The sequence below is a fragment of the Pseudomonas sp. MBLB4136 genome (genome assembly GCF_051904765.1).
Taxonomy (GTDB): Bacteria; Pseudomonadota; Gammaproteobacteria; order Pseudomonadales; family Pseudomonadaceae; genus Aquipseudomonas.
In genome coordinates, this window is record NZ_CP196713.1 from 3,612,874 (window position 1) to 3,723,753 (window position 110,880).

The window sequence follows — 110,880 nt, forward strand, 5'->3', positions numbered from 1 at the left end:
GCTGCCGGCCAGGGCGCGGAATCCCGGATAGGGGCGATAGGCGCTGCCGGTCCACTCCCAGACATCGCCGAACAGTTGCGCCGGGCCCTCGCCCCCGGCCACGGCGGCCATCGGCTGCAGGCGGTCCTGCTCGACGAAGTTGCCCACCAGCGGCTCGCCCTGGGCGGCCAGCTCCCACTCGGCCTCGCTCGGCAGGCGTGCCCCGGCCCAGGCCGCGTAGGCTTCGGCCTCGTAATAGCTGAGATGACAGACCGGCGCATGGGGGTCCAGTTCGCGCAGGCCGCCCAGGGTCATTTCCAGCCACGCCCCACCCTCCTGCTTCCAGTACAGCGGCGCCTGCCAGCCAGCCTGCTGGGACAGGGTCCAGCCGTCGGCCAGCCAGCAGTCGCTGCGCGCATAGCCGCCAGCGGCGATGAACTCGGCGTATTCGGCATTGCTCACCGGTCGGCTGGCCAGTTCGTACGCCTCGACGAATACCCGGTGGCGCGGCCGCTCGCAGTCGAAGGCAAAATCCGCATCGGCGTCTCCGATATGGCCGATGCCGCCCGGGTAGCGAAGCCAGCGCATAGGCGCGGCCGGCGCGCTATCGCGGCCCAGGTCGCCGCGGTAGGCCGGCAGCAGCGGGTTCTGCGCGAGGATGTGCTTGATGTCCATCAGCAGCAGTTCCTGGTGCTGCTGTTCATGCTGCAGGCCCAGTTCGGTGCGGCGGATGACCTCGGCCTGCTGCCCGCTGGGCGGCCCTTCGAGCAGCGCGGCCATGGCCCGATCGACATGCTCGCGGTAGCGGTAGACCTCGGCCACGGTCGGCCGCGAGAGCAGACCGCGCCGGGCCCGGGGAAAGGGCGTGCCGTGGGTCTGGTAGTAGGAGTTGAACAGGTGGTCGTAGCGCTCATCCAGGGCCCGGTAGCCGGGCAGGAAAGGCCGCAGCAGGAAGGCCTCGAAGAACCAGCTGACATGGGCCAGGTGCCATTTCGGCGGACTCACGTCGGCCATGCTCTGCACGCCGAAATCCTCCACCGTCAGGGGCTGGCACAGGCGCTCGGACTGGGCGCGCACCTCGCGATAGCACATGAGCAGGCGTTGCGCTTCACCCTGGCGTGACTCGCCCTCCAGCGCGGGCTTGGGCATTGGCTCGGCTCCTGATTCGGCTGGCGCGGCAGGCCAGTGGGGGCGGATCGACTGATCGCGCGCCCCCTTGGCCTGTGCAGCGCGATACCCGTTAGCCTAGATGACCCGGCCGGCGAGGGGCGCAGACGCCGACGTAACGCAGCATCAGGCCACGGCCCGAGTGGCGTCGGCCGCTCAGGCGCCGCCGGGCAGGCTCGCGATGGAAGCGGCCAGGCGCTTCCTGGCCAGAGCCGTCAGCGCCGCGCCGGCCAGCTCCGGCCGGCCGCAGTTGAACGGCGGCTGAGGCGCATACTCGAGCTGCAACTGGACGGCCTTGGCTTCCTCCTCACCCCGGACCAGGGCCACCAGCGACAAGGCCAGGTCGATTCCAGCCGTGACCCCGCCGCCGGTGATGCGGTTGCGGTCCACCACCACCCGCCGCTCGTCGATCCGGGCGCCGAAGGCCGGCAGATAGTCGCGGTAGGCCCAGTGACTGGCCGCGCGATAGCCCTTGAGCAGACCGGCGGCGCCGAGCAGCAGCGAACCGGAGCAGACGCTGGTGACCCAACTGGCCTGGGCGCCCTGGCGCGCCAGCCAGGCGAGCACGTCGGCGTCGCGCATCAGCCCCTGCTGACCCGGACCACCGGGCACCAGCAGCATGTCCAGCGCGGGACATGAGTCGAAGGTGTCAGTGGGCAGCAGGCTGATGCCGGCGTCGCTGGGCACCGGCTCGTGGCGCTTCCAGACGAAATGCAGCGCGCTGTCGCTCATGGCCGCCAGCACCTGGGCGGGCCCGGTCAGATCCAGTTGGGTGAGGTGGGGATAGAGGAGGAATCCGATTCTGAAGGGCATGATCGCTGCTGGCTCCTGGGGCTGAGCGCGCACCACGGCGCTGGTGAAGCGCATTGTTCTTGTCGGCGAATCTGGCATCCATGACAATCTATTGCCGATTCCTGCCAAACAGCCGAAGGCCTGACGATGTCCAGCCCCTCCTCGACCAGTGCACTGGCAACAGCGCGACGCCAGGTCGCCCTAGTCGCCTTCCCCGGCGTGCAACTGCTGGACATCGCCGGCCCCGCCGATGTGTTCGAGATGGCCAACAGTTTCCACCTTGAGCCGGCCTACGAGGTGTTCAGCGTGTCGGCCCGGGGCGGCAATACGGCGACCACCAGCGGCATCGACATCGCCACCCGCGCGGCGACCGAAGTGGCGGCGGACCGCCTCGACACCCTGATCGTCGCCGGGGGCAACCAGCAGGGGTTGCTCGAGGCGATCGCCGACCCACCCCTGACCGCCTGGGTGCGACAGGCAGCCGGCAGCGCGCGCCGTTACGCCTCGGTCTGCTCGGGCGCCTTCGCCCTCGCCGAATGGGGCCTGCTCGACGGCCTGCGGGCCACGACCCACTGGGCGGCGGCCGAGCGCCTGCAGCGCCGCTACCCGCGCATCGAGGTGCAGCCGGATGCGATCTATGTACAGAACGGCCAGGTCTGGACGGCCGGAGGGGTCAGCTCGGGAATCGACATGTGCCTGGCGATGGTCGAGCAGGACCTCGGCCGGGTGGTGGCCGCCCGGGTCGCCAAGCAGCTGATCCTGCCGGTGCGCCGGATGGGCAACCAGTCGCAGTTTTCCTTGCTGCTGGAGAGTCAGTCGAGCCGCTACGGGCAGCTGATCGACTGGCTGCGCACGCACCTGAGGGAGCCCCTCAATGTCGAACGCCTGGCCGACCAGGTGGGGGAATCGCCGCGCAGCTTCTACCGCCACTTCCAGGCCGAGACCGGCCAGAGTCCGGCGGCGTTCGTCGAAACGCTGCGCCTGCAGGTCGCCCGTGAACAGCTCGAGGCCGGCGCCTCGGTCAAGGCCGCGGCGCGGGCCGCCGGCTTCACCTCGGATGAGCAGCTGTCGCGGGTATTCGCCCGCCGCTTCAGCATGACGCCGCTGCAGTACCGCCTGACCCACGGCTGGTAGCGGGGAGTGCCCGCCGCGCCTCAGACGTCGTCGAGGCGCGCGGCGGCGAACTGCTCCGGCCAGTCGCGGCGGGTGAACACCTGACCCTGCTCACGCACCCGGCGCACGCCATCCAAGTCCAGCTCACAGATCAGCCATTGGCTGCGCGACGGACAGAGCTCGGCGCTTTCGGCGAGCACGCCATTGGCCGGCAGGCCGTAATCCGAGGGTACGTAGAGCGCGGCGCGGCCGATATTCTCGTCCAGCGCCGGCGACCAGGGCGCCAGGCCCACGGTAGGCGCCTGCAGCACGGCAACCTGGTTCTCCAGGGCGCGCGCCTGGGCGCCGATGCGCACCCGGTAGAAGCCGGCCTCGGTGTCGGTGCAGCTGGGGGCGAGGATCAGGTCGGCGCCGGCCTCGGCCAGTTGCCGAGCGAGCATGGGGAACTCGTTGTCGTAGCAGATCAGGATGCCCAGGCGGCCCAGGGCGGTGTCGAACACGCGCAGGCCGGCGCCGGCGTCGATCTGCCACTGCTCGCGCTCGAAGCGGGTCATGATCAGCTTGTCCTGGCTGCCCAGGTTGCCCTCGGGGCCGAACAGCCAGGCACGGTTGCGGTAGCGACCGTCGGCGTCCAGCACCGGCAGCGAGCCGGGCTGCAGGTAGACGCCGAGGCGCCGCGCCAGGTCCTCGCAGAGCTGCAGCCAGGCCGGCAGCAGGGGCTGGATGCCGGCGATGGAGGCGTGCAGGTCGCCGCGCTGCGCCGCCGGCAGCTGGCCGCTGAGCACCAGTCCGGCGTATTCGGGCAACAGCAGCAGCCGGGCGCCCTGTCCCGCTGCCTCCTCGCACAGGGCGGTCAGGTGGGCCGCGTAGGCCTCCCAGCTCTCCAGCAGGTCGATGTGGTACTGGCAGGCGGCGAGCCTGATCACGGACGGATCTCCTTCAACCAGAACGACAGGGGCTTGGCCGACTCGGCACGCTCGTCCAGGTCCTGCCAGACGAACTCGGTGCGCAGTTCCGGATGGTGCTGATAGCCGCGTCTGCCCCAGAACTCGTTCAACGGCTGGTAGTCGGCGGGGCGCCTGGGGTGATCCCCGGGCCGCTCGACCGCGCAGAAGGCGCACCAGTCGAAGCGTCCGAGCCGCCGGGCGAAGCCTTCGCGCTTGGCGAAGAAGCCCACGCCCAGGCCCTGGCCGCGGTACTCCGGGAGCAACAGCGACTCGCCGAAGTAGAAGATTCGCTCGGTATCCCAGCCCTGCGCGGCGAAGGGCCGCTGGAACTCCTCGGTTTCATCGGTCAGCGGCAGGCCGGTGGAGGCGCCGACCACGCGCTCGTGATCGAGCACCAGCACGACCAGGCTGTCGGCCGATTGCGTGTAGGTCTGCAGGTACTCGGTCTCGTAGGCCAGAGAACCGTCGTAGAGATAGGGAAACTCGCGGAATACGGTGATACGCAGGCGGGCGAGGTCGTCGATATAGGGCGCGATGGCGGCGCCGTGCAGCACGCGGATGTCCATAGGAAGGTCGTTCCGTCGCAGGGAGGTGACGCAGGCGACTAAGCCGGCATGAGAGGCCGAAACTATCATGTCGACCCATTCCTACTTTCCCCATTGCGACTGGAGCATTGCCATGACCGCTACCGAACTCGTCCAGGCCTACTACGCCGCCTTCAACGCCGGCGACATGCCCGCCTTCCTCGCGCTGCTCGACGAGGACGTGGTGCACGACATCAACCAGGGCGAACGCCAGGTGGGCAAGGCCACCTTCGCCGCCTTCATGGACAAGATGAACCGCTGCTACCGCGAGCGCCTGAGCGATATCGTGGTGATGCAGAACGCCGACGGCAGCCGCGCCGCCGCCGAGTTCGTGGTCCACGGCGAATACCTGGCCGACGACGAAGGCCTGCCCCCGGCCCAGGGCCAGACCTACGAGCTGCCAGCCGGCGCCTTCTTCGAGATCAAGGACGGCAAGGTGGCGCGCATCAGCAACTACTACAACCTCAACGACTGGATCGCCCAGGTCGGCTGAGGCTCTCGATCGCCCAGCGTGGGCCTGGACGCCTGGCAACCGGCGCCCTACTGACGCTCGTGCAGGCCGCGCAGGTAGCGGTACAGCTTGCGCGCCGCCGCCAGCGGCAGGCGGATGCTGCCACTGTGCTCCTGCACGGCGTACTCGATACGACTGCGCACCATCCAGGCCGCGTAGAGGGTGAAGCCACAGGCCGAGTCCAGGTCATAGCGCTGCAGGGCGTGCGACAGGCCAAGGCTGCCTGCCTCGACCAGTCGAGGCAGGGCCAGGCCGCGGTCGACGCAGTCCTGGGCGAGGCACAGCACCAGCAGCCGATAGCGCTCGAGCAGAGCTGCACTGGCCCCACCCCGGTCGGCGCGGGCCAGTTCGATGAGACGCCGCTCCTCCTCGGGCCGAGGCCGCTCGTAGCCGATACTCTCGAGGTAATGCAGCACGGCCGTCGCCGTCGACGCACACTTCATCGGATCGCGATACGGCCAGGCCCGGACGCTGTCCCGGCGCTGCCGGCGTTCGTCACTGCGGTCGGACATCCTACGGTGCATGCAATCCCCCTGGAAAAGCCACCACTGGGGCAAGGCTAGGCCACACGCGCAGGAAAAGTGCTGACCCCGGTCAATGGCGCGCGGCTTTAGCCGACCGCCGCGACGAACGGTCGCTCATCGCCTAGCGCTCCGTAAACCTCGCCTCTAGAGGCTGATACGCGTCCCCAGCAGGCGAAGGAAGGCGGCCAGCCAGGTCGGGTGGGCCGGCCAGGCCGGGGCCGTGACCAGATTGCCCTGCACATGCACATGATCCACGGCGATATCCACATAGCTGCCGCCCGCCTGACGCACCTCCGGCGCGCATGCTGGAAAGGCGCTGCACTCGCGCCCCTCGAGCACCCCGGCCGCGGCCAGCAACTGGGCACCATGGCAGATGGCGGCGATCGGCTTGTCGGCCTTGGCGAAGGCCCGCACCAGCGCCAGCACGCGGGGGTTCAGGCGCAGGTATTCCGGCGCCCGGCCGCCGGGAATCAGCAGGGCGTCGTAGTGTTCGGCCTGCACCTCGGTGAAATCGAAGTTCAGGGCGAAGTTGTGCCCGGGCTTTTCGCTGTAGGTCTGCTCGCCTTCGAAGTCGTGAATCGCGGTGCGCACCGACTGCCCGGCGGTCTTGTCCGGGCAGACAGCATGGACGCTATGGCCGACCATCTGCAGTGCCTGGAACGGCACCATCACCTCGTAGTCCTCCACGTAGTCGCCGACCAGCATCAGAACTCTCTTCGCAGCCATTGGCTCTCTCCTGACCAAGGTTCTGGGCGAAAGGAATATCCGCCGCCTAAGAAGTAGACCGGCATTCGCGCCAATCTGCGTCAGCGACCATGGTCCGAAGCCGAACTGCGCGACGGCTGGCGGCGACAGCCCCAGCCACACCTGGGCCTAGCGGCGGCGATCGAGCAGGTTCACCGCCAGCCGGTCCAGCCAGCCCCACAGGCGCTGCTGCACGCGCTGCCACCAGGGCTGGGCCCGCCACAGCGCCAGGCTGATTTCCAGGCTCTCGGCGAAATCCGCCTGGAAGCAGGCCAGCACCTCATCGGTCAGCGCGGGATCGCGGGCCTCCAGGTTGGCGTCGAGGTTGAAGCGCAGGTTCCAGCGATCGAAATTGCAGGAGCCGACGCTGATCCAGTCGTCGACCAGCACCATCTTCAGGTGCAGAAAGCGCGGCTGGTATTCGAAGATGCGCACGCCGGCCTTGAGCAGCTTGGGGAAGTAGCGCTCGCCGGCGAAGCGCACCGGCGGATGGTCGCTGTGCCGGCCACTGGTCAGCAGGCACACCTCGACGCCACGGGCGGCGGCCTTGCGCAGCGCGCGGCGGACCTTCCAGGTCGGCAGGAAATAGGGCGTGGCCAGCCAGATGCGCCGCTGCGCGCCGCGCAAGGCGCGCACCAGGGCCTGTAGGATGTCCCGGTGCTGGCGCGCATCGGCATAGGCCACGCGCCCCCAGCCGTGACCTTCGGGCGGTGGCGAGGGCAGGCGTTTGACGCCCGGCAGGGACCGGCGGCGCCACACCTGGCGCCCGCTGAACGCTTGCCACTGATGCTCGAACAGCTGCCGCCAGTCCTGCACCAGGGGGCCGGCGATCTCCACCATCACCTCGTGCCAGAGGCTTTGTGCCTCTCCAGGGCGCCAGAATTCGTCCGTCGAACCGGTACCGCCGACGAACGCCCGCTCGCCGTCGACCAACAACAACTTGCGGTGATCGCGATAGAAGTTGCGCATGCCGCGCCGCCAGCGCAGCGGGTTGTACCAGTGCAACTGCACCCCGGCGACGCTGAGGCGCAGCCGGTCGGCCTGCTGCAAGGCCTGGCCGCCATAGCCATCGAACAGGCAGCGCACCTGCACACCGCGCTGCGCCGCGCCGCACAGCGCGTCCACCAGCGCATCGCTGCAGGCGCCGCTTTCGATCAGGTACAGCTCCAGTTCGACCAGTCGCTGCGCGGCGTCGATCGCCTCGAGCATGCGCGGAAAGAAGCTTGCGCCGTCGCACAGCAAGGCGAAGCGATTGCCGCTGCGCCAGGGAAAGATGGCCCCGGGCATCAGCGTGGCGGCATGGGCGATGGGTTGCAGCGCAACGGGGCGGGCGGTGTGCGCATAGATCCTCGGCAGGCAAGCGAAGCTGGCGCCACGATAGCCGTCCGCGCGGTGCCGAGCAAACCGCCGCGCCGGCGCTGCAGCTCGACGAGAGCGCATGCGCCTCGGCGATGGGCCCGGCAGCGCAACCCGGGGCGCCGCCTGTCGACTGCCGCCAGCTCTGGCGAAGGCCTGGCGACCCCGTCAGCCGACGGCCGCCAGGGCCTTGTGCAGCCGCTTGCTGCGCGCGGTCTCGGCGATTTCCAGCAGGCCCTTGTCGCGCTTCCACATCGCCGCCCAGTTCGCCGGCCCGGCGGCGCAGGCGGCGTCCAGGTCCGCCGACAGGGCGGCGAACTGGGCGAACAGGCCGCCCAGCAGCAGGTGGCTGGCCGGCGCCGTGGCGCTCAACCGGGACACTTCGGCACAGGCGGCGAGCAGGCCCAGCAGGCGCAACTGCAGGGCCTGCGGCCAGGCCGACTCGCGCCCCACGCCATGCAGCCAGGCACACACCGCGGTCAGCACGTGCAGGTCCTCGATGCTACGAAACGGTTTGACGTAGTCGTCCCAGCCGTCACCGGCCAGGCGCTGGCAGTGGGCGCCCTCCAGGTGCAAGCGGGCGTGGCCTATGTCCGGCATCATCGGCATGGGGCGCAGGGTTTCGATGCGCACGCCCGGCGCCCCGCTGTGCACCACCCCCAGGGCCAGGCGCGGCGCCTGACCCTGCTCTTCCTCGCGCGCGGCGACCAGGAGCCAGTCGGCGGCGTCGGCGGCGGTGACGAAATCCTTGCGCCCGCTGAGCGCCAGGCCACGCAGGCGCGTACCCATGTCCGCCGGGCGCACGCTGTTGTTCTCGGTCACGCACAGCGCCCCCAGGGAGCGCGGCGCCGAGGGCCAGAGCACGCGCAGGGCGCCCTGGTAGCCGGCGAGAAAGGCCAGCCCCGGGGTGGCGGACAGACGACCGCCGAGCAACGCCAGCTCGAAGGGCGAGGGATTGCCCAGCCGTTCCAGCAACGCCGCGTACCACTCGTCCAGGCTGGCGGCGGGCAGGCGGTCTTGGGGTTGCAGCAGGCGTTGCCAGGGCATGGACGGATTCCTCGACTGTTGATGGGGCCGCTGTCACACAAGCATCACCGAAGTTTCACCGAGGTGACACCACGGCTGCCTAGCCTGAGCTTGCCCAACAAGTTCGACCGGCCGCAAGAGCATAAAGCCGGCAAATATGGAGGCTTAGGCATGACCCATAACGCTCCTAACAGCGCGCGCCGCCTGCAGGCCGAGCGCCTGCTCGGCCCCGCCGCCCTGCGTGAAGCCCAGGCGTTGCGCTATCGCGTGTTCAGCAGCGAGTTCGATGCCAAGCTCAAGGGCGCCGAGCAGGGCCTGGACATGGATGACTACGATGGCCACTGCAGCCACATCGGCGTGCGCGACCTGACCAGCGGCGAGCTGGTGGCCACCACCCGCCTGCTCGACCACCGGGCCGCCGCCGGCCTCGGCCGCTTCTACAGCGAGGAGGAGTTCAGCCTGCACGGCCTGCCCAACCTCGAGGGCCCGGTGCTGGAGATCGGCCGCACCTGCGTGGACGCCGCCTACCGCAACGGCGCGACCATCGCCGTGCTCTGGGCCGAACTGGCCGAGGTGCTCAACCAGGGCGGCTACCGCTACCTGATGGGCTGCGCCAGCATCCCCATGCAGGACGGCGGCATCCAGGCCCAGGCGATCATGCAGCGCCTGCGCGAACGCCACCTGTGTACCGAACACCTGCGCGCCGAGCCGAAGACCCCGCTGCCGCCACTGGAGGTGCCGGGCAACGTCATCGCGCAGATGCCGCCGCTGCTCAAGGCCTATATGCGCCTGGGCGCGAAGATCTGCGGCGAGCCGTGCTGGGACCCGGACTTTCAGGTCGCCGACCTGTTCATCCTGCTCAAGCGCGACGAGCTCTGCCCGCGCTACGCCCGGCACTTCAAGGCCGCGGTCTGATCGCGCTTGCCAGGAACGCCGGCGCTGTGTAGACAGTGCCGGCGCGTCCCTGCCCGCCCTGGAGTCCCGATGAAGAAACTGCGTGTGTACTGGCGCCTGCTGCGCCTGGCGGCCGTGCTCGCCCTGGGCACCCTGCTGGCGGCCGGGCTGAGCCTGCTCGAGCGCCTGGTGCGCCACGACCTGATGGCCACCCGCCAACGCCTGAGCCGCTGGTTCCTCGCCCGCCTCGCCGGCGTCCTGCCGCTGCGCCTGCGGGTGACGGGGGAATTGCCGAACGAGCCGATGCTGTGGGTCAGCAACCATGTGTCCTGGACCGATATCCCGCTGCTCGGCGCGCTCGCCCCGCTGTCCTTCCTGTCCAAGGCCGAGGTGCGCGGCTGGCCGCTGGCCGGCTGGCTGGCGCACAAGGCTGGCACCCTGTTCATTCGCCGCGGCGCCGGCGACAGCGGCCTGCTCAACCAGCAGCTCGCTCGCCACCTGCGCCGCGGTCGCCATCTGCTGATCTTCCCGGAAGGCACCACCACTGACGGCCAGCAGGTGCGCACCTTCCACGGCCGCCTGCTGAGCAGTGCCATCGACACTGGCGTGGCCCTGCAGCCGCTGGCGATCCGCTACCGACGCGGCGGCGCGCTCTGCGCCATCGCGCCCTTTATCGGCGACGACGACATGCTCTCGCACCTGCTGCGCCTGCTCGAGAGCGAGGTGGCCGAGGTGGAGATCCAACTGCTCACGCCCATCGCCAGCCACGGGCTGAATCGCAACGAGCTGGCCCGCCGAGCCCAGGCGGCGGTGAGCGCCGCGCTGTCTGCCACGGCCGCCGCACCGTCCGCCCCGGTGGAGCAAAGCCAGGCCGCCTGAGCCGCGTCCGCTAGGTGCGCTGCTGGTCCTCGGCGAAGCGCCGCAGCTGTGGATAGAACAAGTGGAAGTCCTCAGTCAGCGGCACATACAGGCGCTCCAGCTCAACCATGGCACCGTCCAACCCCTCGGGCCGCGACAGGCGCCGCTGCATGGCGGCGAGCACCTGCTCCAACACGGCGAACTCGCTGTAGCTGCCCAACCAGTCCTGCGCAGCCATGCGTGGCGCGATCAGCGCCAGGCGACCGGGCAGCGCCGGCTCGGCGGCCAGCAGGCGGTAGACCCGGGCGGTGAACTGTTGCAGCGGTTGCTCGGCATAGTCCGCCCAGTGCAACGCCAGGCAGTGATCGAAGAACAGATCCAGGAGGATGCCGGCATAGCGCCGTCGCTCGGCCGGGAAGCGCGCCCGCGCGCGGGCCTGCAGCGGATGGCTGTCGGTGAAGGCGTCGATGCGCCGGTGCAGGCGGATCGCCGCCTCGATGTCCGCCGGCCACTGCCCGGCCAGCGGCCCCTTGACGAAGTCGCCATACAGGCTGCCGAGCAGTTGCGCCGGCGCGTCGCCGCCGAGATGCAGGTGTGCGAGGTAGTTCATCCGGCGAGCTTACCCCCTTCTCCACGCATCCGGCAGCCACCCCATCAGCCGAATCGATGCTCACTATCGCCGCAAACGAAGTGCAAATCGGATAATGTCGATATATATTTCGTTAATTCGCGATATAGCGATACAGCCACTCTTGGAACATCCGACTATGCCCATCGATATCGATGAAGTGATCAAGGCCCTGGCCCACCCGGTGCGCCGCGACATCCTGCACTGGCTAAAGACCCCAGAAGCCTATTTCGCCGATCAGGAAAACCCGCTGGAGCTGGGCGTGTGCGCCGGCAATATCGAACAGCGCACCGGCCTGGCGCAGTCGACGGTGTCGGCGCACCTGGCCACCCTGCAGCGAGCCGGTTTGGTGACCAGCAGGAAGGTCGGCCAGTGGCACTTCTTCAAACGCAACGAAGACTGCATCCAGGCCTTTCTACGGCATATCAGCCACGAGCTGTAGGCCGCGCCTGTCCCAACATTGCTTAGTCAAACCCTCGGCGCATGCCCCTGACGGAGGATCACCCATGCCTACGCTTTTCGACCCGATCAAGATCGGCGAGCTGGAACTCGCCAACCGCATCATCATGGCGCCGCTGACCCGCTGCCGCGCCGACGCCGGCCGTGTGCCCAACGCCCTGATGGCCGAGTACTACGTACAGCGCGCCTCGGCCGGGCTGATCATCAGCGAGGCCACCGCGGTCACGCCGATGGGCGTCGGCTATGCGGACACCCCCGGCATCTGGTCGGCCGAGCAGGTGCGCGGCTGGAGCAACATCACCAAGGCGGTGCACGCCCACGGCGGCAAGATCGTCCTGCAGCTGTGGCATGTCGGACGCATCTCCGATCCGGTCTACCTCAACGGCGAGCTTCCGGTGGCGCCCAGCGCCATCGCCGCCAAGGGCCACGTCAGCCTGCTGCGGCCGTTGCGCGAACACCCGGTGCCACGCGCCCTGGAGACCGAGGAAATCGCCGACATCGTCGAGGCCTATCGCCAGGGCGCGGAGAACGCCAAGGCCGCCGGCTTCGACGGCGTGGAAATCCACGGCGCCAACGGCTACCTGCTCGACCAGTTCCTCCAGGACAGCACCAACAAGCGCAACGACCGCTACGGCGGCTCCATCGAGAACCGCGCCCGCCTGCTACTAGAGGTGACCGACGCGGCCATCGAGGTCTGGGGCGCAGGCCGAGTCGGCGTGCACCTGGCACCACGAGGAGACTCCCAGGATATGGGCGACTCCAACCCCAAGGAGACCTTCACCTACGTCGCCCGCGAACTCGGCAAGCGCGGCATTGCCTTCATCTGCGCCCGCGAGAAGGAAGCCGACGACAGTCTGGCACCAAGCCTGAAACAGGCCTTCGGCGGCGTGTTCATCGCCAACGAGCGCTTCACCAAGGCCCAGTCCAACGCCTGGCTGGCGGAGGGCAAGGCCGACGCCGTGGCCTTCGGCATCCCCTTCATCGCCAACCCCGATCTGCCGGCGCGCCTGGAGCAGGATGCGCCGCTCAACGAGCCGCGACCGGACACCTTCTACGGTGGCGGGGCGGTTGGCTATATCGACTACCCACGACTGTAGGGCCGGTCGATTCGACGCCCACAAAAAAGCCCGCAGCGATGCGGGCTTTCTGTTGAGCGGCGGGCTTCAGCGCGCGTCGATCTGCGCCTGCAGGTTCTGGATCTGCGCCTGCAGGGTGCTGATGTGGCGGGTCATCTGCGCGCGGAAGGCATCGAACTCGGCGGTGTTGCTCTTCGGCGCCGGACGGTTCTCCAGGTCGCTCTTGAGCACCAGGATGTCCTGCTCCAGGCGGCCGATGGCCTGGCTCGGGTTGCCGATCTTCTTCAGCGCGGCCACCTCCTCATTCAGGCTCTTGAGCTGGCCTTCGAGCTTGCCCAGGCCGTTCTGCGCCCCCTTGAGCGCGGCCAGTTCGCTCTTCAACGCCGCCTGTGCGCCGCTCAGGCTTTTCAGCGACGCCTCGAACTGGCCGGTCGCGCCCTGCTGGCTCTTCAACGCAGTCGCCAGCTGCTCGATGCGCTTGTCACGATCGCCGGACTGGCCGGCGGCACCCTGCTGCTGCTTGCCCAGCTCGGCCAGCCTGGTTTCCAGCTGCTTGACCTGCAGTTTCAGCGCTTCGCTGCCGGTGGTGACCGTCGACTCGGTGGCCACCACCTTGCCGGAGATGTCCTGGATACGCCCGGCGGCGTCCTCGCTGATGCGCGCGAAACTTTCCTGAGTGGCCACCAGTTGCTGCTCCATCAGGCTGATCTGCTGGAAGCTCCACCAGCCGAGACCGCCCAGGGCGATGGTCAGGGCGCCGACCAGCGCCCATAGCGGCCCGGTGCTGGCGCCCTTGGCCGGGGCGGCAGCGGCGCGGCCATGGCCGGGTGCCCGCGCCGACGCGGGATAAGCGCTATCGAAATCATCGCGATCGCGCGAGTCGGGCGTCAGGCTGGGCACATCATCGAAATCGTCGTGAGCATCGTTACGCATGGGTAAACCTTCAAGAAACGCCGAGGGAGCGAAATGCCGCGCAGTATAACGTTTCACGCGTGGCGCTTCAGCGCTGCGCCAAGCCGGTGCGCCGTGCACCGTGTGCGGGCAGAGCAATGGCCCATCGACCCGCCAACAGGCGCCGAGTTCCGCTCCCGGTGAGCTGGTACGCACCTTGCTTGCACCTTGCCACCCGCTGCAAGGCTCGGGACGCTGCAGCGCCGAGCCAGGCGGAATCATCACAGGGGGGCCTATGGAACTGACCAAAGAAGTGCTGGACTGCATGACGACCTTGCGCCGCCGCCTGCGCGAGGAGCTGGCGCTGGACATCCGCCTGAGCCAGGCCGATTCGGTCGGCGCCATGCTCAGTGCCTGCCGCGCCTCGCGGGACGAACAGACCCGCCAGTTGGGCCAGTGCCTGGCGCGCTTCAGCGACCGCCCGTTCGAGCCGGCCGCCGGCACGCCGGCGTCGGCGAGCCCCGGTGGCGTGGCCGAGCGCCCGGCCCGCAGCGCCCAGCGCATCTATCGCGGTCAGCGCGTCAACGTCTGAGCGGACGTCAGCCCGGATGGTGGGCCCGCCACCACTGGCAGAATTCATCCAGCGCGGTCCACAGGCTGACCTGCGGGTCGTAGTCCAGGTACTCGCGCGCGCGGCCTATATCCAGGGTGAAGTCCCTGGCCATCATCGCCATCCCCAGGCGGAACAGGGTCGGCTCCGGGCGCCCGGGTAGCAGCCGGCAGACGCCCTCGTTCAACGCCGCCGCACCATAGGCCAGGGCGAAGGGCAGGTGGCGGGTCACCGGCGGCAGGTCGAGCCCGCGCAACACATAGTTGACCGCATCCCACAGCGGCACCGGCGCGCCGTTGCTGATGTTGTAGGCCTTGCCCAGGGCCGGGCCGGCCGCCAGCAGTGCGCTGAACAGGGCATCGTTGAGGTTGGCCATGCTGGTGAAGTCGACCTTGTTCAGGCCATTGCCGATGATCGCCAGGCGGCCCTTGCGCTGCATATTGATCAGCCGCGGAAAGATGCTGGTATCGCCGGCCCCGGTCACCGAGCGCGGGCGCAGCGCCAGCACCTCCAGGCCGAACTCCTGGGCCCCGAACACCTGCTGTTCGGCCAGATACTTGGTCCTGCCGTAGTGGTCGAAGAAGCGCTTGGGCAGCTGCTCTTCCCGGAGGCCCAGATGGGAGCGGCCGTCGAAATAGATGGACGGTGACGACAGGTGCACCAGACGGCGCACATGCTGTTTCAGGCATGCCTCGACAACATTTTCGGTGACCTGCACATTGGCCTGGTGAAAGTCCGCATAGCGACCCCACACGCCCACCGCGCCGGCGCAGTGCACCACCGCCTCGACGTCGCGGCACAGGCGCTGGGCCAGGGCCGCGTCGCCCAGGTCGCCCTGGACAAACTCGGCGCCGCGCTTGACCAAGTGTGCGACCGCTTCGGCCCGGCGTCCGTTGACCCGCACCTCGAGCCCCTGCTCCAGGGCAAAACGGGCGAAACGCCCGCCAATGAATCCGCTTGCCCCGGTAACCAGAATCTTCATCGCCCCATTTCCCCTGCATTGACCCCGTGGCGCACTCTAGCAGCGCCGCCGCCGGCACGCCCGGTCGACGCGCACACGCACCCGCGCCGCCGCCCTCAGGGCCGCGCGACTGAACCGGTGCCTGTACCTATTGCGTCTACGCTGTTAGCCATTGCCCGCAACAGGAGCCCGCGCATGGCCAAGCGACACTGGATGATCTACGGCGCCAACGGCTACACCGGCCGCCTGCTGGCCGAGGAGGCGCAGCGCCAGGGACTGACGCCGATACTGGCCGGCCGCAACCCGGCGGCGGTGCACGCCCTGGGCAGCCGGCTGGGCCTGGAGTGCCGGATCTTCGACTTGCAGCACCGCGAGCGGGCGCGCGAGGCGCTGGCCGACATCGCCGTGGTCGCCCACTGCGCAGGTCCCTTCTCGGCCACCAGCCTGCCGATGCTCCAGGCCTGCCTGGCCAGCCACACCCACTACCTGGACATCAGCGGCGAGATCGAGGTGTTCGAGACCGTCCACGGCTTCGACCACAAGGCCCGCGAGCTGGGCCTGGTGGTCTGCCCCGGGGCCGGCTTCGACGTGATTCCCAGCGATTGCCTGGCCGCCTGCCTGCACCGGGCGCTGCCCGATGCCAGCCACCTGGCGCTGGGTTTCGACAGCGCCAGCGGTCTGTCGCCGGGCACCGCCAAGACCGCCGTGGAAGGCCTGGGCCTCGGTGGCAAGGTGCGCCGCCAAGGCCTGATCACCGACGTGCCGCTCGGCTACAAGCGGCGCACCATCGACTTTGGCCGGGGCGCCAGGCCGGCCGTGACCATCCCCTGGGGTGACGTGGCGACCGCCTATTACTCCACCGGCATCGGCAATATCGAGGTGTACCTGCCGACGCCGGTGACCGTGGCCGTGGCCATGCGCCTGGCCGACCCGCTGCGCCCGCTGCTCGCGCGCCGGCGGGTGCAGGGCTGGCTCAAGGGCCTGGTCGACAAACGCGTACAGGGCCCCGATCAGAGCAGCCGCAATCGCAGCCGCACCTGGCTCTGGGGCGAGGTGCGCAACGCCGCCGGGGCGATCAAGCGCGGACGCCTGGAGACCGCCAACGGTTACGAGGTGACGGTGCACGGCATGCTCCTGGCCGTAGCCCACCTGCTCGCCTACGGCGGCCATGGCGGCTACCTCACCCCCTCGCAATTGCTCGGCGAGCGCTGCATCGAGCAGCTGCCCGGCTGCGGGAAAATCCTCATCGCCTGACCGCCAGGCGCGCGGGCGGCTGCGGTGCCTGGCCGGAGGCGCAGATGGCGGCCGCTACCCGGCGAGCGGCACCAGGCTGGCCCGCGTCGCCGTTTGCAGGTGGCGGGTCAGGCTCGCCAGCAACTCGCCACCGCTGCGCCAATGGTGCCAGTAGAGCGGCACGTCCAACGGCCGCCCGGGCAGGACTTCCACCAGGGCTGCCCTGGCCAGTTCGCCCTCGACCTGCAATTCCGGCACCAGCCCCCAGCCGAATCCGGCACACGCCAGGCGCACGAAACCCTCGGACGACGGGCAGAGGTGGTGGGCGAAGCCCCCCTCCACGCCGAGGGCGGCCAGGTAGCGGTGCTGCAGCAGGTCGTCAGGACCGAAGACGATGGCCGGCACCCGCGCCAGGCGCTGCGCCTCGACACCATGCGGAAAATGCCGGGCGATGAACGCCGGGCTGGCCAGGGCCCGGTAGCGCATGGCCCCTAAGGGCAAGGAGCGGGCGCCGGCGACCGGCCGCTCGGCGGCGCAGACACAGGCCGCCACCTCGCCGGCGCGCATGCGCTTGAGGCCCACCTCCTGATCCTCCACCACCAGGTCCAGCAGCACCCGCTGCTCGGCGCAGAACCCACTCACCGCGCCGGCCCACCAGGTCGCCAGGCTGTCGGCATTGAGGGCGATGCGCAGGCGCTCCGGCAACCCGCCCTCGTCCAGCGCCGGCACCTGGCCCTGCAGGTCCCGCTCGAGCAGGCGCACCTGCTGCACATGGTTGAGCAGGCGCCGACCGACATCCGTGGGGGTTGGCGGCGTGGCCCGCACCAGCACCGGCTGGCCGACCCGCGCCTCGAGCAGCTTGATCCGCTGAGACACCGCCGATTGCGACAGGCCCAGCACCTGGGCGGCGCGCTCGAAGCCAGCCTGCTCCACCACCGCAGCCAGGGCCGCCAACAGCTTGTAGTCGAACAAATCATTTCTCCTAATGAGTAATGAGCATTATTGGTTTTTCTTATACAGCCAGGCGCCACACACTGGCCACCTTCCCAGCCCATTGCCCGAGGAGCCCGCCATGTCCGGCGAAACCGATCTGTCCCGCCTGCTGCAGCACATGGAGCCGCAACTGAACCCGGGCCAGTACGTATTCTGCAGCCTGCCCCACGACGCCGACTGCCAGGGCCTGGAGCCGCTCGCCCGCATGCACGAGCGCGAAGGCCTGACCCTGGTGCTGCCCCGTGCCCAGGCCGATGCCCGCGGCCTGGGCTACGACTACGTCGCGGCCTGGATCACCCTGCACGTGCACTCCTCCCTGGCCGCGGTGGGCCTGACCGCTTCTTTCTCTGCAGCCCTGGCCCAGGCGGGGGTGAGCTGCAACGTGATCGCCGGCTACTACCACGACCACCTGTTCGTGCCCATCGAGCGAGCCGAGCGCGCCCTGTCCACCCTCCGCGCCCTGGCGGCCGCGGCGACTCCGGAGTGACGGCCATGTGGCAGAGCTACAGCAACGGACTGCTGGTCGCCATCGGCCTGATCATGGCGATAGGCGCGCAGAACGCGTTCGTGCTGGCCCAGGGCCTGCGCCGCGAACATCACCTGCCGGTCGCCCTGCTGTGCATCCTGTGCGACGCCGTACTGGTCAGCGCCGGGGTCTTCGGCCTGGCCAGCCTGCTGAGCCAGAGCCCGCTGCTGCTGGGCATCGCACGCTGGGGTGGCGCGCTGTTCCTGCTCTATTACGCCAGCCAGGCGCTACGACGCGCCTGGCGTCCGCAGGCTCTGAGCGAGACCGAAGCGGCGCCACGTTCGCGGCGCGCCGTGCTGCTGACGGCCCTGGCGGTGACCCTGCTCAACCCCCACGTCTACCTGGATACCGTGCTGCTGATCGGCTCGCTCGGCGCCCAGCAGCCGGTTCCCGGCGCCTATGCCCTCGGCGCCGCCAGCGCCTCGCTGCTCTGGTTCATCGGCCTGGCCCTGGGCGCGGCCTGGCTCGCACCCTGGCTGGCGCGGCCGAACACCTGGCGGCTGATCGACCTGGCCGTGGCGACGATGATGCTGGTCATCGCCCTGCAGCTGCTGCTGGGCCGCTGAGCCGACGGCCCAGGGCCCTGGCACCGGTTTTTCCCACACAGTTGTTGCGTGGTTAAGCCTTGCCCCCGGTGCTATGATCCCGGGTCTGCGGCGCCAAGGAATAGAAATTCCCGCCGCTTGTCCGGCCGCCCGTGAACGGCCTCGCGCACACCGCACCTGACCTGAGTAGGAGATAGACCATGGCTTTCGAATTGCCGCCGCTGCCGTATGAGAAGAACGCCCTCGAGCCGCACATTTCGGCAGAGACGCTGGAATTCCACCACGGCAAGCACCACAACACCTACGTGGTAAACCTGAACAACCTGGTGCCGGGCACCGAGTTCGAGGGCAAGTCCCTGGAAGAGATCGTCAAGACCTCCTCGGGCGGCATCTTCAACAACGCCGCGCAGGTCTGGAACCACACCTTCTACTGGAACTGCATGAGCCCGAACGGCGGTGGTCAGCCGACTGGCGCCCTGGCCGACGCGATCAACGCAGCCTTCGGTTCCTTCGACAAGTTCAAGGAAGAGTTCAGCAAGGTTTCCATCGGCACCTTCGGCTCCGGCTGGGGCTGGCTGGTGAAGAAGGCCGACGGCTCCCTGGCCCTGGCCAGCACCATCGGCGCCGGCTGCCCGCTGACCAGCGGCGACACCCCGCTGCTGACCTGCGACGTGTGGGAGCACGCCTACTACATCGACTACCGCAACCTGCGTCCGAAGTACGTCGAGGCGTTCTGGAACCTGGTCAACTGGGACTTCGTAGCCAAGAACTACGCCGCCTAAGACCTCGCGTCCACGCACCAGAAACCCGGCCTATGCCGGGTTTCTTGCATTCTGGAGCCCGCCCCAGGCGCGACCGCAGAGCGCCTCGGCGACCTGAGCGGCGCGCCACTCATCCACCCGCCCCACATGGCTGACGGCTCGCCCGAGCCGCGCCTGGCTCCTACCGCACAATGTTGCCGAATCGTGATGACGCCTGGACGCGGATATGGCACCGTTGGCGCTCAAGTCCCTATTGCTGCGTGCCGACACAGTTCAAGTGGGCATGCACCAGGCCTGGCGCCGCAACTCGAGGCCAGGGCCCTTTGACGGCCCCCGAGAGTTTGCCAATACTCACACCGGTCTGACGCCTCTGGCATCGCACAAGGAATCGCCATTTGAAGTTGGAACTCCAGAACAGCCTGTCATTGAAGCTGCTACGCGTCGTGCTGCTCTCGGCCCTGGCCGTCGGTGTGGTGCTGAGCTGTGGGCAGATCGTCTTCGATGCGTACAAGACCAGACAAGCTGTCAACGACGATGCCCAGCGCATTCTCGGGATGTTCCGCGACCCCTCCACCCAGGCGGTCTACAGCCTGGATCGCGAGATGGGCATGCAGGTCATCGAGGGCCTGTTCCAGCACGAGTCGGTGCGCGTGGCCTCCATCGGCCACCCCGAGGAGCCGATGCTCGCGGAAAAGGCCCGCGCGGCGCTGCAGCTGCCGACACGCTGGCTGACCGACCCGATACTCGACAAGGAGCAGAGCTATTCCACCCGCCTGGTCGGCCGCGGCCCCTACAGCGAATACTACGGTGACCTGAACATCACCCTCGATACCGCGGTCTACGGCCAGAACTTCGTCACCAGCTCGGTGGTGATCTTCATCTCTGGCGTGCTGCGCGCCCTGGCCATGGCCCTGGTGCTGTACCTGGTCTATCACCTGCTGCTGACCAAGCCGCTGGCGAAGATCATCGACCACCTCAGTCGCATCAACCCGGACCGGCCGAGCGAGCACAAGCTGCCCATGCTCGATGGCAACGAGAAGAACGAGCTGGGCCTGTGGATCAACACCGCCAACCAGCTGCTCGCCTCCATCGAGCGCAACACCCACCTGCGTCGCGAGGCGGAAAGCAGCCTGCAGCGCATGGCCCAGCAGGACTTCCTCACCGGCCTGCCCAACCGCCAACAGCTGCAGCAGCTGCTCGACCAGATCCTCGAGGACGCCGGCCGTCGCCAGCGTCGCGTCGCCGTGCTGTGCGTCGGCCTGGACGACTTCAAGGGCATCAACGAGCAGTTCAGCTACCAGACCGGCGACCAGCTGCTGCTTGCCCTGGCCGACCGCCTGCGCAGCCACAGCGGCCGAGTCGGGGCCCTGGCCCGCCTGGGCGGCGACCAGTTCGCCCTGGTCCAGGCCGATATCGAACAGCCCTACGAGGCGGCCGAGCTGGCGCAAAGCGTGCTGGACGACCTGGAGGCCCCGTTCACCTTCGATGAGCAGGAAGTGCGCCTGCGCGCCACCATCGGCATCACCCTGTTCCCCGAGGACGGCGACAGCACCGAGAAGCTGCTGCAGAAGGCCGAGCAGACCATGACCCTGGCCAAGAGCCGCTCGCGCAACCGCTACCAGTTCTATATCGCCAGTGTCGACAGCGAAATGCGCCGACGCCGCGAACTGGAAAAGGACCTGCGCGAGGCCTTGTCCCAGCAGCAATTCGAACTGGTCTATCAGCCCCAGGTGGACTACCGCGACCACCGGGTGGTGGGTGTCGAGGCCCTGTTGCGCTGGCAGCATCCACAGCACGGGCTGATCCCGCCGGACCTGTTCATCCCCCTGGCGGAGCAGAACGGCACCATCGTGCCGATCGGCGAATGGGTGCTCGACCAGGCCTGCCGCCAGCTGCGCGAGTGGCATGACCAGGGCTTCGACGAGCTGCGCATGGCGGTCAACCTGTCCACCGTGCAGCTGCACCATGCCGAACTGCCGCGGGTGGTCAACAACCTGATGCAAGTCTATCGCCTGCCCTCGCGCAGCCTCGAGCTGGAGGTCACCGAGACCGGCCTGATGGAAGACATCACCACCGCCGCCCAGCACCTGCTCAGCCTGCGCCGCTCCGGCGCGCTGATCGCCATCGACGACTTCGGGACCGGCTATTCCTCGTTGAGCTACCTCAAGAGCCTGCCACTGGACAAGATGAAGATCGACAAGAGTTTCGTGCAGGACCTGCTCGAAGACGAAGACGATGCCACCATCGTTCGCGCGATCATTCAGCTCGGCACCAGCCTGGGCATGCAGGTGATCGCCGAAGGCGTGGAGACCGTCGAGCAGGAAAACTACATCATCGCCCAGGGCTGTCACGAGGGGCAGGGCTACCTCTACAGTAAGCCGCTGCCGCCGCGTGAGCTGACCCAGTACCTCAAGCAGTCCCGTCGCCTCGCGGCCGCGGCCAATCCCGCCACCCTCTGAACTTCCCCTGGGCCTCGCCGGCGCCGCGGCAGAGCGGCCTGACTAGCAGTCGGGCCAGGCTCGCCGGGCCTAGAGGCCGTTCAGCAGCCAGGCCGTCGCCAATGCCCCCGCCAGGCACAACAACGCGCCCCCGGCCGCATGCCAGTAGAACTGGCGCGCCAGCTCGTCCTCCCCGGCCGTGGAGAGAATGAACGGCTGGGCCTCACCCGGCTTGCCCATATGGTGCTGGGCCGGCCGCTGGCTGTGCTGGCGATGGCGATCCTCGGCCTCCAGCTGGGCGGCCAGGCGCACCCGATGCCACTCCTGCTCGTCCAGCTGACCATTGCGGTCGCTGTCGAAGCGCTGCAGCAGGCCGGCGAAGTCGCCCTTCCATTCACGAATCACCGCCCCCTGCGCCTCACTCAGGTCCAGGCCCTGACGGCCGCCGCCGCTGCTACGGAACTCGCCGATGGCGTACAGCGGCTGACCGCCGTGCAGGCGCTCCTCGGTGTAGCGGTAGCTCTTGCCGCTGTCCAGCCAGGCCGTCCAGCCGCCCTTCGCCGGCCCCCGCGGGTGACGCAGATTGCCGCGCCAGACCTCGCGGGACGAGGGCCGCACCTCCGCACCGCGCGGGTCGATCAGGCACTGGCCGGTGCCATCATCGAGCAGCAGCCAGCCCTCGCTGCAGCCGCGCTCGACCACCCGCCAGGTGCGCTTATCGCCATCGCCGCAGTATTCCTCGATCCTGAAACGCCACCACAGGCAGGGCTTACCGGTCAGCGGCGCGACGATCGCGGTGTCCGCCTGCTCGCGCAGCACGCCGTAGAACTCGACATAGCCCTGGGCGGCCGAGCGGATCTTCGAGGTCGGGGTGTCCAGCAGGTGCCGCGCCTGGCTCAACCGCCGCAGGCTCCACCAGGCGCCGCCGGCGGTGGCGGCCAGGCTGACGGCCAGGCTGACGGCCAGGCCGATCAGCGACTCATCGAACGGCACGGCTTAGCCGAACAGGGTCTTGAGGTCGACGTCGGCCTTCTCCGCCTCGCTGAACTGCAACAGCTCGGCGCTCTTGAAGGCGAAGAAGCGCGCGATCAGCACGTCGGGGAACTGCTCGATGCGCACGTTGTTCAGGTTGACCGCCTCGTTGTACAGCTCGCGGCGGTCGGCGATGCCGTTCTCCAGGCCGCTGATGCGCTGCTGCAGGTGCTGGAAGCTGTCGTTGGCCTTGAGCTCCGGGTAGTTCTCGGCCAGGGCGAACAACTGGCCCAGGCCGGCACGCAGGCCGCTCTCGGCCTTGCCCAGGGCGCCCACATCGTGCTGTTCACGGGCACTGGCCACGGCGCTGCGGGCGGCGATGACCCGCTCCAGGGTGGTGCGCTCGTGCTGCATGTACTGCTTGCAGGTTTCCACCAGCTTGGGCAGCTCTTCGTGGCGCTGCTTGAGCAATACATCGATATTCGACCAGGCCTTGCCGACCCCATGCTTGAGGCGTACCAGGCCGTTGTAGAGGATCACCGCGTAGGCGGCGACCAGGCCCAGGATGACGAGAAAGGCGACGCTGCTCAGGCTCATGCGGTGTTCTCCATAACGGCTGCAGATGGGATGCGTGGCGGCATTCTAACGGCATCTGCGGCGAAACGCGCAGACCCGGCGCACGGGTTTTCTATCGAGCGGAGGCAATATCCCTTTGCGCTTAATGCAAATCTTTCGCATTATGTTGACGATTTCGCGCACAGCCGCGCACACCGCTCACCTCTTCACCTATAAGGATGTCGTCATGATTCGTATGCCCCTGGCTTCCGCCAGCCTGCTGGCCATCGCCATTTCCCTCGCCGGTTGCGGCGAAGACAAGGCCGCAGCCACGCAAGCTGCCGTTCCCGCCGCCAATGCGGCGGTAGCCAAGGTCAGCGCGATCGACGCAGCTGCCGGCAAGGCCGTGGTCGCGCACTACGCCGACCTGGCCCTGGCCGTGTTCAGCGACGCGGCCAGCACCGGCGAGGCCCTGCAGCACGCCATCGACGCCCTGCTGGCCAACCCGACCGCGGCCACCCTGCAGGCCGCCCGCGATGCCTGGGTGGCCGCCCGCGTGCCCTACATGCAGAGCGAAGTGTTCCGTTTCGGCAATGTCGTGGTCGACGACTGGGAAGGCCAGCTCAACGCCTGGCCCCTGGACGAAGGCCTGATCGACTACGTGGCCGGCGACTATCAGCATGCCCTGGGTAACCCCGGCGCCAGCGCCAATATCATCGCCAACAGCGAGATCCAGGTCGGCGAAGACAAGCTCGATGTCAGCACCATCAGCCCCGCAATGCTGGCCGAGCTGAACGAGCTGGGCGGCTCCGAAGCCAACGTCGCCACCGGCTATCACGCCATCGAATTCCTCCTCTGGGGCCAGGACCTGAACGGCAGCAACCCCGGTGCCGGCGAGCGCCCCGCCACTGATTTCGTGGTCGGCGAGGGCGCCACCGGCGGCCACAACGAGCGCCGTCGCGCCTACCTGAAGGCCGCCGCCGATCTGCTGGTCGCCGACCTGGAGGAGATGGTCGGCCAGTGGCAGCCCGGCGTGGCCGACAACTACCGCGCCAGCCTGGAAGCCGACTCGGCCGAGAACGGCCTGCGCAAGATGCTGTTCGGCATGGGCAGCCTGTCCCTCGGCGAACTGGCCGGCGAGCGCATGAAGGTGGCCCTGGAGGCCAACTCCACCGAGGACGAGCAGGACTGCTTCAGCGACAACACCCACAACTCGCACTTCTACGACGCCAAGGGCATTCGCAACGTCTACCTGGGCGAGTACCGCAAGGTCGACGGCAGCACCCTCAGCGGCCCGAGCCTGTCCTCGCTGCTGGCCCAGGTCGACGCCGAGGCCGACAGCAGCCTGAAGGCCAAGCTGCAGACCACCGAAACCAAGCTGCAGGCCCTGGTCGACAGCGCCGAGCAACACGGCCAGCACTTCGACCAGCTGATTGCCGCCGAGAACAGCGCAGGCCAGCAGATCATCCGCGACGCCATCGCCGCCCTGGTGGCGCAGACCGGCGCCATCGAACAGGCAGCCGGCAAGCTGGGCATCGGCGACCTCAACCCGGACACCGCCGACCACCAGTTCTAAGTGGTCCGGAGGCACCCGGCCGATGCGCTCGCCGAGCGCATCGGCTTTTTTTCGCCCGCACATTTCCTGGACCGACCCGCCACAAGGCCACGCCATGCCATCACGACCGGAACACCTAAGGGGTGCGACCATTCGCCATAACCGCAAACGCAAATCTCTCTTATTTAACTTGCGTCGCACTGTTAAGATGGCCCGCCCGATTCTGCCGTCGCGGATGTGTTCGATGTTTGCCCCGTTGCCCCGCCTGTCTGCCCTGCCCTGGCTGCTGCTCGCCTGCGCCCTGAGCGCCTGCGACCAGTCTCCGCGCTTCACCCGGGCCGAGCCCGGCGAGGCCCTGTCCGGCGGCAGCGCCACGGTGTTCAAGGCCGATCACAATGCCTACTCCCTGCCCTCGGCCAACCTCTCGCCGTCCCGGCGCCTGGACTTCAGCGTCGGCAACAGCTTCTTTCGCAACCCCTGGGTGATCGCCCCCTCGACCACCCTCGCCCGCGACGGCCTGGGCCCGCTGTTCAACACCAACGCCTGCCAGAACTGCCATATCAAGGACGGCCGCGGTCATCCGCCGGCCGCCGACGCCCCGAGCGCCGCCTCGCTGCTGGTGCGCCTGTCGCTGCCGGCCGGCGCCGAGCACGCCGAGGTCATCAAGCGTCTGGGCGTGGTACCCGAGCCGACCTACGGCGCTCAGCTGCAGGACATGGCCAACCCCGGCGTCGCCGCCGAGGGCAAGGTGCGCTTCGACTACAGCCCGCAGACGGTGCGGTTCGCCGATGGCCACGAGGTCGAACTGCGCCGCCCCAGCCTGCAGATCAGCCAGCTCGGCTATGGCCCGCTGCCCCCCGATACGCAGTTCTCCGCCCGCATCGCCCCGCCGATGATCGGTCTCGGCCTGCTCGAAGCCATCCCCGAGGCCGCGTTGCTGGCCAACGCCGACCCCGAGGACGCCGACGGCGACGGCATTTCCGGACGGCCCAACCGGGTCTGGGACGATGTCGCGCAGCGCAGCGTGCTCGGTCGTTTCGGCTGGAAGGCCGGACAGCCCTCGCTCAACCAGCAGAATGCCCATGCCTTCGCCGGCGACATGGGCCTGACCAGCAGCCTGCTGAACAGCGATGACTGCAGTGCACGGCAGCTCGACTGCCGCAGCGCACCCCACGGCGGCGAGCCGGAGGTCAGCGACAGCATCCTCGCCAGCGTGCTGTTCTACAGCCGCAACCTCGGGGTGCCGGCGCGGCGCCAGGTCGACGATCCCCAGGTGCTGGCCGGCAAGGGCCTGTTCCACCAGGCCGGCTGCCAGGCCTGCCACACACCACAGTTCACCACCGCGGCGGCGGCCGCCGAGCCGGAGCTGGCCAACCAGACCATCCGCCCCTACAGCGACCTGCTGCTGCACGACATGGGCGAGGGCCTGGCCGACCATCGCAGCGAGTTTCTCGCTTCCGGCCGCGAGTGGCGCACACCGCCGCTGTGGGGCATCGGCCTGACCGAGACGGTCAACGGCCACACCCAGTTCCTCCATGACGGCCGCGCCCGCAACCTGCTCGAGGCCATTCTCTGGCACGGCGGCGAAGCCGAGGCGGCCAAGCAACACGTCCTCAACTTCACCGCCGAGCAGCGCGCCGCGCTGCTGGCCTTCCTGAACTCGCTGTAAGGAGTCGTCCATGATCCGCTCGCCGTTCACCGTCGCCCTGCTGGGCCTGGCGCTCAGCGCCTGCTCACCCGGCAACCCGCAACAGCAGGTCAGCCGCGCGCTGGCCGACGGCGTGCTGCTGCCAGGCTACAGCAGCTGGGCCGCAGCCGACCGCCAGCTGGCCGCCAGCGCCGAGGCCTTCTGCAGCGGCGAGCAGGACCTGCAACAGGCCCGCCAGGCCTTCCTCGACGCCCAGCGCGCCTGGGCCGGCCTGCAACCGCTGCAGATCGGCCCGCTGGCCGAGGGCAATCGCGCCTGGCAGGTGCAGTTCTGGCCGGACAAGAAGAACCTGGTGGCGCGTCAGGTGGGCGCCCTGCTCAAGCGCAAGCCGCAGCTGACGCCCGCCGACCTGGACAAGTCCAGCGTGGTGGTCCAGGGCCTGACCGCCTATGAGTACCTGCTGTTCGACACCGGCCTCGACCTCGAGGACGCCCAGCAGAAAGCCCGCTACTGCCCGCTGCTCGGCGCCATCGGCCAGCACCAGCAGGCCCTGGCCGCGGACGTGCTGCAGCACTGGCAGGCCGCCGACGGCATGGCCGCGCAGCTGCGCGAGTTCCCCAATGCCCGCTACGCCGATGCCGGCGAAGCCGTGGCCGAACTGCTGCGCACCCAGGTCAACGCCCTCGACGGCCTGAAGAAAAAGCTCGGCACGCCGCTCGGCCGGCAGAGCAAGGGCCAACCGCAGCCCTATCAGGCCGAGGCCTGGCGCAGCGGCGCCAGCCTGGCCAGCCTGGCCGCCAGCCTGAGCAGCGCCGAGCGACTCTGGCAGGGCGCCGACCACGATGGCCTGCGGCAACTGCTCGCCGGCGAGCAGCAGGCCCTCGGCCAGCGTATCGACGCCGCCTACACCGACACCCGCCAGCGTCTCGCCGCCCTGCAGCGCCCGCTCGGCGAGCTGCTCGCCGACAGCGCCGGCCTGGCCGAGCTGAATGCCCTGTACGACAGCCTCAGCGCCCTGCACCGCCTGCACGAGGCCGAGCTGTCCAAGGCCCTGGGCATTCAGCTGGGCTTCAACTCCCACGACGGCGACTGAGGCGCATCGACCATGCAGCGCAGAACCTTCCTCGGCCTCGGCGCCGCCGCCCTGGCCGCCGGCGCCCTCGGCGGCTGGCAGCTGATCGGCAACGGCCATCCACCGCTGCTGCTGTCCGCCCGTGACGATGGCCGAGGCCGCCACTACGCCGTCGGCTATCGTCTGGACGGCAGCCAGGCCTTCGCCACCCCGGTCGCCGAGCGCTGCCACGACGTGGTGCCCCACCCGCACCTGCCCCTGGCCCTGTTCGTCGGCCGTCGGCCGAGCACCCAGAGCTACCTGATCGATACCCGCGACGGCCAGCTGCTGCAGACCCTGGACTCGCCGGCGCAGCGCCACTTCTATGGCCACGCGGTGTTCCACCGCGGCGGAGAATGGCTGTACGCCACCGAGAACGACACCGCCGAACCCGGTCGCGGGGTGATCGGCGCCTACCGCCTGCAGGCTGGGCGCCTGCAACGCAGCGGCGAGCTGTCCAGCCACGGCGTCGGCCCGCACCAGCTGCTGTGGATGCCCGACGGCGAAACCCTGGTGGTGGCCAATGGCGGCATCCGCACCGAGGCCGACAGCCGGGTGGAGATGAATCTCGACGCCATGGAGTCCAGCCTGGTGCTGCTGACCCGAGATGGCCGCCTGCTGAGCAAGGAGCGGCTGCCCGAGCGGCAGAACAGCGTGCGTCACCTGGCGGTGGCCGCCGACGGCACCGTGGTCAGCGGCCAGCAGTACATGGGCGATGCCAGCGACGCGGCGACGCTGCTGGCGATCAAGCGCCCGGGCCAGGCTTTCCAGGCCTTTCCCCTGGGCGAGGCGCAACGCCTGGCGATGACCCAGTACACCGCCAGCCTGGCGATCCACGACGAACTGCGCCTGCTGGCCCTCACCGCGCCACGGGGCAACCGCCTGTTCATCTGGGACCTGGACAGCGCCGAACTGCGCCTGGACACCCCGCTGCCCGACTGCGCCGGGGTCGGCGCGGTGGCCGAGGGTTTCGTGGTCAGCTCCGGGGCCGGTCGCTGCCGCCTGTTCGACTGCCGCACCCCACGCATCGCCAGCCGCCCCCTGCATCTGCCCGCCGGCCTGTGGGACAACCACCTGCGCCTGGCTTAGCTTACCCGGGAACTCCGCAGCAGAGCCGCTCAAGCCTGGCCGCGACCTGCCGATAGCCAGACGCAGTTCCCGCACCTCGCTCTACGTCACATGGATGTCATGTTTCCCCGCTAGCCTGGACGCCGCGGCTACCGACCTCCATCCGCTGACCCGAGACCCCGACCAATGCTCTTGCAACGCTCCCTACGCGCCCGAATCCTCAGCCTGCTCGGCGGCAGCCTGCTGCTGATCCTGCTGATCGCCCTGGCCTGCTTCTCCTTCCTGTCCAGCGGCGTGCAGTCCTACCGGGAGCTGGTCGATGGCACGTTGCAGGCCTCGCGCCTGGTGGACAGCGCCAACGTCGAATTCAAGGTGCAGGTGCAGGAGTGGAAGAACGTCCTGCTGCGCGGCAAGAACCCCGCCGACCTGGACAAGTACTGGGGCCAGTTCCAGGCCCAGGAGAGCCGGGTGCAGGCGACCCTCGGCGAACTGCTGCGCAGCGCCGAGCGGCAGCAGGACCACGCCCTGAAAAGCCAGGTCGAGCGCCTGCGCAGCGAACACCTGAACATGGGCCAGGCCTACCGCCAGGGCCATGCGGCCTTCGTTGCCGCCGGCGCCGATGCGGCGGTCGGCGATGCCGCGGTCAAGGGCATCGACCGCGCCGCCAGCGAACAGATGAGCGCCCTGGTCGAGCAGCTCGGCCAGCGCGGCCAGGCGCAATCGGCGGCCATCAGCAGCGCGGCCGAGCGCACGGTACAGCTCGGCCTGCTGGTGCTGCTGCTGTCGAGCCTGCTGATCGGCCTGTTCAGCCTGTGGCTGATCAACCGCAGCCTGATCAATCCGGTTCGCGACCTGATCGAACATATCGCCCAGCTCAGCCGTGGCAACCTCGGCCAGCGGGTCGACGCCAGCCGCCAGGACGAATTGGGCCGCCTGGCCAGCGCCGCCAACACCCTGCGCGACTTTCTCGCCGAGACCTTCAGTCACCTGCAGCGCAGCAGCGCCAACCTGGACGGTGCCAGCGGCGAACTCAACGCCATCGCCGCGCTGATGGCCGAGGGCTCGCGCGAGCAGTTCTCGCGCACCGACCAGGTCGCCACCGCCATGCACGAGATGTCCGCCACCGCACAGGAAGTGGCCCGCCATGCCGCCGAGGCGGCCCGCGCCGCGGACGATGCCGACCACTCGGCACAGCAGGGCGAGCAGGTGATGCGCGCCACCATCGACACCATCACCGGCATGCGCGGCGAGATCTCCAGCACCGCCGAGGTGATCCGCCGGCTGGAAGCGGACAGCAGCCGCATCGGCAAGGTCCTGGAGGTGATCCGCGGCATCGCCGAACAGACCAACCTGCTGGCCCTCAACGCGGCCATCGAGGCCGCCCGCGCCGGCGAGCAAGGCCGTGGCTTCGCCGTGGTCGCCGACGAAGTGCGCACCCTGGCCCAGCGCACCGCCGAATCCACCGCGGAAATCCACCAGATCATCGAGACGGTGCAGACCGGTGCGCTGAATGCCGTGCGCGCCATCGAGAACGGCCAGAGCCGCAGCGAACAGGGCGTCACCCAGGTCACCGAGGCCGGAGCCATGCTGCAGCGCATCACCGCCGCGGTGGAGGCGATTCGCGACATGAACCGGCAGATCGCCACGGCCGCCGAGGAGCAGACCTCGGTGGCCGAAGACATCTCGCGCAACCTCACCGAGATCACCGCGATCGCCACCACCAACCAGGAAAACGTCCAGCGCACCGAGTCCGCCAGCCAGAATCTGCATGGCCTGGCCGGCCAGCTGGGCGAGGTGACCCAGCGCCTGAGCGCCTGAGTTCGCTCGCGGCGTCGTGCCCCGGCAATTTCCGGCGCCCGGGGCACTTTGACTTGGCCGTGGCATAGGGTCTAAGGTGCCCGCCTAGCCTATTCCCAGGCCCAATCTGCCCTGCCAAGGAACCGGAATATGTTGCTCCGCCGCATGCTCATCATGCTGGGCGTGGTCGCCCTCGTGGTGCTCGCCCTCGCCGCCTACAAAGGCTTCGCCATCTACCAACAGGTGCAGCAGTTCTCCGCACCGCAACCGGCCATCAGCGTGGCCGCCACCACCGCCAGCGAGCAGCCCTGGCAGAGCCGCCTGCCGGCCATCGGCACGCTCAAGGCGTTCCAGGGCGTCGACCTGACCGTCGAGGTCGGCGGCATCGTCCGCGAGCTGCTGTTTCAATCCGGCGAGCGGGTGGTCAAGGGCCAGGCCCTGCTGCAGATGGATGACCAGGTCGAGCGGGCCAACCTGGCCACCGCCGAGGCCGCGCTGGGCCTGGCCAGCGTCGAGTTCGAGCGCGGCCGCAGCCTGGTCAGCCGCTCGAACATCTCCAAGAGCGAGTTCGACCGCCTCTCCGCCGAGCGGCAGCAGGCCAGCGCCAGCGTCGCCCAAGTGCAGGCGCAGCTGGCGAAGAAGCGCATCCTCGCGCCCTTCTCCGGCTCCATCGGCATCCGCCAGGTGGAGGTCGGCGACTACCTGTCGCCCGGCACCAACATCGCCACCCTGCAGGACCTGGCCAAGCTGCACGTCGACTTCTTCCTGCCGGAGCAGGCGGTGCCCAAGCTGGCCCTCGGCGAGCGGGTGCGCCTGAGCGTCGCCGCCTATCCCGACGAGGTGTTCGAGGGCGAGATCGCCGCGATCAACCCCAAGGTCGAGACCACCACGCGCAACGTGCAGGTCCGCGCCACCCTGGACAACCCGGACGGCCGCCTGCTGCCGGGCATGTTCGCCAATCTGGAGGTTTTGCTGCCGGGCGCGGCCACGCAGGTGGTGGTGCCGGAAACCGCGATCACCTACACCCTGTACGGCAATTCGGTGTACGTGATTACCGAGAAGCGCGACGCAGACGGCCAGCCGGAGATGGGCACCCCGGGCCAGCCGCAACTGATGGTAGAGCGGCGCTTCGTCGAGACCGGCGAGCGCCGCGATGGTCGGGTGGTGATCCTCGACGGCCTGCAGGCGGGCGAGCGGGTGGTCACCGCCGGCCAGCTCAAGCTCGATAACGGCGCCCATGTGGCCATCGCCGCCGATCCGGCCGACGCCTCCGCCCCGGCTGGCGCCGGGCAATGATTCGCCACCGGCGCAAAGGAACCTAGCCATGGCTTTTACCGATCCGTTCATTCGCCGCCCGGTGCTGGCGACCGTGGTCAGCCTGCTGATCGTCCTGCTCGGCCTGCAGGCGTTCAACAAGCTGACCATCCGCCAGTACCCGCACCTGGAAAACGCCCTGATCACGGTGACCACCGCCTACCCCGGGGCCAATGCCGAGACCATCCAGGGCTACATCACCCAACCCCTGCAGCAGAGCCTGGCCAGCGCCGAAGGCATCGACTACATGACCTCGGTGAGCCGGCAGAACCTGTCGATCATCTCCATCTACGCACGCATCGGCGCCGACAGCGACCGCCTGTTCACCGAGCTGCTGGCCAAGGCCAACGAGGTGAAGAACCAGTTGCCCCAGGAGGCCCAGGACCCGGTGCTGAGCAAGGAGGCGGCCGGCGCTTCTGCGCTGATGTACATCAGCTTCTTCAGCGATGAACTGAGCAACCCGCAGATCACCGACTACCTGCAACGGGTGATCCAGCCGAAGCTGGCCACCCTGCCGGGCATGGCCGAGGCGCAGATCCTCGGCAACCAGGTGTTCGCCATGCGCCTGTGGCTCGACCCGCTGAAGATGGCCGCCCACGGCATCACCGCCGCCGACGTCAACAACGCGGTGCGCCAGTACAACTTCCTCGCCGCCGCCGGCGAGGTGAAGGGCCAGTACGTGGTCACCAGCCTCAACGCCGAAACCGACCTGAAGACCCCCGAGGCCTTCGCCGCCATTCCGCTGAAGACCGTCGGCGACAGCCGGGTGCTGCTGCGCGACGTGGCGCGAGTGGAGATGGGCGCGGAGAACTACGACTCGCTCAGCTCCTTCGACGGCATCCCCTCGGTCTATATCGCCATCAAGGGCACGCCCAGCGCCAACCCGCTGGACGTGATCAAGGAGGTGCGCGGCATCCTGCCGGAGCTGGAAACCCAGCTGCCGCCGAATCTCAAGGTGTCGATCGCCTACGACGCCACGCTGTTCATCCAGGCGTCGATCGACGAGGTGCTCAAGACCCTGGGCGAGGCGGTGCTGATCGTCATCGTGGTGGTCTTCCTGTTCCTCGGCGCCTTGCGTTCGGTGCTGATCCCGGTGATCACCATCCCGCTGTCGATGATCGGCGTGCTGTTCTTCATGCAGCTGATGGGCTACTCGATCAACCTGCTGACCCTGCTGGCCATGGTCCTGGCCATCGGCCTGGTGGTGGACGACGCCATCGTCGTGGTGGAGAACATCCACCGGCATATCGAGGAGGGCAAGACGCCCTTCGACGCGGCACTCGAGGGCGCCCGCGAGATCGCCGTGCCGGTGGTGTCGATGACCATCACCCTGGCCGCGGTGTATGCGCCGATCGGCTTCCTCGAGGGCCTGACCGGCGCGCTGTTCAAGGAGTTCGCCCTGACCCTGGCCGGCGCGGTGATCATTTCCGGCATCGTCGCCCTGACCCTGTCGCCGATGATGTGCGCCAAGCTGCTGCGCCACGAGGAGAACCCCAGCGGCCTGGCGCACCGCCTGGACCTGCTGTTCGAGCGCCTCAAGCAGCGCTACCAGCGCGCCCTGCACGGCACCCTCGACACCCGCCCGGTGGTGCTGGTGTTCGCCGTGATCATCCTCTGCCTGATCCCGGTGCTGCTCAAGTTCACCGAGAGCGAGCTGGCCCCGGAGGAGGATCAGGGCATCATCTTCATGATCGCCAACGCCCCGCAGCCGACCAACCTGGACTACCTGAACCAGTACACCGACCCGTTCGTGGCGATCTTCAAGGAGTTCCCCGAGTACTACTCCTCGTTCCAGATCAACGGCTTCAACGGCGTGCAGTCGGGCATCGGCGGCTTCCTGATGACCCCATGGAACGAGCGCGAGCGCACCCAGATGGAGATCCTGCCCGAGGTCCAGGGGCGCCTGGCGCAGATCCCCGGCCTGCAGATCTTCGGCTTCAACCTGCCGTCCCTGCCCGGCACCGGCGAGGGTCTGCCGTTCCAGTTCGTGATCAACACGCCGAACGACTACCAGTCGTTGCTGCAGGTGGCCGAGCGGGTCAAGGCGCGGGCCCTGGCGTCCGGCAAGTTCGCCTTCCTCGACGTCGACCTGGCCTTCGACAAGCCGGAAGTGGTGGTGGAGATCGACCGACAGAAGGCCGCGCAGATGGGCGTGTCCATGCAGGACCTCGGCCTGACCCTGGCCAGCCTGCTCGGCGAGGGCGAGATCAACCGCTTCACCATCGACGGGCGCAGCTACAAGGTGATCGCCCAGGTCGAGCGCGCCTACCGCGACAACCCGGGCTGGCTGGGCAGCTACTACGTCAAGAGCGAAAGCGGGCAGATGCTGCCACTGGCGACCCTGGTCAAGGTCAGCGACCGCGCCCGGCCGACCCAGCTCAACCAGTTCCAGCAGCTCAACTCGGCGATCATCCAGGGCGTGCCGATCGTCAGCATGGGCGAGGCGATCGACACCGTGCGACAGATCATGGCCGAGGAGGCGCCGGCCGGCTTCGCCGCCGACTACGCCGGCGCCGCGCGCCAGTACATTCAGGAGGGCAGCGCCCTGTACGTGACCTTCGGCCTGGCCCTGGCGCTGATCTTCCTGGTGCTGGCCGCGCAGTTCGAGAGCTTCCGCGACCCGCTGGTGATCCTGGTGACCGTGCCGCTGTCGATCTGCGGCGCCCTGGTGCCGCTGTTCCTCGGCTTCTCCAGCATGAACATCTACACCCAGGTGGGTCTGGTGACGCTGATCGGCCTGATCACCAAGCACGGCATCCTGATCGTCGAGTTCGCCAACCAGCTGCGCCGCGACAAGGGCCTGTCGCGCCGCGAAGCGGTGGAGCAGGCCGCGGCGATCCGCCTGCGCCCGGTGCTGATGACCACCGCGGCCATGGTCTTCGGCATGCTGCCGCTGATCCTCGCCAGCGGCGCCGGCGCGGTGAGCCGCTTCGACATCGGCCTGGTGATCGCCACCGGCATGTCGGTCGGCACCCTGTTCACCCTGTTCGTGCTGCCCTGCGTCTACAGCCTGCTGGCCAGGCCTGACCCCGCGCCGAGTCTCGAGCCGGCCCACGCGAGCTGATCCTCGACACAAAAAAAGCCCCGCCAGTGCGGGGCTTTTTTGTGCAGACGCGGACAGCGCCAGGCGCCGCCTCAGCCGCGTGGCGCCAGGCCCTGGGACATGCTGAAGAGGAACAGCAACAGGTCATGATCCGGGCGCGCCGGCGCCACTACCCGCGCCTTGGGCGGTAGGGGGCAGTAGCCCAGCCCGTTATCGGTCAGCACCTCAGGGGTCGGCTCCTGCCAGGCTGCGGCCGCTATCGACGCCACGGCCAGCGCGGCGGCGAGAAACAAACCTCGAGCGATTTCTAGTTTCATCACTGCAACCTCTTGATAGCGCTGCCAAACGCTGTTCGATAACCCTAGACCAGCGCGCACGAACTGCTCGCCCTCGTCGACAAACGGTAGGGATCTGGTCACAGGGCGACCGAGCAGACACGCAAGCAGCGGCGCGCCTGGCGCGCGCCCGCCCTCGCACCAGAGTGCGGCAGCCCAAGCCCAAGGTCCTGCCGCAGAGCCAGCGCCGGCCCGGCGCCTTGCGCAGCCCGGCATGACCAGGCGGAAGACGCGCCGTCGTTGGCCCCATGACCCATCCGGGAAATACCTGCGCGCAAAAAAGAAAACCCCGCGACAAGCGCGGGGTTTTCGTTACAGCTCAGGGTGCCGGGTGGCTTACATCATGCCGCCCATGCCGCCCATGCCACCCATGCCACCCATGTCAGGCATGGCCGGGCCGGCCTTGTCGTCGACCACTTCGGCGATCATCGCTTCGGTGGTGATCATCAGGCTGCCGATGGAAGCGGCGGCCTGCAGCGCGGAACGGGTGACCTTGGCCGGATCGAGGATACCCATCTCGATCATGTCGCCGTACACACCGGTAGCGGCGTTGTAGCCGTAGTTGCCTTCGCCCTGCTTGACCTTGTCGACCACCACGCTCGGCTCGTCACCGGCGTTGGCGACGATCTGGCGCAGCGGCGCTTCGACAGCGCGGCGCAGCAGTGCGATACCGACGTTCTGGTCGTCGTTCTCGCCCTTCAGCTCGGAGATGGCCTGCAGTGCGCGCACCAGGGCCACGCCACCGCCAGGTACCACGCCTTCTTCCACCGCGGCACGGGTAGCGTGCAGGGCGTCTTCGACGCGGGCCTTCTTCTCTTTCATCTCGACTTCGGTACCGGCGCCGACCTTGATCACCGCAACACCGCCGGCCAGCTTGGCCAGACGCTCTTGCAGCTTCTCCTTGTCGTAATCGGAAGTGGTGTCTTCGACCTGCTTGCGGATCTGCGCCACGCGGGCTTCGATATCCGCCTGCTGGCCGGCACCGTCGATGATGGTGGTGTTTTCCTTGCTCAGGACCACGCGCTTGGCGTTACCCAGGTGCTCCAGGGTGGCGCCTTCCAGGCTCAGGCCGACTTCTTCGCTGATCACGGTACCGCCGGTGAGGATGGCGATGTCCTGCAGCATGGCCTTGCGACGATCGCCGAAGCCCGGTGCCTTGACGGCAGCGACCTTGACGATACCGCGCATGTTGTTGACCACCAGGGTGGCCAGCGCTTCGCCTTCGACGTCTTCGGCGACGATCAGCAGCGGACGACCGGCCTTGGCGACGGCTTCCAGCACCGGCAGCATTTCGCGGATGTTGGAGATCTTCTTGTCGACCAGCAGGATCAGCGGGGTTTCCAGTTCGGCAACCATGGTGTCCGGCTTGTTGATGAAGTACGGCGACAGGTAGCCGCGGTCGAACTGCATGCCTTCTACGACCGACAGTTCGTTCTCCAGGCCCGAGCCTTCTTCAACGGTGATCACGCCTTCCTTGCCGACTTTTTCCATGGCTTCGGCGATGATGTCGCCGATGGAGGTGTCGGAGTTGGCGGAGATGGTGCCGACCTGAGCGATGGCCTTGCTGTCAGCGCACGGCTTGGACAGTTCCTTCAGCTCCTTGACGATGGCGATGGTGGCCTTGTCGATACCACGCTTGAGGTCCATCGGGTTCATGCCGGCGGCGACGGCCTTCAGGCCTTCGTTGACGATGGCCTGAGCCAACACGGTAGCGGTGGTGGTGCCGTCACCGGCCTCGTCGTTGGCCTTGGACGCGACGTCCTTGACCAGCTGCGCGCCCATGTTCTCGAAGCGATCCTTCAGCTCGATTTCCTTGGCGACGGAAACGCCGTCCTTGGTGATGGTCGGAGCACCGAAGCTCTTCTCCAGCACCACGTTGCGGCCCTTCGGGCCGAGGGTGGCCTTGACCGCGTCGGCCAGGACGTTGACGCCGGCGAGCATCTTCTTGCGGGCGGAATCGCCGAATTTGACTTCTTTAGCTGCCATGGTGATTGATCCTCAATTCTTGACGGTTAAACGGAGATTCGCGGGAATCAGGCTTCGATGACGGCGAGAATCTCGCTCTCGCCCATCACCAGCAGGTCTTCGCCGTCGACCTTGATGGTGTTGCTGCCGGAGTACGGGCCGAACACCACCTTGTCACCGACCTTGACGGCCAGCGCACGGACTTCGCCGTTGTCCAGCACGCGACCGGTGCCGACGGCGACGATCTCGCCCTGGTTCGGCTTCTCGGCAGCGGAACCCGGCAGCACGATGCCGCCCGCGGTCTTGGTTTCTTCTTCGCTGCGACGGATCACGACGCGGTCATGCAGAGGACGAAGCTTCATTGTCGATCTCTCCCAATTGGTTGTTTACATCGGCCGGTGCCTTCACCGGCGGGTTAGCAAAGTCCGGCGGTGCCGGTTGCGCTGCGGAGCAACATGGATGGTTGATCACTTGATCGCCCACCCGTGGCGCTCGGCACAACGCTGAAATCTGTTCTGCCGTTGTCGACAGAAAACCTTGCGGTGACCGCTACATAAGGGCGTGCAAGGGTATTTCAAGGGGCGTCACTGAAAAAAATATGCTTTCCGGGCCCTTTTTCACCGGGCCGACGGACGCCGGCCCGGTGCGCGCTCATGGGCGCGCCAGCGAAACGCTCGCGCGCTAGTCGCGCCGCTCGTATTCGCCTTCCAGCACGTTGGGCCGGGCCGCACCCGGACGGGCCTGCCCGGCGCGGGCCGCCAGGTCGTCGGCGAAGGCGCGCTGGCGCATGGCCTGCTCGGCGGCCCGTTGGCGCAGCTTGGCGACCAGCAGGCGGCGGGTGAAGGGGATCAGGCAGACCACGCCGAAGATATCGCTGATAAAGCCCGGCAGCAGCAGCAGGCCGCCGCCGACGGCGATCAGCAGGCCCTCGAGCATCTCCTGCTCGGGCAGCTCGCCGCGGGCCAGCTTCTCGCGGGCGCGCCAGGCGGTGGCGACGCCGGCGACGCGCAGCAGCACGCTGCCGAGGATCGCGGTGGCAATCACCAGCAGCAGGGTCGGCAGCACGCCGATGGCGCCGCCGACCTTGATCAGCAGTGCCAGCTCAATGATCGGGAACAACAGGAACAACAACAGGAAAACGCGCATCAAGGGTTCCTTAACGGAAGAACAGCTTCCAATAACACTGAGATATGGGATATCGCCGGCAATTCAAGGCGAAACCACGCCGTCGGTCGGCCAGACTTCGGCGCGAGCCAGTTGCACCAGGGCCTGGCGCACCGCGCCCGGGCTGTCGCAGGGCGCCGGAAAGGCCAGCCAGTGGAGGCCCTGGCCGATGCGCAGGTGGAAGCCCTCGCTGTCGATGCCCACCAGCTCGGCCGGCGCCCGGGTCGGCAAGCCGGCCAATTCGACGTAATGGGCGATGGCGGCGGCGTGATCGCGGTTCATGTGCTCGAGCATGCCCTGCTCCACTTCGCCGGCGAAGGGATTGGCCAGCGCCACCTGATCCAGCCAGTGGATGGCGCCGAAGCCGCCGATGTAGCGCCAGCGCACCGGCGCCAGCACCCAGAAATCGAAGTCATGGCTGCGGTGGTAGTTGCGCGCATCCGGGAAGTAGCGGTAGTAGCGCTCGGCGGCGGCCTCGATCGCCTGCTGGTCACACAATTGTCGTGCTTCGGCGAGCAGAGTGAGGCGACCGACCGCCTGCACATCCTCGGCGCCACGCTCGCCGACCAGCAGCGAGCACTTGGCGTCCTGCCCGAGGTTGTGGGTGTGCTGGGCGATGCGGCTGATGAGGATCAACGGCTGGCCGGCGGCGTCCAGGCAATAGGGCACCACCGATCCGAAAGGGAAGCCCGGCATGGCTTTGGAGTGGGTGGAGAGCACCCCGCGGTATTCCTTGAGTAGCAATTCTCGGGCATGCTTGCCGGCTTTCACGCTCACCTTATGACTCCTCGTAAAGAATCCGTCACTAACGGACAGGCGCCCAGAATAGCGGTTAGCGGGTGCCAGCGGGGCAAATGCAGTACCTTGAGGGGATAACGCGATGCAACTCAAAGACAAAGTCATCATCATCACCGGCGGTTGCCAGGGCCTGGGCCGCGCCATGGGCGAATACCTGGCGGCCAGGGGCGCCAAACTGGCGCTGGTCGACCTGAACCCGGAGAAGCTCGAGGAAGCCGTGCGGGCCTGCCAGGCCGCCGGCGTCGAAGCCCGCGCCTATATCTGCAACGTTGCCGACGAGGAGCAGGTCACCCACATGGTCGCCCGGGTCGCCGAGGACTTTGGCGCGATCCACGGCCTGGTGAACAACGCCGGGATCCTCCGTGATGGCCTGACCCTCAAGGTCAAGGACGGCGAGATCAGCAAGATGAGCCTGGCCCAGTGGCAGGCGGTGATCGACGTCAACCTGACCGGGGTGTTCCTCTGCACCCGCGAGGTGGCGGCGAAGATGATCGAGCTGCAGAACCAGGGGGCGATCATCAACATCTCCTCGATCTCCCGCGCGGGCAACATGGGCCAGGCCAACTATTCCGCGGCCAAGGCCGGCGTCGCCGCCGACACCGTGGTCTGGGCCAAGGAACTGGCGCGCTACGGCATCCGCGTCGCCGGCGTGGCGCCGGGTTTCATCGAGACCGAGATGACTCTGGGCATGAAGCCCGAGGCCCTGGACAAGATGACCGCCGGGATTCCGCTGCGGCGCATGGGCAAACCGGCCGAGATCGCCCATTCGGTGGCCTATATCCTGGAGAACGACTACTACACCGGGCGCATCCTCGAACTGGACGGCGGCCTGCGCCTGTAAGCGCGTCCCGCCACCTTTAAAGAGCCCCGCTTCTGCGGGGCTCTTTGCTATCGGCGAGACCAGCGGCTGCGTGCCGGACGGGCTACCAGCCGACGCCGAAGCCGAGGCTGTAGTGGGTTTCGTCCAGCTCGCCCTCGGCGCCGCTGACCAGGTCCTTCTCCGCCTTCATGTGCAGCGAGGCCCAGTCGGTGACCTTGTAGCGCAGGCCCACCTCGGCATCCAGGGTGTAGTCGGCGACATTGGCCAGGGGCTTGCCAAGCTCGCCGCTGCTGAACACCTCGACGGTCTTGCCCACCACGTAGCGGTTGTAGTCCCACTTGGTGCTCAGGGCATAGAAGCTCTCTTCCTGCCCGTCGGCGAAGCGGTAGTCGCTGCGGTTGAGCAGGCCGGCCACCGAGAAGGCGCCCAGCTCGTTGTCCCAGAACTGGTAGCCGGGGCCGGTACCGAGGGTGCGCTGGCGCTCCAGCTCCTCGATCTGATCGTGCTTGTATTCCAGCCGTCCCTGCCAGAACCAGTGCTCGTCGAGGAAGCGATCCAGGGCGTACTCGGCGCTCCAGTTATCGGTGGACACCACGTCGTCCTGGTACTGGCGGTTGTAGCCGGCTTCCGCGTTGTGCCGCCACAGACCATGGCGCGCCTTGGTCTTCAGGTCGATGTCGTAGTCGTCACTGTCGGCCTCGCCACGCTTGTAGTCCAAGGCCGCGTCGAGATTGCCCTTCCAGGTCAGATCTTCGACCAGCGGCTTGGGCTTGAGGATCTGCTGAATGCTGGCCAGCTCGATGGTGCGCGGCGCCTCGCCATTGGCCACGACGACCTTGCCCGGCTCGGCGGCCTGCAGGGACTTGGCGCGTTCGCCGCTCACCGCGCTTTCCTTGATCAGCAACTCCTGGTCACTGTCCAGGGTGGCGACCTGGTCCCAGTCCAGGGCGATGGCGCCGCCGTACTCGGTTTTCAGCAGCAACTTGGCGCCGTCGAAGAACTTGATCTCGCCCGTCAGGCGATCGCCGTTCTTCAACCACACGGTGTCGGCCAGCAGCGGGGTTGTGGCCAGGGAAAGGGCCAGGCACAGCAGGGTTTTCGAATACATGAAAAAGACCGAGTATTGCTCAGGTTCGCAAAGGGCCGAGCATTATCCGCGGGCTCGGCGACTGAGCAAGAACTGACCGACGAAAGCCACGCGAGTTCCGCCAAGGCACCCCAGGCACGCCCATGAGCCCTACCAACGACATGGACATCAAACAGGACCCAGATTCGCCCAGCGCCCGGCGCGAGGCCCTGTACCTGACGCTGGCGCAGGTGCCGCCCGGCAGGGTGGTGAGCTACGGCCAGCTGGCGCAACTGGCCGGGCTCGGCCGCGCGGCGCGCTGGGTCGGCCGCGTACTCGGCCAGCTGCCGCAGGGCAGTGCCCTGCCCTGGCACCGGGTGATCGCCGCCGGCGGCCGCCTGAGCCTGCCGGCGGGCAGTCCGTCGGGCGCCGAACAACGGGCGCGACTGCGTGCAGAAGGCGTGCTTATCCAGCATGATCGAGTGGATATCCGACGGCATGGCTGGCGCCCGATGGAGCACAGCGGTTAGAGTGCGGCCTTTGTCAGGTCATCCCAGGCTGAAACCCGCCCAATGCCTCGTAAAAGCTGGCGCGATGCCATCGCCGCCTATTCCAGCCCCTCCACGCTGGTACTCCTGCTCCTCGGCTTCGCCGCCGGTCTGCCCTACATGCTGGTGTTCTCGACCCTGTCAGTCTGGCTGCGCGAAGCCGGCGTGGCCCGCGAGACCATCGGCTTCGCCAGCCTCATCGGCCTGGCCTATGCCTTCAAATGGGTGTGGTCACCGCTGCTCGACCAGTGGCGCCTGCCATTGCTCGGGCGCATGGGGCGGCGCCGCTCCTGGCTGGTGCTGTCGCAGGTACTGATTGCCTGCGGCCTGGCCGGCATGGCGCTGTGCGACCCGCAGACCCACCTGACCTGGCTGATCGCCCTGGCTGTGCTGGTGGCCTTCGCCTCCGCCACCCAGGACATCGCCATCGACGCCTACCGCCTGGAGATCGTCGAGCAGACCCGCCAGGCGGCGCTCGCCGCCAGCTACATGGCCGGCTACCGGATCGCCGCGCTGCTCGCCACCGCGGGCGCCCTGTATTTCGCCGAGGGCTTCGGCTCTACCGTGCTGAGCTATCAGCACAGCGCCTGGGCCGGCACCTACCTGGTATTCGCCCTGCTGATGCTGCCGGGGCTGCTGACCAGCCTCTGGATGCGTGAGCCGGCGGTGCCGCTGAAGACCCAGTTGGCGGCGGCACGTTATGGCTTCACCCATCAGATGGTCTCGGTACTGGTCCTGATAGTCCTGCTGGTCTCGGTGCCGGCGATGTTCACCCAGCTCTACCACACCGACTTCGCCAGCCTGGTGCGCGGCGAGGCGAGCCTGCTCGACCTGCTGCTCACCGATCGCGCTTTTCTGCGCGCCCTGCTCTACACCATCCTCACTGCCCTGTGCCTGTCGACCATGGGCCGTCGCGGCCTGGCGCCGGTGCTGACCCCGGTCAACGATTTCATCGTGCGCTATCGCTGGCAGGCCTTGCTGCTGCTCGGGCTGATCGCCACCTACCGCATGTCCGACACGGTGATGGGGGTGATGGCCAACGTCTTCTATATCGACCAGGGCTTCACCAAGGATCAGATCGCCAGCGTCAGCAAGCTGTTCGGCCTGGTCATGACCCTGCTCGGTGCCGGCATCGGCGGCCTGCTGATCGTGCGTTTCGGCATCCTGCCGATCCTGTTCATCGGCGGCGCGGCCTCGGCGGCGACCAATCTGCTGTTTCTCCTGCTCGCCGACATGGGCCCGCACCTGCAGATGCTGATCGTGACCATCTGCGCCGACAACTTCAGCGCCGGCCTGGCCACGGCCGCGTTCGTCGCCTACCTGTCGAGCCTGACCAACCTGAAATTCTCCGCCACCCAGTACGCCCTGCTCAGCTCGATCATGCTGCTGCTGCCGCGCCTGATTGGCGGCTACTCCGGGGTGATGGTGGAGAAGCTCGGCTACGCCCAGTTCTTCCTCGCCACTGCCCTGCTGGGGATCCCCACGCTGATCCTGATCGCCCTGCAATGGCGACGCGAGGGACCCCAGGCCAACGGCTCGGCACCGGCCGCGCCACCCGAGCAGGCCTGAGCGGACAACCGCCGGCGGCCTCGCCACGCGAATGCGCGCTGCGGCCGCGCAGCACGTTATAGGTACGGGGCTTGCATTCACTCCCAGGCTATCGTGCGCGGGCCTTGTGCCCGCCTGCCGGACCGAGCGCCCCGGCACGGCTGCGCCGCATCCAGGCCAACCGCCCCTAGCCGGCGGCTGGCGACAGTCACAGGCCCCGCGCCGGGAGGCTGCCGAATCGGCCAGCACCGCGCACTCGATACATCCACGCAACACCAACGGACGCCGCATCCGTGCAGGATGGTAACCCCTACCGTTACCCCCCGGTCGCGCTCCACCCATTGAGAGGTAGCACCGAGGTCGGCCCCTGGCGGTCGGCCCGCTCACAAGTCTTGAGAATAAGGCCGCACATGAAGACAGACGCAGACCCAACCGGAATCGCCACGAGCGGTACCCTCGACAGCTGGTGGCAATTGCAGGGCGACTGGGTAGAACCGCCCAACGAGCGGCGCGGTGGAACCAGCGGCGTACAGCGCATTCGCGACGAGCGGGGCCGCCTGCTGTATGCCAAGCGCCAGACCGGGCACATCTACCGCAGCCTGCGCCATCCCTTCGGTCGCCCGACCGTGCTGCGCGAGCGCGATGCCCTGCTCGGTGCACAACGGGCGGGGGTCAGGGTTCCGGAGATCGTCTACTGTGCGGCCGAACAGGATCAGCAAGGCTGGCGCGGCCTGCTGGTCACCGCCGCACTGGAGGGATTCCAGCCGCTCGATGACTGGTATGCCGAGGGTGGCCGCGAGCGCCACGGTGAGCGCCTGCATGACGAGCTGCTGGTGCAGGTCGCCAGGAACCTGGCCCAGCTGCACCGGGCACGCTGGCAGCACAGCTGCATCTATATCAAGCACATCTTCGTCAGGGTCTGCGGCGCAGGCGAGGCGGCGCGCGCGGAAGTGGCGCTGCTCGACCTGGAGAAGTGCCGCCGGCGACTGACGCCGGCCCAGGCGGCCCGCCACGACATGCAGCAGCTCCGACGCCACTCCTCGTGGAATGACGCAGACTGGCGCCGGCTGATCGAGGCCTATCGCGCGGCCTTTGGCAGCGAACTCAGGGGCTTGCCGGCCTAGGGAAGGTCTGAAGTAGCCCGGTATTCCCCGCCGACTTCATCCTCAGCTGATTTTGAAAGCGGGCAGTCGATCAAAGTCGGTCAGATAGCCCACTCATTTCTCCGTTCTTGGCCGTCGCGAGCACCTCGCGGCAGCCATTTCCCACATTACGGGCGCACCTCTCCTGAGCTCGCCAGCAAATGTCGACGTGCCATCCACAGGTTCGACAGTGCGAATAGCGTTACCAGTTGCGCGGTGTTCTTCGCCATTCCACGGAAGCGCACCTTCACGCCGCCGAAGTGGCGCTTGATCACCCGGAATGGCTGCTCGACCTTGGCGCGAATCTGGGCCTTGGCCTTTTCGACCTTGCGCTTGGCTTTGTAGAGTGGATTGTTCTTGCCCAGCTTTTTGTAGGTACTACGGCGCGCCGCGACCTGCCAGATCACGTTCCGGCCAGCGTGCTCGGCGCGCTTTTCAACTCCTGTGTCCCTAGCCGAAATGTACTCGGCTAACTGATCGTACCGCCTGACTGTCGGATATCGACCGGCGTACTCAGTGCCGCGGCAATCGAGATCTCAAGCCCCCGTACAATGGTATCCACCGCCATGCTGGGCTGCGCCCCGAGACGGGCCGCCTGCTCCGGTAGGTACGGAATGTGAACAAAGCCACCGCGTGCCGCACTGCCCGATTCGGCCAGAAAATGCATCAAGCCATAAAACAGGTGGTTGCAGACGAAGGTACCCGCCGAGCTTGAGACTGCGGCAGGAATCCCCTGCTGACGCATGGCTGCGACCATGGCCTTGATCGGCAGAGTGCTCAGGTAAGCAAGCGGCGCGCCTTCGGCGACCGGTTCGTCAATCGGCTGGAAACCACCGTTGTCGGGAATCCTGAAATCATCAACATTGATAGCAACCCGCTCCGGTGTGATTTCAAGTCGCCCGCCAGCTTGGCCAATCGCCAGAACAAGGACCGGATCGGTTTCATGGATATGCTTTTCAATTGCGCTGCACGATTCAAAGCGAGTGACTGGAAGCTCCCGGGTGAAGATCCGGTGGTTTGCAATGGTGCGCCCTTCCATGCGCTTAATGGCCTCCAGCGCCGGATTAATAGGATCTCCGCCAAACGGACCGAAGCCTGTTATCAGTACATTACGCATGCTTATTCACTCCGTTTTCTATTACTTCCCTGGGAAGGCCAGAAAATACATAAGACCGATATTAATTAGCAGCATCAGCAACGCGGTCAGCCCCTGGGCCTTGATCACGCCACTTTTATCCTCCATCTCAAGCAGTGCCGCCGGTACTACGTTGAAGTTTGCCGCCATCGGCGTCATCAGTGTTCCGGAATAGCCGCACAACATGGCGATGACACCTGCGATCGCAGGGTCGGCACCGTGCATATTGATCACAAGGGGGATTCCGATGCCGGTAGTAATTACCGCAAACGCGGCAAACGCATTGCCCATGATCATGGTAAATAGCGTCATTCCTACGCAGTAGGCAATAACTGTGGCCAGACGAAGATCCACCGGAACCACGCCGGAAACGAGCTCTGCCACGACGTTACCGACTCCGGCCTTGTCAAAAAGAAAACCGAGTGCAGCGAGAAATTGCGACAGGATGATTGCCCAGCCGATGGCATCAAGCAAACGCCGCCCCTCTTGAAAAGCTTGGAACGGTAACGTACGAGTCATCATGAAGGTAATCAGCAGAGCGACCAGAGAACCAATACCGAGGCCGACGAGGGCTCCCATTTCGGGGACTAACCAAGCCACCAAAAAAGTAACTAGGGGCACGAGCAGGGCTGGTCCGAATAGCCAGAAACCGAACCTGTCGGCCAGCTTGCGCCGGAACTCTGCCGTTGCACTGAAGTACTCGCCGACGCCCATCCACTTGACACTGGCGATCAGGGCCATCACGACAACTATGCCACCGACTGCCGCAGGTGGCATTTGTTGGCCCCAGATGAATGAAACGCCATACAGGCCCCAGAAAATTACAGTCCCCCACTTGACCATGCCGGACAACTTTGAATCGAGCAGCGCCAATAGAGTAAAAGCAAGCAGGAAGACGCCAGTTGTGGCGTAAATATGCTCCAGAGTGATCATAATGCTTGCTCACATCCCTGGTTTATTTCTGTGCCGCGAATGGCACGGTCAAGTAGAAGGAAACGAATCAGCCCGATGCTTGCTGCGGCAAGCGCTGTCGGAATGGCATAGGCCGCCATCTCAACCAGATCAACTTTATAACCAGCGTTTTCAAGTACGCCCTTGATGAGCAGCAAGCCTCCGGCAGCCGGGAACATGAGCTGGCCGAAGAAATTTCCATAGTTTTCTGAAGAGGCCGACATGCCACGAATGCGATCAAGCCAGGCCGGACTGGTGGCGCCGCCCTTGGCGGCTGCGGCTTCAGTCATCGGGGCAATGATCGGGCGAATGAAGCTGGGGTGGCCACCGATGTTCAAACCCAGGCCTCCCGTGACCTGACGAAATATCTGGTAGGCGAACATGACCCGTCCTGCAGTCAGCGTGCGCATGCTCCGAATAAGATCTTCAGCCTTTTCGCGCAGGCCGCAGCGTTCCAGTACGCCAATGACCGGCAGCACCAGAATCAGCAGTGACATGTAGCGGTTAGTGACAAAGGCCTGCCCGATGGCTGCCAGAATATCCAGCGGCGACATTCCGGCGACCAGTCCCGTGGAGAAACCTGCGGTCAAGACAACAAGTAGCGGGTTGAAACGCATCACGAGTCCGACGATGACAATTACAATACCAATCAGTGTTAACACAATGACACCTCCTTAGAATTATTATGACGTTCAACGAATGCTGTTTCAGAGCACGGCCTATTGAGCCCGGCTTGTATATCTTGCCAGTCCATCTATATCTTCAATAATGATCTTCCGGTTTTTCCGACTGATCAGCTTTTCATTCTCAAACTGTTTGAGCACGCGGGTTACGGTAATTCGCGAACAGCCGACATTGTGCGCCAGTTCACTCTGTGTGAATGTCGTTGAAATCATGCGCGGATCATGACCAACATCAAGCGTGTCAGAGCACGCCACCAGCCTGATCAGAGCATCGGCAATCCGGCCGGTAGAATCATTAAAGGTGTTGCTGGTTAGCTGTAGCAGTACGATTCTGAATTTGCGTGTGATGCTATTGATCAGGCACGAATAGACGGCGGTGTTATTAGCGATCTCTGACAGCAGCAAATCCCGAGCAATGTACGAAACCACAGCGTTTTCTTTAGTCCGGAAGAGAAAGTTAAAGTCACCCTCGCACAATAGATCCATCTCGCCAAAAATCTCACCGGGACGCATGGTGTAAAGCAGTTTCTCATTGCCTTGGGGACTGATAACGCTTTTGGATATTTTCCCGCTTACCACAATGCCAAAACTGCCTTTGAACTGATCGTTATTTATGGTCTGCTTGCTTTTATATTTTTTAAGCTTTCCGCGAGGCGACAATTCATCCAGAAAATATTCGCGCATCGCCCTCTGCTTTTGATCATCGAATGCCTTCTCGTACATGATCATTCCTCACGGTCTAAAAAGCCTAAGACGCTTCAATGGCTTGATGGGTGCTCAAAAGGGATTGGATCGCCATTTTTCTGGCGAACAAGCTCATTAACTGCAGCATCAGCCCTTATGGCGCACAACGATTATTGATCGGTAATTATAAAAAAAAAGTAGCCCAGGCTACATTGCTGGCATATTTTCGCTCGACCTGGGAGGCTGGTGTTAGCCCAAGCGCCTTCTGCTAGGGAAGGTCTGAAGTAGCTAGACACTCCCCGCCAACTTCAGCCTTCACCAATTTTGAGAGCGGGCAGTCGATCAAAAATCGGCCAAATAGCCCACTCATTTCCCCGTTTTGGGCCGTCGCGAGCACCTCGCGGCAGGCATTTCCCACATTACGGGCGCACCTCTCCTGCGCTCGCCAGCAAATGTCGACGCGCCATCCACAGGTTCGACAGTGCGAGTAGCGTCACCAGTTGCGCGGTGTTCTTCGCCAGGCCACGGAAGCGCATCTTCACGTAGCCAAACGGCCGCTTGATCACCCGGAATGGCTGCTCGACCTTGGCGCGCTCCTGGGCCTTGGCCTTTTCGACCTTGCGCTTGGCTTTGTAGCGTGGATTGTTCTTGCCCAGCTTCTTGTAGGTACTACGGCGCGCCGCGACCTGCCAGATCACGTTCCGGCCAGCATCGGCGCAGATGACGTCCTCGTCACCATGCAGCAGCTGGTCGACCAGGGTGACATCCGCCACGTTGGCCGCCGTGCCGACCACGCTGTGCACCAGGCCCGATTCGTCATCAACGCCGATGTGGGCCTTCATGCCGAAGTAGTACTGTTGCCTTTCTTGGTCTGGTGCATTTCCGGGTCGCGCTTGCCGTCCTTATTCTTGGTCGAGCCGGGCGCATCGATCAGCGTGGCATCGACAATGGTGCCTTGACGCAGCGACAGACCGCAGTCACCGAGATAGCCGTTAATCACCGCCAGTATTCCGGCCGCCAGTTCGTGTTTCTCCAGCAGCCGACGGAAGTTGAAGATGGTGGTTTCGTCCGGGATGCGCTCCAGACTCAGCCCGGAAAACTGGCGCAGGATGGTGGTCTCGTACAGCGCTTCCTCCATTGCCGGATCGCTATAGCCGAACCAGTTCTGCATCAGGTGCACGCGCAACATGGCCAGCAGCGGATAGGCGGGGCGGCCACCTTCGCCCTTCGGGTAATGCGGCTCGATCAGGAACAGCTCCTTGCGGGTCTGCTTGCGCTTGCCGGCGTACTCGGCGTACTCGGCGTCGGCGAGGTGGCGGGATCGGCGTATTTCATCAGATTCAAGAAGTGTTTTTCAGAGCGCCCCTAGGCGGCGAAGCCGGTCCCCGCGCCCCGGCCAGGCAATTGCACCGGCGCGGCGGCGGACCTGCGAATCAACGCTCCGGCAGGGCGGCTCTAGGCAGCCCCCTGCAGGGCTTCAGGCGATCAGCTGGCCTGCACCAGGTGCACCACCCGCTGCGGGAACGGGATGCCGATTCCGGCCTCGTCCAGACGCTCCTTGACCAGCTCGGTGAACTCGAAGGTCACCGGCCAAAAGTCGCCTGTTTCCACCCACACGCGCAGCGACAGGTCGACCGAGTTGTCGCCCAGACCGACCACATAGACCACCGGCGCCGGATCCTTGAGCACCCGCGGATCCTCGGCGATCTTCAGCAGCACCTCGCGGGCCTTCTTGATATCGGCGGCATAATCGACGCCCACCTTGATTTCCGCGCGGCGCTTCGGCTCGCGGGAATAGTTGGTGATGTGGCCGTTGGACAGGCTGCCGTTGGGCACTATCACCACCTTGTTGTCCGCGGTCTTCAGCGTGGTGTGGAAGATCTGGATGCTGTCGACGGTACCGGCCACGCCCTGCCCCTCGATCCATTCGCCGGCGCGAAACGGGCGGAACAGCAGGATCAGCACGCCACCGGCGAAGTTGGCCAGGCTGCCCTGCAGGGCCAGGCCGATGGCCAGGCCGGCGGCACCTATGGCGGCGATGAACGAGGTGGTCTCCACGCCAATCATCGAGGCCACGCTGACCAGCAGCATTACCTTGAGCGCGATGCTCGCCAGGCTGCCGATAAAGCTGTGCAGCGCGCGGTCGACGTTACGTGAATCCAGCAGGCCGCCGACCTTGCGGGTCAGGCCGTTGATCAGCCACCAGCCGACGGCCAGGGTAACCAGTGCCAAGGTCAACTTGCCACTGTAGTTCAGCACCACAGGCAGCCAGGTCTCGGACATCTTCACCAGTTGCTCGAGGTTCATTTCCATCGGTCGCTCCTTCTAGGCATTGCAACTACCGTGCGTTTTCCAACGCACAAAACACGACCGCCATGGCAAGCCATGGCGGTCAAAGTGCTATCACCCCTGTTGCGACGCCTTTGCGCCGCAGAGGTTCAATATTCCGCCGGTCAGTCGCGGAAATTGTTGAACTGCAGCGGCATGCCGAAGTCCTTGGCGCGCAGGCTGGCGATGCACTCCTGCAGGTCATCGCGCTTCTTGCCGGTGATACGCACCTGTTCGCCCTGGATCGCCGCCTGTACCTTGAGCTTGCCGTCCTTGATATGGGCGACGATCTTCTTCGCCAGCTCCTTGTCGATGCCCTCGCGCAGGGTGACTTCCTGCTTGACGCTCTTGCCCGAGGCATAGGCGTCCTTGAACTCCAGGCACTGCACGTCGATCTTGCGCTTGACCAGGCTCAACTTGAGAATCTCGAGCATCTGCTCCAGCTGGAACTCGGCATCGGCGGTCAGGTTGACAGTCAGCTCCTTGAGTTCGAAGCTGCCTTTGCCGCGCAGGTCGTAACGACGCTCCAGCTCTTTGATGGCGTTATCCACGGCGTTGGTGACTTCGTGTTTGTCCAGTTCGGACACCACGTCGAACGAGGGCATGGGATTCCTCCAGATAAACGGCGCGACCCAGGTCACGGACCGGGCACACCTGGCTTGACGGTTAAAAAACCGAACCAGTATATATCTTTAGCCACAAACACTGCCCGGCGAAGTACCGGGCCCATGTGCCATCCCTGCGAGCCTGCCCATGCCCAACCCCCATCTCAGCATCCTGGTGGTGGACGACGCGAAGTTCTCCAGCGCCATGATCGGTCGTGCCCTGAGCCAGGCTGGCTACCAGGACCTGCGCTTCGCCAACAGCGCCGCCGAAGCCATCCGCCTGCAGGAACAGCGCCCGGCCAGCGTGCTGCTGGCCGACTGGCTGATGCCGGAGATGGACGGCCTCGAGCTCACCGGGCGAGTGCGCCAGCTCGACGAGATGACCGACCACTACACCTACATCATGCTGCTGACCGGCAAGGAAGGCGAAAACGTCCTGGGCGAGGCCTTCGACCGTGGCGTGGATGACTTCATCAGCAAGTCGGCGATGAGCGAGCAGCTGGTGCCGCGAGTCTTCGCCGCCGACCGCCTGTGCAACACCCTGCAACGCCTGCTGCAGGAAAACCGCCTGTTGACGCAGAACGTCAGCAGCCTGGAGGAGCGCAACCTGGTCGACCCCCTGACCGGCCTGGGCAACCCGCGCTACCTGCGCCAGAAGCTGCAGGACAGCCTGCGCCAGGTCGAGTCCCGCGGGGGCGCACTGTGCTACCTGCTGATTGGACTGCAGGAAGCCGGCGAACTGCAGCAGCGACACGGCGAGGGCTTCTACAGCGAACTGCTGCACGGCGTCGCCCGCCGCCTGCAACAACTGGTGCGCCCCCTGGACGTGCTGGCGCGCCTGGACGACAACCATTTCGCCCTTCTCACCCTCCCGGCGAACCTGCAGGAGTGCTCGCCGAGCAGCTTTCGGCGCCTGCACGAAGGCATCAATCTCAAGGCCTTCAAGACCAGCGAGGGCTTCATCACCCTCAAGGCCGGCATCAGCCTGGTGGGCCTCGACGCCAAGAACCTGCCGATCGACCCGGACGGCGTGATCGAGCAGGCCGCCCAGCTGCTCCCGGAGTCCTATGCCAGCGGCCGGGTCACGGCCACGCGCCTGCCGCGCTCGCACTAGAGGATTCCCCTGCACCGCCCCGCGGGCAAGACGGCGCAGGTCGCGATAGACTTGCCGTCCATGAGCGAATGCAAAACCACCTGGCACATCCTCGGCGCCGGCAGCCTCGGCAGCCTGTGGGCCGCACGCCTGGCCCGCGCCGGGGTGCCGGTGCAGCTGATCCTGCGTGATGCCGAGCGACTCGCCGCCTATCGCCGCGCCGGCGGCCTGACCCTGGTCGAGAAGGGCCAGGCCCGGCAGTTCCCGCTGGACGCCCAGACCGCCACCGACCCCGCCCCCATCCAACGCCTGCTGCTGGCCTGCAAGGCCTACGACGCCGAGCAGGCCATCGCCGGCCTGGCGCCGCGCCTGGCGGACGAGGCCGAGGTCATCCTGCTGCAGAACGGCCTGGGCAGCCAGGATGCGGTCGCCGCACGCGTGCCCCAGGCCCGCTGCATCCTCGCCTCCAGCACCGAGGGTGCCTTTCGCGAGGACGCCTGGCGCGTGGTGTTCGCCGGCCATGGCCACACCTGGCTCGGTGATCCGCTGGACCTCACCCCGCCGCCCTGGCTGGCCGAGCTGGAACGGGCCGGCATCGTCCATGACTGGAGCCTGGACATCCTCGGCCGGCTCTGGCGCAAGCTGGCGCTGAACTGCGCGATCAACCCGCTGACGGTGCTCTACGACTGCCGCAACGGCGACCTGCGGCAACACCCGGCGGAGCTCGCGACACTCTGCGACGAGCTCGCCGAGCTGCTGCACACCTGCGGCCAGCCCGCCGCCGCCGATGGCCTGCACGAGGAGGTGCAGCGGGTGATCCAGGCCACCGCGGCGAACTACTCGTCGATGCATCAGGATGTCGCCCAGGGCCGCCGCACCGAGATCGCCTACCTGCTCGGCCATGCCTGCGCCGCGGCCCAGCGCCACCGCCTGGTCCTGCCGCACCTCACGGCGCTGCACCAGCGCCTGCTCAAACACCTGGGCGCACGCGGATTGCCCAGCCACTGAGCGGCGCGTTACCCTGCCCGCACCTCAGTCACCGCGACTCGCCCGCCCATGCCCCTGCGTCAGCGCCTCGAAAACCTGCCGGTCGGCCGCAAACTGCTGGCGGCGCTGCTGGTATCGCTGGCCACCGTGCTGCTGGTGGCGAACCTGGCGTTCATCAGCGCGGCCTACTGGATCTCCCAGGAGAGCGTCGCGCCCCAGGCCCTGCACACCCTCGGCCGGCTGATCGCCATCCCGCCGCTGAGCTACGAGGCGCTGAGTTCGGTGCAGGCCGCCGAAAAGCTGCTCACCCGCCTGGACGACTATGCCCCCCTGCGCGCCGCGGCGATCTACGACAGCAACGGCATGAGCCTGGCGCAGCTGCAGCGCGGCGAGGCGCTGAATCTGCCGGCGCAGGTCGAACAGCTGGAGGCCTGGCGCCGGGATGAGTTCCGCACCACCCACCTGGTCGAACTGGCGCAGCCCGGCCGGCGCCCCGGCTACCTGCTGCTGGTCGCCTCGGGCGAACTGCCGGGCGCCTTCTACACCGGCACCCTGACCGCCAGTGGCGCGATCCTCGCCTTCAGCGTGCTGCTCTGGGTGTTGGTCGCCCGGCAGATCCGCCGCCTGGTGACCAAGCCGATCCGCAAGCTGGAAGAGCTGTCGCGCCAGGTCACCCGCGAGGAGAACTACGCGCTGCGCGCCCGCCCGGGAAACCGCGACGAGATCGGCAGCCTGGCCGAAGCCTTCAACACCATGCTGATGCGCATCGAGGCCCGCGAGCAGCAGCTCAAGCGCGCCCGCGACGACGCCCAGACGGCATTCGACCAGGCCCAGAGCCTGGCCGAGGAGACCCGCCACTCCAACCGCAAGCTGGAGCTGGAAGTGCAGGTGCGCAGCAAGATCGAGAAGAAGCTCACCGGCTTCCAGAACTACCTCAACAGCATCATCGACTCCATGCCCTCGGCGCTGATCGCCCTCGACGAACAGCTCTACGTCACCCAGTGGAACCAGGAAGCCAGCGCCCTGTCCGGCACGCCACTGAGCGAGGCGCTGAACCAGCCGGTGTTCCTCGCCTTCCCGCCGCTCAAGCCGTTCCTCGCCCAGCTCAGGCGCACCGCCGAGCAGCACAAGGTGGAGAAGATCGAACGGGTGACCTGGAGCAAGGACGAGGAGCCGCGCCACTATGCCCTGACCTTCTACCCGCTGATGGGCGGTGGCGGGCGCGGCGTGGTGATCCGCATCGACGACATCACCCAGCGCCTGAGCCTGGAAGAAATGATGGTGCAGTCGGAGAAGATGCTCTCGGTCGGCAGCCTGGCCGCCGGCATGGCCCATGAGATCAACAATCCCCTGGGCGCCATCCTGCACAACGTGCAGAACATCCGCCGGCGCCTGTCGCCGGAACTGGAGAAGAACCGCGAACAGGCCGAACAGCTCGGCCTGAGCCTGGAGGCCATCGACCAGTACCTGCAGGCCCGGCAGATCCCTCCGCTGCTCGACGGCATCCAGCAGGCCGGCACCCGGGCGGCGCGCATCGTCAGCCACATGCTCAGTTTCAGCCGCCGCAGCAACCGCCAGCTGGTGCCCTGCCAACTGCCGGCGCTGATCGATCAGGCCCTGGAGATCGCCAGCAACGACTTCGACCTGACCGAGAGCTTCGACTTCAAGAGCCTGGTCATCCAGCGCGAGTTCGACCCCAAGCTCGGCCCGGTCCCCGGCACCGCCAACGAGCTGGAGCAGGTGCTGCTCAACCTGCTGAAGAACGCCGCCCAGGCCATCCACCAGCGCGAGGACGCCAGGACGCCGGGGCAGATCACCCTGCGCACCCGGTTGGCGCCGCCCTGGGCGGAGATCCAGGTGGAGGACAACGGCGTCGGCATGCCCGAGCCGGTGCGCAAGCGCATCTTCGAGCCGTTCTTCACCACCAAGGAGGTCGGCCAGGGTACCGGGCTGGGGCTGTCGGTGTCCTACTTCATCATCACCAACAATCACAAAGGGCAGATGGAAGTACAGTCCAGTCGCGGTCAGGGCACCTGCTTCACCCTGCGCCTGCCATTGACTGCCGTCGCCGCGCACCAGGATTCCTGACCATGGGTTATCGACTGTCGAAGATCTACACGCGCACCGGCGACGCCGGCGAAACCGGCCTGGCCGACGGCCGCCGGGTGGCCAAGGACCATCCGCGGGTGGAGGCCATGGGCGAGCTGGACAGCCTCAACAGCCAGCTTGGCCTGCTGCTGGCCGAACTGGCCAGCGAGGCCGCCGGCTGCCCGGCGCTGCAGGAGGTGATCGAGGTACTGTCGCCCTGCCAGCACCGCCTCTTCGACCTCGGCGGCGAACTGGCGATGCCAGACTACCAGGCCCTGCAGGCCAGCGAGATCTCCCGAGTGGAGGGCGCCATCGACCGCTGGAACGAGGAGCTGGGGCCATTGCAGAACTTCATCCTGCCCGGCGGCTCGCGCCTGATCGCCCAGGCCCATATCTGCCGCAGCCTGGCCCGCACGGCCGAGCGACGCTGCCAGCAGCTCAATGCCCTGGAGCCGATTCGCGGCGTCGGCCTGGCCTACGTCAATCGCCTGTCCGATTTACTGTTCGTCGCCGCACGGCTGATCGCCCGCCGCCAGCAGATCGCCGAAGTGCTCTGGCAGGAGGCGCCCAAGCCAGACGCCTAGCCGCGTCAACGGCCCGATCGGGCTCAGGGCTGCAGGCTGAGGCGGCTCTCGAAGTGACGCGGCGCGCCGCTGAGCGGGTCGATGAAGTCCAGCCCCCGGGCCAGCAGCTTGAGCGGCTTGCCGTAGTCGTCCGCGGCGTCGGCGGCGGCGCTCACCTCGGGATAGAAGGGATCGTTGCAGATCGCCGCGCCCAGGGCGGCCAGGTGCACGCGCAACTGGTGCTTCTTGCCGGTGACCGGGTACAGCGCATAGCGCCACAGCTCGCCGAGCTTCTCCAGCACCTCGATGCGCGTCTCGCTGTTGGCCACGCCGGGCACCTCGCGCATGCGGAAGAACGGCTCGCCGGCCTCCAGGCGGGTGTGGCGCAGCAGCGGAAACTGCAACGCCGGCAGCGCCGGGGCCAGGGCCTCGTAGCGCTTGTCGATGCGCCGCTCGCGGAACAGCGCCTGGTAGCAGCCGCGGCTCTCGGGATTGGTGGAGAACAGCACCAGCCCGGCGGTGTGCCGGTCGATGCGGTGCAGCGGCACCAGGTCGGCGTTGCCCAGGCGCTTGGCCAGACGCGCCAGCAGGGTCTGCTCGACGTACTCGCCAGCCGGCATCACCGGCAGGAAGTGCGGCTTGTCGGCCACCAGCAGGTGCTCGTCGACATGCAGCACGGTTTCCTCGAAGGGAATCGGCGTCTCGGCCACCACCTCGCGGAAGTAGTGCACCCGCAAGCCGACCCGATAGGGGTGCTGCGGGTCGATGGGCACACCCTCGGCATCCAGCACCCGGCCCCTGGCCATGCGCTGCGCCCACAGCTCGCGGCCGATCGCCGGAAAGTGCGCCGCCAGGCAGTCGAGCACGGTCGCCCAGTCGCCCTGGGGCAGGTGCAGGGTGCTGGGGCGCAGGTTGGACGGGGAACGGGCTGGCACGGACATCAGGACTCTCGACGGACAGCGTCTGGCGCTTCGGCCGGCTATTAGGCCGCAGGCCGGCGCCCAGCGTCAAAGCGCGCCGATGAGCTACAGCAGGATCACCGCCCAGACCACGGCGATCAGGCTCAGGGCCACCAGCTGCGCGGCGCTGCCGAGGTCCTTGGCCTGCTTCGACAGGGGATGCAGCTCCAGGGAAATGCGGTCCACCGTGGCCTCGATCGCCGAATTGAGCAGCTCGACGATCAGCGCCAGCAGGCACACGGCAATCAGCACGGCGCGCTCGACCCGGTCGACCGGCAGGTAGAGCGCCAGGGGCAGCAGCACCAGGTTGAGCGCCAGCAACTGGCGAAACGCCGCCTCGCCCCTGAAGGCCGCCTTCAGCCCCGCCCATGAATAGCCCGAGGCGTGCACCAGCCGGCGCCAGCCGACCCGGCCCTTGAGGGCGCGGCCATCATGGATTGGCGAACAGGATTCAGGCTTCACGGTGATACGGCTCCACGGCGCGGATAAAGCAGTTGTAGGCCTCGACGAAGACCCGCCAGTCGGCCTCGGGCATGGCACCGCGATGGCGATACAGCTGCGCCAGGTCGCGCTGCGAGGCGCGGGAGGCGACTAGCCGCCGGCGGCACTTCTCCAGATCGAGCAGGGCCACCTCGACCCAGCCGCCATCGGCTGCGGGGTGATGCTTGACGAAGATGTGCTTGGGGTACAGGCAGCCGTGCTGCCAGCGCCCCAGGTGCAGGCGACTAAGGGTCAGCGCCAGCTGCTGCAGCAGCTGGCGGTTGAGCTCCGCGCTGCATGGTTGCGGCGAGGCACCCGCATACCACTGCTCCAGGCTGACGAAGCCGTCCAGGGCCTCGGTCACCAGCAACGCGCGCCACTGCCCGGCGTGCTTCCGCGCGCCGTAATACACCAGCTCCGGCACGCGCACCTCGAGCCTGGCCAGGGCACGCATGGCCTGCACCTCACGCAGCACCGTCGGCTGACCGAAGGGATGCAGCCAGGAACGATACAGGTGGCCGACCTGGCGCTTGAGGTACAGCAGCTGCCCGGACTGGCTGCCCAGGCGCTGCACCCCGCTCTCGCCGCCGCGCCGCTGGTTGGGTGCCTCGACCCACTCGCCACGGATCTGCCACCAGCGCTCGAAGGTCGGCTGGAAGGTTTGCTTGTGCGCTAACGCGATCAGTGCGGCCATTTCAGCTGGCCTTACGCAGTACGTAGACCCGCCACATGGCGTAGCCCGGCAGGAAGTCCTTGTGCCCGAGGATGTCGAAACCGACCCGGGCGAACTCGGACTCGATGGTGTCGCGGTCGATCACGAAGCGGTTCTGGTTCTGCGTCGCCCGCCCTTCGGCGGCGCGCCGCGCCTCCAGGCGACGACGTTTCCAGGCCTTGTAGTTGCCATCGACCCACAGCGAGACGATCAGGGTGTCACGGGTGACCCGGTGGAACTCGCGCAGCATGGCCAGGCGATGCGGCGACTCGGCGACATGGTGCAGAAGGCGCATGCAGAAGATGCTGTCCACGGCGTTGTCCGTCAGGTCGATGGCGAAGGCCGAGGTCTGGAAGGCCTTGACCCGCGCGACCACCGCCGCCGGCTGGGCGGCCAGGGCCGTGTCGAGCATGTCCTGGGAGTTGTCCGCGGCGAGTATCACGCGGTTCGCCTGCTCGGCCAGCAACGGCCAGAAACGCCCGGCGCCGCAGGGCAGGTCGAGCACCAGGTTCGGTTCGCCGGCCAGCTTCAGGGCATAACGCGCCAGCTGCTGGTCGCGCCAATGGGACAGGCGCCGCGCCATGCCATCCTGATGCTTGTGAAAATACTGCTGGGCATGCTCGCGATCGTACTTGCGCGAGAAATCCAGCTCGATGGGTTTGCCGCTCGACATGACAGCCTGCTCCGTTGAGGAATCCACGGCTGGCAGACTAGCGAGGGGGCCATCAAGCCCCCGTCATCAGAATGTGAAAGAAACGTGAAGCGCGGCACGCCGCCTCAGCTGCGCTGCAGGCGCACCTCGAACAGGCTGCCCCGGGGCTGCAGCTCGCGCACCCGCACCTCCCAGCCCTGGTGCTCGCAGATTCGCTTGACCAGCGACAGGCCCAGGCCCAGACCCTCGCCGCGGGCCTGGGCGCCACGCACGAAGGGCTGGAACATCTGCTCCTGCTGGTCGGGGGGAATGCCGACGCCGCTGTCCTCGACGCGAAAACCACCCGGCTCGACGATCAGGCGTACGCCGCCCTGCTCGGTGTAGTGCAGGGCGTTGCGCAACAGGTTGGAGATCACCGTGCGCAGGAAGCTGAGGTTGTAGCGCGTGGCGTCGCTGCCGTGCTCGATCACCTCGAACTGCAGGCCCTTGGCGCGGATCAGCGGCCCCCAGCGCTTGCTCTGCTCCTCGGCCACCACGGCCAGCTCGGCGCTGCCGCCCAGGTTCGCCTCATCCGGGTTGGCGCGGGCCAGCATCAGGAAGGTCTGCACCAGGTCGCGCATTTCCTCGGCAGCCCGGCCGATGCGCTGCACCTGCTCGCGCTGGCGGGCCTCCAGGTTGTTGGCCTCGATCAGCAGCTCGCAGGAGGTGGCGATGACCATCAACGGCGTGCGCAGCTCGTGGCTGACGTCGCTGGTGAACAGCCGCTCGCGCTCCAGGGAATGGCGCAGCTGGCCCAGGGTGCTGTCGAAGGCCGCCGCCAGGCGGCCGACCTCGTCGTCTGGATAGTCCGGCGCCAGGGCCGGCGCCAGAGGGTGCAACTGGTCGCGGTGGCGTACCTGGTGGGCCAGGCGGATCACCGGCGCCATCACCCGCCGGGCCAGCAGCCAGCCCAGCCCCCAGGCCGCCAGCACGCTGAGCAGGAAGCCGGCCAGCACCACGTCGAACAGCACGTTCTCCCGCGCCTCGAACTCATGCTGTTCCTGCACCAGCATGAAGGCCTCGCCGTCGATCGTGCGCTTGAACACGTAATAGGCCTGCTCCTCTTCGACCACCTCGGAGAAGCCTTCCTCCACCTCGGCGAACTGCGGCGGCACGGCGTAGGCCGGCAGGTGCGAGGCGAACAGCCGGGTGCTCGAATCCAGGCGCGGAGGCAGGCCCCGCTGCAGGTCGTCGTGCAGCACACTGCCGAGCTGACGATCCAGCTCCTCGGAAACCAGGTGCTCCTCGACCAGGTGCACGATGGCCACGATGCTCAGGGCGAAGACCCCGCTGACCACCAGGGTCATCAGCACGAAGGCGATGACGATGCGCCGCAGCAGCGGCTGTTTAGACATCATCGCCGGACTCCGCCAGGCGGTAGCCGACGCCATGGATGGTGTGCAGCAGGGGCTTGTCGAACGGCTTGTCGACGACCTGGCGCAGCTGGTGGATATGGCTGCGCAGGCTGTCGCTGTCCGGGCAGTCGTCGCCCCACAGCGCCTCCTCCAGCGCCTCGCGCCGCACCACCGCCGGGCTGCGCTGCATCAGCACCGCCAGCAGCTTCATGCCCAGCGGGTTGAGCTTGAGCGACTGGCCGCCGCGCCTGACCTGCAGGGTGTCGAGGTCGTAGCTCAGGTCGCCGATCTGCAGGCGGCGTTTGCGGCTGCCCTGGCTGCGCCGCAGGATGGCCTCGATGCGTGCCACCAGCTCGGACAGGGCGAAGGGTTTGAGCAGGTAGTCGTCGGCGCCGGCGTTGAGGCCCTTGAGCCGGTCGTCCAGGGCGTCGCGGGCGGTCAGCATGATGATCGGCGTGTCGCTGCGGGCATCCTCGCGCAGGCGCTGGCACAGCTGATAGCCGTCCATGCCCGGCAGCATGATGTCCAGCACGATCAGGTCGTAATGCTCGGTGGCGGCCAGGTGCAGGCCGCTCAGGCCATCCTGGGCGCAATCGACGCTGTAACCCTTGAGGCTCAGGTAGTCGAGGATGTTGGTGAGAATGTCGCGGTTGTCTTCCACCACCAGGATGCGCATGTTCGGTTAACCCCTCGGAGCGGCCATCGGCAGACCGGCGAAAAAAGAGTACGGAGACCAGTATCAGGTGCTGGCATTTGACGTTTTCTTCACCTGATCTGCACACGGGACTCACAGGCGCCCGAGCAAACTGCCAGGCATTCGCTCGAGCGGCGATCATACGTCGCCGGCGGCCGCCGTGCCGAGCCCGGGCGAGCCGACTTCCCTGACAATCCGAAGGATCATGCGCCAATGTCGACTGGAGTATCGCCCGCCTCGCGGCCATTCAACTTCCACCTGGGCTTCGGCCTGCCGCTGCTGGCGATGCTGGTGCTGCTCGGCGAGCCGACGGCCCTGGACTTCGCCATCGCCAACTGGGCCTACGACCCACAGAGCGGCTTCATCGGCGGGCACAGCTGGTTTCTCGAGAACATCCTCCACGACCGCGCCAAGCAGGCGGTGATCCTCATCGGCGTGCTGGCCATCTTCGGCTTCCTGCTCAGCCTGCTGCCGACCCGCCTGCGCCAGTGGCGCCGCTCCCTGGGCTATCTGGTGCTGGCGATGGGCCTGTCCAGCGGCATCGTCACGCCGCTGAAAGCCCTGACCGGCGTGCAATGCCCCTGGAGCCTGAGCCAGTACGGCGGCGAGGAGAGCTACACGCCGCTGCTCATCCCCCGCGCGCCCACCGCCAAGCCCGGTCGCTGCTGGCCCGGCGGCCATGCGGCGGCCGGCTTCTCGCTGCTGGCGCTGTTCTTCGTGCTGCGCGACCGGCGCCCGCGCGCCGCCAGGCTCGCGCTCTGGGTGGCGCTGGGCCTGGGCACGGTCTTCTCGGTGAGTCGCATGCTGCAGGGCGCGCACTTCCTGTCCCACAACCTGTGGACGGCGCTGCTCGACTGGACCATCTGCCTCGCCACCTACCGCCTGCTGCTGTACCGGCCCGCTTCGGCCCTCGGCGCCGCCGTCACAGCCCCAGCAGGTACAGGCACAGCGACAGGCTGAACAGGGAGCCGAGGGTCGACAGCAGGATGCTGCTCGACACCACCGAGGCCTCGCGGCGGTAGAACTCGGCCAGCATGAACGGCCCGGTGCCGGTCGGCAGGGCGCTGAGCAGCAGGGCCGCGTAGGCCCACAGCGGCGGCAACTGGAACACCTGGAAGGCCAGCACCCAGGTGAACAGCGGATGGACGATCAGCTTGATCAGCACCAGGCCGATGCTGCCCTCGCGGCGCCCGCTCTGCTTGTGCGCCAGGAACAGGCCCAGGGAGATCAGCGCGCAGGGCGCGGTGGCGGCGGCCAGCAGGTCGAGCAGGCGATGCGCCGGCAGCGGCAGCGGCTCGCCCCACAGCGACCACAGGCCACCGAGCAACGGCGCCACCACCAGGGGGTTCCTGGCCAGCGCCAGCAGCACCTTGGCCAGCGCCCGATGCAGGCGCTTCTCGTCCTGCAGCGCGACCTCGATGCACACCACCGCCAGGGAGAACAGCACGCAGACCACAATCAGGCTGGCGATCAGCGCCGGTACCAGGCCCTCGTCGCCGAGCACCAGTACGCACAGCGGAATGCCCATGTAGCCGGTGTTGGCATAGGACGCGCTGAGCCCCTGCACGCTGGCATCGGCCAGGCCTGCGCGCTGGCGCAGACGCCACAGCAGGGTCAGCACGAACACCGCCAGGGTGCCCAGGCTGTAGACCAGGATGAACTGCGGCTGCCAGATCTGCGCCCACACCGCGGTGGCGGTCGCCTCGAACAGCAGGGCCGGCAGGCACAACCAGACCACCATGCGGTTGATCTCCGACGCCGCGCTCGGGCCGAGCACGCCCAGGCGCCGGCACAGATAGCCGGCCAGGATCAGGGCGAAGATCGGGAGCAGTACGTCGAGTACGGAAGCCATGGGCCGGGCACGCTCAGTCGGCCGAAGAAGGTCCGCAGGTTAGGCCTGGCGATCGATACCGTCTAATGCTATTTGATAGGAAGACCAATACGGCTTACGCATCAATGACCGATATCCGCCAGCTGCGCTACTTCACCGTGCTCGCCGAAACCCTGCACTTCGGCCGCGCGGCCGACCAGTTGCACATCACCCAGCCGCCCCTGAGCCGGCAGATCGCCGCCCTCGAGGCCGAGCTGGGCATCGCCCTGCTCGTGCGCAATTCGCGCTCGGTCAGCCTGACCCTCGCCGGCGAGCAGTTCTACCGCCACGCCAAGGCGCTGCTGGCCGACCTCGACACGGCCGTGCGCACCGCCCAGGCCACCGCCCGCGGCGAACGCGGCGAGCTGCGCCTGAGCTTCACCATGAGCGCCGCCTGGAGCCTGCTGCCGGCGCTGGTCAAGGCCTACAGCGACGCCCGGCCGCAGGTCGAGCTGCGCCTCGACGAGACCCTGCCGCGCGACCTGGCCCAGGCGCTGGGCAGCGGCGCCGCCGATTTCGGCATCGCCTTTCCCGGCCAGCCGAGCGACCAGCTGCACTATCTGCCGCTGCGTCGCGAACCGCTCTGCGCCGTGCTGCCGAGCGCCCATCCGCTGGCGGCGCTGGAGCGCCTGGACGTCGCGCAACTGGCCGCCGCGGACTTCGTCAGCTTTCCCCGCAGCACGGCGCCGGCGCTGCACGACGCCCTGATCGACTGTTGCCGGCAGGCCGGCTTCGCCCCGCGCATCCGCCTGGAAACCCACCTGCAGCAGACCATCGTCAACCTGGTCGGCGAAGGCCTGGGCGTGTCCCTGGTGCCCGACTCGATGCGCCGCATGCGCCTGGACGGCGCGGTGTTCCGCCCCCTGCTGAGCTCGCCGCAGATCGAACAGGGGCTGTACTGGAGCGCGAACAACGCCAACCCCTGCCTGGGGGGGTTCCTCGACTGCGCCAGAGACCTGGCCGCTAGGCTTCGGTCGACGGCGCGGCGGGCCCCGTCTCCAGGGAACGGCGATACAGCGCCGCCACCAGATCGGTCTGGGTGACGATGCCGAGCAATACCCCGTCCTCGTCCAGCACCGGCACCTTGTGCACCTCGCCGGAGGACAGGCGCTGCACCAGGCGGATGGTCGGCCACTGCGGCGCGCACGTCAGCACCCCGGTCTGCATCGCCTCGCGCACCTGCCCGGCCTCGCCGGTCCGCAGCAGGTCGTGCAGGTAGAGCATGCCTTGCAACTGACGCGCCTGGTTCACCACCGGCATGGCGGTGAGGCGATGAGCCTGCATGCGGGCCCAGGCCTCGGCGCGGCTGGTCTCCGGATGCAGGCACAGCACGTCGCGGGACATGATGTCGGCGCAGCGGACCTCGCCGAAGCGCCTGCGGTAGGCGCGCTCCTCGGTCTGGCGGAGGATGTCCGCCAGGTCCTCGCGGGCGATGTCGAGCAGTTCGCCGCGCGCCTGGAGTACCTCGTCGAGGTCGGCCGCGGTGAAACCCAGGCGGTCACGCGGCGGCAGGTCACGGGTCTTGCGCGGACTATCCGGTGCCATGGCGCGATGGGGATAACGACGGCGGAAGGCATTGTTGAACAGCAACGCGATGGTCAGCAGGCCGAGGCTGTTGAGCGACACCGGGTAGAGGGCGAAGGCATAGCCCAGCTGGGCGACCTCTTCGCCGCCCAGCACCGCGGTCAGGGCGATGGCGCCGCCCGGCGGGTGCAGGCAGCGCAGGACAAACATCGCCACCATGGCGGCGGCCACCGCGATGCCGGCGGCGACCAAGCCATGCCCAAGCCACTGGGCGCAGGCGACGCCGACCAGAGCCGCGATCAGGTTGCCGCCGAACACCGACCAGGGTTGCGCCAGCGGGCTGGACGGCACGGCAAACAACAGCACGGCGCAGGCCCCCATCGGCGCCACCAGCCAGAGCCCGGCGTTGCCCAGCGCCTGCCGGGCGATCCAGCCACTGATCAGCAGGCCCAGCAGTGCCCCGACGCAGCTCAGCAGCTGCTCGCCGCGCCCCACCGCCATGGGCTCAGGCCAGAATGCCCTCAACCAACCTTTGAACCTGTTCACCGCAGGGAAATCCGCCTTACTCGCACCGACAAGGGGCAGGCACTATACAAGCCGCCATGCGTCGTGCGTCAAGCCGGCCAGAACGCGCGGATGCCCGCCACCCCCTGGGCCCCGGCCTGCCAGGCGCGCTCGACATCCTCCGGCCCCACGCCACCGAGCAGGTAGGCCGGGCGATCGAAGCCCTGCAGCAGTTCGCGTGCCTGCGTCCAGCCCAAAGGACTGGCCTGCGGATGGCTGGCCGTGACCTGCAGCGGCGACAGGGTGACGAAATCCACGCCCATCTGCGCGGCCAGGGCCAGCTCTTCGGCACCGTGACAGGACGCCGCCAGCCAGCGTTGCGCGGGCAGCGGTCGGCCGCCGCCGGCCAGCTCGCGCAGCTGCGCGGACGTCAGATGCCAGCCGGCGGCGGGAAAATCGCCCAGCCACTCCAGCGGCCCCTTGAGCATCAGTTGCGCACGGCCGGCGCACAGGCCCTGGATATCCACGGCGAGGTCGCGGTACTGGGCATCGAACATCTTCGGCGCGCGCAACTGTAGCAGGCGAACGCCGCCGTCCAGCGCGGCCTGCACGCCACGCAGCAGGGCCGGCGCCGCCAGGTCATCCGGGGTGATCAGGTAGCGCTCGGGCAAGCGGGCGGCGGCGACTATCGGCCGATTGGCCGCGGGAAACTCGTAGTCGCCCAGCTGGCGCGGGGCGACCCAGGCCAGGGGCTGGCCTTCGGCGCCATGGGGTTCGCCGCTGAAGGCGCTGACCTCCCAGACATCCAGCAGCACCTGCTTGTCCGGGTAGTCGTGCCGCACCTGGATCAGCGGCCGCGCCAGCGTCGGGCGGATGCCCAGCTCCTCTTCCAGCTCCCGGGCCAGGGCGACCTGTACCGCCTCGCCGGCCTCCACCTTGCCGCCGGGAAACTCCCACAGCCCGCCCTGGTGCTTGTCCTCCGGGCGCCGGGCGATCAGCACGCGCCCATCCTCTGCGCGAATCACCGCCGCAGCTACATGCACCCGCTTCACCGCAGCGCCTCCACCTGCGCCGCCTGGTACCAGCGCTGGAACGCCGGCCAGCAGTAGATGGTCTCGACATAGGCCGCGGCCACTTCCGGCAGCTCGACGCGGTAGCTGCGCAAACGTGCCGCCACCGGGGCGAAGAAGGCGTCCGCCAGGCTGGCGTGGCCGAACAGGAAGGGACCATCCTGGCCGAAGCGGCTCCGGCACTCGGCCCAGAGCGCGCAGATGCGGCGGATATCGGCCTGGGCCTCTGCAGGAATCTGCACCAGGGCCTCGTCGCGCCGAAGATCCATCGGCAGGTGCGTGCGCAGCGCCCCGAAGCCGCTGTGCATCTCCGCGCACAGGCTGCGGGCCAGGGCGCGGGCGTACTGGCCACGGGGCCACAGGTGGGCCTCGGGGAAGGTTTCGGCGAGGTATTCGGCGATGGCCAGGGAATCCCATACCGGGCCTTCCTCGGTCTTCAGCAGCGGCACCTTGCCGCTCGGCGAATGCTCCAGGATGCGCGCGCGGGTATCGGCACGGTCCAGGGCGATCTGCACCTCGCTGTAGGGCGCCTGCGCCAGTTCCAGGGCCAGGGCCGCGCGCAGCGACCAGGAGGAATAGCGCTTGTCGCCGATGATCAGGGTCAGGGACATGGGGTCGCTCCTTGCGTGACGGAATGGGGACAGCTCAGGCGACGTTAAGAGGCGCCCCCCCGAATAGCAAATTCCCGTTGTTCATGGGGCCATGAACAACGGGAATAGGCGCGTGGAACGCTGCGGAACCGGATCAGGTGCGGTATTCGGCGTTGATCTTCACGTACTCGTGGGACAAGTCGGTGGTCCAGATGGTCTCGCTGCAGCCGCCGCGGCCGAGCTCGATGCGGATGCCGATCTCCTCCTTGGCCATCACCGCCGCGCCCTGCTCCTCGGTGTAACTGGCCGCGCGGCAGCCACGACTGGCGATGCACACATCGCCGAGGAACACGTCGATCTTGCTCACGTCCAGCTGGGCCACCCCGGCGCGGCCGACCGCGGCGAGGATGCGTCCCCAGTTCGGGTCGGAGGCGAACAGCGCGGTCTTGATCAACGGCGAATGGGCCACGGCATAGCCGACGTCCAGGCACTCCTGGTGGGTGGCGCCGCCGTTGACCTGCACGGTGACGAACTTGGTCGCGCCCTCGCCGTCGCGGACGATGGCCTGGGCCACCTCCATGCACACCTCGAACACCGCCTGCTTCAGCGCGGCGAACAGCGCGCCACTGGCCTGGGTGATCTCCGGCAGCGGCGCCTTTCCGGTGGCGACCAGCATGCAGCAGTCGTTGGTCGAGGTATCGCCGTCGATGGTGATGCGGTTGAACGACTTGTTCGCCGCGTCGCGCAGCAGGTCCTGCAGCACGCCCTGGGCGACCTTGGCGTCGGTGGCGATATAGCCGAGCATGGTCGCCATGTTCGGCTTGATCATCCCGGCGCCCTTGCTGATGCCGGTGACGGTCACGGTCACGCCGTCGTGGACGAACTGGCGGCTGGCGCCCTTGGGCAGGGTGTCGGTGGTCATGATGCCGGTGGCGGCCTCGGCCCAGTTGTCCTCCGCCAGGTTATCCAGGGCGGCCTGCAGGGCGCCCTCGATCTTCTCCACCGGCAGCGGCTCGCCGATCACCCCGGTGGAGAACGGCAGCACCGCCTCCTCGTCGACACCGGCCAGCTGCGCCAGCGCCGCGCAGGTGCGCGCGGCATTCTGCAGGCCTGGCTCGCCGGTGCCGGCGTTGGCATTGCCGGTATTGGTCAGCAGGTAACGCACCGGCCCCAGCACGCGCTTCTTGGCCAGGATCACCGGCGCGGCGCAGAAGGCATTGAGGGTGAAGACCCCGGCGACGCTGGAGCCTTCGGCGCAGCGCATCACCACCACATCCTTGCGCCCGGGGCGCTTGATACCGGCCGAGGCGATACCCAGCTCGAAGCCTGGAACCGGGTGCAGGGTAGACAGAGGGCCAAGACCAACAGCCATGAACGTGCTCCTTGAATGTGCAGAACAGCGCGTCGACCACGGCGGCGCCCTGTGGATAAAGAACCTGCCGCCAGGCAGGACCGGATTCGATGGAAAAACGCCGCGAGCGGTCAGAACCGTTCGCGGCGTTGCAACCTTGCGCCAAGCATAGCCGAGGCCAGCCGGGCGATGACCAGCGGCCCTTAGCTGATCTGGCCGTGGCAGTGCTTGTACTTCTTGCCGGAGCCACACGGGCATGGCTCGTTGCGGCCGATCTTCTGCTCGGCGCGCACCGGCGCGGTGGCGACTGCCACATCGCCTTCCTCGGCCATCGCCTCGGGCTGGGCCAGGGCAGATGCCTGGGCATGCTGGAACTGCATGCGCTCGGCAAGCGCCTCGGCCTCGCGACGCAGGCGGGCCTCCTCTTCGGCCGGGTCCTCGCGGCGCACCTGGACGTGGGACAGCACGCGGATGGTGTCGCGCTTGATCGAGTTGAGCAGTTCCTGGAACAGGGTGAAGGACTCGCGCTTGTACTCCTGCTTGGGGTTCTTCTGCGCATAGCCACGCAGATGAATGCCATGGCGCAGGTGATCCATGGTCGACAGGTGGTCCTTCCACAGGTCGTCCAGCACGCGCAACAGGATCTGCTTCTCGAAGGTGCGCAGGGCCTCGGCGCTGGCCAGCTCTTCCTTCTCGTTGTAGGCGGCGATCAGCTCCTGGAGGATGCGTTCGCGCAGGGTCTCCTCGTAGAGCTTGCTGTCCTCGTCGAGCCACTGCTGAATTGGCAGTTGGGTAGCGAAGCTGGTCTGCAGCGCCTCCTCCAGGCCGGCGATATCCCACTGCTCGGGCATCGACTGCGGCGGAATATAGGTGTCGATGGTGCCGTCCAGCACCTCGCGACGGAACTCGGCGATGGTCTCGCCGATGTCGTCGGCGGCCAGCAGGGTGTTGCGCATGTGATAGATCACCTTGCGCTGCTCGTTGGCCACGTCGTCGAATTCCAGCAACTGCTTGCGCATGTCGAAGTTGCGCCCCTCGACCTTGCGCTGGGCCTTCTCGATGGCGTTGCTCACCATGCGGTGCTCGATCGCCTCGCCGGACTGCATGCCCAGGGCCTTCATGAAGTTCTTCACCCGGTCCGAGGCGAAGATGCGCATCAGGCTGTCTTCCAGCGACAGGTAGAAGCGGCTGGAACCCGGGTCGCCCTGGCGACCGGAACGGCCGCGCAGCTGGTTGTCGATGCGCCGCGACTCGTGGCGCTCGGAGGCGATCACGTGCAGGCCGCCGGACTCGATCACCTGCTGGTGGCGTTTCTGCCAATCGGCCTTGATCTGCGCGACCTGTTCGGCGGTGGGATTCTCCAGCGCCGCCACTTCGACCTCCCAGTTGCCGCCCAGGAGGATGTCGGTACCGCGACCGGCCATGTTGGTGGCGATGGTCAGCGCGCCCGGACGACCGGCCTGGGCGATGATCTCGGCTTCCTTCTCGTGGAACTTGGCGTTGAGCACCTTGTGCTCGATGCCTTCCTTGTTTAGCAACGCGGAGACGTACTCGGAGGTCTCGATCGAGGCGGTACCGACCAGGATCGGCCGGCCCTGGGCCTGGCACTCCTTGATGTCCTCGATGATCGCGGCGTACTTCTCTTCCTGGGTCAGGTAGACCAGGTCGTTGTAGTCCTTGCGCGCCAGCGGCCGGTTGGTCGGGATCACCACCACGGCCAGGCCGTAGATCTGATGGAACTCGAACGCCTCGGTGTCGGCCGTGCCGGTCATGCCGGACAGCTTGTTGTACAGGCGGAAGTAGTTCTGGAAGGTGGTCGAGGCCAGGGTCTGGCTCTCGGCCTGGATCGGCAGCCCTTCCTTGGCCTCGATGGCCTGGTGCAGGCCCTCGGACAGACGCCGTCCCGGCATGGTGCGGCCGGTGTGCTCGTCGATCAGCAGCACCTGGTTGTTCTGCACGATGTATTCGACGTTGCGCTGGAACAGGGTGTGGGCGCGCAGGCCAGCGTAGACATGGGTCAGCAGGCCGAGGTTGTGCGCCGAGTAGAGGCTCTCGCCCTCGGCCAGCAGGCCGACCTGGGTCAGCATGTCCTCGACGAACTGGTGGCCGGCTTCGTTCAGCTCGACCTGGCGGGACTTCTCGTCGACCTTGTAGTGGCCTTCCTGGGTGACCACGCCCTCCTCTTCCTCGATGTGCTGCTTGAGGCGCGGGATCAGCTTGTTGACTTCGGTGTACAGCTTGGAGCTGTCCTCGGCCTGGCCAGAGATGATCAGCGGGGTACGCGCCTCGTCGATGAGGATCGAGTCGACTTCGTCGATCACCGCGAAGTTCAGTTCGCGCTGGAACTTCTCCTCCAGGCTGAAGGCCATGTTGTCGCGCAGGTAGTCGAAGCCGAATTCGTTGTTGGTGCCGTAGGTGATGTCGGCGGCATAGGCGGCGCGTTTCTCTTCCGGTGGCATGAAGGGCGTGACGATACCCACCGACATGCCGAGGAATTCGTACAGCGGACGCATCCAGTTGGCGTCGCGGCGGGCCAGGTAATCGTTGACCGTGACCACGTGCACACCCTTGCCGGACAGCGCATTGAGGTAGACCGCCAGGGTCGCCACCAGGGTCTTGCCCTCACCGGTACGCATTTCGGCGATCTTGCCTTCGTGCAGGGTCATGCCGCCGATCAGCTGCACGTCGAAGTGGCGCATGCCCATCACCCGCTTGCCTGCCTCGCGGGCCACGGCGAAGGCCTCCGGCAGGAGCTGATCGAGGGTTTCGCCCTTCTCCAGACGGGCTTTGAATTCGTCGGTCTTGGCACGCAGTTGCTCATCCGAGAGGGCGAGCATCTGCTCTTCGAAGGCGTTGACGGCTTGCACCGTCTTGAGCATGCGCTTGACCTCACGCTCGTTCTTGCTTCCAAAGAGTTTCTTCAACAAAGGCGCAAACATATCGACAGGATCTTCCAGGCGTATGGATGGAGGCCGACCCGCAGGCCGCCCTGTGCAGCCCTCATGGCTGCGTGCGAAGGGGGCATTCTACCCGGAAACGAAAAGGAGGAAAGCGGCGTTATTCCACGCCGCCGACCCGGGCGATGAAGCTTGTGGGGTTGACCACGCGGCCATTCTTGCTGACCTCGAAGTGCACGTGGTAACCGGTCGAGCGCCCGGTACTGCCGACCTTGGCGATGGTCTGGCCGCGCTGCACCAGGTCGCCGACGCGCACCAGATTCTCGCGATTGTGGGCGTACAGGCTGACGTAACCGTCGGCGTGGCTGATCTCCACGGTATTGCCATAACCCGAGCGCCGCCCTGACGCGGTGACCACTCCGGCGGCCACGGCGACCACGTCGCTGCCGGCCTTGGCGGCGAAATCCACGCCCTTGTGCACGCTCAGGCGGCCGGTCAACGGATCGGTCCGGCGGCCGAACGGCGAGGAGATATAGCCCTGCAACACCGGGCGCCCAGCCAGGTATTCGGCCTCGTCGAGGCGCCGTTCGGCCAGCAGCTGCTCCAGCACCTCGAGCTGCTGCTCGCGGCTGTCCATGCGCAGGGCCAGGTCGTCCAGGGTGCTGATAAAGGAAGGCGGCGCATAGGCGGCCCCTTCTACCAGCTCCTCCGGACCACCCTGGCCGACATTCAGGGAGAAATCGAACTCGCTGGAATCCAGCTCCGCCAGCTCGGTCAGGCGTTCGCCCAAGGCATCGAGGCGGGTCAGGCGCGCCTGCAATTCGGCGACATGGGCGGCGAAGGCATCCAGCTGGCGCTGCGCGTCGATCCGCACGGCGCCGACTTCGGCGCGCTGGCGATCCAGCGCGTCGGCGACCTGCACGTTATCCTGCAGGCTCGGTGCTCGCGGAGTCCACCAGGCGCCGACGGCCACGCCACTGGCGAGCGCGGCGGCGAGCAGCAGTGCCAGCGCCAGCAGCAACCAGCGCAAATCCAGGCTGAGTGAGCGCGCGGCGCCATGGCGCCGACTGAGTAATATGATGTGCATGGCTTCCCCTATAGGGCGGAGCCCAAGCTGGCGGCAGGGATTCTGCTACCATGGCGGCTCCACAATTTCAGGCGTCCTGCCATGACCTTTCGTCCTTTGCCGGCTCGAGCCCCCGCCGCGCTGCTGCGCGAGGCGAAGCCCCTCAAAGCGCTGTTCAATCAGGCGCAACGCCTCGACCACCTACAGCGTCTACTGGAGAGCCAGCTGCAACCCGCGGCCCGCGAACACTGCCATGTGGCGTCGTGGCGCGAGGGTTGCCTGCTTCTTATCGTCACCGATGGCCACTGGGCCACCCGCTTGCGGTATCAACAACGGCGCCTGCTGCGTCAGCTGCAGGCACTCGAAGAATTCGCGACCTTAACGAAAATTCTCTTCAAGGTGCAACCGCCGACCGCCGAAAGGCGTGCGCCCGGTCGCACTCTCAGCCTGTCCGACAGCGCCGCCGAAAACATCCAGGCCACCGCCGAGGGCATCAGCGACCCCAAGCTGCGCGCCGCGCTGGAGCGCCTGGCCAGGCACCGCGCGCGCGACGATTGAGCAGGCGAATAGTCTTCAGCCGCAGTAAAAAAAGAGGCCACCCCAGGGGTGGCCTCGAATACAAACGGAAGGAGGTATTGCTTACACGGCCGCTACCGGGCGCATGTAGGAGATCGGCGCGGTGCTCGCGTCGTCGAAGGTCACCACTTCCCAGGCATCGGTTTCCTCGATCAAGGTGCGCAACAGGCGGTTGTTCAGCGCGTGCCCCGACTTGAAGCCGCGGAATTCGCCGATCAGGCTGTTACCCAGCAGGTAGAGGTCGCCGATGGCGTCGAGAATCTTGTGCTTGACGAATTCGTCCTCGTAACGCAGGCCGTCTTCATTGAGCACGCGGTACTCATCCACCACGATGGCGTTGTCCACACTGCCACCGAGCGCCAGGTTCTGCGAACGGAGGAACTCGATGTCGCGCATGAAGCCGAAGGTGCGTGCCCGACTGACTTCCTTGACGAAAGACGTGCTGGAGAAATCGACGCTGGCCGACTGCGTGCGGTTGCGGAACACCGGGTGATCGAAATCGATCTCGAAGGTCACCTTGAACCCATCGAACGGCACGAAGGTGGCGCGCTTGTCGCCCTCCTCGACCGTGACCTCACGGGTGATACGGATGAACTTCTTCGCCGCTTCCTGCTCTTGCAAGCCGGCGGACTGAATCAGGAATACAAAGGGACCAGCACTGCCATCCATGATCGGCACTTCGGATGCAGAGAGCTCGACGTAGGCGTTATCGATGCCCAGGCCTGCCATGGCCGAAAGCAGGTGCTCTACCGTATCCACCTTGATGTCACCATTGACCAAGGTGGTCGACATGGTGGTTTCACCGACATTGCTCGCCCGCGCGGCAATTTCCACCACGGGGTCGAGATCGGTACGACGAAACACGATTCCCGTGTCCACTGGTGCCGGCTTCAGGGTCAGGTATACCTTCTCCCCGGAATGCAGGCCAACGCCGGTGGCGCGGATAATGTTCTTCAGGGTGCGTTGTCTGATCATGGCTCTGGCCGCTATAGCACTAGTTGCGAATTGTTTTCAACAATGGCCGGCGATGATAGCAGAACCGGCCTTTGCTGAACACCAATCACCCTAATACTCCTGATACATTCCATCAATCGGCCTGGCGACGCAGGAAAGCCGGGATGTCCAGATAATCCAGGTCGTCCTGTGGGTTCATCTTGGCCGCGGTGGCAGCGCCGGCATGGCTCTGACGCTGTACGGTGGGCCGCTCGTAGTCCTTGTAGTTGACGCTCTGCTCGGCACGCGCCGGGGCAGTCGGAGCCGCACTGGCGGTTACCTGCACGGTGTTGTCGACGACCTTGACCGGCTTCTCGATGCGCGCGCCCAGACCGGTGGCGACCACGGTGACGTGCAGCTCGTCGCGCATGTCCGGATCGATCACGGTACCGACCTTGACGGTGGCGTGCTCGGAGGCGAACTGCTCGATGATGTTACCCACGTCGGAGTACTCGCCCAGGGACAGGTCAGGACCGGCGGTGATGTTCACCAGGATGCCGCGGGCGCCCTGCAGGTTGACGTCCTCGAGCAGCGGATTGCGGATTGCCGCCTCGGTGGCTTCACGGGCGCGGTTCGGACCGCTGGCGCAGCCGGTGCCCATCATGGCCATGCCCATTTCGCTCATCACCGTCTTCACGTCGGCGAAGTCGACGTTGATCATGCCCGGACGCTTGATGATGTCGGAGATGCCGCGCACCGCACCGGCCAGCACGTCGTCCGCCTTGGCGAAGGCCGACAGCAGGCTGGCGTCCTTGCCGAGGATGGTCAGCAGCTTCTCGTTGGGGATGGTGATCAGCGAGTCGACGCTCTCCGACAGGGCGCGAATGCCCTCGTCGGCGATCTGCATGCGCTTGCGCCCCTCGAACGGGAACGGACGGGTGACCACGGCCACGGTGAGGATGCCCAGCTCCTTGGCCACTTCGGCGATGACCGGCGCCGCACCGGTGCCGGTGCCGCCGCCCATGCCGGTGGTGATGAAGACCATGTCGGTGCCCTGCAGCACCTCGGCGATGCGCTCGCGATCTTCCAGCGCGGCCTGGCGGCCGACCTCCGGATTGGCGCCGGCGCCCAGGCCCTTGGTCACGCCTGGGCCGAGTTGCAGCACGGTGCGCGCGCCGATGTTCTTCAGCGCCTGGGCATCGGTGTTGGCGCAGATGAACTCGACGCCCTCGATGTTGTTTTTCGCCATGTGGTTGACGGCATTGCCACCGCCGCCGCCCACGCCTATTACCTTGATGACCGCGCTTTGCGGAACATTGTCTACTAGTTCGAACATAATCCCTCTCCTTCCTGTTCTAGTTATAACGCCTACTGCACTTGCCGCCCTACATCAGAAATTGCCCTGGACCCAGCGTTTGAGCCGCTCCAGTACCGGTGCCTTGGGTTCATCGCCGTAACCACCGAGCGCCGACATGGAGATGCCGTCCGCCTGCTTCTGCAGGCCATACAGCAACAGGCCCACGCTGGTGGAATAGATCGGGTTGCGTACCACGTCGGCCAGGCCTTTGACGCTGTGGGGCACGCCCAGGCGAACCGGCATATGGAAGATCTCCTCGGCCAGTTCCACCGCGCCTTCCATCTTCGCCGTGCCGCCGGTGAGCACGATGCCCGCCGGAATCAGGTCCTCGTAGCCGCTGCGCCGCAGCTCGGCCTGGATCAGGGTGAACAGCTCGTCGTAACGCGGCTCGACCACCTCGGCCAGGGACTGGCGCGACAGGTCGCGCGGCGGCCGATCGCCGACGCTGGGCACCTTGATGGTCTCGCCGGCGCCGGCCAGTTTGGCCAGGGCGCAGGCGTAGCGGATCTTGATTTCCTCGGCGTACTGGGTCGGTGTACGCAGGGCCATGGCGATGTCGTTGGTGACCTGGTCGCCGGCGATCGGGATCACCGCGGTATGGCGGATGGCCCCCTCGGTGAAGATGCAGATGTCGGTGGTGCCGCCGCCGATGTCGACCAGGCACACGCCCAGCTCCTTCTCGTCGTCGGTGAGCACCGCATAGGCCGAGGCCAGCTGCTCGAGGATGATGTCGTCGACCTCCAGGCCGCAGCGGCGCACGCACTTCTCGACGTTCTGCGCCGCGTTGACCGCGCAGGTGACCACGTGCACCTTGGCCTCCAGGCGCACGCCGGACATCCCCAGGGGCTCGCGCACGCCCTCCTGGTTATCGATCACGTAATCCTGCGGCAGGGTATGCAGCACCCGCTGGTCGGCCGGAATGGCCACGGCCTGGGCCGCATCCAGCACGCGCTCGAGGTCGGCCGGGCTGACCTCGCGATCGCGGATGGCGACGATGCCGTGGCTGTTGAGGCTGCGGATATGGTTGCCGGCCACGCCGACGAAGGCCGAGTGGATGCGGCAGCCGGCCATCAGCTGCGCCTCCTCGACCGCACGCTGGATCGACTGCACGGTGGATTCGATATTCACCACCACGCCCTTCTTCAGCCCACGCGAGGGGTGTGTGCCGATGCCGACGATTTCCAGCTGGCCGTCGGCCGCGACCTCACCCACCAGCGCCACCACCTTGGAGGTGCCGATGTCCAGGCCGACGATCATCTTGCCGCTCTGCACGTTTGCCATTTGTCTTGTCTTCTCCTGATTCACTGCACGGCCACCTTGTCGGCCGCCGCCGGCGCGATCGGCTCACGCCACGCCACGGCCAGGCCGTTGGCGTAGCGCAGATCGATCCGCGCGATATTCGCTCGTTGCTCTTTCAGCGCCTTGTCGAAGATGGTGCCGAAGCGGCGCATCTTCTCCACCAGATGGTCGCGCCCCAGCAGCAGCTCGATGCCCTGGGTGGTGGACAGGAACCAGCTGCCGCGCTCGCGCAGTTCAAGGCGCGCCACCGAGAAGCCCATCGGCCGCAGCATCTGGCTGAGCACCTGGTACTGCTGCATGACCTTCTGCTGCGCCCGCTTGGGGCCGTAGAGCTGTGGCAGGTGTTCGTAGTGCGCCAGCTCCCGGGGGGTGAAGGCCTGGCCCTGGTTGTTGAGCAGCGCCTCGTCGCCCCAGCGGGCGATCGGCAGTTGTTCCTCGAGGCGCACCAGCAGCTGATCCGGCCAGACCCGGCGCACCTCGGCGCTGGCGATCCAGGGCATCTGCTCCAGTTCGTGGCGCATGCCCAGCAGGTCGACGCTGAAGAAACTGGCACTGACGAAGGGAGCGATGCGCTGCTGCACCGCCTGCTGGCTGATGTAGCTCAGGTCACCCGCCACGCTGATCTTGGCGATCGGCCGATCGGCATAAGGCAGCAGGCGCTGGGCCAGTTCGTAGGCGCCGAAACCGAGCAGCAGCATGAGCAGCGGCCAGGTAAGGCGCTTGAACAGGCCGAAACTGGGTTTCGGCAGGCGCGCGCCGATCGGCTCCTTGGCCACCAGGCGGCTGGCGCCGCGCGGCACAGGCTTGCCGCGCACGGGAACGCGCGGTGAGCCTGGCTGATGACGAAGGACGGCGCCCATGGCTTAACCCTGTGCCTCTACGCTGTCGGCGAGGATCGCCAACACCAGTTGCTGGAAGTCCAGTCCGGCCGCCTGGGCGGCCATCGGCACCAGGCTGTGGTCGGTCATGCCCGGCACGGTATTGACCTCCAGCAGCCAGAACTGCCCGGCGGCGTCCTGCATCACATCGACGCGCGCCCAGCCCTGGGTGCCGACCGCCTCGCAGGCGCGCACGGTAAGGTCCTTGAGTTCCTCCTCCTTGGCCGCGTCCAGGCCGCAAGGGATGCGGTACTGGGTGTCGCTGGCCAGATACTTGGCGTCGTAGTCGTAGAAGCTGTGCGGGGTGCCCAGGGCGATCGGCGGCAGCACCTGACCACGCAGGACGGCCACGGTGAACTCGGGCCCCTGGATCCATTGCTCGACCAACACCTCGGCGTCATAACGGCTGGCGGCCTGCCAGGCGGCGATCAGCTCCTCGACCGACTGCACCTTGGCCATGCCGATGCTGGAGCCCTCGTGGGCCGGCTTGACGATCAGCGGGAAGCCCAGGTCGGCCGCGGCCGCCTGGCAGTCCGCGACGCAGGTGAGCGCGGCGTGACGCGGGGTCGGCAGGCCCAGGCTCTGCCACACCTGCTTGGTGCGCAGCTTGTCCATCGCCAGGGCCGAGGCCAGGATGCCGCTGCCGGTATAGGGAATCCCGGCGCATTCGAGCAGCCCTTGCATGCTGCCATCCTCGCCACCACGGCCGTGCAGAACGATGAAGGCGCGGTCGATTTTCTCGCGGGTCAGGCGCTGCAGGAAGTGATCGCCGACATCGATGCCGAAGGCGTCCACCCCGGCGCCTTGCAGGGCGCCGAGGACCGCGTTGCCGGATTTCAGCGAGATCTCGCGCTCGGCGCTCTTGCCGCCGAACAGCACGGCAACCCGGCCATAGGCGCTGGCCGGCAGTTGCGATTTCAGGGTATTGGCGCTCATTTCGACTCACCTTGGGCCGCGGCGAACAGCGGACTCTGCAGCAGTTGCGGGGCCAGGCCGCCGATATCGCCAGCGCCCTGGCACAGCAGGATGTCGCCGGCGCGCAGCAGCGGCTTGATCAGCGGCGCCAGGTCGACGCCACGCTCGATGTAGATCGGGTCCAGCTGACCGCGCTGACGAATGCTGTGGCACAGCTGGCGGCTGTCGGCCCCTGGGATCGGCTCCTCGCCGGCCGGGTAGACCTCCATCAGCAGCAGCACGTTGGCATCGGCCAGCACCTGGACGAAGTCGTCGTACAGGTCGCGGGTGCGGCTGAAGCGGTGTGGCTGGTAGACCATCACCAGGCGCCGCTCCGGCCAGCCGCCGCGCACGGCCTTGATCACCGCGGCGACTTCGCGCGGGTGATGGCCGTAGTCGTCGACCAGCATCACGCTCCCCGCCTCCACCGGCAGCTCGCCGTAGACCTGGAAGCGCCGGCCGACGCCCTGGAAGCCCGACAGGCCCTGGACGATGGCTTCGTCGCTGATGCCCTCGTCGGTGGCGATGGCGATCGTCGCCAGGGAGTTCAGTACGTTGTGATTGCCCGGCATGTTCACCGACACATCCAGCGGCTCGCGGTCGCGACGCAGCACGGTGAAGTGGGTCTGCATGCCCTGCTGGCGCACGTTGATCGCGCGCACGTCGGCGTCCTCGCCGAAGCCGTAGGTGACGGTCGGCCGCGCCACCTGGGGCAGAATCTCGCGCACCACCGGATCGTCCACGCAGACCACCGCCAGGCCGTAGAACGGCAGGTTGTGGAGGAACTCGACGAAGGTCTTCTTCAGCTTGTTGAAGTCGCCCTCGTAGGTGCTCATGTGGTCCATGTCGATGTTGGTGACCACCGCGACCATCGGCTGCAGATGCAGGAAGCTGGCGTCGCTCTCGTCCGCTTCGGCAATCAGGTAGCGACTGGTGCCGAGCTGGGCGTTGGTGCCGGCGGCATTCAGCCGGCCACCGATGACGAAGGTCGGGTCCAGGCCGCCGGCGGCGAACACCGAGGCCAGCAGGCTGGTGGTGGTGGTCTTGCCGTGGGTGCCGGCCACCGCCACGCCGTGGCGGTAGCGCATGAGTTCGGCGAGCATCTCGGCCCGCGGCACCACCGGAATGCGGCGCTCGAGGGCGATGGCGACCTCCGGGTTGGCGGTATTGATCGCGCTGGACACCACCAGCACGTCGGCACTGGCGGCGTTCTCGGCGCGGTGGCCGATGAATATCTGCGCACCGAACTTCTCCAGGCGCTCGGTCACCGCCGAGCCCTTGAGGTCGGAGCCGGACACCTGGTAGCCGAGGTTCAGCAGCACTTCGGCGATACCGCACATGCCGGCGCCGCCGATGCCGACGAAGTGGATGCGGCGGATGCGGCGCATTTCCGGCTGCGGGTAGGCTTTGCGACTCTCAACCACGGGCCACCTCCAGGCAAATCTCGACCACGCTGCGGGTTGCATCGGGCTTGGCCAGGCGGCGCGCGGTGCGCGCCATGTCGTTCAATCGTTCGGGGTGCATCAGAACCTCGGTCAGCTGCGCGGCCAGTGCGGCGGCGTCAGTGGAGCGTTGCGGCAGCAGCACGGCGGCGCCTTCACGGGCGAGATAGCCGGCGTTCTGCGTCTGGTGATCGTCGATGGCATGGGGCAGCGGCACCAGGAACGACGGCAGGCCGGCGGCGGCCAGCTCGCTGACGGTCAGGGCGCCGGCCCGGCACACCACCAGGTCGGCCCAGGCGTAGGCCTTGGCCATGTCGCTAATAAAGGGCGCGACCTGCGCTTCGACGCCGGCGCCGCGATAACGTTCGCCGGTCACTTCGGCGTGCTGCTTGCCCGCCTGGTGGAACACTTCCGGACGCAACTCGCCGGCCACCAGGGCCAGGGCCTCGGGCAGCAGCTTGTTCAGCGGTTCGGCGCCGAGGCTGCCGCCGAGCACCAGCAGACGCGGCCGGCGCTGGCGCAGGGACGCCCGCGGAGTCTCCAGGAACAGCTCCTCGCGCACCGGATTACCCGTGGTGCGGCGCTTGGCGCTGGCACCGAAGGTGTCCGGGAAGGCCTCGCAGACCCGGCTGGCGAACGGCACCAGGCTGCGGTTGGCGGTGCCGGCCACGGCGTTCTGCTCATGGATGATCAGCGGCGCGCCGGCCAACTTGGCCGCCAGCCCGCCAGGCCCGGTGACGTAGCCGCCCATGCCGAGCACGCAGACCGGCTGCAGATCGCGGACGATCTTGCGCGCCTGCAACAGGGCCTTGAGCAATTGGAAGGGCGCCTTGAGCAGCGACAGCTTGCCCTTGCCGCGCAGGCCGCTGACCTGGATCAGGTGCAGGGGCAGGCCGGCCGCCGGCACCAGTTCGTTCTCGATGCCGCGCGGCGTGCCCAGCCAGTGCACGCGATAGCCGCGCGCCTGGAACTCGCGGGCGCAGGCCAGGGCCGGGAACACGTGGCCGCCGGTGCCGCCGGCCATGATCAGCACGTTACCGGCCATGGACCACCTCCGCGGAATGCCCGGCCTCGGGATGGCCCGCCCCGGGATAGCCCGCCTCGGAGAAATCCGCCTCGTCGAACTCGATGTCCTCGCTGCCCAGCTCGGTGCGCCGCTCCCACTCGATGCGCAGCAGCAGCGCCAGGCTGACGCAGCAGATCACCAGGGAGCTGCCGCCGTAGCTGAGGAACGGCAGGGTGAGGCCCTTGGTCGGCAACAGGCCGACGTTCACACCGATATTGATCAGCACCTGACCGACCCACAGGAAGGCCAGGCCGTAGGCCACGTAGGCCGAGAAGAACTGCTTGGCCTTCTCCGCCCACAGGCCGATATACAGGGCGCGCACGCTGACGAAGACGAACAGCGCCACGGTGGCCAAGGCGCCGACCATGCCCAGCTCCTCGGCGAGCACCGCAAACACGAAGTCGGTGTGCGCCTCCGGCAGGTAGAACTGCTTCTGGATGCTGTTGCCCAGGCCCACGCCGAACCACTCGCCACGGCCGAAGGCGATCAGCGCCTGGCTCAGCTGGTAGCCGGCACCGTACTGGTCGGCCCAGGGGTCGACGAAGTTGGTCAGACGCTCCAGGCGGTAGGCCTGGCTGGTCATCACCACTACGCCGGCGGCCAGCACGGCGGCGGCCAGCGGAATGAAGCGCAGCAGGTTGACCCCGCCGAGAAACAGCATGGCGATGGACGCGCCGACCAGCACCACGGTGGCACCGAAGTCCGGCTCGGCCAGCAGCAGCACGGCGATCGGCCCCAGCACCAGCAGCGGCTTGAGGAAGCCCATGAGCTTCTCGCGCACCTCGGCCTGGCGGCGCACCAGGTAGGCGGCGATGAACATGACGGTAAACAGCTTGGCCAGCTCCGACGGCTGCAGGTTGAACAGGCCGAAGCCGATCCAGCGCTTGGCACCGTTGACCTCGCGGCCGATGCCCGGCAGCAGCACCAGCACCAGCAGGACGAAGGCCACCAGCAACAGGGTGCCGCTGAAGCGCTGCCACTGGGCCATGGGCACCAGCAGGGTAATCAGCGCGGCGGTTATGCCGATGGCCAAATAGATCAGGTGGCGGATCATGTGATACAGCGGGTTGCCCGACAGCGACGCGGCCACTTCCGAGGAGGCCGAGGCGATCATCACCAGGCCCAGGCCCAACAGCGCCAGGCAACCGGCCAGCAGCGGGAAGTCCAGGTCGATGCCGCGACGGGTATTCAGCGGCGAGGGGGCGGCGAGCAGCTGCGCGATCATCACTGCAGGCCCTCCACCGCTTGGGCGAACAGGCGTCCGCGCTCTTCGAAGTTCTTGAACATGTCCAGGCTGGCGCAGGCCGGCGACAGCAGCACGGCATCACCCGGCTGGGCCAGCTCGGCGCAGCGTTGCACGGCCTGCTCCAGGCTGTCGACGCGAACCTGCAGCACCTGGTCGCCCAGGGTGGCGGCCAGCCGCTCGGCGTCACGGCCGAGCAGCACCACCGCGCGGCAGTGGCGGGCCACCGGCGCGACCAGGGCGGAGAAGTCCGCGCCCTTGCCGTCGCCGCCGGCGATCAGCAGCAGCTTGCCGGCGATGTCCGCGCCGAGCCCCTCGATGGCGGCCAGGGCGGCGCCGACGTTGGTCGCCTTGGAGTCGTCGTAGTAGTTCACCTGGCGCAGCTCGCGCACCCACTGGCAGCGGTGCGCCAGGCCGGCGAAGCGCTTGAGGGCATCGAGCATGGCGGCCATCGGCAGGCCGACGGCATGGCCCAGGGCCAGGGCCGCCAGGGCATTGGACTGATTGTGGGCGCCGCGGATCTTCAGCTCACGCACCGGCAGCAGCGCGTCGAACTGGTAGCCCAGGTACTTCTCGCCATTCTCCTCGAGCAGACCGAAACGCTTGAAGTCAGGCTTGCCCAGGCCGAAGCTCCAGCACGGCACCTGGTCGGCGACCAGCGGCCGCGACAACGCGTCGTCGCGGTTGACCACCACCTGGCGGGCGCCGCGGAAGATGCGGTGCTTGGCCAGGTGATAGGCCGCCAGGGAGTCATAGCGATCCATATGGTCTTCGCTGATGTTCAGGCAGGTGGCCACCTCGGCGTTGAGCTGCTCGGTGGTCTCCAGCTGGAAGCTGGACAGCTCGAGCACGTACAGCTCCACCTCGTCGCTCAACAGATCGAGTGCCGGCGTGCCGAGGTTGCCGCCCACCGCGACCTTCCTGCCGGCCGCCGCGGCCATTTCGCCGACCAGGGTGGTCACCGTGCTCTTGGCGTTGGAGCCGGTGATGGCGATGATCGGCGCCTTGGCATGGCGGGCGAACAGGTCGATGTCGCCGGACAGCTTCACCCCGCGGGCCGCCGCGGCCTGCAGCGCCGGGGTGGCGACGCCCAGGCCCGGGCTGACCAGCAGCTCGCTGGCACGGCAGAGGAACTCCACGTCCAGCTCGCCGCAGCGCACTTCCACCTGCGGGAACTGCTCACGCAGGGTGGCCAGTTCCGGCGGGTTCGCCCGCGTATCGACCACGGCAAAGCGCATGCCCTGCTGCGCCAGGAAGCGCACCAGGGACATGCCGCTCTTGCCGAGGCCGACAACGATGCGGAACTGGTCGGAAGCGATCAACGACACTCTCTATTACCTCAGTTTCAGGGTGGCAAGGCCGATCAGCACGAGGATCACCGTGATGATCCAGAAGCGCACGATCACCCGGGGCTCGGGCCAGCCTTTCAATTCGAAATGGTGGTGGATCGGCGCCATGCGGAACACGCGCTTGCCGGTCAGCTTGAAGGACGCCACCTGGATGATCACCGACAGGGTCTCCATGACGAACACCCCGCCCATGATGAACAGCACCACTTCCTGGCGGACGATCACCGCGATGGTGCCGAGCGCGGCGCCGAGGGCCAGCGCGCCGACATCACCCATGAAGACCTGGGCCGGATAGGTGTTGAACCAGAGAAAACCCAGGCCGGCGCCGACCAGCGCGGCGCAAAACACGATCAGTTCGCCGGCGCCGGGCACATAGGGGATGAACAGGTATTCGGCGAATTTCACGTTGCCGGACAGGTAGCAGAAGATGCCCAGGGCGCCGCCGACCATCACGGTGGGCAGGATCGCCAGGCCGTCCAGGCCGTCGGTCAGGTTCACCGCGTTGCTCGAGCCGACGATGACGAAATAGGTCAGCACCACGAAGCCCACGCCCAGCGGGATGCTCACGTCCTTGAGCAGCGGCAGGATCAGGGTGGTTTCCACCGGGCTCTGTGCGGTCATATAGAGGAAGGCCGCGGCGCCCAGGCCGAACACCGACTGCCAGAAATACTTCCAGCGACTCGGCAGGCCGCGGGAGTTCTTCTCGATCACCTTGCGGTAGTCGTCGACCCAGCCGATGGCCCCGAACAGCAGGGTGACAGCCAGCACCACCCAGACGTAGCGGTTGGACAGGTCGGCCCAGAGCAGGGTGCTGACGGCGATGGCGGAGAGGATCAGCGCGCCACCCATGGTCGGCGTGCCCTTCTTCGACAGGTGCGATTGCGGGCCGTCATTGCGCACCGCCTGACCGATCTGACGGATCTGCAGGGTACGGATCATCCACGGCCCCAGCGCCAGCGCCAGCCCCAGCGCGGTCAATACACCGAGGATGCCGCGCAGTGTCAGGTACTGGAACACTGCGAAACCCTTGTGGAACTGTTGCAGGTACTCGGCCAGCAGCAGCAGCATTTAGTGACTCTCCCCCGACGTGCCACACAGCGCCGCCACGATGTTCTCCATCGCGGCACTGCGTGAACCCTTGATTAGAATGGTGGTATTGCCCGATTCGCCGCGCAGTGCGTCGATCAGGCTGGCTTGATCGGCGAAATGCCGGCCATTGTTCCCGAATGCCTTGACCGCGTGAGCCATCAACGGCCCTACCGCGCACAGCGCGTCGACCTTGCCGGCGGCATAGCTGCCGACTTCGCGGTGGCCCTGCTCGGCCCACTCGCCCAGCTCCCCCATGTCCCCGAGCACCAGAACGGTGCGCCCGGAGAAGCCGGCGAGTATATCAACGGCGGCGCAGATCGAAGCAGGGTTGGCGTTGTAGCTGTCGTCGATCACCCGCACGCCATTCGTCGCCAGCTGCGCTACGGCGCGGCCCTTGACCGGCTGGAGCGCTTCCAGCCCGGTCTTGATATCGACCAGTGGTACCTCCAGCGCATGGGCGGCGGCGGCGGCGGCCAGGGCGTTGGCGACATTGTGCTCGCCGAGCAGGTTGAGCTGGATGCGCGCCTGGCCCGCTGCGCAATGCAAGGTGAAGGCCGAGCAGCCACGGGCATCGCGCGCCAGGTCGCTGGCGTGGAAATCCGCCGCGGCATTGCCCAGGGCAAAGCTGAGCAGTCGATGGGCGCCGGCCCGGCGCTGCCAGATGGCAAAGGCCTTGTCGTCCAGGTTGAGCACAGCGACGCCAGCCTCACCGAGGCCTTCGAGGATCTCGCCCTTGGCCTCGACAATCTTCTCCGGCCCGCCGAACTCACCGACATGGGCGGTGCCGGCATTGGTGATGATCGCCACCTGGGGCCGGGTCAGGCCGACGGTGTAGGCGATCTCGCCGACATGGTTGGCGCCCAGCTCGATCACCGCGGCGACATGCTCGGGGCCCAGTTCCAGCAGCGTCAACGGCGCGCCGAGATCATTGTTCAGGTTGCCACGGGTGGCCAGCACCGCCTCGCCGCGCTGGGCGAAGGCCGCGCGCAGGATGCTGGCGAGCATTTCCTTGACCGTGGTCTTGCCGCTGGAGCCGGTCACTGCCGCCAAGGGGCCGCCGTAGGCCTGGCGGTTCAGGGCACCGAGGCGGCCCAGACCGAGCCGGGTGTCGGCCACCAGCAACTGCGGCAGCGGTGCATCCGCCACCTCGCGCTGCACCAGCGCCGCGACCGCGCCCTTGGCGGCGACCTCGGCCAGATAGTCATGACCGTCGAAGCGCGGGCCGGCCAGGGCGACGAACAGCTGGCCCGGACGAATCGCCCGGCTGTCGGTGCTGACGCCATCGAAGGCACAGTCCGCGCCAACCAGGCGACCCTGCAGAGGGCCCGCCACTTCGCTCAAGCGCAATGCCTTAAGCATGAGCTGCCTCCCACGCCACCAGGGCCTTGGTGGCTTCTTCCAGGTCGGAGAACGGCTGGCGCTCGCCCTGTATCTCCTGGTAATCCTCATGCCCCTTGCCCGCCAGCACCAGCACGTCGTCCGCGCTCGCCTGGGCGACCAACTGGGCGATGGCCTGGCCGCGACCCGCCACGAAGTGCGCGTCCTGGGGGGCGGTGAAACCGGCCCGGATGTCCTCGAAAATCTGCTCCGGCGTCTCACTGCGTGGATTGTCGTCGGTGACCCACACGCCATCGGCCAGACGCTCGACCACCTGGGCCATCAGCGGCCGCTTGCCGCGGTCGCGGTCGCCGCCACAGCCGAACAGGCACAGCAGACGCCCCCGCACATGCGGGCGCAGCGCCTCGAGGACCTTCTCCAGGGCATCCGGAGTGTGGGCGTAGTCGACCACCACCAGCGGCTGCTTCACGCCGCCCAGGCGCTGCATGCGCCCGACCGGCCCCTGCAGGCGCGGCAACACCTTGAGAATTTCGTCCAGCGCATAGTCCATGGCGAGCAGCGCACCGACCACGGCCAGCAGGTTGCTCAGATTGAAACGACCGAGCAGCGTGCTGCGCAGGCTGCCCTCGCCGCGCGGGGTGACCAGCCGCGCACGCACGCCCTGGTCGTTGAACTGCGCCTCGCGGCAATACAGATAGGCCGCGGCGTCCTCCAGGCTGTAGCTGATCACCCGCGACTCACGCGGGTCCTCGGCCAGCTTGCGACCGGCCGCATCGTCCAGGTTGATCACCCGGCAGCGCAGCCCGGGCACGCGGAACAGCATGGCCTTGGCCTCGGCGTAGGCCTCCATGGTGCCGTGATAGTCGAGGTGATCGCGCGACAGGTTGGTGAACACCGCCACGTCGAACGCCAGCGCCGTCACCCGCCCCTGATGCAGACCGTGGGACGACACTTCCATCGCCACCGCACGGGCGCCGGCCTTCTTCAGCTCGGCGAGGGTGGCCTGCACGCCGATCGGGTCGGGGGTGGTATGACGCCCCTGGGACAACGCGCTGTAGAAACCGTTGCCGAGGGTGCCGACTATCCCGCAGGGCTGGCCGAGCAGGTCCAGGGCCTGGGCCAGCAACTGGGTGACGCTGGTCTTGCCGTTGGTGCCGGTGACGCCAACCAGGTGCAGGGCGCGACTCGGCTCGCCATAGAAACGCCCGGCGATGGCCGACAACTGGCCGGCCAGGCCCTTGATCGCCAGCAACTCGGCGGCGCCGGATGGCGGCAGGGCCGGCGCGTTCTCGGCCTCGTAGGCCACCGCAGCGGCGCCGCGGGCAAGCGCGTCGGCGATATGCAGACGACCGTCCTGCTGGCTGCCGGGAACGGCGAGGAACAGATCCCCCGGGCGCACCTTGCGGCTGTCGAGGGTCAACTCACGGATCAGCAGGGAGCTGGCCGCTTGGGGCAATAACTGATTTAGGGGCATGGGCATCAGATTCGCCCTCCTGTGCCGGTGTTCACTGCCAGCTCCTGCGATTCGACGGGCGGTAAGTTGTCGGGAACGATATTCATCAGGCGCAGCGCGCCGGCCATCACCTTGCCGAACACCGGCGCCGAAACCACGCCGCCGTAGTAGCCGCCCTCGCTCGGTTCATCGATGACCACAGCGACCGCGATGCGCGGATCGCTCATCGGCCCGAAGCCGGCGAACAGCGAGCGGTAGGCATTCTCCGTATAACCCTTGGCCCCCACGGTGGCCTTGCGCGCGGTGCCGCTCTTGCCGGCCACGTGATAGCCCGGAACCTTGGCGCGGTGCGCCCCGCCGGGGGCCTCGACCACCTGCTGGAGCATGCCGCGCATGGTTTGCGCGACATCCGCGGACACCACCTGCACGCCCTCCGGCATCTGGTCGACCCGGGTCAGCGACAGCGGCACGTTGCGCCCCTCGTTGGCCAGCACCGCGTAGGCATGCACCAGCTGCACCGCCGTCACCGACAGGCCGTAGCCATAGGACAGGGTGGCGGTCTCGGCCTGGCGCCAGTTGCGGTGGTTCGGCAGGTTGCCGACGCGCTCGCCAGGGAAACCCAGGCCGGTGTCCTGACCCAGGCCGACCTGTTGCATCAGCGCATAGATGGACTCGCCGCCGATATCGAAGGCGATCTTGCTCATGCCGACGTTGCTCGACTTGATCAGGATGCCGGTCAGGTCAAGGGCGCCGCTGCTGCGCGAGACGTCACGGATGGTGTACTTGCCGATGCGCAGCGAGCCCGGGTAGACATCGACCGTATCGCTCGGCTTCCAGCGCCCGCTCGCCAGTGCGGCACTCATGGAGAACGGCTTCATGGTCGAGCCCGGCTCGAACACGTCGATCATCGCCCGGTTGCGCATGGCCGCCGGTTGCAGGCTGCGACGGTTGTTCGGGTTGTAGGTCGGCTGGTTGACCATGGCCAGCACTTCGCCGGTCTTCACATCGATCATCACCAGGCTGCCGGCCTTGGCGCCGAACTCGACCAGGGCGTTGCGCAGCTCGCGATGGGCCAGGTACTGCAGGCGCAGGTCGATCGACAGCGCCAGGGCCTTGCCTGCCTTGGCGTTCTGGGCGACCTGCACGTCCTTGATCAGCCGGCCGCGACGATCCTTGAGCACCTGACGCTTGCCCGGCACCCCGGCCAGCCACTCGTCGAACGCCAGCTCCATGCCCTCGCGGCCGCGATCGTCGATATCGGTGAAGCCGACCACGTGGGCGGTCACCTCACCGGCCGGGTAGAAGCGACGAAACTCCTCGATGGCATAAACGCCGGGAACCTTGAGATCGAGCACGCGCTGGCCCTGCTCCGGGGTCAGGCCGCGGACCAGGTACATGAACTCGCGCTCGGCATTGGCCTGGGCGCGCTCGGCGAGCACCTTCGGATCCTGCCCCAGGGCCGTCGCCAGGGCCGGCCACTGCGCCTTGCCGGCCTGCAGCTCCTTGCCATTGGCCCACAGGGTGGTCACCGGGGTACTCACGGCGAGCGGCTCGCCGTTGCGGTCGGTGATCAGGCCGCGATGCGCCGGAATCGGAATATGCCGAACGCTGCGCGCGTCACCATGGGCCTGGAGGAAGGCGCGGTCGATCAGCTGCAGGTCGACGATGCGCCAGACGATGGCGCCGACCATCAGCGCCAGGAGCAGCAGCACCAGGCGGAAACGCCAGGGATACAGCGCGCCTTCCAGACGGATCATGGCGTCACCAGGCGCACTTCGGCGGCGTCGGGAATGCGCATCTTCAGCTTGTCGCTGGCCAGGGCCTCGATGCGGTTGTGCGCGGTCCAGGTGCTCTGCTCGAGAATCAGTCGCCCCCACTCGGCCTGCGCCTTGTCGCGCACGCTCAGCTCGGCGTACAGGCCATTGAGCAACTGCCGATTCCAGTGGGCACAGTAGGACACGGCCAGCGCCGATCCCAGCACCGCAAGGAACAGCACCAGCATCAGCAGGCTGCCGGAAGGTAGGGGCTTGGCGAAAACGCCACTCATCGCACCTTCTCCGCCACGCGCATCACCGCGCTGCGCGAGCGCGGATTGGCCTTCAGCTCGGCGTCCGAGGCGTACTGCGGCTTGCCGAGCAGCTTCAGGCGCGGCTCGAAGGCCTTGGGAATGATCGGCAGGTCGCGCGGCAGCTTGTCCTGCTCGCCCTTGGCGTGCCGGCGCATGAACTGCTTGACGATACGATCCTCGAGGGAGTGGAAGCTGATCACCACCAGCCGGCCACCGACCTCCAGGGCTTCCAGGGCGGCATCCAGGCCGCGCTCGAGATCGCCCAACTCGTTGTTGATATGGATGCGCAAGCCCTGGAAGGCGCGAGTGGCCGGATGCTTGCCCTTCTCCCAAGCCGGATTGGCGTCGGTCAGCACCTGGGCCAGGTCGGCGGTCCGCTCGAACGGTCGTTCGGCGCGCCGCAGCACCACCGCGCGGGCCATGCGCTTGGCGAAGCGCTCCTCGCCGTATTCCTTGAACACGCGGGCGATCTCATCCTCGGCGGCCGTGGCGATCCACTGCGCGGCGCTGACGCCGCGCGCCGGGTCCATGCGCATATCCAACGGGCCATCGTTGAGGAAGCTGAAGCCGCGCTCGGCATCGTCCAGCTGCGGCGAGGATACGCCCAGGTCCAGCAGCACGCCGGCGACCTTGCCAGCCAGCCCGCGGACAGCGACTTCCTCGCCAAGTTCCGCAAAACTGCGCTGCACAACGACAAAGCGGCCGTCTTCGGCCGCCAGCGCATTCCCTGTGGCAATAGCCAGGGGGTCCTTATCGAACCCCAATAGATGCCCATCCGGCCCGAGCTTCTCGAGGATCAGCCGGCTATGCCCGCCTCGCCCGAAGGTACCATCCAGGTAGCAGCCATCCGCGCGCACGGCGAGCCCCGCGACGGCTTCGTCGAGCAGGACGGTGATATGGCGAAAGCTGTTGGTCATAGTCACAGGATCAGGTCACGTAGGTCGTCGGACAAGGCGCCGGGTTGCTTGATGGCGGCCAGATCGGCGTCCGCCACGGCATTCCAGGCATCCTCGTCCCACAGTTGAAATTTGTTCAGCTGGCCGACCAGCATCGCCCGCTTGTCCAGCCCGGCATACTCGCGCAGGCGGGGCGGCACCAGGAATCGGCCGCTGGCATCCAGCTCGAGGTCGACGGCGTTACCGATCAGCATGCGCTGCAGGCGGCGGTTCTCTTCTCGAAAGGAAGCCAGTTCACGCAACTTCTTCTCGATCAGCTCCCATTCCGGCAATGGATAGACGCAAAGGCAAGGGTCAATGGCATCGATGGTCACGATGAGCTGGCCGGAGCAGCGCGACACGAGCTCGTCCCGATACCGACTTGGCATCGCGAGTCGCCCTTTGGCGTCGAGACTGATGGCGTTGGCTCCGCGAAACACGGCTGCGCTCCCTCGTAATTAGCTATCCATGCCCAAAAATTCCCACTTCGTGCCACTTCTTACCACTTGCGCACACTATAGGAACGCCCCCACCCCACCGTCAAGGCGGGCCAGAAGGGAAAAATCCTTACAGGACGGCAATTTAGCGAATAAAAGAGGGGATGGATCGCAGCTCGACGAGGGGACTCAAGAACAAAAATCAGCCAAAGCAATAAGCTCAACCACAAACTTAAAGTGATTTATCAACAGTAAGATTTTTTAGGCATGAAAAGGCGGGGAAAAAGGCAAAGCCGATAGAAGAGAAAGGTGGAGAGTCGATCTGTAAGCCGGGTTCTGTCGAGGACAGTCATTCCTCTACGGCGTACATCACTGCACGCCTTTAGCAACCTACCCGGTTCCAGCGCGGGCCACGCCAATGGAACCCTATTTGGTCTTGCTCCGAGTGGGGTTTACCTAGCCACGGACTGTTACCAGCCGCGCGGTGCGCTCTTACCGCACCTTTTCACCCTTACCGGCGCCGAAGCGCTTAGGCGGTTATTTTCTGTGGCACTTTCCGTAGGCTCACGCCCCCCAGGCATTACCTGGCACTCCGCCCTATGGAGCCCGGACTTTCCTCCCCCGCATTACGTAAACGCAACACGGCAGCGACTGTCCGATCGACTCTCCGCCGCCAAGGTTAACGGCGCGCCCCCATTAGGACAAGGACTAGTCGTGGGACTGACGTTCCAACGCTACCTGATAGAGCAGGTTCTTGCGCACCCCGGTGATCTCCGCCGCCAGCGCGGCCGCGCGCTTGAGCGGCATTTCCGCAAGCAGCAGGTCGAGCACACGCAACGCCTCGACACTGACCGCCGCCTCGCCTTCCGGCGCCTGCCAGCCCGCCACCAGCACCACGCATTCGCCACGCTGCTGATTGCTGTCGGCCGCCACCCAGGCACACAGTTCGGCCAACGGCAGCCCCTTGAGCGTCTCGAAGGTCTTGGTCAGCTCGCGGGCCAGCAGCGCCTGACGCTCATCACCGAAGACCGCACGCATATCCTCCAGACACTCGAGGATACGGTGCGGCGCCTCATAGAAGATCAGGGTGCGCGGCTCCTCGCGCACCTGCTCCAGACGCGCCCGGCGCCCCGCCGCCTTGGCCGGCAGAAAGCCCTCGAAGATGAAGCGATCGGAGGGCAGCCCGGCGGCCGACAACGCCGCAATCAACGCACAGGCCCCCGGCACGGGCACCACCGCCACGCCCGCCGCCCGGGCCTGGCGCACCAGGTGGTAACCAGGATCGGAAATCAGCGGGGTACCGGCGTCGGAGATCAGCGCGACATCCTCTCCCGCCTGCAACCGCGCAAGGAAACGCCCGCCCTGGTCGCGCTCGTTGTGCTCATGGCAGGCCGCCAGGGGGGTGGCGATGCCGAAGTGCTGCAGCAGCCGTACCGAGTGCCGCGTGTCTTCCGCGGCAATCAGGGCCACCTCGCCGAGCACCCTGAGCGCCCGCGCGCTGATGTCGTCCAGGTTGCCAATCGGCGTGGCCACTACATAGAGCGTGCCAAGGGGGGAATTCGGAGCACCGGGAACGGTCACAGCACAAGCCTCAATATCGCGAAAGCGCGCATTGTAGCCCGTTTCACGGCATCGACATCGCACCGCCGCCGGGGCTTGGGTACAATTCGCCGTTCATTTGATCAAGTATCAGGAAGGCTTACATGATCGCTTGCCTGCGCCCGCTCTACGCGCTCTGCCTCGCCGGCCTGCTGGCCGCGTGCACCAGCTCGCCCACCTCCAACCTGGGCGAACTGCCGCGCACTCCCCAAGCCAGCATCGAGCAGCTGCTGCAACAGGCCGGCGACAGCCAGTCCGAGCCGGCCAACCTGCTGCGCCTATCCGCCGCAGACCTGGCCTACCAGCAGAAGAATCTCGCTCGCGCCTCCGCCATCCTCGAACGGGTGCAGCTCGATACGCTCAAACCGGCACAACAGGTGTTCGCCAGCACCCTGGCAGCCGAGCTGGCCCTGGCCCGAGACGACCCCAAACGCGCCCTGCGGGCGCTCCAGCACCCGAGCCTGGCACACCTGGGCGAGTTACCGATCGATCAGCAGATCCGCACCCAACTCGCTCGTGCCCAGGCCCTGCAAGCAAACGAACAGCCCCTGGCGGCCGCCCGCGAACGCATCTACATCGCCCCGCTGCTCACTGGCGACGCCGCCGCGCGCAACCACGAAACCATCTGGGAGCTAATCGCCAGCCTGCCGCCGGAGCAGCTGCAGGCCAGCGGCGACGCCGATCTGAGCGGCTGGCTCAGCCTGGCCCGGGCGGTCAAGGCCAGCAGCACCCTGCACGCCCAACAGAGCGCCATCGAGACCTGGCGCACCCAGCACCCCGAACATCCGGCCGCCCTGCAACTGCCGGCCGCCTTGGGCAAGCTGCAGCAGCTGTCCAGTCAGCCGCTCAGCGAAATAGCCCTGCTGCTGCCGCAGGACGGTCAGCTCGCCGCCGTGGCCCGCGCCCTGCGTGACGGCTTCCTCGCCGCCCACTACCAGGCCCAGCAGAGCGGGCAGAACCCGCCGAACATCCGCCTGTACGACAGTACTGGACTGCGCTCGCTCGACGACTTCTACCGAGAGGCCCAGGCTGCCGGCGTGCAGCTGGTGGTCGGCCCGCTGGAGAAGAACCTGGTCACCGACCTCAGCACCCGGGAGCAGCTGCCCATCACCACCCTGGCGCTGAACTACAGCGAGTCCGCCCAGGAAGCACCGCCACAGCTGTTCCAGTTCGGCCTGGCGGCCGAGGACGAGGCCCGCGAAGTGGCGCGCCGCGCCTGGGCCGACGGGATGCGCCGGGCAGTCGCCCTGGTGCCACGCGGAGACTGGGGCGACCGCGTACTGGCGGCCTTCCGCGACAGCTGGCAAGCCGCCGGAGGCACCCTGATCGCCGCCGAACACGTCGACCAGCCGGTGGAACTGGCCAAGCAGATCGCCGATCTGTTCCAACTCAGGGAAAGCGAGGCCCGCGCCCGCCGTCTGCAGAACACCCTGGGCGTAGCCGTGGCGGCGCAGCCGTCGCGTCGCCAGGATGTCGACTTCATCTTCCTCGCCGCAACCCCGCAACAGGCCCAGCAGATCAAGCCGACCCTAGCCTTCCAGTACGCCGGCGACGTGCCGGTCTATGCCACCTCGCACCTGTATACCGGCAACCACAGCCAAGCGCAGTTCCTGGACCTCGACGGCATCCGCTTCTGCGAGACGCCCTGGCTGCTGAACGCCGACGAGCCGCTGCGCCAGCAGGTCAGCAGCCAGTGGCCCCAGGCCAACGGCAGCCTCGGTCGGCTCTATGCCATGGGGGTCGACGCCTATCGCCTGACGCCTCGCCTGAGCCAACTCAAGGCCCTGCCCGACAGCCGCCTCGACGGCCTGTCCGGCAGCCTGAGCCTGAACCCGGCACAGCGCATCGAACGCCAACTGCCCTGGGCCGAGTTCCGTGACGGCCAGGTGCACCCCCTGCCTGCCAGCAGCAATTGAGCGACGCGACCAGCTCCCAGAGCAGCGGGCAGGCCGCCGAGGCCCTGGCCCGCCAGCATCTGGAGCGGCACGGCTTGCGCCTGCTGGCGCAGAATTGGCGCTGCCGCCGCGGCGAGCTCGATCTGGTCATGCTCGACGCCGATACAGTAGTATTCGTCGAGGTGCGCTATCGGCGGCATGCCGCCTGGGGCGGCGCAGTGGCCAGCGTCGATGCGCGCAAGCGCGACAAGCTGGCCACGGCCGCCCAGCACTTCCTGCAACAGGAGTCGCGCTGGGCCAAGCACCCATGCCGCTTCGACGTGATCGCCATCAACGCCCATGGCAGCGCAACCCCGCGACTGGACTGGATTCAGAACGCCTTTGATACCTGAGCCGCCACCCCACTGAAGGTTATATTTCCGATGGACATGCAAGCCCGTATCCGCCAGCTGTTCCAAGCCAGCATCGAAACCAAGCAACAGGCCATGGAAGTGCTCGCACCGTTTATCGAGCAAGGCAGCCTGGTCATGGTTCAGGCACTGCTCAGCGAGGGCAAGATTCTCACCTGCGGCAACGGCGGCTCCGCCGGCGACGCCCAGCACTTCTCCTCCGAACTGCTCAACCGCTTCGAACGCGAACGCCCGAGCCTGCCGGCCATCGCCCTGACCACCGACAGCTCGACCATCACCTCGATCGCCAACGACTACAGCTACAACGAGGTGTTTTCCAAGCAGATCCGCGCACTCGGCCAGCCGGGCGACGTGCTCCTGGCCATTTCCACCAGCGGCAACTCGGCCAACGTGATCCAGGCCATCCAGGCCGCCCACGACCGCGAGATGACCGTGGTCGCCCTCACCGGCCGCGACGGCGGCGGCATGGCCTCGCTGCTGCTGCCCGAAGACGTGGAGATCCGTGTGCCCTCGAAGATCACCGCGCGCATCCAGGAAGTGCACCTGCTGGCCATCCACTGCCTGTGCGACCTTATCGACAGCCAACTTTTCGGGAGTGAAGAATGACCCGTTCACCACTGATCCTCGCCGCCCTGGCATTTACCCTGGTCCTGGCGGGCTGCGGCAGCCGCAGCATCGGCAACAAGATCGACGACCAGTTCATCGCCCCGGAGGTCGAGAGCAATATCGCCCGGGCCCACGTCGACCTGACCAGCCCGACTTCGCACATCGTCGTCACCAGCTACAACGGCGTGGTGCTGCTGGCCGGCCAGACCCCACGCAGCGACCTCAAGGCCATGGCCGAACAGGCCGCGCGCCGGGTGCGCAATGTGACCAAGGTGCACAACGAGTTGCAGGTGCTGCAGCCGACCAGCCTGCTGGCGCGCAGCAACGACTCCCTGCTGACCACCAAGATCAAGACCCAGATGCTCGCCGACGCCACCGTTCCCGGCTCGCGCATCAAGGTGATCACCGAGAACGGCATCGTCTACCTGCTCGGCCTGGTGTCGCGCCAGGAGGCCGCCCAGGCCACCAGCCTGGTGCAGAGCGTTGCCGGGGTGCAGAAGATCGTCAAACTGTTCCAGTACACCAACTGACAACACCACGACCAATAAAAAAGGCGATCCTCGGATCGCCTTTTTTATTTACTTCACCACCTTCAGGCTCGGGCGCCCGCTGGGTCGTGGCGGCTCGCCGTCCGGCGGCCCCTGGTCATCGGGCCCGTCGGCATCCTCATCGTCGGGCACCGGCGGCTCCAGATCGAACACCATGCCCTGACCGTTTTCCCGGGCATAGATGGCCAGCACGGCACCGGAGGGAATGTACAGGCTGTGCGCCACGCCGCCGAAACGCCCCTCGAAGCTCACCGCCTCGTTGTCCATATGCAGGTGGCGCACCGCGCCCGGCGAGACGTTCAGGACGATCTGCCCGTCGCTGGCAAAGCCGGCCGGCACCTGCACCCCGGCGAACTCGGCGTTGACCAACAGATGGGGCGTACAGTCGTTGTCGACGATCCACTCATAGAGGGCACGAACCAAATAGGGACGACTGGAGTTCATCGAAACCTCCTCAGGTATTAACGCATCTCGCGCTCGGCGGCAGACAGACTGGCCCGGAAGCCCTCGCGCGCGAACTGGCGGTCCATGTAATCGAGCAGCGGCTTGGCCGGCTTCGGCAGCTCGATGCCGAGCTGCGGCAGACGCCAGAGAATCGGCAGCAGGCAGCAGTCCACCAGGCTCATCTCCTCGCTAAGGAAATACGGCTTGTCGGCGAACAGCGGCGATACGCCGGTCAGGCTTTCACGCAACTCCTTGCGCGCCTGCACCCGGGCCGGCTCCTTGCTGCGCGGATCGAGAATCAGGTCTACCAGCGCGCACCAGTCGCGCTGAATGCGATGGATCAGCAGGCGGCTGTTGGCCCTGGCCACCGGGTAGACCGGCAGCAGCGGCGGATGAGGGTAGCGCTCATCCAGGTATTCCATCACCACCGTCGACTCGTACAACGCCAGATCGCGATCGACCAGGGTCGGCAGGCTGGCATAGGGGTTGACCTCCAGCAACTGAGGCGGACAACGACCCGGCTCGACACTGATGATTTCGGCGCTGACACCCTTCTCGGCGAGCACGATACGTACGCGGTGGGAATAGTGGTCGGCGGGGTCGGAGTAGCAGGCCAACCGGTTGGTCACGCCCATGGCGATCCTCCTCGCTTATAAGGTTATATGAAGCAGAAAGACCTGCGCGCCCGTAGGGGCGCGCAGGTCAACAGCGGAACGACAGCGGATTAATGCACGTCCTTCCAGTATTCACGTTTGAGCAGGTAGGCGAACACGAAGAAGAAGGCCAGGTACAACAGCACGTAGGTGCCGATGCGCTGACTCTCCAGCTTCACCGGATTGGCCGAGTAGGCCAGGAAGGTCACCAGGTTCTTGATCTTCTCATCGAACTGCTCTTCGCTCAGCTCGCCGGTTTTCGGCTCGACAGTCAGCTGGTCGCAGGCCTCGTGAGTGATCGGGGTGCCGGTCAGCGGGTCGAACTGCTTCTTGCCGTCCTCGACCACCTGCACCTGCTTGCAACCGATGTACTGGCGACCCTGCAGGCCCACCAGCACGTTCGGCATGCCGACGTTCGGGAAGACCTTGTTGTTCGCACCCAGCGGGCGGGACGGGTCTTCATAGAAAGTGCGCAGGTAGGTATACAGCCAGTCGGTGCCGCGGACGCGAGCGACCAGGGTCAGGTCCGGCGGGGTCGCACCGAACCAGGCCTTGGCGTCGTCGGGCTGCATGCCGATCTTCATGTGGTCGCCGATCTTGGCATCGTTGAATACCACATTCTCCAGCATCAGTTCATGGGGAATGCCCAAGTCATCGGCCACCCGCTCGTAACGCTGGAACTTGGCGGCATGGCAGCCCATGCAGTAGTTGGCGAAGGTACGCAGGCCATCCTGCATGGCGGCCTTGTCGGTCAGGTCGATGTCGACCTTGTCCAGTTCGTAGCCGCTACCCGCCGCGAAAGTAACGGCAGGCAGCACAGCAATCACAAATGCAGCAAAGAGCTTTTTCATCAGCCTGTCACCCTTTCCGGAACCGGTTTGGTTTTTTCCATCCTGGTGTAGAACGGCATCAGGATGAAGTACGCGAAGTACAGGAAGGTACAAACCTGCGACAGCAGCGTACGACCTGGAGTCGGCGCCAATACACCCAGCACGCCGAGGATGACGAAGGACACGCAGAACACCAGCAACCAGATCTTGCTCAGCCAACCCTTGTAGCGCATCGACTTGACCGGGCTGCGATCCAGCCAGGGCAGCACGAACAGCACGGCAATGGCCGCACCCATGGCGATGACGCCGAGCAGCTTGTCCGGCACCGCACGGAGAATCGCGTAGAACGGGGTGAAGTACCACACCGGCGCGATGTGCTCAGGGGTCTTGAACGGGTTGGCCTGCTCGAAGTTCGGTTTCTCGAGGAAATAGCCACCCATTTCCGGGAAGAAGAACACCACGAAACAGAAGATGAACAGGAAAACCACCACCCCGACGATGTCCTTGACGGTGTAGTACGGGTGGAACGCGATGCCGTCGAGCGGTACGCCGTTCTCATCTTTCTTCTTCTTGATATCGACGCCGTCCGGGTTGTTCGAACCGACTTCGTGCAGGGCCAGGATGTGCAGCACCACCAGGCCGAGGATCACGATCGGCAGGGCCACCACATGCAGAGCGAAGAAGCGGTTCAGGGTGATGCCGGAAATCAGGTAGTCACCACGGATCCACTGGGTCAGGTCATCGCCGATTACCGGGATGGCGCCGAACAGCGAGATGATCACCTGGGCGCCCCAGTAGGACATCTGCCCCCACGGCAGCAGGTAGCCCATGAAGGCTTCCGCCATCAGCAGCAGATAGATCAGCATGCCGAAGATCCACACCAGCTCGCGCGGCTTCTGGTAGGAGCCGTAGAGCAGTCCGCGGAACATGTGCAGATAGACCACGACGAAGAACGCCGAGGCGCCGGTGGAGTGCAGGTAGCGCAGAATCCAGCCGTACTCCACGTCACGCATGATGTACTCGACCGAGGCGAACGCCTCTTCGGCCGACGGCGTGAAGCTCATGGTCAGCCAGATACCGGTGACGATCTGATTGACCAGCACCAGCAGGGCCAGCGAGCCGAAGAAATAGAAGAAGTTGAAGTTCTTCGGCGCGTAGTACTTGCTCAGATGGTCTTCCCACATCTTGGTCGCGGGGAAGCGCGCATCCACCCATTCCATGAACTTGCTCATCATGCTTGCTCCTGATCCACACCGATGACGATCACGTCATCCGACTCGTACATGTGCGGCGGCACCGGCAGGTTCAAAGGCGCTGGCTGGGCCTTGTAGACACGGCCGGCGAGGTCGTAGCGAGAGCCGTGGCACGGGCAGAAGTAGCCCCCCACCCACTCGGCACCGAGATCCGCCGGGGCAACCTCCGGACGGAAGGACGGCGAACAGCCAAGGTGAGTGCACAAGCCGACCAGCAGCAGCACTTCCGGCTTGATCGAGCGAGTCTTCGGGTCGACATAGGCCGGCTGCACCGAGGCCTGGGAATCGACGTCAGCCAGACGCTCTTCGATCTTGCTCAGGTTGCCCAGAATCTCCTCGGTACGGCGCACGATGAAAACCGGCTGCCCCCGCCACTCGGCAACCATCTGCTGGCCCGGCTCGATCTTGCTGACGTTCACCTTTACAGGTGCACCGGCAGCTTTAGCCTTGGCGCTCGGGAACCATGACCCCACGAACGGGACCGCGGCACCCACCGCTCCAGCAGCACCCACCACAGAGGTGGCCGCCACCAAGAAGCGACGCCGGCCTGCATTCACGCCGTCATTGCTCATTCAGTCGTCTCCCATCAGCTTTGTGGCCTGTTGTTCAGGCCTCTACTAAGTAAAAATCGAGTCGCGCAAAAAATTCGCCAAATGGTAAAGAAAAGGCCCTTTTCTGACAAGGTAATTACCCCGCCAACACCCTTCCAACACCTTGCAGGACGCGGGCTCCAGCGCTGCGGCATGTTGTCGCAGAACAACCAAAGCCCCATAAAAAACGCCCAGCTCCGAAAGGAGACTGGGCGCTTTTGAACGCAGATAGCGAATTAACGCTTGGAGTACTGCGGACGCTTACGCGCCTTGCGCAGACCAACCTTCTTACGTTCAACTTCGCGAGCATCGCGAGTCACGAAACCGGCCTTACGCAGCGAGCTGCGCAGGGTTTCGTCGTACTGGATCAGAGCACGAGTGATACCGTGACGGATCGCACCAGCCTGACCGCTCACACCACCACCGATAACGGTGACGAAGATGTCGAACTTTTCGGTGGTCTCGGTCAGCTCCAGCGGCTGGCGAACTACCATGCGGGCAGTTTCACGACCGAAGAAGGTATCCAGAGTGCGATTGTTGATGGAGATGCTGCCAGTACCCGGACGCAGAAATACGCGAGCGGTTGCAGTCTTGCGACGGCCAGTGCCGTAGTTTTGAGTCGCCGACATAATGAACTATTCCGTTAAATCTTCAGTTCTTGGGGCTGCTGAGCAGTGTGCGGGTGGACGGCACCCTTGTACACCTTCAGCTTACGGTACATGTCGCGACCCAGCGGGTTCTTCGGCAGCATGCCTTTAACCGCGGTCTCGATCACACGCTCTGGCGCCTTGTCGATCAGCTTGTCGAAGCTGATGGACTTGATGCCGCCCGGGAAACCGGAGTGAGAGTAGTACATCTTGTCGGTGGTCTTGGCACCGGTAACACGTACCTGCTCGGCATTGATCACGACGATGTAGTCGCCGGTATCAACGTGCGGGGTGTACTCGGGCTTGTGCTTGCCACGCAGACGGCTGGCGATTTCGGTAGCCAGACGACCCAGGGTCTGACCAGCAGCGTCGACGACGAACCAGTCGCGCTTTACTGTTTCCGGTTTAGCAGTAAAAGTCTTCATTCTTTATAGCCTCAGGGGCCGCCCTGATAAATAAGACGGCGGATCTTACTGAATAGTGCGTACTTTGACAAGTCAAAGGCAGCCGAACACAGACGCTGTCGGGGGCTCGGGTCAGCGCGTCCGTAGCACGGCAAGATTCTTCGGCAGGCGGCGCATCACTTCCACTGCAGAAAGAGGTGCGCAATTATGCAGATTGCGCAAATAAATTCAACCTGCTTGTATGGTGCCCCTCGCAGAAGGAGCACAGCATGAATTATCGCCAGCTTGGTCGAACGGACATCGAAGTCAGCGCAATCTGCCTGGGCACCATGACCTGGGGCGAGCAGAACGACGCCCGCGAGGCCTTCGCCCAGATCGAGCGCGCCAAGACCTACGGGGTCAATTTCATCGACACCGCCGAGATGTACCCGGTGCCGCCACGGGCCGAGACCTACAGCAAGACCGAACAGATCATCGGCGACTACTTCCGCCGCCACGGTGATCGCGGCGACTGGGTGCTGGCCAGCAAGATCGCCGGCCCCGGCAACGGCATCGACTACATTCGCGACGGCCAGATCAGATTCAACCGCAGCCATATAGTCGCCGCCCTCGATGCCAGCCTCAAACGCCTGCAGACCGACTGGATCGACCTGTACCAGCTGCACTGGCCCGAGCGCCCGACCAACTTCTTCGGCCAGCTCGGCTACCGCCACCAGGACAGCCCGTTCACCCCGCTCGAGGACACCCTGGAAGCGCTCGACGAACAGGTCAAGGCCGGCAAGATCCGCCAGATCGGCCTGTCCAACGAAACGCCCTGGGGCACGATGAAGTTCCTGCAGCTGGCCGAGAGCCGCGGCTGGCCGCGCGTCGTGTCCATCCAGAACCCCTATAACCTGCTCAACCGCAGTTTCGAGGTCGGCCTGGCCGAAGTCGCCCTCCGCGAGCAATGCGGGCTGCTTGCCTACTCGCCCCTGGCCTTCGGCATGCTGTCGGGCAAGTACGAAAATGGCGCGCGCCCGGCCAACGCCAGGCTCAGCCTGTTCAGTCGCTTCTCGCGCTATACCAATGCCCAGGCCGAAAGCGCCTGTTCACGCTATGTCGCGCTGGCGCGCGAGCACGGGCTGGACCCGGCGCAGATGGCACTGGCCTTCGTCACTGGCCAGCCGTTCGTGACCAGCAATATCATCGGCGCGACCAACCTCGAGCAATTGGAAAGCGACCTGGCGAGCAGCGAGCTGACCCTCAGCGACGAGGTACTGGCCGGCATCGAAGCGATCCACAAGACCCAGCCGAACCCGGCCCCCTGACGCAAGCAGGCAAGCCGCGACAAAAAAGCCCGGCATGCGCCGGGCTATCTCGTGCAACATCCCGCGCTACAGTGAGCGGGCGATGATTTCCTTCATGATCTCGTTGGTGCCGGCGTAGATGCGCTGTACCCGCGCATCGGCCCAGGCCCGCGCCACCGCATACTCCCACATGAAGCCGTAGCCGCCATGTAGCTGCACGCACTCATCCAGCACCTTGCACTGCAGGTCGGTGCCCCAGTACTTGAGCATGGCCGCGGTCGGCACATCCAGCTTGCCCTGCAGGTGCAGCTCCAGGCAGCGATCGACGAACACCCGACCGACCTGGATCTCGGTGGCCATCTCGGCCAGCTTGAAGCGGGTGTTCTGGAAGTCCGCCACCGCCTTGCCGAACGCCTTGCGCTCGCGGGTATAGTCCAGGGTCCACTGCAACGCCGCCTCGGCTGAGGCCAGCGCGCTGACGCCGACCGTGAGCCGCTCCTGAGGCAGTTCCTGCATCAGGTAGGCGAAGCCCATGCCAGCCTGGCCTAGCAGGTTTTCCTTGGGTACCCGCACATCCTGGAAGAACAGCTCGGAGGTGTCCTGGGCCTTCATGCCGACCTTTTCCAGGCGCTTGCCCTTGGCGAAGCCGGGTGTATCGGCCTCCACCAGGAACAGACTGGTGCCCTTGGCGCCCGCCTTCGGATCGGTCTTGGCCACCACGATCACCAAGTCCGCCAGATAGCCGTTGGTGATGAAGGTCTTGGAGCCGTTGATCACATACTCGTCGCCATCCAGCGCCGCAGTGGTCTTCACTCCCTGCAGGTCGGAACCGGCGCCCGGCTCGGTCATGGCGATGGCGGTGACCAGCTCGCCCGACACCAGCCTCGGCAGGTACTTGTGCTTCAGCGCCTCGGAGCCGTAGTGCAGGATGTAGGGCGAGACTATGTCCGAATGCAGGGAAAAACCGATGCCGGTCAGGCCGAGCCGACCGATCTCCTCGATCACCACCGCGCTGTAGAGGAAGTCGGCGCCCATGCCGCCGTACTCCTCGGGGATGTGCGAACAGAGCAGCCCCGCCTCCCCCGCCTTGTTCCATAGCCGACGGTCGACGTGACCATCTTTCTCCCACTGCTGGTGGAAGGGCACCGCCTCCTGCTCGAGGAACTTGCGGACGCTGTCGCGGAACAGCTCATGGTCGGAGCTGAACAGGGTTCTGGGAATCATGGCGCACCTGGGTAACGGATCGGGTTGGGACAGCCTCGACTGTAGCCAAGCAAACGCTTGGTCGCACTGGACACAAGCGCCAAAAAATAAGACGATCCAGCCGCCTCCTGACCACTTAGCCACTAAAGCTCGCCACTATGCCGATCCAGCCCCCCGAGCCACTCAAGCGCGTCAGCATCCTCGCCACCGAGGGCGTCTTCGCCTCGACCCTGATGCAGGCCAAGGATTTCTTCCACATGGCCAGTCTGCGCTATGGCAAACAGCAGGGCCGCGGCCTGACGCCGTCCTTCGAGATCCATCTGGTCAGCCCGGACGGGCAACCGGTACGCAGCTTCAGCGACGTGCTGATCCCGGTGGACGGCGCCCTGGACGCCGCCGACGTGATCATCCTGCCGGCCTTCTGGGACGACTTCGACGCCCTCTGCCAACGTCACCCCCAGGTGCTCGACTGGCTCAAGGCACGCCACGCCGCGGGCAGCGCGATCTGCGGCGAAGCCACCGGGGTGTTCTGGATGGCCCAGGCCGGCCTGCTCGACGGCAAGGAGGCGACCACCTACTGGCGTTTCTTCAACGAGTTCGCCGAGCGCTTCCCCCGGGTGCAGCTCAATCAGGACAAGCACCTGTCCGATGCCGACAACCTGTACTGCGCCGGCGGCGTCACCTCCGCCTGCGACCTGTACATCTACCTGATCGAACGCTTCTGCGGCGCCGCCGTGGCCCAGGGCGTGGCGCGCGACATCCTCTACGAAGTGCAACGCAGCTACACCCCGGGACGCATCGGTTTCGGCGGCCAGAAACTGCACCACGACCTGACCATCCTGCAGATCCAGCAGTGGCTGGAAGAGCACTTCTGCGACAAGTTCCGCTTCGAGGATGTGGCCCGCGAGCACGGCATGAGCATCCGCAACTTCATGCGTCGCTTCCAGAGCGCGACCGGCGACAAGCCGCTGCACTACCTGCAACGCCTGCGCATCGAGACCGCCAAGGGGCTGCTCAGCGCCACGCGCAAGAGCATCAAGACCATCAGCTACGAAGTCGGCTACGACGACGCCAGCTTCTTCGCCCGGCTGTTCCGCCAGCACACGGAACTGTCGCCCAACCAGTACCGGCGGCAGTTTCAGCAGAAGGAAGGCCACGCCTAGGCCGGGATCGGGCGCGAGACGCCACCTACAGTCCCTGGCGACTAGGCGCGCAGCCGGGCGCAAGAAAAAGGGCCGCCAATCGGCAGCCCTTCAGGTCTCGCTGAGCGATTACGGCTTGTGCGGCCGCGAGAGAAACTCGTGGGACTGCATCTCCAGCAGGCGACTGAGGGTGCGCTGAAACTCGAAGGTCAGGCGGCCACCGGTGTAGAGATCCTTGAGCTCCACCTCGGCGGAGATGATCAGCTTGACGTTGCGGTCGTAGAACTCGTCCACCAGGTTGATGAAGCGCCGCGCCATGTCTTCCTTGGCCACGCTCATCTGCTCGACATTTGCCAGCAGCACGGCGTGGAAGATCTTGCCCAGCTCGATGTAGTCGTTCTGGCTGCGCGGGCCGTCGCACAGTTCGCGGAACTCGAACCAGGCCACGTCGTCACCGATCTTGCGCGCGGTGATGGCGCGATTCTCGATCATCAGCGGCTCGTTCTCCTGCACCGAACAGTGCTCGGGCAGCAGGCTGTTGAAGCTCTTCTCCAGGCTCAGCTCGGCCGCCGCATCCAGCGGCCAGTGGAACAGCTCGGCCTGCTCCAGGGCGCGCAGGCGGTAATCGACGCCGCTGTCTACGTTGACGATCTCCGTGTGCGCCTTGAGCAGGGCGATCGCCGGCAGGAAGCGGGCACGCTGCAAGCCGTCCTTGTACAGGCCGTCCGGCACGATGTTGGAGGTCGCGACCAGGCTCACGCCATTCTTGAACAGTTCATCGAGAAGGGTGGCGAGGATCATCGCGTCGGTGATGTCGGAGACGAAGAACTCGTCGAAGCAGATCACCCGCGCCTCGTCGGCGAAGCGCTTGCCGATGATGGTCAGCGGGTTCTTCTCGCCCTTGAGGGTCTTCATCTCCTCGTGCACGCGCTTCATGAAGCGGTGGAAGTGGGTGCGCATCTTCTGCTCGAACGGCAGTGCTTCGAAGAAGGTATCGACCAGGTAGGTCTTGCCGCGGCCGACGCCGCCCCAGAAATACAGGCCCTTTACCGGCCCCTGCGGCTTGCGCGCGAACAGCTTGCCGAACAGCCCCGGTTTGCTCGCCTGCCCCGCCACCAGGTCGTCGTACAGGCGCTGCAGGTGGCGCACCGCAGTTTCCTGGGCCGCGTCATGGAAGAATTCGGGGCGTTTGAGATCGGCCTGGTAGCGCTCTAGGGGTGTCATATTCGTTAGCTGGGCAACAAAAATGGGGTCGCCACTTTAGCGACGCCCTCCGCGCTTGGCAATCGAGACGCGACGGGCCGAGCGGCCAGCCTGGCCCGCCGCGCGCCCTCCGTACAATCCCCGCCGCTCTAGCCCGCCAGCTCGGCGATGGCGTCGCGCAGGCGCAGCATGGCGGCATCCAGTTCCTCCGGGTCGGCATAGGCCGGGCTGTCCGCCAGGCACTCGCCGTCCAGCCAGAGGGTGAACTGATCGCCCTCGTCCTCGCGCAGCTCCAGGGCGTCGGGGCCCTGGGCGATCAGGCGCTGGCTGATCGCGCCAACCAGCTTGGGATCGCCGAAGGGACGCGAGAGCAGCAACTCCTCGCCCTCGGCGGAGAGGAAGCGAAAGCGGAAGCTGCCATCCTGCTCGCGAAAGCTGACGAAGCGCGCGGTCTTGGCCGCCTTCTTCTTGCCCGCACCGGCAACCTGCACCTGCTCGCGGAACGAGCGCAGGCCAACCGCCTCGCGCAGCTCGCCGAGGAACGGCGTGGCGATGCGTCGCGCCTTGGCGGCGCCGGCCTGCAGCACGTCTTCCAGATCACCCGGCTTGGCGATCAGCGCCTGGTAACGCTCGCGGGCCTCGCCCAGCTCGCCATCGAGCAACTGGAACAGGCGCTGCTTGGCCTCGCCCCAGGCCAGCCCGTCGAGCAGCTCGGCGCGGAACTCGGCCTGCTGCGCCGGCGTGGAAAACGCCTGGTACAGGGTGAACAGGTGCGAATTGTCCGGATCCTTCGCCTCTCCGGGCAAGCGCGAGTCGGTGACGATGCGGGCGATGGCGTCCTTGAGCTGCTTGGCGCTGCCAAATAGCGGGATGGTGTTGTCGTAGCTCTTGCTCATCTTGCGCCCGTCGAGCCCCGGCAGGGTCGCCACGTCCTCCTCGATCACCGCCTCGGGCAGGGTGAACAGCTCCTTGCCCTGGCCGAACAGGTGATTGAAGCGCTGGGCGATATCGCGCGCCATCTCCACGTGCTGGATCTGGTCGCGCCCCACCGGCACCCTGTGGGCGTTGAACATCAGGATGTCCGCGGCCATCAGCACCGGGTAGCTGAACAGGCCCATGGTCACCCCGGCGTCCGGGTCTTCGCCGGCCTCGACGTTCTTGTCCACCGATGCCTTGTAGGCGTGCGCCCGGTTGAGCAGCCCCTTGCCGGCGACACAGGTGAGCAGCCAGCACAGCTCGGGAATTTCCGGAATGTCGGACTGGCGGTAGAAGGTCGCCCGGCTCACATCCAGGCCGCAGGCCAGCCAGGTGGCGGCGATCTCCAGGCGCGAACGCTGGATGCGCGCCGGGTCGTCGCACTTGATCAGCGCGTGGTAGTCGGCGAGGAAGTAGAAGGAGTCGACGTTGGCATCGCGACTGGCGACGATGGCCGGGCGAATGGCGCCGGCGTAGTTGCCCAGATGCGGTGTGCCGGTGGTGGTGATGCCGGTGAGGATACGAGTGGTCATGGCTTTCGCTTGTTGGAGTAGGCGCCCGTCAGGCGGCAATCGAAGGTCAGAGTCGCGGCAGCAGCAGATCCTTGAGATCGGTCAGCTTGCCGTGAAAAAAGTGCCCGCATTCTGCCACTTTCAGCAGCTCATGGGGACGCTGCAGCGCCGCCGACCAGTCATACACCGCCTGCGGCTCGATTACCTCGTCGCCTTCCGGCTGGATCAGCGTCAGCGCGCAGCGCTGGGCCGGCGGGTTCTCCGCGCTCAGCCGCTGTACCGCCGGCGCCACCATGAACAGATGCGCCGGCTCGATGCCCTGGGCCTCCAGCCGCCCTCCGAGGCTGGCGGCGACGAAGCCGCCGAAGGAGAAGCCGAGCAGGATCAACGGCAGCTGCGGGTGCTGAGCACGCAGCCAGTGCGCCGCCGCCTCGGCATCGTCGACCTCGCCACTGCCCATGTCGTGGCTGCCGGCGCTGGCGCCGACGCCGCGGTAGTTGAAGCGCAGGGTCGTCAGACCGGCATCGCGGGCGGTGCGCTGCAGGGTCGAGACCACCTTGTTGAGCATAGTGCCGCCCTGCACCGGATTGGGGTGGCAGATCAGCGCCACGCCGCGGGCTTCGGGCACAACCAGGGACAGGGCTTCCAGTTGGCCACAGGGGCCATCGATGAATACGGGGGTTTCGCGGATGAGCAACGGTTAACTCCGTGACCCCGGGCAGGGTCGACACGTCTAGCTGACAGCCTGCGCCGCACACATCTCGGCATTGCATTGCGGTATACAGCGCAGGTTCGAGCCGTTAACGTAAAGCAAAGCCGTTTAGAGAGGAAGGACTCGTGGAACAGACGCTCACAGCCTGGCTGGTACCGGCCCTCACCCTGGTAGCCGGCATTGCCATCGGTTTCCTGATCGCCCGCCTGGCCCCCAATGCGGTTCCGAACCGCACGCAGCGCCAGCTGGACGAAATGCAGAAACGCTTCGACGCTTACCAGAGCGAGGTGGTAACCCATTTCAACACCACCGCCAATCTGGTGAAGAAGCTCAGCCAGACCCAGCTGGACGTGCAGCAGCACCTGTCCGAAGGCGCCAACCGCCTGGCCCAGGATGAACTGACCCGTCAGCGCCTGCTGGCCACCCTGCATGCCAGCGAAGGCGGCGAGAAACGCGAACGCCTGAAGGCGCCTGCACCCCAGGAAATGCCCAAGGACTATGCGCCGAAAAGCGCCGATGTCCCGGGCATGCTCGACGAAAGCTACGGACTGAAGAGCAAGAAGTAATTCGACGACGGCCTCCCGCCGTCATCGCCACGGGCCCGCCCGACCAACAAAAAAGCCCCGCTCGAGAGCGGGGCTTTTTTGTTGCCGGTTACGCCTTAGATCAGCTCGCGCTCGCGCAGCAGCGACAGCACCTGCTTGACCGCCTCGTCCACCGATACGCTCTGCGTATCGATCACCAGGTCGGCATCCAGCGGCACATCGTAGGCGAAGGACTCGCCCGGAATGTTGTCGCCGGCGGCCGCATACAGGCCCTGGGGATCGCGCTCGCGGCAGACCTGCGGCGACGCCTGCACGTACACGGTGATCAGACGCTCGCGGCCGATCAGGGCCTTGGCCTGCTCGCGACCCAGGGCATCCGGGGCGACGAAGGCCGCCAGGGTCAGCAGGCCGGCCTCGTTGAACTGGCGCGCCACGTGGGCGGCGCGCAACCAGTTCTCGTTGCGGCCGGCGCGATCCTGGGGCAGGCCCTTGTTCAGGTCATGGCGCAGGTTCTGGCCATCGAGCACATAGACCGCGCGGCCCTGGTCGAACAGCTTGCGCTCGACCGCGTAGGCCAGGGTGCTCTTGCCGGCGCCGGACAGGCCGCTGAACAGCACGGTGGCCGGCTGCTGGCCGAAACGCACGGCGCGCTCCTCGGTGGCGACGTGGGCCAGCTTGCCGTGGTGACCGTCGGCGTAGCGCACCGCCAGCGGCTCGGCGATGATCATGCCGGCGCCGACCGTGCCATTGGTCAGGCGGTCGATGACGATGAACGCGCCGGTGGTGCGGTTGTAGTCATAGCCATCGAGGGCAATAGGCGCATCCAGGGCGATGGTGACCTTGCCGATCTCGTTGAGCTGCAGGCTGCTGGCCGCACCCTGCTCCAGGGTGTTCACATCGACCCGGTGCTTGAGGCTGGCGATGCTGCCCGGCACATAGCTGGTGGCGCGCTTGATGTCGTACTTCTTGCCCGGCAGCATCGGCTCCTCGCCCATCCACACCAGCATCGCATCGAAGCTGTCGCGGATCTGCGGGCGGTTGTCGGCATGCACCAGCATGTCGCCGCGCGATACATCGATCTCGTCTTCCAGGGTCAGGGTGATCGCCTGGCCCGGACCGGCCTGCTCCAGTTCGCCCTCGAACGTGACGATGGACTTGACCCGGCTGCCCTTGCCGGACGGCAGCACCACCACCTCGTCACCCTTGTGCACGATGCCGCTGGCCAGGGTGCCGGCGAAGCCGCGGAAGTTCAGGTTCGGACGGTTGACGTACTGCACCGGGAAGCGCATGTCGTCGAAATTGCGGTCGCCCGCTACCTCGACGGTCTCGAGGATCTCCATCAGCGACTGACCCTCGTACCAGGGCGAGCGCTCGGAGCGGTTCACCACGTTGTCGCCCTTGAGCGCGGACATCGGCACGAAGTGCAGGGTCGTCGGCTTCAGGTCGACTCGCTCGGCGAACTTCAGGTAGTCGGCTTTGATCTGCTCGAACACGCCCTGATCGAAGTCCTTCAGGTCCATCTTGTTGACCGCGACGACGATGTGCTTGATGCCCAGCAGCGAGGTGATGAAGCTGTGGCGCTTGGTCTGGGTCTGCACGCCGTAGCGCGCATCGACCAGGATGATCGCCAGGTCGCAGGTCGAGGCGCCGGTGGCCATGTTGCGGGTGTACTGCTCATGCCCGGGCGTGTCGGCGATGATGAACTTGCGCTTGGCGGTGCTGAAATAGCGGTACGCCACGTCGATGGTGATGCCCTGCTCGCGCTCGGCCTGGAGGCCGTCGACCAGCAGCGCCAGATCGACGTCCTCGCCGGTGGTGCCGACCTTCTTCGAGTCGCGAGTGATGGCTTCCAGATGATCCTCGTAGATCATCTTCGAGTCGTGCAGCAGGCGACCGATCAGGGTGCTCTTGCCGTCGTCGACGTTGCCGCAGGTGAGAAAGCGCAGCAACTCCTTGCGTTCGTGCTGGGCCAGGTAGGCGAGGATGTCCTCGCTGATCAAATCAGACTGATGACTCATGGTTCGGAATCCTTAGAAGTAGCCCTGGCGTTTTTTCTCTTCCATCGAGCCGGCGGCGTCGTGGTCGATGACCCGCCCCTGGCGCTCGGAGGTGCGGGTCAGGAGCATCTCCTGGATGATTTCCGGCAGGCTGGTGGCCGTGGACTCCACCGCCCCGGTGAGCGGGTAGCAGCCAAGCGTGCGGAAACGCACCATCTTCTTGGTGATGCGCGCCTTTTCCTCGTCCGACAGGTGCTCGAGGATGCGCTCGTCGTCGATCATGATCAGGGTGCCGTTCTTCTCGATCACCTCGCGCTCGGCGGCGAAGTACAGCGGCACGATCGGGATCTGCTCCAGGTAGATGTACTGCCAGATGTCCAGCTCGGTCCAGTTGGACAGCGGGAACACGCGGATCGACTCGCCCTTCTTGACCTTGCCGTTGTACACGTTCCACAGCTCGGGACGCTGGTTCTTCGGGTCCCAGCGGTGCTTGCTGTCGCGGAAGGAGTACACGCGCTCCTTGGCCCGCGACTTCTCTTCGTCGCGCCGCGCACCGCCGAAGGCGGCGTCGAAGCCGTACTTGTCCAGCGCCTGCTTGAGGCCCTCGGTCTTCATCACGTCGGTGTGCTTGGCACTGCCGTAGGTGAAGGGGTTCATGTCCTGGGCCACGCCATCGGGGTTGATGTGGGTGATCAGGTCCAGGCCCATTTCGTCGACCATCTTCGCGCGAAACTTGTACATCTCCTGGAATTTCCAGCGAGTGTCGACATGCAGGACGGGAAACGGCAGCTTGCCGGGAAAGAACGCCTTGCGTGCCAGGTGCAGCATCACGGCGGAGTCTTTACCGATGGAATAGAGCATCACCGGGTTGTCGAATTCGGCGGCCACTTCACGAATGATGTGGATACTTTCCGCCTCCAGCTGTTTGAGGTGCGTCAGTTTATCGAGCATGGCTACTCACGGATTGCAGTGTGATGAGGCCGACGGGCCAAGGACTAGGGCGCACTCTATCACGCCACAAGCTTCTATTGAGGCGAGCGGTTAGACCAAAAAAATCTAGCTTTATGCCGCCCGCGGCGGCTTGCCGGACGCTTGCAGCGCGCCCCCCCGCCTCGGCGGAACCAAGTTCAGACCGGATTGGGGCAGTCGATGAACAGGTGCTCGATGGCGAAGCGTCGCGCCAGATAGTCGCCCAGCGCCTGCACGCCGTAGCGCTCGGTGGCGTGGTGGCCGGCGGCGATGAAGCTGATGCCGTTCTCGCGGGCGCTGTGGAAGGTCTGCTCGGAGGCCTCGCCGGTGAGGTACAGATCGACGCCGGCGGCGATGGCCTGGTCGATATAGCCCTGACCGCCACCGGTGCACCAGCCGATGCGCCGAATCGGCCCCGGCCCCTCGACCAGCAGCGGCTCACGGCCGAGCACCTGTTGCACGCGGCGGGCAAAATCGCGCGGGCTCATGGGCTCGGCCAGCGAGCCGACCAGCCCGACGGTGCGCGGATTGTCCGGCTCCAGGGGCCCCTCGACGGTGATTTCCAGCTGCCGCGCCAGCTGCACGTTGTTGCCGACTTCCGGGTGCAGATCGAGCGGCAGGTGGTAGGCCAGCAGGCTGATGTCGTGGGCCAGCAGCGCCTTCAGGCGGCGCTGCTTCATCCCGGTGACGCAGGGATTCTCGCCCTTCCAGAAATAGCCGTGGTGCACCAGCAGCACGTCGGCCTCGGCCTCGACCGCGGCATCGACCAACGCCTGGCTGGCGGTCACGCCACTAACGATACGCCGCACCTGCGGCCGCCCCTCGACCTGCAGGCCATTGGGGCAGTAGTCGCTGATACGCGCCGCGCCCAGGTAGCGCTCGGCCTCATCCACCAGGGTGGTCAGGGCAATGGCCATGTCGATTCCTCTCCAACTGTTGCAGGGCGCTGCACTCTTGGCCGACGCCCCTCTATAATGGCGCACCTTAAAGGGGCTGCCCTGGCCCTAGCAACCCTCAGGATTTCATTGATGTTCAAGGCCTTGCGATTTCTTGGCTGGCCACTGCTGGTCGGCGTGCTGTTGGCGCTGCTGCTCA

General features: G+C 66.5%; 108 protein-coding genes, 1 other RNA gene and 3 pseudogenes (2 of these 112 cut by a window edge). 39 read left to right on the plus strand and 73 right to left on the minus strand.

Features of this window, described 5'->3' with window-relative positions; genetic code table 11:
• Positions 1–1,128, minus strand: partial view of an ergothioneine biosynthesis protein EgtB gene (gene egtB, locus ACSX1D_RS16385; protein WP_439859517.1) — the 5' portion only. Its footprint begins 159 nt before the window's first position; only the first 1,128 of its 1,287 coding nucleotides appear in the window; it begins with the start codon at positions 1,126–1,128; the stop codon falls past the left edge of the window.
• Positions 1,129–1,302: 174 nt separating this feature from the next.
• Positions 1,303–1,959, minus strand: a complete 657-nt coding sequence (locus ACSX1D_RS16390) for a DJ-1/PfpI family protein (RefSeq protein WP_439859518.1) — start codon at positions 1,957–1,959, stop codon at positions 1,303–1,305.
• A gap of 126 nt (positions 1,960–2,085) precedes the next feature.
• On the opposite strand from ACSX1D_RS16390, the gene ACSX1D_RS16395 reads away from it, so the two are divergent.
• Positions 2,086–3,072 (plus strand): GlxA family transcriptional regulator, encoded by a 987-nt coding sequence (locus tag ACSX1D_RS16395; RefSeq protein ID WP_439859519.1) that lies wholly within the window; start codon positions 2,086–2,088, stop codon positions 3,070–3,072.
• Between the two features lie 20 nt (positions 3,073–3,092).
• Here ACSX1D_RS16395 and ACSX1D_RS16400 read toward each other — a convergent pair whose 3' ends face one another.
• Positions 3,093–3,977, minus strand: a complete 885-nt coding sequence (locus ACSX1D_RS16400; RefSeq protein ID WP_439859520.1) for a carbon-nitrogen hydrolase family protein — start codon at positions 3,975–3,977, stop codon at positions 3,093–3,095.
• Positions 3,974–4,564, minus strand: a complete 591-nt coding sequence (locus tag ACSX1D_RS16405) for a GNAT family N-acetyltransferase (protein ID WP_439859521.1) — start codon at positions 4,562–4,564, stop codon at positions 3,974–3,976. The genes ACSX1D_RS16400 and ACSX1D_RS16405 overlap by 4 nt, the downstream gene beginning before the upstream one ends.
• Before the next feature lie 112 nt (positions 4,565–4,676).
• On the opposite strand from ACSX1D_RS16405, the gene ACSX1D_RS16410 reads away from it, so the two are divergent.
• Complete coding sequence (locus tag ACSX1D_RS16410) at positions 4,677–5,075, plus strand: nuclear transport factor 2 family protein (RefSeq protein ID WP_439859522.1); 399 nt, start codon at positions 4,677–4,679, stop codon at positions 5,073–5,075.
• Positions 5,076–5,122: 47 nt separating this feature from the next.
• On the opposite strand, the gene ACSX1D_RS16415 is transcribed toward ACSX1D_RS16410, so the two are convergent.
• The 4 genes from ACSX1D_RS16415 to ACSX1D_RS16430 form a co-directional block, all read right to left on the minus strand.
• Positions 5,123–5,617: a hypothetical protein gene (locus ACSX1D_RS16415; RefSeq protein ID WP_439859523.1), complete on the minus strand. Its 495-nt coding sequence runs from the start codon at positions 5,615–5,617 to the stop codon at positions 5,123–5,125.
• A gap of 144 nt (positions 5,618–5,761) precedes the next feature.
• Complete coding sequence (locus tag ACSX1D_RS16420; protein ID WP_439859524.1) at positions 5,762–6,343, minus strand: DJ-1/PfpI family protein; 582 nt, start codon at positions 6,341–6,343, stop codon at positions 5,762–5,764.
• A 147-nt stretch (positions 6,344–6,490) separates the two neighbouring features.
• Positions 6,491–7,648: a phospholipase D-like domain-containing protein gene (locus ACSX1D_RS16425; protein ID WP_439862349.1), complete on the minus strand. Its 1,158-nt coding sequence runs from the start codon at positions 7,646–7,648 to the stop codon at positions 6,491–6,493.
• Between the two features lie 237 nt (positions 7,649–7,885).
• Positions 7,886–8,764 carry an acyl-CoA dehydrogenase gene (locus ACSX1D_RS16430; RefSeq protein WP_439859525.1) on the minus strand — a complete coding sequence of 293 codons (879 nt, stop codon included), beginning with the start codon at positions 8,762–8,764 and terminating at the stop codon, positions 7,886–7,888.
• Positions 8,765–8,914: 150 nt separating this feature from the next.
• Between ACSX1D_RS16430 and olsB the strand changes: the two genes are divergently transcribed.
• Both olsB and ACSX1D_RS16440 read left to right on the plus strand, forming a co-directional pair.
• A complete protein-coding gene (gene olsB / locus ACSX1D_RS16435) occupies positions 8,915–9,658 on the plus strand; it encodes an L-ornithine N(alpha)-acyltransferase (RefSeq protein ID WP_439859526.1) in 744 nt (247 codons plus the stop codon).
• Positions 9,659–9,727: 69 nt separating this feature from the next.
• Positions 9,728–10,516: a lysophospholipid acyltransferase family protein gene (locus ACSX1D_RS16440; protein WP_439859527.1), complete on the plus strand. Its 789-nt coding sequence runs from the start codon at positions 9,728–9,730 to the stop codon at positions 10,514–10,516.
• Positions 10,517–10,526: 10 nt separating this feature from the next.
• Here ACSX1D_RS16440 and ACSX1D_RS16445 read toward each other — a convergent pair whose 3' ends face one another.
• On the minus strand, positions 10,527–11,105 hold the full coding sequence (locus ACSX1D_RS16445; RefSeq protein ID WP_439859528.1) for an ACP phosphodiesterase: 579 nt from the start codon (positions 11,103–11,105) through the stop codon (positions 10,527–10,529).
• 157 nt (positions 11,106–11,262) lie between these two features.
• Between ACSX1D_RS16445 and ACSX1D_RS16450 the strand changes: the two genes are divergently transcribed.
• Positions 11,263–11,565 carry an ArsR/SmtB family transcription factor gene (locus ACSX1D_RS16450; protein WP_439859529.1) on the plus strand — a complete coding sequence of 101 codons (303 nt, stop codon included), beginning with the start codon at positions 11,263–11,265 and terminating at the stop codon, positions 11,563–11,565.
• Positions 11,566–11,629: 64 nt separating this feature from the next.
• Positions 11,630–12,679, plus strand: coding sequence for an alkene reductase (locus tag ACSX1D_RS16455; RefSeq protein WP_439859530.1), 1,050 nt, complete (start codon positions 11,630–11,632; stop codon positions 12,677–12,679).
• Between the two features lie 66 nt (positions 12,680–12,745).
• Here ACSX1D_RS16455 and ACSX1D_RS16460 read toward each other — a convergent pair whose 3' ends face one another.
• The gene (locus ACSX1D_RS16460; protein ID WP_439859531.1) at positions 12,746–13,591 is read right to left on the minus strand and encodes an ATPase; all 846 of its coding nucleotides are present in this window, start codon (positions 13,589–13,591) and stop codon (positions 12,746–12,748) included.
• 253 nt (positions 13,592–13,844) lie between these two features.
• Between ACSX1D_RS16460 and ACSX1D_RS16465 the strand changes: the two genes are divergently transcribed.
• A complete protein-coding gene (locus ACSX1D_RS16465; protein WP_439859532.1) occupies positions 13,845–14,141 on the plus strand; it encodes a hypothetical protein in 297 nt (98 codons plus the stop codon).
• A 7-nt stretch (positions 14,142–14,148) separates the two neighbouring features.
• Here the strand turns inward: ACSX1D_RS16465 and ACSX1D_RS16470 are convergent, their stop codons facing one another.
• On the minus strand, positions 14,149–15,141 hold the full coding sequence (locus tag ACSX1D_RS16470; RefSeq protein ID WP_439859533.1) for an NAD-dependent epimerase/dehydratase family protein: 993 nt from the start codon (positions 15,139–15,141) through the stop codon (positions 14,149–14,151).
• Positions 15,142–15,315: 174 nt separating this feature from the next.
• Between ACSX1D_RS16470 and ACSX1D_RS16475 the strand changes: the two genes are divergently transcribed.
• On the plus strand, positions 15,316–16,374 hold the full coding sequence (locus tag ACSX1D_RS16475; RefSeq protein WP_439859534.1) for a saccharopine dehydrogenase family protein: 1,059 nt from the start codon (positions 15,316–15,318) through the stop codon (positions 16,372–16,374).
• Positions 16,375–16,428: 54 nt separating this feature from the next.
• On the opposite strand, the gene ACSX1D_RS16480 is transcribed toward ACSX1D_RS16475, so the two are convergent.
• Entirely contained in the window at positions 16,429–17,325 is an 897-nt protein-coding gene (locus ACSX1D_RS16480) for a LysR family transcriptional regulator ArgP (RefSeq protein ID WP_439859535.1), read from the minus strand.
• Between the two features lie 100 nt (positions 17,326–17,425).
• Here ACSX1D_RS16480 and ACSX1D_RS16485 point away from each other — a divergent pair, with 100 nt between their 5' ends.
• The 4 genes from ACSX1D_RS16485 to ACSX1D_RS16500 all read left to right on the plus strand — a co-directional run bounded on the left by ACSX1D_RS16485 (position 17,426) and on the right by ACSX1D_RS16500 (position 21,637).
• Positions 17,426–17,833: an ACT domain-containing protein gene (locus ACSX1D_RS16485; RefSeq protein WP_439859536.1), complete on the plus strand. Its 408-nt coding sequence runs from the start codon at positions 17,426–17,428 to the stop codon at positions 17,831–17,833.
• Between the two features lie 5 nt (positions 17,834–17,838).
• Positions 17,839–18,438, plus strand: coding sequence for a LysE/ArgO family amino acid transporter (locus tag ACSX1D_RS16490; RefSeq protein ID WP_439859537.1), 600 nt, complete (start codon positions 17,839–17,841; stop codon positions 18,436–18,438).
• Positions 18,439–18,617: 179 nt separating this feature from the next.
• Positions 18,618–19,199, plus strand: coding sequence for a superoxide dismutase [Fe] (sodB, locus tag ACSX1D_RS16495; protein ID WP_439859538.1), 582 nt, complete (start codon positions 18,618–18,620; stop codon positions 19,197–19,199).
• Between the two features lie 374 nt (positions 19,200–19,573).
• Complete coding sequence (locus ACSX1D_RS16500) at positions 19,574–21,637, plus strand: putative bifunctional diguanylate cyclase/phosphodiesterase (protein WP_439859539.1); 2,064 nt, start codon at positions 19,574–19,576, stop codon at positions 21,635–21,637.
• 69 nt (positions 21,638–21,706) lie between these two features.
• On the opposite strand, the gene ACSX1D_RS16505 is transcribed toward ACSX1D_RS16500, so the two are convergent.
• Together ACSX1D_RS16505 and ACSX1D_RS16510 are read right to left on the minus strand one after the other, a co-directional pair.
• Positions 21,707–22,609 carry a GIDE domain-containing protein gene (locus tag ACSX1D_RS16505; RefSeq protein ID WP_439859540.1) on the minus strand — a complete coding sequence of 301 codons (903 nt, stop codon included), beginning with the start codon at positions 22,607–22,609 and terminating at the stop codon, positions 21,707–21,709.
• A gap of 3 nt (positions 22,610–22,612) precedes the next feature.
• On the minus strand, positions 22,613–23,185 hold the full coding sequence (locus ACSX1D_RS16510; RefSeq protein ID WP_439859541.1) for a LemA family protein: 573 nt from the start codon (positions 23,183–23,185) through the stop codon (positions 22,613–22,615).
• Positions 23,186–23,390: 205 nt separating this feature from the next.
• On the opposite strand from ACSX1D_RS16510, the gene ACSX1D_RS16515 reads away from it, so the two are divergent.
• The 8 genes and pseudogenes from ACSX1D_RS16515 to ACSX1D_RS16550 all read left to right on the plus strand — a co-directional run bounded on the left by ACSX1D_RS16515 (position 23,391) and on the right by ACSX1D_RS16550 (position 34,700).
• Positions 23,391–24,719: an imelysin family protein gene (locus ACSX1D_RS16515; RefSeq protein WP_439859542.1), complete on the plus strand. Its 1,329-nt coding sequence runs from the start codon at positions 23,391–23,393 to the stop codon at positions 24,717–24,719.
• 223 nt (positions 24,720–24,942) lie between these two features.
• Positions 24,943–26,367, plus strand: coding sequence for a di-heme oxidoreductase family protein (locus tag ACSX1D_RS16520; RefSeq protein WP_439859543.1), 1,425 nt, complete (start codon positions 24,943–24,945; stop codon positions 26,365–26,367).
• 10 nt (positions 26,368–26,377) lie between these two features.
• Positions 26,378–27,439, plus strand: coding sequence for an imelysin family protein (locus tag ACSX1D_RS16525; RefSeq protein WP_439859544.1), 1,062 nt, complete (start codon positions 26,378–26,380; stop codon positions 27,437–27,439).
• 12 nt (positions 27,440–27,451) lie between these two features.
• Positions 27,452–28,546, plus strand: a complete 1,095-nt coding sequence (locus ACSX1D_RS16530) for a DUF1513 domain-containing protein (RefSeq protein WP_439859545.1) — start codon at positions 27,452–27,454, stop codon at positions 28,544–28,546.
• Positions 28,547–29,200: 654 nt separating this feature from the next.
• Positions 29,201–29,410 (plus strand): annotated as a pseudogene (locus ACSX1D_RS16535) (methyl-accepting chemotaxis protein); the annotation flags it as partial.
• Positions 29,411–29,638: 228 nt separating this feature from the next.
• Entirely contained in the window at positions 29,639–30,343 is a 705-nt protein-coding gene (locus ACSX1D_RS16540) for a methyl-accepting chemotaxis protein (RefSeq protein WP_439862350.1), read from the plus strand.
• Between the two features lie 129 nt (positions 30,344–30,472).
• Positions 30,473–31,618 carry an efflux RND transporter periplasmic adaptor subunit gene (locus ACSX1D_RS16545; protein WP_439859546.1) on the plus strand — a complete coding sequence of 382 codons (1,146 nt, stop codon included), beginning with the start codon at positions 30,473–30,475 and terminating at the stop codon, positions 31,616–31,618.
• A gap of 28 nt (positions 31,619–31,646) precedes the next feature.
• Positions 31,647–34,700 (plus strand): multidrug efflux RND transporter permease subunit, encoded by a 3,054-nt coding sequence (locus tag ACSX1D_RS16550; protein ID WP_439859547.1) that lies wholly within the window; start codon positions 31,647–31,649, stop codon positions 34,698–34,700.
• Between the two features lie 71 nt (positions 34,701–34,771).
• Here ACSX1D_RS16550 and ACSX1D_RS16555 read toward each other — a convergent pair whose 3' ends face one another.
• The 5 genes from ACSX1D_RS16555 to ACSX1D_RS16575 all read right to left on the minus strand — a co-directional run bounded on the left by ACSX1D_RS16555 (position 34,772) and on the right by ACSX1D_RS16575 (position 38,920).
• The gene (locus ACSX1D_RS16555; RefSeq protein ID WP_439859548.1) at positions 34,772–34,996 is read right to left on the minus strand and encodes a hypothetical protein; all 225 of its coding nucleotides are present in this window, start codon (positions 34,994–34,996) and stop codon (positions 34,772–34,774) included.
• A 354-nt stretch (positions 34,997–35,350) separates the two neighbouring features.
• Positions 35,351–37,000 (minus strand): chaperonin GroEL, encoded by a 1,650-nt coding sequence (gene groL, locus ACSX1D_RS16560; RefSeq protein WP_439859549.1) that lies wholly within the window; start codon positions 36,998–37,000, stop codon positions 35,351–35,353.
• A gap of 47 nt (positions 37,001–37,047) precedes the next feature.
• Positions 37,048–37,341: a co-chaperone GroES gene (locus ACSX1D_RS16565; protein WP_160343741.1), complete on the minus strand. Its 294-nt coding sequence runs from the start codon at positions 37,339–37,341 to the stop codon at positions 37,048–37,050.
• A 319-nt stretch (positions 37,342–37,660) separates the two neighbouring features.
• Complete coding sequence (locus ACSX1D_RS16570) at positions 37,661–38,125, minus strand: FxsA family protein (protein WP_439859550.1); 465 nt, start codon at positions 38,123–38,125, stop codon at positions 37,661–37,663.
• 63 nt (positions 38,126–38,188) lie between these two features.
• Complete coding sequence (locus tag ACSX1D_RS16575) at positions 38,189–38,920, minus strand: HugZ family protein (protein WP_439859551.1); 732 nt, start codon at positions 38,918–38,920, stop codon at positions 38,189–38,191.
• A gap of 103 nt (positions 38,921–39,023) precedes the next feature.
• On the opposite strand from ACSX1D_RS16575, the gene ACSX1D_RS16580 reads away from it, so the two are divergent.
• Positions 39,024–39,782, plus strand: coding sequence for an SDR family oxidoreductase (locus ACSX1D_RS16580; RefSeq protein ID WP_439859552.1), 759 nt, complete (start codon positions 39,024–39,026; stop codon positions 39,780–39,782).
• An 82-nt stretch (positions 39,783–39,864) separates the two neighbouring features.
• On the opposite strand, the gene ACSX1D_RS16585 is transcribed toward ACSX1D_RS16580, so the two are convergent.
• Positions 39,865–40,869: a DUF481 domain-containing protein gene (locus tag ACSX1D_RS16585; RefSeq protein ID WP_439859553.1), complete on the minus strand. Its 1,005-nt coding sequence runs from the start codon at positions 40,867–40,869 to the stop codon at positions 39,865–39,867.
• Between the two features lie 122 nt (positions 40,870–40,991).
• Between ACSX1D_RS16585 and ACSX1D_RS16590 the strand changes: the two genes are divergently transcribed.
• The 3 genes from ACSX1D_RS16590 (at position 40,992) to ACSX1D_RS16600 (ending at position 44,047) form a co-directional block, all read left to right on the plus strand.
• A complete protein-coding gene (locus tag ACSX1D_RS16590) occupies positions 40,992–41,357 on the plus strand; it encodes an MGMT family protein (RefSeq protein ID WP_439859554.1) in 366 nt (121 codons plus the stop codon).
• Positions 41,358–41,399: 42 nt separating this feature from the next.
• Positions 41,400–42,944: an AmpG family muropeptide MFS transporter gene (locus ACSX1D_RS16595; RefSeq protein WP_439859555.1), complete on the plus strand. Its 1,545-nt coding sequence runs from the start codon at positions 41,400–41,402 to the stop codon at positions 42,942–42,944.
• Positions 42,945–43,333: 389 nt separating this feature from the next.
• Positions 43,334–44,047, plus strand: coding sequence for a lipopolysaccharide kinase InaA family protein (locus ACSX1D_RS16600; RefSeq protein WP_439859556.1), 714 nt, complete (start codon positions 43,334–43,336; stop codon positions 44,045–44,047).
• Positions 44,048–44,193: 146 nt separating this feature from the next.
• On the opposite strand, the pseudogene ACSX1D_RS16605 reads toward ACSX1D_RS16600, so the two are convergent.
• The 8 genes and pseudogenes from ACSX1D_RS16605 to ACSX1D_RS16640 form a co-directional block, all read right to left on the minus strand.
• Positions 44,194–44,511, minus strand: a pseudogene (locus ACSX1D_RS16605) (transposase); the annotation flags it as partial.
• Between the two features lie 23 nt (positions 44,512–44,534).
• A complete protein-coding gene (gene pcp, locus ACSX1D_RS16610) occupies positions 44,535–45,182 on the minus strand; it encodes a pyroglutamyl-peptidase I (protein WP_439859557.1) in 648 nt (215 codons plus the stop codon).
• Between the two features lie 21 nt (positions 45,183–45,203).
• Positions 45,204–46,133, minus strand: coding sequence for a DUF979 domain-containing protein (locus ACSX1D_RS16615; RefSeq protein ID WP_439859558.1), 930 nt, complete (start codon positions 46,131–46,133; stop codon positions 45,204–45,206).
• A complete protein-coding gene (locus ACSX1D_RS16620; RefSeq protein WP_439859559.1) occupies positions 46,130–46,813 on the minus strand; it encodes a DUF969 domain-containing protein in 684 nt (227 codons plus the stop codon). The genes ACSX1D_RS16615 and ACSX1D_RS16620 overlap by 4 nt, the downstream gene beginning before the upstream one ends.
• 57 nt (positions 46,814–46,870) lie before the next feature.
• Complete coding sequence (locus ACSX1D_RS16625; protein WP_439859560.1) at positions 46,871–47,557, minus strand: Crp/Fnr family transcriptional regulator; 687 nt, start codon at positions 47,555–47,557, stop codon at positions 46,871–46,873.
• Positions 47,558–47,937: 380 nt separating this feature from the next.
• A pseudogene (locus ACSX1D_RS16630) lies at positions 47,938–48,848 on the minus strand (IS5 family transposase).
• Between the two features lie 155 nt (positions 48,849–49,003).
• Positions 49,004–49,831: a mechanosensitive ion channel family protein gene (locus tag ACSX1D_RS16635; protein WP_439859561.1), complete on the minus strand. Its 828-nt coding sequence runs from the start codon at positions 49,829–49,831 to the stop codon at positions 49,004–49,006.
• 140 nt (positions 49,832–49,971) lie between these two features.
• Positions 49,972–50,451, minus strand: a complete 480-nt coding sequence (locus ACSX1D_RS16640; protein ID WP_439859562.1) for a YajQ family cyclic di-GMP-binding protein — start codon at positions 50,449–50,451, stop codon at positions 49,972–49,974.
• Positions 50,452–50,599: 148 nt separating this feature from the next.
• Here ACSX1D_RS16640 and ACSX1D_RS16645 point away from each other — a divergent pair, with 148 nt between their 5' ends.
• Genes ACSX1D_RS16645 through ACSX1D_RS16660 form a run of 4 tightly spaced genes read left to right on the plus strand, consistent with a single transcriptional unit; the run spans position 50,600 to position 55,203 of the window.
• Positions 50,600–51,565 (plus strand): response regulator, encoded by a 966-nt coding sequence (locus ACSX1D_RS16645; protein ID WP_439859563.1) that lies wholly within the window; start codon positions 50,600–50,602, stop codon positions 51,563–51,565.
• A 60-nt stretch (positions 51,566–51,625) separates the two neighbouring features.
• Entirely contained in the window at positions 51,626–52,552 is a 927-nt protein-coding gene (locus tag ACSX1D_RS16650) for a putative 2-dehydropantoate 2-reductase (RefSeq protein WP_439859564.1), read from the plus strand.
• A 48-nt stretch (positions 52,553–52,600) separates the two neighbouring features.
• Positions 52,601–54,619 (plus strand): sensor histidine kinase, encoded by a 2,019-nt coding sequence (locus ACSX1D_RS16655; RefSeq protein WP_439859565.1) that lies wholly within the window; start codon positions 52,601–52,603, stop codon positions 54,617–54,619.
• A 2-nt stretch (positions 54,620–54,621) separates the two neighbouring features.
• Positions 54,622–55,203, plus strand: coding sequence for a cob(I)yrinic acid a,c-diamide adenosyltransferase (locus ACSX1D_RS16660; protein WP_439859566.1), 582 nt, complete (start codon positions 54,622–54,624; stop codon positions 55,201–55,203).
• A 23-nt stretch (positions 55,204–55,226) separates the two neighbouring features.
• Here ACSX1D_RS16660 and ACSX1D_RS16665 read toward each other — a convergent pair whose 3' ends face one another.
• The 6 genes from ACSX1D_RS16665 to ACSX1D_RS16690 all read right to left on the minus strand — a co-directional run bounded on the left by ACSX1D_RS16665 (position 55,227) and on the right by ACSX1D_RS16690 (position 60,055).
• Positions 55,227–56,123 carry a pseudouridine synthase gene (locus ACSX1D_RS16665; protein ID WP_439859567.1) on the minus strand — a complete coding sequence of 299 codons (897 nt, stop codon included), beginning with the start codon at positions 56,121–56,123 and terminating at the stop codon, positions 55,227–55,229.
• An 84-nt stretch (positions 56,124–56,207) separates the two neighbouring features.
• Positions 56,208–56,579 (minus strand): diacylglycerol kinase, encoded by a 372-nt coding sequence (locus ACSX1D_RS16670; protein WP_439862351.1) that lies wholly within the window; start codon positions 56,577–56,579, stop codon positions 56,208–56,210.
• A gap of 13 nt (positions 56,580–56,592) precedes the next feature.
• Entirely contained in the window at positions 56,593–57,315 is a 723-nt protein-coding gene (locus ACSX1D_RS16675; RefSeq protein ID WP_439859568.1) for a lipopolysaccharide kinase InaA family protein, read from the minus strand.
• Between the two features lies 1 nt (position 57,316).
• Positions 57,317–58,006, minus strand: a complete 690-nt coding sequence (locus ACSX1D_RS16680; RefSeq protein WP_439859569.1) for a class I SAM-dependent methyltransferase — start codon at positions 58,004–58,006, stop codon at positions 57,317–57,319.
• 104 nt (positions 58,007–58,110) lie between these two features.
• Positions 58,111–59,382 (minus strand): sensor histidine kinase, encoded by a 1,272-nt coding sequence (locus ACSX1D_RS16685; protein ID WP_439859570.1) that lies wholly within the window; start codon positions 59,380–59,382, stop codon positions 58,111–58,113.
• Positions 59,372–60,055 (minus strand): response regulator transcription factor, encoded by a 684-nt coding sequence (locus ACSX1D_RS16690; protein WP_439859571.1) that lies wholly within the window; start codon positions 60,053–60,055, stop codon positions 59,372–59,374. Before ACSX1D_RS16690 ends, ACSX1D_RS16685 begins: the two co-directional genes overlap by 11 nt.
• A 231-nt stretch (positions 60,056–60,286) precedes the next feature.
• Between ACSX1D_RS16690 and ACSX1D_RS16695 the strand changes: the two genes are divergently transcribed.
• Positions 60,287–61,033 carry a phosphatase PAP2 family protein gene (locus ACSX1D_RS16695; protein WP_439859572.1) on the plus strand — a complete coding sequence of 249 codons (747 nt, stop codon included), beginning with the start codon at positions 60,287–60,289 and terminating at the stop codon, positions 61,031–61,033.
• On the opposite strand, the gene ACSX1D_RS16700 is transcribed toward ACSX1D_RS16695, so the two are convergent.
• Positions 60,996–61,925 carry an AEC family transporter gene (locus ACSX1D_RS16700; RefSeq protein ID WP_439859573.1) on the minus strand — a complete coding sequence of 310 codons (930 nt, stop codon included), beginning with the start codon at positions 61,923–61,925 and terminating at the stop codon, positions 60,996–60,998. The genes ACSX1D_RS16695 and ACSX1D_RS16700 overlap by 38 nt on opposite strands.
• A 104-nt stretch (positions 61,926–62,029) precedes the next feature.
• Between ACSX1D_RS16700 and ACSX1D_RS16705 the strand changes: the two genes are divergently transcribed.
• Positions 62,030–62,986 (plus strand): LysR substrate-binding domain-containing protein, encoded by a 957-nt coding sequence (locus tag ACSX1D_RS16705; RefSeq protein WP_439859574.1) that lies wholly within the window; start codon positions 62,030–62,032, stop codon positions 62,984–62,986.
• On the opposite strand, the gene ACSX1D_RS16710 is transcribed toward ACSX1D_RS16705, so the two are convergent.
• The 6 genes from ACSX1D_RS16710 to ACSX1D_RS16735 form a co-directional block, all read right to left on the minus strand.
• On the minus strand, positions 62,907–64,013 hold the full coding sequence (locus ACSX1D_RS16710) for an HPP family protein (protein ID WP_439859575.1): 1,107 nt from the start codon (positions 64,011–64,013) through the stop codon (positions 62,907–62,909). The two genes, ACSX1D_RS16705 and ACSX1D_RS16710, sit on opposite strands and share 80 nt — an antisense overlap.
• Before the next feature lie 68 nt (positions 64,014–64,081).
• Positions 64,082–65,023, minus strand: a complete 942-nt coding sequence (locus ACSX1D_RS16715) for a Nudix family hydrolase (RefSeq protein WP_439859576.1) — start codon at positions 65,021–65,023, stop codon at positions 64,082–64,084.
• Complete coding sequence (locus tag ACSX1D_RS16720; RefSeq protein ID WP_439859577.1) at positions 65,020–65,652, minus strand: glutathione S-transferase; 633 nt, start codon at positions 65,650–65,652, stop codon at positions 65,020–65,022. The genes ACSX1D_RS16715 and ACSX1D_RS16720 overlap by 4 nt, the downstream gene beginning before the upstream one ends.
• A gap of 133 nt (positions 65,653–65,785) precedes the next feature.
• Entirely contained in the window at positions 65,786–67,003 is a 1,218-nt protein-coding gene (gene argJ, locus ACSX1D_RS16725) for a bifunctional glutamate N-acetyltransferase/amino-acid acetyltransferase ArgJ (RefSeq protein WP_439859578.1), read from the minus strand.
• Positions 67,004–67,185: 182 nt separating this feature from the next.
• Positions 67,186–69,921 (minus strand): preprotein translocase subunit SecA, encoded by a 2,736-nt coding sequence (secA, locus tag ACSX1D_RS16730; protein WP_439859579.1) that lies wholly within the window; start codon positions 69,919–69,921, stop codon positions 67,186–67,188.
• A 118-nt stretch (positions 69,922–70,039) separates the two neighbouring features.
• A complete protein-coding gene (locus ACSX1D_RS16735) occupies positions 70,040–70,966 on the minus strand; it encodes a M23 family metallopeptidase (protein ID WP_439859580.1) in 927 nt (308 codons plus the stop codon).
• 81 nt (positions 70,967–71,047) lie between these two features.
• Here ACSX1D_RS16735 and ACSX1D_RS16740 point away from each other — a divergent pair, with 81 nt between their 5' ends.
• On the plus strand, positions 71,048–71,503 hold the full coding sequence (locus ACSX1D_RS16740; RefSeq protein ID WP_439859581.1) for a DciA family protein: 456 nt from the start codon (positions 71,048–71,050) through the stop codon (positions 71,501–71,503).
• 81 nt (positions 71,504–71,584) lie between these two features.
• On the opposite strand, the gene lpxC is transcribed toward ACSX1D_RS16740, so the two are convergent.
• The 18 genes from lpxC to rsmI all read right to left on the minus strand — a co-directional run bounded on the left by lpxC (position 71,585) and on the right by rsmI (position 90,943).
• Positions 71,585–72,496, minus strand: coding sequence for a UDP-3-O-acyl-N-acetylglucosamine deacetylase (gene lpxC / locus ACSX1D_RS16745; protein ID WP_439859582.1), 912 nt, complete (start codon positions 72,494–72,496; stop codon positions 71,585–71,587).
• A 112-nt stretch (positions 72,497–72,608) separates the two neighbouring features.
• A complete protein-coding gene (gene ftsZ / locus ACSX1D_RS16750; protein WP_439859583.1) occupies positions 72,609–73,790 on the minus strand; it encodes a cell division protein FtsZ in 1,182 nt (393 codons plus the stop codon).
• A 54-nt stretch (positions 73,791–73,844) separates the two neighbouring features.
• A complete protein-coding gene (ftsA, locus tag ACSX1D_RS16755) occupies positions 73,845–75,092 on the minus strand; it encodes a cell division protein FtsA (protein ID WP_439859584.1) in 1,248 nt (415 codons plus the stop codon).
• 20 nt (positions 75,093–75,112) lie between these two features.
• On the minus strand, positions 75,113–75,970 hold the full coding sequence (locus ACSX1D_RS16760) for a cell division protein FtsQ/DivIB (protein ID WP_439859585.1): 858 nt from the start codon (positions 75,968–75,970) through the stop codon (positions 75,113–75,115).
• A 3-nt stretch (positions 75,971–75,973) separates the two neighbouring features.
• Positions 75,974–76,924: a D-alanine--D-alanine ligase gene (locus ACSX1D_RS16765; protein WP_439859586.1), complete on the minus strand. Its 951-nt coding sequence runs from the start codon at positions 76,922–76,924 to the stop codon at positions 75,974–75,976.
• Positions 76,921–78,330: a UDP-N-acetylmuramate--L-alanine ligase gene (gene murC / locus ACSX1D_RS16770; RefSeq protein WP_439862352.1), complete on the minus strand. Its 1,410-nt coding sequence runs from the start codon at positions 78,328–78,330 to the stop codon at positions 76,921–76,923. The genes ACSX1D_RS16765 and murC overlap by 4 nt, the downstream gene beginning before the upstream one ends.
• Positions 78,331–78,358: 28 nt before the next feature.
• Entirely contained in the window at positions 78,359–79,429 is a 1,071-nt protein-coding gene (gene murG, locus ACSX1D_RS16775; protein ID WP_439859587.1) for an undecaprenyldiphospho-muramoylpentapeptide beta-N-acetylglucosaminyltransferase, read from the minus strand.
• Positions 79,419–80,675 carry a putative lipid II flippase FtsW gene (gene ftsW / locus ACSX1D_RS16780; RefSeq protein WP_439862353.1) on the minus strand — a complete coding sequence of 419 codons (1,257 nt, stop codon included), beginning with the start codon at positions 80,673–80,675 and terminating at the stop codon, positions 79,419–79,421. The genes murG and ftsW overlap by 11 nt, the downstream gene beginning before the upstream one ends.
• Positions 80,675–82,021, minus strand: a complete 1,347-nt coding sequence (gene murD, locus ACSX1D_RS16785; protein ID WP_439859588.1) for a UDP-N-acetylmuramoyl-L-alanine--D-glutamate ligase — start codon at positions 82,019–82,021, stop codon at positions 80,675–80,677. Before murD ends, ftsW begins: the two co-directional genes overlap by 1 nt.
• A gap of 6 nt (positions 82,022–82,027) precedes the next feature.
• On the minus strand, positions 82,028–83,110 hold the full coding sequence (gene mraY, locus ACSX1D_RS16790; RefSeq protein WP_439859589.1) for a phospho-N-acetylmuramoyl-pentapeptide-transferase: 1,083 nt from the start codon (positions 83,108–83,110) through the stop codon (positions 82,028–82,030).
• A complete protein-coding gene (locus ACSX1D_RS16795) occupies positions 83,111–84,490 on the minus strand; it encodes a UDP-N-acetylmuramoyl-tripeptide--D-alanyl-D-alanine ligase (RefSeq protein WP_439859590.1) in 1,380 nt (459 codons plus the stop codon).
• Positions 84,483–85,949: a UDP-N-acetylmuramoyl-L-alanyl-D-glutamate--2,6-diaminopimelate ligase gene (locus tag ACSX1D_RS16800; protein WP_439859591.1), complete on the minus strand. Its 1,467-nt coding sequence runs from the start codon at positions 85,947–85,949 to the stop codon at positions 84,483–84,485. Before ACSX1D_RS16800 ends, ACSX1D_RS16795 begins: the two co-directional genes overlap by 8 nt.
• The gene (locus ACSX1D_RS16805; protein ID WP_439859592.1) at positions 85,949–87,679 is read right to left on the minus strand and encodes a peptidoglycan D,D-transpeptidase FtsI family protein; all 1,731 of its coding nucleotides are present in this window, start codon (positions 87,677–87,679) and stop codon (positions 85,949–85,951) included. Before ACSX1D_RS16805 ends, ACSX1D_RS16800 begins: the two co-directional genes overlap by 1 nt.
• Positions 87,676–87,969, minus strand: a complete 294-nt coding sequence (ftsL, locus tag ACSX1D_RS16810) for a cell division protein FtsL (protein WP_439859593.1) — start codon at positions 87,967–87,969, stop codon at positions 87,676–87,678. Before ftsL ends, ACSX1D_RS16805 begins: the two co-directional genes overlap by 4 nt.
• On the minus strand, positions 87,966–88,907 hold the full coding sequence (gene rsmH / locus ACSX1D_RS16815) for a 16S rRNA (cytosine(1402)-N(4))-methyltransferase RsmH (protein ID WP_439859594.1): 942 nt from the start codon (positions 88,905–88,907) through the stop codon (positions 87,966–87,968). The genes ftsL and rsmH overlap by 4 nt, the downstream gene beginning before the upstream one ends.
• A gap of 2 nt (positions 88,908–88,909) precedes the next feature.
• Positions 88,910–89,365 carry a division/cell wall cluster transcriptional repressor MraZ gene (gene mraZ, locus ACSX1D_RS16820; RefSeq protein ID WP_439859595.1) on the minus strand — a complete coding sequence of 152 codons (456 nt, stop codon included), beginning with the start codon at positions 89,363–89,365 and terminating at the stop codon, positions 88,910–88,912.
• 306 nt (positions 89,366–89,671) lie between these two features.
• An RNA gene (gene rnpB, locus ACSX1D_RS16825) (RNase P RNA component class A) lies at positions 89,672–90,029 on the minus strand.
• Positions 90,030–90,070: 41 nt separating this feature from the next.
• Positions 90,071–90,943, minus strand: coding sequence for a 16S rRNA (cytidine(1402)-2'-O)-methyltransferase (gene rsmI / locus ACSX1D_RS16830; protein WP_439859596.1), 873 nt, complete (start codon positions 90,941–90,943; stop codon positions 90,071–90,073).
• Positions 90,944–91,065: 122 nt separating this feature from the next.
• On the opposite strand from rsmI, the gene ACSX1D_RS16835 reads away from it, so the two are divergent.
• From ACSX1D_RS16835 to ACSX1D_RS16850, 4 genes are read left to right on the plus strand one after another with little or no spacing between them, the layout of a single operon-like run.
• The gene (locus tag ACSX1D_RS16835) at positions 91,066–92,877 is read left to right on the plus strand and encodes a penicillin-binding protein activator (RefSeq protein WP_439859597.1); all 1,812 of its coding nucleotides are present in this window, start codon (positions 91,066–91,068) and stop codon (positions 92,875–92,877) included.
• Positions 92,874–93,248, plus strand: coding sequence for a YraN family protein (locus ACSX1D_RS16840; RefSeq protein ID WP_439859598.1), 375 nt, complete (start codon positions 92,874–92,876; stop codon positions 93,246–93,248). The genes ACSX1D_RS16835 and ACSX1D_RS16840 overlap by 4 nt, the downstream gene beginning before the upstream one ends.
• Positions 93,249–93,278: 30 nt before the next feature.
• Positions 93,279–93,872, plus strand: coding sequence for a phosphoheptose isomerase (locus ACSX1D_RS16845; RefSeq protein WP_439859599.1), 594 nt, complete (start codon positions 93,279–93,281; stop codon positions 93,870–93,872).
• Positions 93,869–94,402, plus strand: coding sequence for a BON domain-containing protein (locus ACSX1D_RS16850; RefSeq protein ID WP_439859600.1), 534 nt, complete (start codon positions 93,869–93,871; stop codon positions 94,400–94,402). The genes ACSX1D_RS16845 and ACSX1D_RS16850 overlap by 4 nt, the downstream gene beginning before the upstream one ends.
• A gap of 48 nt (positions 94,403–94,450) precedes the next feature.
• Here ACSX1D_RS16850 and ACSX1D_RS16855 read toward each other — a convergent pair whose 3' ends face one another.
• The 7 genes from ACSX1D_RS16855 to rplM all read right to left on the minus strand — a co-directional run bounded on the left by ACSX1D_RS16855 (position 94,451) and on the right by rplM (position 99,262).
• Complete coding sequence (locus tag ACSX1D_RS16855) at positions 94,451–94,864, minus strand: ClpXP protease specificity-enhancing factor (protein ID WP_439859601.1); 414 nt, start codon at positions 94,862–94,864, stop codon at positions 94,451–94,453.
• A gap of 17 nt (positions 94,865–94,881) precedes the next feature.
• Positions 94,882–95,499, minus strand: coding sequence for a glutathione S-transferase N-terminal domain-containing protein (locus tag ACSX1D_RS16860; protein ID WP_439859602.1), 618 nt, complete (start codon positions 95,497–95,499; stop codon positions 94,882–94,884).
• Between the two features lie 89 nt (positions 95,500–95,588).
• Entirely contained in the window at positions 95,589–96,368 is a 780-nt protein-coding gene (locus tag ACSX1D_RS16865; protein ID WP_439859603.1) for a cytochrome c1, read from the minus strand.
• Positions 96,368–97,579, minus strand: coding sequence for a cytochrome b (locus tag ACSX1D_RS16870; RefSeq protein ID WP_439859604.1), 1,212 nt, complete (start codon positions 97,577–97,579; stop codon positions 96,368–96,370). Before ACSX1D_RS16870 ends, ACSX1D_RS16865 begins: the two co-directional genes overlap by 1 nt.
• A complete protein-coding gene (gene petA, locus ACSX1D_RS16875; RefSeq protein WP_439859605.1) occupies positions 97,579–98,172 on the minus strand; it encodes a ubiquinol-cytochrome c reductase iron-sulfur subunit in 594 nt (197 codons plus the stop codon). The genes ACSX1D_RS16870 and petA overlap by 1 nt, the downstream gene beginning before the upstream one ends.
• A gap of 254 nt (positions 98,173–98,426) precedes the next feature.
• A complete protein-coding gene (rpsI, locus tag ACSX1D_RS16880; protein ID WP_213641191.1) occupies positions 98,427–98,819 on the minus strand; it encodes a 30S ribosomal protein S9 in 393 nt (130 codons plus the stop codon).
• A 14-nt stretch (positions 98,820–98,833) separates the two neighbouring features.
• Positions 98,834–99,262: a 50S ribosomal protein L13 gene (rplM, locus tag ACSX1D_RS16885; protein WP_369287333.1), complete on the minus strand. Its 429-nt coding sequence runs from the start codon at positions 99,260–99,262 to the stop codon at positions 98,834–98,836.
• Positions 99,263–99,510: 248 nt separating this feature from the next.
• Here rplM and ACSX1D_RS16890 point away from each other — a divergent pair, with 248 nt between their 5' ends.
• The gene (locus ACSX1D_RS16890; protein WP_439859606.1) at positions 99,511–100,548 is read left to right on the plus strand and encodes an NADP(H)-dependent aldo-keto reductase; all 1,038 of its coding nucleotides are present in this window, start codon (positions 99,511–99,513) and stop codon (positions 100,546–100,548) included.
• A gap of 66 nt (positions 100,549–100,614) precedes the next feature.
• Here ACSX1D_RS16890 and ACSX1D_RS16895 read toward each other — a convergent pair whose 3' ends face one another.
• On the minus strand, positions 100,615–101,751 hold the full coding sequence (locus ACSX1D_RS16895; protein WP_439859607.1) for an acyl-CoA dehydrogenase family protein: 1,137 nt from the start codon (positions 101,749–101,751) through the stop codon (positions 100,615–100,617).
• 236 nt (positions 101,752–101,987) lie between these two features.
• On the opposite strand from ACSX1D_RS16895, the gene ACSX1D_RS16900 reads away from it, so the two are divergent.
• Positions 101,988–102,893: a GlxA family transcriptional regulator gene (locus tag ACSX1D_RS16900; RefSeq protein ID WP_439862354.1), complete on the plus strand. Its 906-nt coding sequence runs from the start codon at positions 101,988–101,990 to the stop codon at positions 102,891–102,893.
• A gap of 108 nt (positions 102,894–103,001) precedes the next feature.
• On the opposite strand, the gene zapE is transcribed toward ACSX1D_RS16900, so the two are convergent.
• The 3 genes from zapE to ACSX1D_RS16915 form a co-directional block, all read right to left on the minus strand.
• Entirely contained in the window at positions 103,002–104,096 is a 1,095-nt protein-coding gene (zapE, locus tag ACSX1D_RS16905) for a cell division protein ZapE (RefSeq protein WP_439859608.1), read from the minus strand.
• A gap of 128 nt (positions 104,097–104,224) precedes the next feature.
• Positions 104,225–105,583: a tryptophan--tRNA ligase gene (locus tag ACSX1D_RS16910; protein WP_439859609.1), complete on the minus strand. Its 1,359-nt coding sequence runs from the start codon at positions 105,581–105,583 to the stop codon at positions 104,225–104,227.
• A gap of 46 nt (positions 105,584–105,629) precedes the next feature.
• Complete coding sequence (locus ACSX1D_RS16915; protein WP_439859610.1) at positions 105,630–106,259, minus strand: alpha/beta hydrolase; 630 nt, start codon at positions 106,257–106,259, stop codon at positions 105,630–105,632.
• A 140-nt stretch (positions 106,260–106,399) separates the two neighbouring features.
• Between ACSX1D_RS16915 and ACSX1D_RS16920 the strand changes: the two genes are divergently transcribed.
• Positions 106,400–106,840: a YhcB family protein gene (locus tag ACSX1D_RS16920; RefSeq protein ID WP_439859611.1), complete on the plus strand. Its 441-nt coding sequence runs from the start codon at positions 106,400–106,402 to the stop codon at positions 106,838–106,840.
• A 95-nt stretch (positions 106,841–106,935) separates the two neighbouring features.
• On the opposite strand, the gene cysN is transcribed toward ACSX1D_RS16920, so the two are convergent.
• The 3 genes from cysN to ACSX1D_RS16935 all read right to left on the minus strand — a co-directional run bounded on the left by cysN (position 106,936) and on the right by ACSX1D_RS16935 (position 110,702).
• Positions 106,936–108,837, minus strand: coding sequence for a sulfate adenylyltransferase subunit CysN (gene cysN, locus ACSX1D_RS16925; protein ID WP_439859612.1), 1,902 nt, complete (start codon positions 108,835–108,837; stop codon positions 106,936–106,938).
• A gap of 12 nt (positions 108,838–108,849) precedes the next feature.
• Complete coding sequence (gene cysD / locus ACSX1D_RS16930; protein WP_439859613.1) at positions 108,850–109,767, minus strand: sulfate adenylyltransferase subunit CysD; 918 nt, start codon at positions 109,765–109,767, stop codon at positions 108,850–108,852.
• Positions 109,768–109,943: 176 nt separating this feature from the next.
• Positions 109,944–110,702: a Nif3-like dinuclear metal center hexameric protein gene (locus tag ACSX1D_RS16935; RefSeq protein WP_439859614.1), complete on the minus strand. Its 759-nt coding sequence runs from the start codon at positions 110,700–110,702 to the stop codon at positions 109,944–109,946.
• Positions 110,703–110,813: 111 nt separating this feature from the next.
• Here ACSX1D_RS16935 and algW point away from each other — a divergent pair, with 111 nt between their 5' ends.
• A protein-coding gene (gene algW / locus ACSX1D_RS16940; RefSeq protein WP_439859615.1) for a Do family serine endopeptidase AlgW crosses the window boundary here: on the plus strand, positions 110,814–110,880 show its 5' end (the start). Its footprint extends 1,076 nt past the window's final position; only the first 67 of its 1,143 coding nucleotides appear in the window; its start codon is at positions 110,814–110,816; the stop codon falls past the right edge of the window.

Excerpts from the sequence above, each read along its gene's own strand:
- ftsW (WP_439862353.1), bottom strand. The coding sequence starts at position 80,675 with ATGATCGCGCAGCTGCTCGCCGCCCCCTCGCCGCTGAATACCCGTCGC.
- zapE (WP_439859608.1), bottom strand. The coding sequence starts at position 104,096 with ATGACACCCCTAGAGCGCTACCAGGCCGATCTCAAACGCCCCGAATTC.
- ACSX1D_RS16650 (WP_439859564.1), top strand. The coding sequence starts at position 51,626 with ATGAGCGAATGCAAAACCACCTGGCACATCCTCGGCGCCGGCAGCCTC.
- ACSX1D_RS16525 (WP_439859544.1), top strand. The coding sequence starts at position 26,378 with ATGATCCGCTCGCCGTTCACCGTCGCCCTGCTGGGCCTGGCGCTCAGC.
- ACSX1D_RS16910 (WP_439859609.1), bottom strand. The coding sequence starts at position 105,583 with ATGACCACTCGTATCCTCACCGGCATCACCACCACCGGCACACCGCAT.
- ACSX1D_RS16450 (WP_439859529.1), top strand. The coding sequence starts at position 11,263 with ATGCCCATCGATATCGATGAAGTGATCAAGGCCCTGGCCCACCCGGTG.
- ACSX1D_RS16595 (WP_439859555.1), top strand. The coding sequence starts at position 41,400 with ATGCCTCGTAAAAGCTGGCGCGATGCCATCGCCGCCTATTCCAGCCCC.
- ftsZ (WP_439859583.1), bottom strand. The coding sequence starts at position 73,790 with ATGTTCGAACTAGTAGACAATGTTCCGCAAAGCGCGGTCATCAAGGTA.
- ACSX1D_RS16510 (WP_439859541.1), bottom strand. The coding sequence starts at position 23,185 with ATGAGCCTGAGCAGCGTCGCCTTTCTCGTCATCCTGGGCCTGGTCGCC.
- ACSX1D_RS16900 (WP_439862354.1), top strand. The coding sequence starts at position 101,988 with ATGGCCAGTCTGCGCTATGGCAAACAGCAGGGCCGCGGCCTGACGCCG.
- murG (WP_439859587.1), bottom strand. The coding sequence starts at position 79,429 with ATGGCCGGTAACGTGCTGATCATGGCCGGCGGCACCGGCGGCCACGTG.
- ACSX1D_RS16685 (WP_439859570.1), bottom strand. The coding sequence starts at position 59,382 with ATGATGTCTAAACAGCCGCTGCTGCGGCGCATCGTCATCGCCTTCGTG.
- ACSX1D_RS16705 (WP_439859574.1), top strand. The coding sequence starts at position 62,030 with ATGACCGATATCCGCCAGCTGCGCTACTTCACCGTGCTCGCCGAAACC.
- mraY (WP_439859589.1), bottom strand. The coding sequence starts at position 83,110 with ATGCTGCTGCTGCTGGCCGAGTACCTGCAACAGTTCCACAAGGGTTTC.
- rpsI (WP_213641191.1), bottom strand. The coding sequence starts at position 98,819 with ATGTCGGCGACTCAAAACTACGGCACTGGCCGTCGCAAGACTGCAACC.
- ACSX1D_RS16850 (WP_439859600.1), top strand. The coding sequence starts at position 93,869 with ATGACCCGTTCACCACTGATCCTCGCCGCCCTGGCATTTACCCTGGTC.
- ACSX1D_RS16425 (WP_439862349.1), bottom strand. The coding sequence starts at position 7,648 with ATGCCCGGGGCCATCTTTCCCTGGCGCAGCGGCAATCGCTTCGCCTTG.
- ACSX1D_RS16845 (WP_439859599.1), top strand. The coding sequence starts at position 93,279 with ATGGACATGCAAGCCCGTATCCGCCAGCTGTTCCAAGCCAGCATCGAA.
- ACSX1D_RS16390 (WP_439859518.1), bottom strand. The coding sequence starts at position 1,959 with ATGCCCTTCAGAATCGGATTCCTCCTCTATCCCCACCTCACCCAACTG.
- ACSX1D_RS16625 (WP_439859560.1), bottom strand. The coding sequence starts at position 47,557 with ATGTACGAGAAGGCATTCGATGATCAAAAGCAGAGGGCGATGCGCGAA.
- ACSX1D_RS16870 (WP_439859604.1), bottom strand. The coding sequence starts at position 97,579 with ATGAGCAAGTTCATGGAATGGGTGGATGCGCGCTTCCCCGCGACCAAG.
- petA (WP_439859605.1), bottom strand. The coding sequence starts at position 98,172 with ATGAGCAATGACGGCGTGAATGCAGGCCGGCGTCGCTTCTTGGTGGCG.
- ACSX1D_RS16485 (WP_439859536.1), top strand. The coding sequence starts at position 17,426 with ATGTCCGGCGAAACCGATCTGTCCCGCCTGCTGCAGCACATGGAGCCG.
- cysD (WP_439859613.1), bottom strand. The coding sequence starts at position 109,767 with ATGCTCGATAAACTGACGCACCTCAAACAGCTGGAGGCGGAAAGTATC.
- ACSX1D_RS16800 (WP_439859591.1), bottom strand. The coding sequence starts at position 85,949 with ATGCCCATGCCCCTAAATCAGTTATTGCCCCAAGCGGCCAGCTCCCTG.
- ACSX1D_RS16590 (WP_439859554.1), top strand. The coding sequence starts at position 40,992 with ATGAGCCCTACCAACGACATGGACATCAAACAGGACCCAGATTCGCCC.
- ACSX1D_RS16635 (WP_439859561.1), bottom strand. The coding sequence starts at position 49,831 with ATGGAAATGAACCTCGAGCAACTGGTGAAGATGTCCGAGACCTGGCTG.
- ACSX1D_RS16645 (WP_439859563.1), top strand. The coding sequence starts at position 50,600 with ATGCCCAACCCCCATCTCAGCATCCTGGTGGTGGACGACGCGAAGTTC.
- ACSX1D_RS16445 (WP_439859528.1), bottom strand. The coding sequence starts at position 11,105 with ATGAACTACCTCGCACACCTGCATCTCGGCGGCGACGCGCCGGCGCAA.
- ACSX1D_RS16890 (WP_439859606.1), top strand. The coding sequence starts at position 99,511 with ATGAATTATCGCCAGCTTGGTCGAACGGACATCGAAGTCAGCGCAATC.
- ACSX1D_RS16935 (WP_439859614.1), bottom strand. The coding sequence starts at position 110,702 with ATGGCCATTGCCCTGACCACCCTGGTGGATGAGGCCGAGCGCTACCTG.
- secA (WP_439859579.1), bottom strand. The coding sequence starts at position 69,921 with ATGTTTGCGCCTTTGTTGAAGAAACTCTTTGGAAGCAAGAACGAGCGT.
- ACSX1D_RS16760 (WP_439859585.1), bottom strand. The coding sequence starts at position 75,970 with ATGGGCGCCGTCCTTCGTCATCAGCCAGGCTCACCGCGCGTTCCCGTG.
- ACSX1D_RS16655 (WP_439859565.1), top strand. The coding sequence starts at position 52,601 with ATGCCCCTGCGTCAGCGCCTCGAAAACCTGCCGGTCGGCCGCAAACTG.
- ACSX1D_RS16565 (WP_160343741.1), bottom strand. The coding sequence starts at position 37,341 with ATGAAGCTTCGTCCTCTGCATGACCGCGTCGTGATCCGTCGCAGCGAA.
- ACSX1D_RS16660 (WP_439859566.1), top strand. The coding sequence starts at position 54,622 with ATGGGTTATCGACTGTCGAAGATCTACACGCGCACCGGCGACGCCGGC.
- olsB (WP_439859526.1), top strand. The coding sequence starts at position 8,915 with ATGACCCATAACGCTCCTAACAGCGCGCGCCGCCTGCAGGCCGAGCGC.
- ACSX1D_RS16395 (WP_439859519.1), top strand. The coding sequence starts at position 2,086 with ATGTCCAGCCCCTCCTCGACCAGTGCACTGGCAACAGCGCGACGCCAG.
- ACSX1D_RS16615 (WP_439859558.1), bottom strand. The coding sequence starts at position 46,133 with ATGATCACTCTGGAGCATATTTACGCCACAACTGGCGTCTTCCTGCTT.
- sodB (WP_439859538.1), top strand. The coding sequence starts at position 18,618 with ATGGCTTTCGAATTGCCGCCGCTGCCGTATGAGAAGAACGCCCTCGAG.
- ACSX1D_RS16550 (WP_439859547.1), top strand. The coding sequence starts at position 31,647 with ATGGCTTTTACCGATCCGTTCATTCGCCGCCCGGTGCTGGCGACCGTG.
- ACSX1D_RS16680 (WP_439859569.1), bottom strand. The coding sequence starts at position 58,006 with ATGTCGAGCGGCAAACCCATCGAGCTGGATTTCTCGCGCAAGTACGAT.
- ACSX1D_RS16720 (WP_439859577.1), bottom strand. The coding sequence starts at position 65,652 with ATGTCCCTGACCCTGATCATCGGCGACAAGCGCTATTCCTCCTGGTCG.
- murC (WP_439862352.1), bottom strand. The coding sequence starts at position 78,330 with ATGCGCCGCATCCGCCGCATCCACTTCGTCGGCATCGGCGGCGCCGGC.
- ACSX1D_RS16540 (WP_439862350.1), top strand. The coding sequence starts at position 29,639 with ATGTCCGCCACCGCACAGGAAGTGGCCCGCCATGCCGCCGAGGCGGCC.
- cysN (WP_439859612.1), bottom strand. The coding sequence starts at position 108,837 with ATGAGTCATCAGTCTGATTTGATCAGCGAGGACATCCTCGCCTACCTG.
- ACSX1D_RS16475 (WP_439859534.1), top strand. The coding sequence starts at position 15,316 with ATGGCCAAGCGACACTGGATGATCTACGGCGCCAACGGCTACACCGGC.
- ACSX1D_RS16410 (WP_439859522.1), top strand. The coding sequence starts at position 4,677 with ATGACCGCTACCGAACTCGTCCAGGCCTACTACGCCGCCTTCAACGCC.
- ACSX1D_RS16465 (WP_439859532.1), top strand. The coding sequence starts at position 13,845 with ATGGAACTGACCAAAGAAGTGCTGGACTGCATGACGACCTTGCGCCGC.
- ACSX1D_RS16665 (WP_439859567.1), bottom strand. The coding sequence starts at position 56,123 with ATGTCCGTGCCAGCCCGTTCCCCGTCCAACCTGCGCCCCAGCACCCTG.
- ACSX1D_RS16515 (WP_439859542.1), top strand. The coding sequence starts at position 23,391 with ATGATTCGTATGCCCCTGGCTTCCGCCAGCCTGCTGGCCATCGCCATT.
- ACSX1D_RS16545 (WP_439859546.1), top strand. The coding sequence starts at position 30,473 with ATGTTGCTCCGCCGCATGCTCATCATGCTGGGCGTGGTCGCCCTCGTG.
- ftsA (WP_439859584.1), bottom strand. The coding sequence starts at position 75,092 with ATGGCAAACGTGCAGAGCGGCAAGATGATCGTCGGCCTGGACATCGGC.
- rplM (WP_369287333.1), bottom strand. The coding sequence starts at position 99,262 with ATGAAGACTTTTACTGCTAAACCGGAAACAGTAAAGCGCGACTGGTTC.
- ACSX1D_RS16600 (WP_439859556.1), top strand. The coding sequence starts at position 43,334 with ATGAAGACAGACGCAGACCCAACCGGAATCGCCACGAGCGGTACCCTC.
- ACSX1D_RS16695 (WP_439859572.1), top strand. The coding sequence starts at position 60,287 with ATGTCGACTGGAGTATCGCCCGCCTCGCGGCCATTCAACTTCCACCTG.
- ACSX1D_RS16740 (WP_439859581.1), top strand. The coding sequence starts at position 71,048 with ATGACCTTTCGTCCTTTGCCGGCTCGAGCCCCCGCCGCGCTGCTGCGC.
- ftsL (WP_439859593.1), bottom strand. The coding sequence starts at position 87,969 with ATGAGTGGCGTTTTCGCCAAGCCCCTACCTTCCGGCAGCCTGCTGATG.
- ACSX1D_RS16580 (WP_439859552.1), top strand. The coding sequence starts at position 39,024 with ATGCAACTCAAAGACAAAGTCATCATCATCACCGGCGGTTGCCAGGGC.
- ACSX1D_RS16675 (WP_439859568.1), bottom strand. The coding sequence starts at position 57,315 with ATGGCCGCACTGATCGCGTTAGCGCACAAGCAAACCTTCCAGCCGACC.
- rsmH (WP_439859594.1), bottom strand. The coding sequence starts at position 88,907 with ATGACCAACAGCTTTCGCCATATCACCGTCCTGCTCGACGAAGCCGTC.
- ACSX1D_RS16835 (WP_439859597.1), top strand. The coding sequence starts at position 91,066 with ATGATCGCTTGCCTGCGCCCGCTCTACGCGCTCTGCCTCGCCGGCCTG.
- ACSX1D_RS16765 (WP_439859586.1), bottom strand. The coding sequence starts at position 76,924 with ATGAGCGCCAATACCCTGAAATCGCAACTGCCGGCCAGCGCCTATGGC.
- ACSX1D_RS16700 (WP_439859573.1), bottom strand. The coding sequence starts at position 61,925 with ATGGCTTCCGTACTCGACGTACTGCTCCCGATCTTCGCCCTGATCCTG.
- ACSX1D_RS16490 (WP_439859537.1), top strand. The coding sequence starts at position 17,839 with ATGTGGCAGAGCTACAGCAACGGACTGCTGGTCGCCATCGGCCTGATC.
- ACSX1D_RS16570 (WP_439859550.1), bottom strand. The coding sequence starts at position 38,125 with ATGCGCGTTTTCCTGTTGTTGTTCCTGTTGTTCCCGATCATTGAGCTG.
- ACSX1D_RS16795 (WP_439859590.1), bottom strand. The coding sequence starts at position 84,490 with ATGCTTAAGGCATTGCGCTTGAGCGAAGTGGCGGGCCCTCTGCAGGGT.
- ACSX1D_RS16530 (WP_439859545.1), top strand. The coding sequence starts at position 27,452 with ATGCAGCGCAGAACCTTCCTCGGCCTCGGCGCCGCCGCCCTGGCCGCC.
- ACSX1D_RS16690 (WP_439859571.1), bottom strand. The coding sequence starts at position 60,055 with ATGCGCATCCTGGTGGTGGAAGACAACCGCGACATTCTCACCAACATC.
- ACSX1D_RS16460 (WP_439859531.1), bottom strand. The coding sequence starts at position 13,591 with ATGCGTAACGATGCTCACGACGATTTCGATGATGTGCCCAGCCTGACG.
- ACSX1D_RS16455 (WP_439859530.1), top strand. The coding sequence starts at position 11,630 with ATGCCTACGCTTTTCGACCCGATCAAGATCGGCGAGCTGGAACTCGCC.
- ACSX1D_RS16470 (WP_439859533.1), bottom strand. The coding sequence starts at position 15,141 with ATGAAGATTCTGGTTACCGGGGCAAGCGGATTCATTGGCGGGCGTTTC.
- ACSX1D_RS16520 (WP_439859543.1), top strand. The coding sequence starts at position 24,943 with ATGTTTGCCCCGTTGCCCCGCCTGTCTGCCCTGCCCTGGCTGCTGCTC.
- lpxC (WP_439859582.1), bottom strand. The coding sequence starts at position 72,496 with ATGATCAGACAACGCACCCTGAAGAACATTATCCGCGCCACCGGCGTT.
- ACSX1D_RS16585 (WP_439859553.1), bottom strand. The coding sequence starts at position 40,869 with ATGTATTCGAAAACCCTGCTGTGCCTGGCCCTTTCCCTGGCCACAACC.
- ACSX1D_RS16895 (WP_439859607.1), bottom strand. The coding sequence starts at position 101,751 with ATGATTCCCAGAACCCTGTTCAGCTCCGACCATGAGCTGTTCCGCGAC.
- ACSX1D_RS16640 (WP_439859562.1), bottom strand. The coding sequence starts at position 50,451 with ATGCCCTCGTTCGACGTGGTGTCCGAACTGGACAAACACGAAGTCACC.
- ACSX1D_RS16860 (WP_439859602.1), bottom strand. The coding sequence starts at position 95,499 with ATGGGCGTGACCAACCGGTTGGCCTGCTACTCCGACCCCGCCGACCAC.
- pcp (WP_439859557.1), bottom strand. The coding sequence starts at position 45,182 with ATGCGTAATGTACTGATAACAGGCTTCGGTCCGTTTGGCGGAGATCCT.
- ACSX1D_RS16735 (WP_439859580.1), bottom strand. The coding sequence starts at position 70,966 with ATGCACATCATATTACTCAGTCGGCGCCATGGCGCCGCGCGCTCACTC.
- ACSX1D_RS16555 (WP_439859548.1), bottom strand. The coding sequence starts at position 34,996 with ATGAAACTAGAAATCGCTCGAGGTTTGTTTCTCGCCGCCGCGCTGGCC.
- ACSX1D_RS16855 (WP_439859601.1), bottom strand. The coding sequence starts at position 94,864 with ATGAACTCCAGTCGTCCCTATTTGGTTCGTGCCCTCTATGAGTGGATC.
- ACSX1D_RS16440 (WP_439859527.1), top strand. The coding sequence starts at position 9,728 with ATGAAGAAACTGCGTGTGTACTGGCGCCTGCTGCGCCTGGCGGCCGTG.
- groL (WP_439859549.1), bottom strand. The coding sequence starts at position 37,000 with ATGGCAGCTAAAGAAGTCAAATTCGGCGATTCCGCCCGCAAGAAGATG.
- ACSX1D_RS16405 (WP_439859521.1), bottom strand. The coding sequence starts at position 4,564 with ATGGACATCCGCGTGCTGCACGGCGCCGCCATCGCGCCCTATATCGAC.
- ACSX1D_RS16415 (WP_439859523.1), bottom strand. The coding sequence starts at position 5,617 with ATGCACCGTAGGATGTCCGACCGCAGTGACGAACGCCGGCAGCGCCGG.
- ACSX1D_RS16865 (WP_439859603.1), bottom strand. The coding sequence starts at position 96,368 with ATGAAAAAGCTCTTTGCTGCATTTGTGATTGCTGTGCTGCCTGCCGTT.
- argJ (WP_439859578.1), bottom strand. The coding sequence starts at position 67,003 with ATGGCTGTTGGTCTTGGCCCTCTGTCTACCCTGCACCCGGTTCCAGGC.
- ACSX1D_RS16420 (WP_439859524.1), bottom strand. The coding sequence starts at position 6,343 with ATGGCTGCGAAGAGAGTTCTGATGCTGGTCGGCGACTACGTGGAGGAC.
- ACSX1D_RS16805 (WP_439859592.1), bottom strand. The coding sequence starts at position 87,679 with ATGATCCGTCTGGAAGGCGCGCTGTATCCCTGGCGTTTCCGCCTGGTG.
- ACSX1D_RS16430 (WP_439859525.1), bottom strand. The coding sequence starts at position 8,764 with ATGCCCTGGCAACGCCTGCTGCAACCCCAAGACCGCCTGCCCGCCGCC.